Raw genomic sequence first — 111832 nt, 5'->3', positions numbered from 1 at the left:
GAGGTGGGTGACGTCCCGGTCCCCGATGCGGATGGCGCCCTCGTTGACGTCCTCCAGCCCCGCGAGCATCCGCAGTGAGGTGGACTTGCCGCATCCGGAGGGGCCGACGAGGACGAGGAACTCGCCGTCCTCGATGGTGATGTCGAGCTTGTCGACCGCGGGCTTGTCGGAACCCGGGTAGATCCGGGTCGCCTGGTCGTAGGTGACCGTTGCCATGGTGTGTCCCTTCACCGGCAGGAACGTGCCGGACGATCCGAGTAAAGGAGTGGACGGCCCACCGCCGCGGGCCCCACCACGCGAAGTGGTGTAGTCCACAGCGACGAACCGGTCGAGACGCTACCGGCGCGGGGGGCGGGTGTCAGTAGGTGCGAGGTCACGAAATGCGGGGTGGGGTGGGGAGGTGCGGGGTGCGGCGAGGGGCCGCGGGGGCGGTCGTGGGGCCGCGGTAGGACCGATGAGCGAATAGGGCGACCGGCATCGGGCACGCCTGGGTACACTTCTTCCGGTACGCCTCCTTAGCTCAGCTGGTCAGAGCACCGCTCTTGTAAAGCGAAGGTCGTCGGTTCGAATCCGACAGGGGGCTCTGCGCTTTGAGCAGGGAAGAAGCCCTGGGCCGGTGGTGGCCTGGGGCTTCTGGTGTTTGTGGCTGATGTCGGTGCGGGGGCGGCCTTGTGGTGATGGGCCTGTCGCTTCGGGTAGCGGTTCGGGTGGCTGATCGTTTTCTGTCGGGTGTGGTGAGCCGCATGTGTGCGACGCCGCGCTGTGTGGCGGGAGGGACGGGGAGTGGTCGCCGGAGGGGTGGGGTGGTGGATGGTCGTCGTCGTGCGGATGGGGTGAACACGTCGGTGAAACGGGGGAGTTGGGCGTCGGGGTGTCCCAAGGGGGAGGGGGGTGCGCTTAGGGGGCTGCTTGTGGGGGCGGGGCCCGGAAGTGCTCGGTGATTTGTGGGGGCGGTGAGGGGTGGTGCGGCGTAGATTCGCGGCATGGTGACTTCGATGGCGCGGGATGTGTACCAGCGGCGGATGGCGCGGGCGGGGCAGGCCGCGGCGGAGGCCGGGTTGGCCGGGGTGATCGTCACGCCGGGGCCGGATCTGGTGTGGCTGTGCGGGTACCGGCCCACGGCCGTGACCGAGCGGCTGACGGCGCTGGTCATCGAGCCGGGGCGGCGCGGGCGGCTGCTGGTGCCCCTGCTGGAGCGGCCGGACGCGGAGCGTGCCGAGGGGGCCGGGGCGCTGGACGCGGTGGGGTGGGCCGACGGGGCGGATCCCTGTGCCGAGTTGGGCAAGTGGTTGGCGCCGCAGGGGCGTTACGGGGTGTCGGACGGGATGTGGGCGCTGCATCTGCTGGGGTTGCAGCGGTCGGCGCCGGGGGGCGGTTACGCGGCGCTGACGGAGGCGCTGCCGATGCTGCGGGCCGTCAAGGACGCGTACGAGGTGGAGCGGCTGGCGGCGGCGGGGGCGGCCGCGGACGCGACGTACCAGGACATCCTGGGGGTGCCCTTCGCCGGGCGGCGGGAGGTCGACGTGGCGGCCGATCTGGCGCGGCTGCTGACCGAGCACGGGCACAGCCAGGTGGACTTCACGGTCGTCGGGTCCGGGCCCAACGGGGCCAATCCGCACCATGAGGCGGGGGAGCGGGTCATCCAGGACGGCGACATGGTGGTGCTGGACTTCGGCGGGCTGAAGGACGGGTACGGGTCGGACACCTCGCGGACCGTGCACGTCGGGCAGCCGAGCGCCGAGGCGCGGGCGGTGCACGAGATCGTGCGGGAGGCCCAGCAGGCGGCGTTCGAGGCGGTGCGGCCCGGTGTCGCGTGCCAGGAGATCGACCGGGTGGCGCGGCGGGTGATCGAGGCCGCGGGGTACGGCGAGTACTTCATCCACCGGACCGGGCACGGTATCGGGGTCACCACGCATGAGCCGCCGTACATGGTGGAGGGCGAGCAGCTGCCGTTGGTGCCGGGGATGTGCTTCTCGATCGAGCCGGGGATCTATCTGCCGGGGCGGTTCGGGGTGCGGATCGAGGACATCGTGGTCTGCACGGAGACCGGGGGGCGGCGGTTGAACGTGACCGCGCGGGAGTTGGCGGTGGTGGGGTAGCGGGCGGGGACGTCCGGGAGCGGGGCCGAGGGGGCTTCCTGCGGAGGCGTGGCGCTCAACGGGAGTGGTCCGGGCGGCCGTTGGCCGTGGGGCGGCGGAGGCCGGTGCTCAGGGCGAGGGAGACGGCTTCCAGGGCGTTGGTGAAGGACACCTCGCCCAGGGCGCCGGGGGCTGCGACCTGGTCGCCGGCCAGGTAGACGCCGTCGCCGCGGTCGATGGCCGGACGGTCGCGCCAGGAGGTCCCGGGGAGGTCCACCGCGCCCGTACGGCCGGTGGCCACGGAGGTGCGGCGCCAGGTGGTGCGGTCGCGCCAGTGGGGGAAGTCGGCGTCCAGGAGGCGTGCGGCGCGGGTCTCGTCCGGGGCGATACCGAGCTGCCCCTGGAGGAGCTGTTCGCCGTGCGGGGCGAGGCCCGGGGCCTGGCAGGTGAACCGCTCGATCCAGCCGGAGAAGTCGAGCCCGGAGAGGGCGAACGGGTCGCCGCCGCGGGGGGCGGAGGCCGTTTTCGCAGGTCGGCGGGGATTGTCAGTGGGGTGGTCCAGCATGGGGTGTGGGCGTGGAGCCGGCCGCGCGGTGCGGGGCCGGGTGCGGTCCGCGGTAAAGGCAGAGGCAAGGATGGCGACGGCCGGGGTCGGGCCCGGCGACGGATGGAGGCGGTGAGCGCATGGCGGGGCGCGGCGGGGAGACGGTGCGGGCGGTGCGGCGGCCGGAGGTGCGGTTGCCGGAGCTGCGGGCGTACGACGGCGGGGCGTGGGAGACCGAAGGGGACTACGACGGGCTGGAGTTCACCGATGTGGACTGCGCGGGGCAGTCGGCGCGGGGCGCCCGGTTCATGGACTGCGCGCTGCGGCGGTGCGCGTGGGACGAGACGGTGCTGAGCCGGGCGCGGATCCTCGACAGCGTGCTGAGCGGGGTCCGCGGCGTCGGCACGGATCTGTCGCAGGCGACGCTGCGCGATGTGGAGGTGGTGGACGCCCGGCTCGGTGGGACGCAGCTGCACGGGGCGGTGCTGGAGCGGGTGGTGGTGCGCGGCGGGAAGATCGACTTCGCCAATCTGCGCCGGGCCCGGCTGCGGGACGTCGCCTTCGAGGGGTGCGTGCTGGTCGAGGCGGACTTCGGGGGCGCGGAGCTGGAGCGGGTGTCATTCGACGACTGCACCCTGGCGCGGGTGGACTTCTCCGGGACGCGACTGCGGGACGTCGATCTGCGCCGGGCGGCAGGGCTGGACATCGCGCGGGGGATCGACTGCCTGGGCGGCGCGGTGATCAGTACGGCCCAACTGATGGACCTGGCACCGGCGTTCGCGGCCCAGGTCGGCGTACGGGTGGAGTGAGGAGGCGGGGGGTCAGATGCGGGGGAAGCGGGCCTGGAGCGTCCAGAGGACGGGGTTGTCGGCGAGGCCGTCGTGCATATCGGTGAGGTCGGCGATCAGGTCGTGCAGGAAGTCGCGGGCCTCGCGGCGCAGCGCCCCGTGGTTGAAGGTGAGGGGGGCCTCCTCGACCGGCATCCAGTCGGCGGTGACGTCGACCCAGCCGAAGCGCCGCTCGAAGAGTATCCGGTCGGTGGACTCGGTGAAGTCCAGCTCGGCGTGGATCGGGCGGGCGGAGCGGCTGCCGCGGGGGTCGGTGTCGAGCCGCTCGACGATGTCGCACAGCGCCCAGGCGAAGTCGAGCACCGGCACCCATCCCCAGGCGGTGGACACCTCGCGGTCGGTCTCGGTGTCCGCGAGATAGACGTCGCCGCAAAAGAGGTCGTGGCGCAGGGCGTGCGCGTCCGCGGTCCGGTAGTCGGTCTGCGGGGGGTCCGGGAAGCGCCGGGAGAGGGAGTAGCCGAGGTCGATCACCTCTCGATGGTGTCACGGCCTCCGTCGCGTGGGGGTGGGGAGGGGCTGAGGGGGAGAGGGGGCGGCCTGGGGGTGAGGGTCTGGAGCCGTGCCGGGCGGTGGTGCAGGGAGAGACGGGGGCAGGGGGCAGAGAGGGCGGCCAGGGGCGGGCGTTCGGACCCGTGCCGGGCGGTGGTGTGGTGGGCGAGCGGAGTGGGCGGGGCGCGTGGGCCGGGCGGGGCGGGTGCGGCCGGCGGGCGGCGGGCGTTGGAGACGTCGGTCCGGCGCGCCACCGCCGTGCCCCGCCGTCGCGGCGTGCGCCGGGTCCCGCGACCCTCCCCGCCGCTCCTCCCCACCACCCGTCCCCGCGGCCCTACGGCAGGGTGAGGATGCGCGGTCCCTCGTCCGTGACCGCCACGGTGTGTTCGAAGTGGGCCGCGCGGCTGCCGTCGAGGGTGCGCAGGGTCCAGCCGTCCGGCGCCGTGGTGTAGCCGTTGCCGCCGCCGGCCAGGAACATTGGCTCGATGGCGATGACCAGGCCGTGCCGGAGCACGAAACCGCGGCCCGGCCGGCCGTCGTTGGGGACCGCCGGGTCCTCGTGCATCGCCCGGCCGATGCCGTGGCCGCCGAAGTCCTCGGGGATGCCGTAGCCGGCCGCGCGGCCGACGCTGCCGATGGCGTGCGAGACGTCGCCGATCCGGGCGCCGACCACGGCCGCCGCGATGCCGGCCGCCAGGGCCCGTTGGGTGGTCTCCATGAGCCGGCGGTCCTCGGGGCGCTCCGTGCCGACGGCGAAGCTGGTCGCCGCGTCGCCGGCCCAGCCGTCCACGACCGCGCCGCAGTCGAGGCTCACCAGATCGCCGTCGCGCAGCCGGTAGTCGTTCGGGACACCGTGCACGATCGCGTCGTTGACGGACGCGCAGATCACCGCGGGGAACGGGGTGGGCGCGAAAGAGGGGCGGTAGCCGAGGAACGGCGAGGTGGCGCCGGCGTCGCGGAGCACCGCGCGGGCCACCTCGTCCAGTTCGGTCAGGCGCGTCCCCGGGGCGGCCGCGGCGCTGGCCGCGGCCAGCGCGTCCGCGACCACCCGGCCGGCCACCCGCATCGCCTCCAGTGACGTGTCGGTCTTGATCTCCACCATCGGTCGGTCTCTCCTTGTCTGTTCCTCATCCGTCGCCCGGGCGCGCTGCGGTGTCCGGCGCGCGGCCGCTGGGCGGTCACCGGCGGCACGACCCGGCCCATGGCCTCGTGCGCGCCGGTATTTATTTACCGGTATTTGTTTACCGGTATTAGTATCACGAGCATGGTGCGGACTCCACTGACCCCTTGGGAACGCGAGCGCGGAGAGCGGCTGGGCGCGCTGCTGCGCGCGGCACGCGGCGAGCGGAGCATGGTCGAGATCGCCGCGGCGGCCGGGCTGTCCGCGGAGACGCTGCGGAAGATCGAGACCGGCCGGGCGCCGACGCCGGCGTTCTTCACGGTCGCCGCGCTCGCCGGGACGCTCGGGCTGTCGCTGGACGAGGTGGCCGTGCTGGCCGTGCCGCCTGAGGAGGCGCCCGGCACCGCTGCGTCCGGTTCCGCTGCGTCCGGTTCCGCCGGGGCGGGCCGCGCGGCGGCCTAGCGCGAAGGCGCAACGGGGCGAGCGGCGCGACGGCGCGGCGCATCGGAGCGGCGCATCGGCGCGGCGACGTGGCGCATCGGAAGAGCGCGGCGACGTGGTGCGGTGGTGCTGGATGCGGTGCTGCTGGACGTCGCGCCGTGGCGCGGCGGGGTGGCGCAACGGCCGAGGGCCGGCCCCCCGTTGGGAGCCGGCCCTCGATGCCGGAGGCGTCCGGCCGCGCGCTCGGGCGGCGTCGGACGTCCTCGGATGCCGTCAGACGCTGACGCCGAAGTCCTGTGCGATGCCGCGCAGGCCGGAGGCGTAACCCTGGCCCACCGCACGGAACTTCCACTCCGCGCCGTTGCGGTACAGCTCGCCGAAGACCATGGCGGTCTCGGTGGCGGCGTCCTCGCTCAGGTCGTAGCGGGCGATCTCGGCGCCGCCGGCCTGGTTGATGATGCGGATGAAGGCGTTCCGCACCTGGCCGAAGTTCTGGCCGCGGTTCTCGGCGTCGTAGATGGAGACCGGGAAGACGATCTTGTCGATCTCGGCCGGCAGCGCGGCGAGGTTGACGTTGATCGACTCGTCGTCGCCCTCGCCCTGGCCGGTGGTGTTGTCGCCGGTGTGGACGATGGACTGGTCCGGCGTCGACTTGTTGTTGAAGAAGATGAAGTGCTGGTCGGAGTGGACCTTGCCGGTCGTGTTGACCGCGATGGCGCTGGCGTCGAGGTCGAAGTCGGTGCCCGTGGTCGTGCGGACGTCCCAGCCGAGGCCGACCGTGACGGCGGACAGGCCCGGCGCCTCCTTGGTGAGCGAGACGTTGCCGCCCTTGGACAGGCTTACAGCCATGGGAAGTCCCTTTCCTGGTGGCGTCACGCCGACCTGGTGTCGGTGGAGCCGCTGAGGTGAGTGGTGTCGGTGATGCACGGCGGACGCGCCCGGGAGCGGAGCCGCCGTCACCCACCTCAACGCCCCGGAGGCGCGGGGAGGTTCCAGGAGTCTTTACGTTCTTTGCCTAATCCTGATGCCTGTCCGGATCCGGGTCCTGGCGCCTGTCCTGATCCGGGTCCTGAGGTGGGTCCGGATCCCGGCGCTCGCCGGCCACTCGGCTGCCGGCTCCTCCGATATCGGCCCCCGCCCGCCCGCCGGCCTGCCGCCCCGCCGCCCCGCCTGTCGGCTCCACCCCGGCCCCCGCCGCCGTCGGGAAACCGAGGTGACGGGCGGCCGTGGGCGCGGGATCATGGGTGGCATGTCCGGGCCCCATGTCATCCGCGGTTCGGTCGTCCTCCCGGAGGCCGAGCTGGTCTGGCGGTTCTCGCGCTCCTCCGGCCCGGGCGGCCAGCACGTCAACACCAGCGACAGCCAGGTCGAGTTGCGCTTCGACCTGGCGCAGACGAAGGCGCTGCCCCCGGTGTGGCAGGAGCGCGCCCTGGAGCGGCTGGCCGCCCGGCTGGTCGACGGGGTGCTGACGGTGCGCGCCTCCGAGCACCGCTCCCAGTGGCGCAACCGCGAGGCCGCGGCGGTACGGCTCGCCGCACTGCTCGCCGAGGCCACCGCGCCGCCGCCCAAGCCGCGCCGCAAGACCCGCATTCCGCGGGGCATCAACGAGCGGCGGCTGCGCGAGAAGAAGCAGCGCGGCGAGACCAAGCGCGGCCGCTCCGGCCGCGATTGGGGCTGAGCCGGCCACCTGCCCGCGTCGGACCGACGGCCGGGCACGGGAGCGACGACTCAACGGCCGGAGTCGGTCCCCGCTCGTCCCAACTGCCGGACCACGGCGCGCAGTCGGCCCCCGTTCACCTCACCCGGCGGGCCCGGGCGCGCGGCCGGTTCCCGTTCACCCCAACTGCCGGTACTTCCCGCGGAAGTACGTCAGCGGGCCGTCGTCCGCGTCGGACGTGGCCGACGCCAGCACACGGCCGATGACGAGGGTGTGGTCCCCGGCCACCACACGCTGCTCGGTCCGGCACTCCAGCATCGCCAGTGCGCCCCCGATGAGCGGTGCGCCGGAGGCTTCGCCCCGTTCGGACGGAATATCTTGGAAGAGCAGTCGGTCGCTGATGCGGCCCTTCATCGCGAAACGTGACGCTACGTGCCGTTGGTGACTCGACAGCACCGAAACCGCCCACAGCGGCTGCTGCGCCAACAGGTCGTCCATCCGCGAGTCGTTGCGAACGCTCACCATCACCAGCGGCGGATCGAGGGACACCGAGAGGAACGCCGTGGCGGTCATGCCCACGTCCTCACCGCGCGGTCCGGCCTCCGGGTCGTGGGCGGTGATCAGCACCACGCCGGCGGCGAGGCGGGACAGGGCGGCACGGAACTCGTCGTCACTCACCCCCACAGCATGCGGGATCGGCCCGTCGCCCGGCGCGGAGGCGAGGGCGACGGTGGGCGCGGCGGCCGGATCGGCGGCCGGGGCGGCGGCAGGAGTCTTCGTGAACACGCCATGAACGCTAACGCCGTCCGGCGCCGGCGCGCATCGGGCCCCGGGACCACCCGCGTCCTAGGTCTCGCGGCGGAGGCGGCGGCCGCCAGAGGTGTCGCCGAAGTGTCCCTGCGATGGCTGGAATTTGCGTTCAGGAAGTTTTTGGAACGTGTCCGGACGGTGTTCGCGCGCCGGGTCGGGGTACTGGTCGGCGATGCGTAACGACCCATAACTGATTGTGACTTGAGTCACATGAGGCCCTAATTGTTGACCCTGTGTACCGGGTGAACAGCTCACTGTGATTCAGTGAGCGTGGAATCGGACGACGAAGAAACCCGGTGGAGTTGCTGTCGAGGTCTCAGGGAGAGCGAGCGATGGAGACCGAGTCGGAGCCCTATGTCCGTCTTGCGACCCTGCGGCAGCTGCACCAAGTGGTCGCCGAGCTGAACACCGCACGCAGCCTCGCGGAGACCTTGCAGACCGTCGCCGACGGGGCGACCGTCGGGCTCGGCTACGAGCTCGCCGCGGTCAACCTCGTACGGCAGGACGGCGACCTCGTGGTCGCCGCGGTGGCCGGCAGCGCGGGCGCGGAGGCGCTGATGGCCGGGCGGGTGGGCTCGCGCGCCTCCTGGGAGCGCCGGCTGGCCATGGGGGAGCGCTGGGGCGAGCTGTGCTTCATCCCGTCCACCGAGGGCTGGGTGCTGGATGACGACGACGTGCCGCAGTGGCACACCCCCGGGCCCTCACCGCGCTTCCCCGACGAGTGGCACCCGATGGACCGCCTCTTCGCGCCCATGTACACCGCCGCCGGCGGCAAGGGCGAACTGCTCGGAGTGATCTCCGTGGACCGGCCGCGCAACGGCCGGCGCCCCGGCGCCTGGGGCCAGGAGGCGCTCCAGATGTACGCGTTCCAGTCCGCCATCGCGATCAGCAACGCCCGGCTGCGGGCCAACATGCAGCGCGCGTTGGTCCGCCTGGAGCGCGAGCAGCAGGCGCTGCGGGCCAGCGAGGAGAGCTTCCGGCAGGCGTTCGAGTACGCGCCGAGCGGGATGGCCGTCGCCGAGATGGGCGGCGACCAGCGCGGCCGGCTGCTGCGCACCAACGACGCGCTGTGCCGGCTGCTGGGCCGCCCGGCCTCCGCGATGCGCCGCCTGTCCTTCTCCGACATCTGCCACCCCGACGACATCGGCACGCTGCTGCGCACCTCGGCGGAGGGCGGCCGGGCCGAACTGCGGCTGCAACGCCGGGACAACAGCTATGTGTGGGTCTCGCTGCGCAACTCGGTGGTCGCCGACACCGCCGACGGCCCCCGTTTCCTCCTCACCCACGTCGAGGACATCGAGGAGCGCAAACGGCACGAGCTCCAGCTCGCGCACCGGGCCAGCCACGACTCGCTGACCGGCCTGCCCAACAGCGCCGAGCTGCGGGCCCGGCTCTCGGCCCGGCTGTGCGCCCACCCGCCGAGCGCGCTCGCCGACGCCTACGCCTCCTCGGGCGCGGGCGGCGATCCGCGGTCCCTGCTGGGGTTCGCCGGGGAGGGCGAGCCGTTCGACGGCCTCGACGGCTTCCACGGCGAGGCGCCCCGGCCGGCGCCGCGCGGTGCGCTCCCCTTCGACCACCACGTCCATCTCTCCGCCCCCGCCGACGGCGCCGAGGACGACGGCGCCAAGGGGCTCGCGGTGCTCTTCTGCGACCTGGACGGCTTCAAGTCGATCAACGACCGCTTCGGGCACAACACCGGCGACGCGGTGCTGATCGAGGTCGCCCGCCGGCTGACCAGCGGCGTCCGGGACGGCGACACCGTCGCCCGGCTCGGCGGCGACGAGTTCGTGGTGCTCGCCGACGGGCTGGGCACGGCCGACGCCCAGGACCTCGCGGTCCGGCTGCGGAACGCGATCATCCCGCCGATCCGGGTCGAGGGCCGCGCCGTCCGGGTCGGCGCCAGCTTCGGCATCGGCTGGGCCAGCTGCGGGATGACCGCCGAGGAGGTGCTGGAGTCGGCCGACCAGCGGATGTACGTGGAGAAGCGGCGCTCCAAGGGCAACCGGCGGGCGGCGAACTGAAGCGGCGGGGGCGCCGGGCCCCGAGCTCCTGCCGCGCATCTCACATCCCCGGCATCCTGCCTGGGCACCGCCCGTTCACCGATCCGTAGCGATCTTGTGAACGAACGGGACCGGCGTGCCCCGGCCCGGACCGGGTAGGCTGCGCCGATGCGGCGCGACGGCCCCGGGTGGTCCGGAAGGGCAGGGCGCGCGCAGGGCCCGCGAACGCCTACGGACGCGCACAGGCGCGCAGAGACCGCTTGGGAGTGACACGGAATGACGGCCGGCAACAACGGCGCGGACACGCCGGAGAACGACGACCCCTTCGCCCACCTGTACCGCTCGGAGGGCGGCGAGGGCGGCGCGGGGTCGGGCGCCGGCGCCGCGCGGCAGCCAGGCGTTCCGCGGACCTCCTACAACCAGGTGCGCACGGTCGGCCAGCGGCAGTACGGCAACCAGCAGGGCCCGCAGGCGTACGGCCGGCAGAACGCGCACTACGCCGCCCCCGAGACGCTGCCCGGCGGCGGCGACCGCCCCCGCCAGGCCCCCGCCCCGGAGCCGCGGAAGGGCCGCAACGGCCTGCTGATCGGCGCGGTCGCGGTGGTCGCGGTGGTCTGCATAGGCATCGGCGCGGCCATGCTGACCAACAACACCAACAACACCTCGGACAACGCGGGCGACAAGCCGGGCCCCACGGCGGCCGACACGGTCCGGCCCAGCGAGAAGCCCTCCCAGGACAAGCCCACTCCGGGCAAGCTCCCCAAGGACGACGCGGGCGCGCTCCGCCTCGACGGCGGCGCCGTCACCGCCAAGGACATCCCCGGCGCCCGCACCGCCAGCGGCTCGTACGTCACCAGCCTGAACAAGCCCGGTGCGTCGGCGACATGGACCCTCGATGTGGAAGCCGCCGGCCAGTACAAGTTCTGGGTCGGCTACGGCGTACCGGGCAAGGACGCCAACCTCACGCTCAACGTGAACGGCCAGGCGCTGACCCGGCCGATAAGCCTGAGCAACTTCGCCCACGCCCCCGAGGGCGCCTGGGACAAGGGCTGGACCAAGTCCTGGTCGTACGTCCAGCTCAACAAGGGCACCAACACCCTCAAGCTGTCCTGTGAGAACGGCAACCAGTGCGACGTCAACCTGGACCAGGTCTGGCTCGCCCGGCCCTGACGCCGGGCCCAGACGCGCAGGCCCCCGGCGGGCGCCGCGGGGCCGCTCAGGCCGCCGCCGGGCGGTCCGTGACCACCACCCGGGGCAGCAGATCCTCGTAGGTCGCAGCGTCGAACTCGCCCGCGGCGGTGGCCCGTACGGTCGCGGCGGAGAGTGCCACCGCGCGGCTCAGCCGGTCCGGCCAGGGCAGCTCCTCGACCAGTCCGGAGAGCAGGCCGGCCACCGCGGAGTCGCCGGCTCCGGTCGGGTTCCCGGCGAAGCGGTGGGGTGGGGCGGCCTGCCAGGCGCCGTCGGCGGTCACCGCGAGCATCCCGTCCGGGCCGAGCGAGGCGGCGACCGCATGGGCGCCGCGGCGGCGGGCGTCGCGGGCGGCGCGCAGCGGTTCGGTGCTGCCGGTGAGGGCTGCCAGTTCGTCGGCGTTGGGCTTGGCGAGGTCGGGGCGGGCGGCCAGGCCGCGGCGCAGCGGTTCGCCGCTGGTGTCCAGCAGGACGGGGACGCCGACGGTGCGGGCGGCGCGGGTGAGCCGGGCGTAGACGTCCACCGGGACGCCGGGCGGCAGGCTGCCGCAGAGCGCCACCGCCTGTGCCCCGCCCAGGAGTTCGCGGTAGGTGGCGAGGAAGGCCTCCCATTCGGCGGGGGAGACCGTCGGGCCCGGCTCGTTGAGCTGGGTGGTGTCACCGGTGCTGCCGTCCACGACGGCGACGGTGCGGCGGGTGGCGCCGCCGACCGGGATCAGCGCGTCGGTGACGAGGGGTTCCTGGGCGAGCAGGGTGCGCAGCGCCTCGCCGGTGCCGCCGCCCGCGAAGCCGGTGGCGACCGTGCGGTGGCCGAGCGCGGCCAGTACCCGGGCGACGTTGAGGCCCTTGCCGCCGGGGCGTTCGGTGACCTCGGTGACGCGGTGGGTGCTGTGCGGGCGGAGCCGGGGGACGCGGTAGGTGATGTCCAGGGCGGCGTTCAGCGTGACCGTGAGGATCATGGTCTCCCCTCCGGGAGGAGGCCGGCCGGACGGCCGTGGGTGAGGGCACCGCGTTCCGCGGTGGCATACGGACAAGTGCGCGAGCGATCATGCCATCGCGAACGGTCGTTGGCCCAGACCCGGATCGGCCACCCCGGGCCCGGCCGCCGGTCGTGGCGGCCGGACCCGGGGTCGGTCGAGGTGGTCAGACGCCCGGCGGGCGGACCACCCAGGAGCCCTGCCGCAGCACGCCCACCACGTCGTACGCGGCGTCCAGCACCACCAGGTCGGCGTCCTTGCCGGCCACCAGGGAACCGGTGCGGCCGTCGATGCCCAGCAGGCGCGCGGGGTTCGCGCAGAGCGCCTGGACGGCCTGGCCGACGGTGAGGCCGTCGACGGTCAGGGCCCGCTTGAAGGCCCGGTCCAGGGTGAGCGTGGAGCCCGCGATGGAGCCGGCGGTGGGGCCCTGGCTGATCCGGGCGACGCCGTCCTCGACCTCGACCGGCATCGGGCCGAGGTAGTACGTCCCGTCGTTCATCCCGGCCGCGCCCATCGCGTCGGTGATGAAGGCGACCCGGTCGGCGCCGGCGTCGCGGAACGCCATCTGGAGGACGGCGGGGTGCAGATGGGTGCCGTCGTTGATCAGCTCGACGGTGATCCGCTCGTCCTCCAGCAGCGCGGCGACCGGGCCGGGCGCGCGGTGGCCGAGCGCGGGCATCGCGTTGAAGAGGTGGGTGGCGACGGTGGCGCCGGCGTCGATGGCCCGGCGGGTGGCGTCGTAGGAGGAGTCGGTGTGGCCGATGGCGGCGATCACGCCGGCGTCGGCGAGCAGCCGCACCGAGTCCAGGCCGCCCGCGAGTTCGGGGGCGACGGTCATCATCACCGCGGTGCCGCGGGCGGCGTCGAGCAGCCGGCGCACCGCGGCGGGGTCCGGGTCGCGCAGCAGCTCGGGCTGGTGGGCGCCGCAGCGGTGCGGGGAGATGAACGGGCCCTCGAAGTGGATGCCCGTCAGGTCGCCCTGCTGCACCAACTCGGCCAGGACCGCGGCCTGTCGGGCGAGGTCGGCCAGGTCGCCGGTGACGGTGGAGGCCGCCATCGACGTGGTGCCGTGCCGGCGGTGGGTGTCGATGACCGTCAGGCATTCCTTGGGGTCGGCGGAGGAGAAGGAGCCGCCGCCCCCGCCGTGCACGTGCATGTCGACGAAGCCCGGGACGACGAGGTGCCCCGTCAGGTCGACGACGGTGACCGGGACGTCCCGGTCGTCCCCCTCCGGCGCGGTGTCCGGAGGCAGGCCGAGGTCGTCGCCCCGGCTGTGGACCGCGGTGATCCGGGTGCCCTCGATGGTGATCCGGCCGTCGTCGGTGACGCCGGAGGGCCGGGCGATCCGGGCGCCGGCCAGGACCGTGCGCCCGGTCTCCGAGGGCCGTCCCGCGGACTGTTGCTGTGCCATCAGGCGGTTACCTCCGTTGCGAGAAGATCCCAGGCGAGGAGTCCTGCGCCCAGGCAGCCGGCGGCGTCCCCGAGGGCCGCCGGCACGATCGAGGGGAGGTGCTGGAAGGTGACGCGCGCGCGGACCGCCTCCCGCAGCGGTGCGAACAGCGTCTGGCCGGCCTCCGCGAGCCCGCCGCCGATGATGATCGTCTGCGGGTCGAGCAGGGTGAGCGCGGTGGTCAGGCCGTCGGCGAGCGCGTCGACGGCGCCCTGCCAGACCTCCTGGGCGCGGGCGTCGCCGGACGCCACGGCCTTGGCGCAGTCGGCGGCGCCGGCTTGCGGGTCGCCGCAGGCCGCCGCCCAGTCGCGGCCCACCGCGGCGGCCGAGGCCATCGTCTCCAGGCAGCCGCGCTGTCCGCAGCTGCACGGGTGCCCGCCGGGCCGGACCACGATGTGGCCGATCTCGCCGGCGCTCCCGTGGGCGCCGGCCTCGATGCGGCCGCCGTTCCCGATGGCGCCGGCGATCCCGGTGCCCAGGGGGACGAAGAGGAAGCGGTCGGTGTCCCGGCCGGCGCCGATCCGGCCCTCGGCCAGTCCGCCGGTGCGGACGTCGTGGCCGAGCGCGACCGGCAGCCCGCCGAGCCGCTCGGAGAGCAGGGCCCGCAGCGGGAGGTCGCGCCAGCCGAGGTTGGCGGAGTAGGCGGCGGTGCCGGTGGCCTCGTCGACGATGCCGGGGACCGCGACACCGGCGGCCAGCGCGGTGCTGCCGAACCGCTCCCGGCCGGCGTCGCGCAGGTCGGCGGCGAAGCCGAGGATCGTCTCGACGACCGCCTCGGGGCCGCGCTCGCGCCTGGTGGGGCGCCGCGCCTCGTACAGGAGGGTGTCGTCCGCCCCGGCGAGGGCGGCCTTCATTCCGGTGCCGCCCACATCAAGGGCGATGACGTGTTTCACGGGGGACAGTGTCGCGCGACCTGCCAATAAAGGTCTAGTCCACTCACCGTGCTGATCGCCACGTCGCGGGCGCCGGCCGCCCGCCGCGGCCCGGACGCGCGGGCGGTGGCGGACGCGCGGGCGGCGTTCCGGGACGCCTACCGCAGGCCCCGGTCCGCGCGAGGGGCGGGCCGCCAGGCGAAGCCGAGAGGGGGTGGTGTAGACCTTGTGGGGGGACAGTGGAGAGACTTGCTGTTCCGCGCCGGTCGAGGGCGATCCCCTACGACGGCGGAGGGAAGACCCGCAAGCGCGGAATCACAGGACCAAAGGGGCGGTAACAGCGGTGCGACGGCGGTACGTGAGCCTGGCGGCGGGACTTGCCGCAGCCATGACACTGACTCTCACCGGCTGCGGCAGCAGTTCGGAGGGCAGCGGCGTGACCCTCACGCTCGTCGCGGCGGACTACGGCGACAACAAGGCCAACAGTTCCGAGCACTACTGGGACGCCCTCGTCCGCGCCTTCGAGAAGCGGAACCCCGGCATCAAGGTCGAGGTGAAGGTCTACAACTGGACCCAGGTCGACAAGAAGGTCGAGGAACTCGTCCACGCCGGCAAGGCCCCCGACATGGCGCAGATCGGCGCGTACGCCGACTACGCCGCCAGCGGCAAGCTCTACAGCGCCGACGAACTGCTCTCGATACCGGTCCAGGCCGACTTCACGCCCTCGCTCGCGCAGGCCGGCGAATACCAGCGGGTCCAGTACGGTATGCCCTTCGGGGCCAGCACCCGGCGCCTGTTCTACAACAAGAAGCTGTTCGCCGCGGCCGGTATCACCACCCCGCCGCAGACCTGGGCCGACATCGTCAGCGACGCCACGGCGCTCAAGGCGAAGGGCGTCAAGACGCCCTTCGCGCTGCCGTTCGGCCCCGAGGAGACCCAGGCCGAGACGCTCCAGTGGATGCTCGCCGGCGGCGGCGACTACACCGACAACATCGGCAAGTACAGCATCAGTTCGCCCGAGAACGTCAAGACCTTCGAGTGGCTCCAGAAGGAACTCGTCGGCAAGGGCCTGACCGGCGCCGACCCCGCCAAGGTCAACCGCGAGGACGCCTTCGCCGGCTTCGCCGACGGCGACGTCGGCATGCTCAACGGCCACCCCACCCTCATGAAGCAGGCCGAGGCCAAGGGCGTCGACTACGGCACCGTCGAACTCCCCGGCCCCTACGGCCGGGCCAAGGCCACCATGGGCGTGGCCGACTGGATGATGGCGTTCAAGCAGAACGGCCACCGCAGCCAGGTCGGCACGTTCTTGAACTTCGTCTACAGCGAGCAGAACGTCCTGAAGTTCTCCACGGACTACAACCTGCTGCCGGTCACCACCTCCGCCTCCCACGCGATGCTCGCCGACGACCGGTTCAGCAAGCTGCACGGCTTCCTCAACCAGCTGCCCAACGCGCACTTCTACCCGTCCGACAAGACGTCCTGGCCGCTGGTCTCCAAGACCATCAAGGCCCGGATGGGCATCGCGGTCGGCCCGCGGGGCAACCCCTCCGCGGTTCTCACCGACATCGAGAACACCGCGGACACGGCGGACAACAGCGGGGAGTAGCGGCGAGGCGGCGCGGGGGCGCGGCCGCGCACGGGCCGGTGGGAGCCACCGGGCCCTGTTCAGCTGCGGCGCCGGTGGGCTTATCGTGGGAGCGGGACGACGGAGGGCGGAGTGGGATGAGGGACGGCACCGACCAGCGCATCGCCCGCGGGCTCTCCGCCCGCGACGAGGCGGTGCTCGCCGTCGAGCGCCGTTCATGGACCGGCCCCGGCGCCAAGGAACGCGCCATCCGCGAACAGCTCGGCATCTCCCCGACCCGCTACTACCAGCTCCTCAACGCGCTGCTCGACGACCCCCGCGCACTGGAGCACGACCCGGTGACCGTCAACCGGCTGCGCCGCGTACGGGACGCGCGCCGGGCACGGCGCTGAGCCGGTCCGCCCCCACCGCCCCCGGACGACGGCGCTGTGCGCCGACTCCCCTCCCGATGCGCCCGTACACCCGGCGTGCGCCCGCATCCCGCCGGTAGGGTCGGGCCATGGGCACCCCGAACGCCGCACCACACTCCGAACCGGCGCCGGACCCCACCCCGGCGCCGCCCACCGTCCCGATTCCGGACACCGCAGCCGGCCGCGAGGGCCTCACCGCCCTGCTGGCCCACCCCGAACGTGCCGTCGTCGCCCTCGACTTCGACGGCACGCTCGCCGACATCGTCCCCGACCCGGCCAAGGCCCGCGCCCACCCCGGCGCCCCCCAGGCCCTCGCCCGGCTCGCCCCGCACCTGCGCGCGGTCGCGGTGATCACCGGCCGCCCGGCCGCGGTCGCGGTCCGCCTCGGCGGCTTCGACGGGCTGCCGGGCCTGACCCACCTCGCCGTCCTCGGCCACTACGGCGCCGAGCGCTGGGACGCCGCCACCGGCGCCCTGCACGCGCCCGCCCCGCACCCGGGCATCGCCGCCATACAGGCCGAACTCCCCGGCGTACTGGACCGCTCCGGTGTCTGGCACGGCACCTGGGTCGAGACCGCCATCGAGCGCAAGGGCGGCCGGGCCATCGCCGTGCACACCCGCCGCGCGGCCGATCCGCAGCGCGCCTTCGAGCAGCTGCGGCAACCGCTCACCGAACTCGCCGAACGGCACGGCCTGATCGTCGAACCGGGCCGGCTGGTGCTGGAGCTGCGCCCGCCCGGTATGGACAAGGGCGTCGCGCTCGCCGAGTGGGTCGAGGAGACCGGGGCCGCCGCCGTGCTCTACGCCGGCGACGACCTCGGCGACCTGGCCGCCTTCGGCGCCGTCGAGAAGCTCCGTTCCGACGGGACGGGCGGCGTCCTGGTGTGCAGCGGCAGCAGCGAGGTCACCGAACTCGCCGACCGCGCCGACCTGGTCGTCGACGGCCCGAAGGGCGTGGTGGCGCTGCTCAACGCCCTCGCCGACCGCATCGAGAACTCCCCGGAGCCGCCGGACCGCCCCACGGGGACGGCCGCGACGGAAGGGCCGGAAGGACCGGAAGGGCAGGAAGGACCGGAAGGGCCGGAAGGGTAGGGGGAGCCGGTGCCGGCGGCCCCCGGAGGCCCGTCCGCCCCTCATCCGTCAGAAGCGCCCTAGTCCTCCTTGAGGCCCAGGGAGGACAGCGCCGTCGTCCAGTCGTGCGTGATGGCCTGCTGCGCCTTGGCCAGATCGGTCCTGCCGGAGCAGATGGCGGCCTTGAGCCTGTTCTCCACGCCGTCCTTGGGGTTGTTGGGCCCGGCGCCCGGCTTGTGGCCCGGGGACGGCGGCTCGACCCAGAGGTTGCGCGGGTCGTTGGGGTCGCCGCCCAGCTGGAGGCTGATGAGGTGGTCGTACTCGGCGTCGTGCAGCGGACCGGTGTAGCCGTACGCCTTGGCGTTGGCGGTCTTCTCCCGGTTGGTGATGCTCACCGGCGGCCGGATGTCCTTGGTGTAGCCGCTCCGGCAGATCGTGGTCTTCAGCGTCTGCGGGGTGACCTTGGGGTTGGTCGCCCCGGGCGTGCACTTCGGGTCGGGCAGCGGCTGCTTGTCGGCGGTGTAGCGGACGTGGCAGGTGCCGGGGCCGGGCTGCTGCTGCACCGTGTACGCGGACTGCGGCCCGGGGCCGACGGCTATCGCCCCGGACGGCGCGGACGCGGCGGTGGACGCCGGCCCGGACGCCGATCCGCCGCCCTTGGGGTCGGCACCGTTCTTCGCGGACGAACACCCGGCGACCGTGGTCGCGAGGACGGCGACGGCCGCAACTGCGGCCCACCGGGCGGAAGATGACCGTGTGCTGATTGCCATGGAAGAGGACTACCCCGCGCCGGCCCGCCGCAGCCGCGCAGCAGACGCGCGCGGGAGCACCCGCGGGGCGGACGCCGCCTGGCCCTAGCGCTCCCCCCGGAACCGCGCGCCGACCTCGCCCTGATCGGTCTCCCACCACGGGCGGGTCGTCTCCGGCTGCGGAGCCGCCGCTCCGGGGGCCGCCGCTCCGGGGGCCGCCGCCGCGGCCGCCGGCACCGGTGCGGACACCGCCAGGTCCCGGTCCAACCGGGCGTCCAGCGCCGCCGTCTTGCGCCGCTCGTCGCGGACCCACTCCGCGAACACCGCGATCAGGAACGGCAGTCCGACCAACTCGGCGAGGGTCAGCATCAGCCCGCCGCCGATCATCTGGTCCTGCTGGGGGCTGGGGTCCCACGGCTGGTGCCGGGAGGCGTACCAGCCGCCCGCGATCAGCGTCCCGCTGGTCATCACCACGATCCCGGGCACCGCGTCCACCAGCCCGTCCAGCAGCACCAGCAGCGCCCGCACCGGATGGCTGCACCACGACGGCAGCAGCTCCTCCCGGGTGAGCATCGGCAGCACGAAGAGGCTGCCGACCACCAGCAGTTGGAGATACATCAGCTCGTGCAGCGGACCGTGCCGCAGCGCCGTCGGGAAGTACGGGGTGAAGTAGATGGCCAGCTCCGAGGAGAGCACCAGCACCGTACTGACCAGGGGGAACGTCAGGAAGCGGACGAGCCGGCCGGAGACCGCCGCGCGCAGCCGGCGGGTGCTCGGGTGCTCCTGCGGCAGCGCCCGGAGCGCCAGCGACAGCGGGTCGCCCAGCGCCAGCCCCAGCGGCGCGATCAGGTCCAGCACGATGTTCTGCACCGCCGCCGGCCAGAACAGCTCATGGTCGTAGACCGCCAGCCCCGACATGGTCGCCACCGCGATCGCGCCCAGCCCCAGCCCGGCGAACGCCACCACCCGGGCCACCGGCCAGCGCTCCCCGCGCCGGGCCAGCCGCACCACGCCCCCGGCGTACAGACCGCCCAGGAGGAGGATCAGGACCAGCGCGTACGGATCGAGCTGCCAGGTGCCGATCAGCCGGCCGACGGTCAGCTCCGGCAGACCGGCCGCGGCCGTGTGCACGGCCGTACCCGTGGTCGCGGCCGCCGCAAGAGGGGAAACTGTCACGGCCCACCACGCTAGACCCTGTCCGCGCGCTCCCGGCGGCCGGGCGGCGCCCCGCACGCACTCCCGCGCACCGCGCGACGGCCCCGGTACGTTCCGTACCGGGGCGGCCGGTCACTCGCCCAGCGCCCGCAGCTGCTCCAGGAACCACTGCGCGGGCGGCAGCGCGGTCGCCGCCGCGGCCAGCCGGGCGCAGCGCGCGGCCCGCTCCGGCGCCGGCATCGTCAGCGCCTCGTGCAGCGCCTCGGCGGTCTGCGCCACGTCGTACGGATTGACCGTGAGCGCGTCCTCGCCCAGTTCCTCCCAGGCGCCGGCCTCCCGGGAGAGGACCAGGGCGCACCCGGCGTCGGAGACCACCGGCACCTCCTTCGCGACCAGGTTCATCCCGTCCCGGATCGGGTTGACCAGGGCCACGTCCGCCAGCCGGTAGGCCGCCAGCGACCGCGCGAAGTCGTCCCGCACGTGCAGCACGACCGGCTGCCAGGTGGCCGTCCCGTATTCCGCGTTGATCTCCTCGGCGAGCGCGCCGACCTGTGCGGTGTACTCGCGGTAGACGGCCAGGTCCTGCCGCGAGGGGTAGGCGAACGCGAGGTGCACCACCCGCTCCCGCCACTCCGGCCGGTCCGCCAGCAGCCGCCGGAAGGCCAGCAGTCCGCGCACGATGTTCTTGGACAGCTCCGTCCGGTCCACCCGGACGATCGTCTTCCGGTCGGCTCCGCCGATCTGCTCGCGCAGCGCCGCCATCCGCTCCTCGACGTCCGGCCGCCGCGACCGCTCCCGCAGGAACTCCGCGTCGGCGCCGAGCCCGTGGACCCCGATCCGGGTCCGGTGCGCCTTCCCCTCCGGCGGCATCGCGACCACGCTCGGCGTCTCGTGCCGCGGCCAGTGCACGGTGCAGTCCGGTCCCAGCGCCCGCTCGCAGCAGGCGGCGAACGCCCGCGCCCACCGCTCGGTCAGGAAGTTGGCGCGGTCGGCGCCGAGGATGCCGAGCACCACCTGCCGCTGGATGTCGTCGGGCAGCATCGCGAAGTACTCCGGCGGCGCCCACGGGGTGTGCGAGAAGTGCGCGATCCGGACGTCCGGCCGCACCGCGCGCAGCATCCCCGGCACCAGCGTCAGGTGGTAGTCCTGCACCAGCACCGCGGCCCCGGGGCCCGCACAGTCCGCGAGCGCGCCGGCGAACGCCGCGTTGTACGCCTCGTACGCCGCCCACTGGCCGCGGAAGTCCGCGTCGAACGCCGGCTCCAGCGGCGTCTGGTACAGCATGTGGTGGACGAACCACAGCACGGAGTTGGCGACGCCGTTGTAGGCCGCGGCGTGCACCTCCGCCGGGATGTCCAGCATCCGGACGTGCTGTCCACCGGTGTCCGCGGTGTCCAGCAGCCCGCCGGTCCGCCGCACCGCCTCGCGGTCCCCGTCGCCCAGCGCCGCGCACACCCACACCGCGTCGGCCCGGCGCCCCTCATCGAGGTGCTCGCCGCCGCGCGGTGGCTGCCCGATCGCCGAGAGCCCCGAGACAAGCCCCCCGCCGCCCCGCTTGGCGGTCAGCGCACCGTCCTCTCCCAGGGTGTACGAGACGGGCCCGCGGTTGGACGCGACGAGAACCTCGGCACCTTGCTGGACCGCACTGCGCTCGGAGACCATGTCGCGACATTAACCCGCCGGGGATCCGCGCAAACGTACGGAACATCCCTCAGGCCGCCCGCCGTTCCGCGTATTCGGGTATTCCGGCCATCGGCGGCCGCTCCTCGGTGTCCACCGGGGTCGTCCGCGGTACGAAGCCGTCCTCGCCGCGCTCGAACTGGGTGAGCCGGGGACGGACCAAGTGGCCGCGGGCCAGCCGGAGTTGGGCGGTGCGGTAGATGGCGGCGGCCATCCGGCCGAGCGCCTGGCCGCCCTGGTGGCGGTGCTTGCGCACGCCCACGTCCACCTGGGCCAGCGCGTCCAGCCCGACGGTGTGCAGGGCGTCCACCAGCAGCCCCAGCTCCACCCCGTAGCCCACCGGGAACGGCAGCCGCTCCAGCAGCGAGCGCCGCGCCGCGTACTCCCCGCCCAGCGGCTGCACGAACCCGGCCAGCTGCGGCCAGTGGAGGTTGAGCAGCGGCCGGGCGACCAGCTCGGTCACCCGCCCGCCCTGGCCGGCCGCGGACCGCCCCGCCGCGGTCTCCAGCGGCCGGTCGTACATCGCCTTGACGAACTGGACCTCCGGGTCGGTCAGCAGCGGCCCGACGATCCCCGAGACGAAGCCGGCGGAGAACTCCCGCAGATCGGCGTCGACGAAGCAGACGATGTCGCCGCTGGTCACCAGCAGCGAACGCCAGAGCACCTCGCCCTTGCCGGGCAGCGCCGGGATCCGGGGCAGCACGCTGTCCCGGTGCACGACCCGGGCGCCGGCCGCGGCGGCGACCTCGGAGGTGCGGTCGGTGGAGCCCGAGTCCAGCACCACCAGCTCGTCGACCAGCGGCACCTCCCCGGTCATCAGCTCGGCGCGGATCGCGGCGACGATGGCGCCGACCGTCGCCTCCTCGTCGAGCGCGGGCAGCACCACGCTGACCGTCTGGCCGCTCTGGCGTTTGGCCTCCACCAGCCGCTCCAGCGGGCGGTCCGCGGCGGACCAGGAGCGGCGGGCCAGCCAGCGCTCCACTTCTTCCAGCACGTCTACAACTCTCCTTGGTGGGCCCCGGGCCGGGGTCCGTTCGTGTGATCCATCTCGCGGACCGGACGACTATCTCAACGGACAGTGCCTTCCGTTACAGTCTTGAACAACGCGGAGGCCCGTCGCATGTCGGGGTCGCCGCGCGACAAACGCCTGGGCTCGTCCCAGTGCCATACCGCTCATCCAGAGGGGCAGAGGGATACGGCCCGTTGAAGCCCCGGCAACCCTCCAGTCGGTCTCCGCCGCACGAGCACAGTGCGTGCGCGAGGCTCCCGGCTAGGGAAGGTGCCAAATCCGTCTCACGGCGAGATGCGTCGTGAGGAAGATGAGGAGAAAGGGCCTCGCCTCCCATGGCTGTGCAAGCAACGGAACCCACCGCTGTCGCTCTCGGACCCGCCGTCGCACTCTCCTGCCGCGAATGCGGGCAGCGCTTCCCGCTCGGCCCGATCTTCGCGTGCCAGGAGTGTTTCGGACCGCTCGAAGTGGCCTACGACCTGCCGACCGGTGACCCCGAGGACCTGAAGAAGCGGATCGAGGCCGGTCCCCCCAACATCTGGCGCTATGCGCCGCTGCTGCCCGTCCCCGCCGACGTGGCCGACAAGCCCAACCTCAACCCCGGACTCACCAAGCTCGTCAAGGCCGACCGGCTCGCCGCCGAGCTGGGCGTCACCGGCGGCCTGTACGTCAAGGACGACTCCGGCAACCCCACCCACTCCTTCAAGGACCGGGTCGTCGCGATCGCCGTCGAGGCCGCCCGCGCCTTCGGCTTCACCACCCTCTCCTGCTCCTCGACCGGCAACCTCGCCGGCGCGGTCGGCGCCGCGGCGCGCCGCGCGGGCCTGAAGTCCTGCGTCTTCATCCCGCACGACCTGGAGCCCGGCAAGGTCGTGATGGCCGCGGTCTACGGCGGCGACCTGGTCGCCATCGAGGGCAACTACGACGACGTCAACCGCTTCTGCTCCGAGCTCATCGGCGACCCGCTGGGCGAGGGCTGGGGCTTCGTCAACGTCAACCTCCGCCCCTACTACGGCGAGGGCTCCAAGACGCTGGCGTACGAGATCTGCGAGCAGTTGGGCTGGCGGCTGCCGGACCAGCTGGTCATCCCGATCGCCTCCGGCTCCCAGCTCACCAAGATCGACAAGGGGCTGAAGGAGCTGATCGCCCTCGGTCTGGTCGAGGACCGGCCGTACCGGATCTTCGGCGCCCAGGCCGAGGGCTGCTCGCCGGTCTCCGCGGCCTTCAAGGCCGGGCACGATGTCGTCAAACCGCAGAAGCCGCAGACCATCGCCAAGTCGCTGGCGATCGGCAACCCGGCCGACGGCCCGTATGTGCTCGACATCGCGCGGCGCACCGGCGGCGCGGTCGAGGACGTCACCGATCCGCAGATCGTGGACGCCATCAAGCTGCTGGCCCGTACGGAGGGCATCTTCGCGGAGACCGCGGGCGGGGTGACCGTCGGCGTGACCAGGAAGCTGATCGAGAACGGCGTCCTGGACCCGTCGTTGACCACGGTGGTGCTGAACACCGGCGACGGCCTGAAGACCCTCGACGCCGTCGCCTCCGGGCCCACCGCCACCATCCGGCCGGACCTGGACGCGTTCCGCGCGTCCGGCCTGGCGGGTTGAGCCGGTCCCTGCCCCTGCCGACCCCCATCCCCGTAGCCCCTGGAGGCAGCAACATGAGCGTCACGGTCCGCATCCCCACCATCCTGCGCACGTACACCGGCGGCAAGGCCGAGGTCCCGGCCGAGGGCACGAACCTCTCCGAGGTGATCGCCGACCTGGAGAGGAACCACCAGGGCATCGCCGCCCGGGTGCTCGACGACGCCGGCAAGCTCCGCCGCTTCGTCAACGTCTACGTCAACGACGACGACGTCCGCTTCGAGCAGGGCCTGGAGACCCCGACGCCTTCGGGTGCGGGCGTCTCGATCATCCCGGCGGTGGCCGGAGGCTGCTGAATGCGCGCCCGCCCGGTGTGGAGTGCGCGGATCGAATTTGCGCCAACTCTGCCGGGGTGGTGACCGGAAATTGCCCCGCCCGTATGAAACGGACGGGGCAATTCCGTGTTGTGAAAGGCGATACCATTGGGGTGATCCCCCTCCGTTTATCTCTGCGTACATGCCGAACGCATATGAGAGCGGGGCGACTTGTGCGCAAGTTGTGTGCGCGGTTTGCCGTTTGTGTGGCTTATTCCCGGCCCGACTTGCCCTGGAATAACGGCATTTGAGCGTATGCGGCCGTTTCTTCGCCGCCAGAATTCTCGTCCGATTGACCTGTTGCGCTGGGCATCGGTCCAGATACATTCAGCGGCGGTCGACGCGTTCCGGCGCACACCCCGCGGACCATTTCCGGGGGGTGAGGTCTGACCCGGGTCCGCGGAGTGCGGTCCTGCGCAAGGGCCAGTAATAGGGGAGTTAGGCATGGCTCAGGGCACCGTCAAGTGGTTCAACGCGGAGAAGGGGTACGGCTTCATCGCGGTCGACGGTGGTGCGGATGTTTTCGTCCACTACAGCGCGATCCAGATGGACGGGTACCGCACCCTGGAGGAGGGTCAGCGGGTCGAGTTCGAGATCTCGCAGGGCCAGAAGGGGCCACAGGCGGACATGGTCCGGGTCACCGCCTGAGGCGGCGGCCGACTGCATCGTTGGAAGAAGGCCCGCATCCCCAGTACGGGGTTGCGGGCCTTCTGCTGTTCCCAGGCCCCTCCGGTGGACCTCCGTTCGCCCGCGCCCGCGCGAAAGTGCCGAGGTGCGGGGTGGTGCGGGTTCCCGCAGGTGCCGGGCCTGCGTCGCGTGCGCGCCCCGCGCGTCCACGCGCGTCCACGCGCGGGCGCGTGCGAGGAGAGGTGACGGTCCCGCCCGTCAGGCGCTTGCACTCGGTGGGTGCGAGTGCTAATCATTGCGTTAGCACTCTCCCCGTGAGAGTGCTGAATGGACCGGGTCGGTGAGGCCCGCATGCCAGGTGGGGCAAGGAACCACCGGGCAGGCAGGCCGTCCGTCGCGGGCGCCAGCGCGGTCCGAGTTTTCCAGCCCCAGTCCGGAGGGACCACTTCACATGGCCAAGATCATCGCGTTCGACGAGGAGGCGCGGCGCGGCCTTGAGCGCGGTATGAACCAGCTCGCCGACGCCGTCAAGGTCACCCTCGGCCCCAAGGGCCGCAACGTCGTCCTTGAGAAGAAGTGGGGCGCCCCCACGATCACCAACGATGGTGTGTCCATCGCCAAGGAGATCGAGCTGGAGGACCCGTACGAGAAGATCGGCGCCGAGCTGGTCAAGGAGGTCGCGAAGAAGACGGACGACGTCGCCGGTGACGGCACGACGACCGCGACCGTCCTGGCCCAGGCGCTGGTCCGCGAGGGGCTGCGCAACGTCGCCGCCGGCGCCAACCCGATGGCCCTCAAGCGCGGCATCGAGAAGGCCGTCGAGGCCGTCTCCGGTGCGCTGCTGGACCAGGCCAAGGAGATCGAGACCAAGGAGCAGATCGCCTCCACCGCGTCCATCTCCGCCGCCGACCCGCAGATCGGCGAGCTGATCGCCGAGGCCATGGACAAGGTCGGCAAGGAAGGCGTCATCACCGTCGAGGAGTCCCAGACCTTCGGTCTGGAGCTGGAGCTCACCGAGGGTATGCGCTTCGACAAGGGCTACATCTCGGCGTACTTCGCGACCGACATGGAGCGCATGGAGGCGGCGCTCGAGGACCCGTACATCCTCATCGTCAACTCCAAGATCGGCAACGTGAAGGACCTGCTGCCTCTCCTGGAGAAGGTCATGCAGTCCGGCAAGCCGCTGCTGATCATCGCCGAGGACGTCGAGGGCGAGGCCCTGTCGACCCTGGTCGTCAACAAGATCCGCGGCACCTTCAAGTCCGTCGCGGTCAAGGCCCCCGGCTTCGGTGACCGCCGCAAGGCCATGCTCGGCGACATCGCCATCCTCACCGGTGGCACCGTCATCTCCGAGGAGGTCGGCCTCAAGCTGGAGAACGCCGGTCTCGACCTGCTCGGCCGCGCCCGCAAGGTCGTCATCACCAAGGACGAGACCACCATCGTCGACGGTGCCGGCGACAGCGAGCAGGTCCAGGGCCGGGTCAACCAGATCCGCGCCGAGATCGAGAACAGCGACTCGGACTACGACCGCGAGAAGCTCCAGGAGCGCCTCGCGAAGCTGGCCGGCGGCGTGGCCGTCATCAAGGCCGGTGCCGCGACCGAGGTCGAGCTCAAGGAGCGCAAGCACCGCATCGAGGACGCCGTTCGCAACGCGAAGGCGGCCGTCGAGGAGGGCATCGTCGCCGGTGGTGGCGTGGCCCTGCTGCAGGCTTCCTCGGTCTTCGAGAAGCTGGAGCTGGACGGCGACGAGGCCACCGGTGCCGCCGCCGTGAAGCTGGCCCTGGAGGCCCCGCTCAAGCAGATCTCCGTGAACGCCGGCCTCGAGGGTGGCGTCATCGTGGAGAAGGTGCGCAACCTGACCCCCGGTCACGGTCTGAACGCCGCGTCCGGCGAGTACGTCGACATGATCGCCGAGGGCATCATCGACCCGGCCAAGGTCACGCGCTCCGCGCTGCAGAACGCCGCCTCCATCGCGGCGCTGTTCCTCACCACCGAGGCCGTCATCGCCGACAAGCCGGAGAAGGCCGCCGCGGCCGCTCCGGGCGGCATGCCGGGCGGTGACATGGACTTCTGATCGACCTCTGGTTGATCGAGTTCTGTTCCGTTCGCCGGGGCGGCACCCCTCTCACAGGGGGTGCCGCCCCGGCGGCGTTTTTCCTGCCCCCGGGGTGGCGACGGCGGAGCAGGGGAGAGGCGCGACGGGAGCGCACGGAAGGGCACGGCGGCGAGGGCCGGGCCATGCGATCAGGGCATGGGCATCAGGGGACGGGTTCGGCCTGACGGGTGGCGGCTCGGCGTGCCTCCGACCGGCGCGCCAACGGAGCGGGCCCCACCGGGGAGACCCTTCGCACTGGGCCCTGTCCGATGGGGCTGCGCGGGCCCGCACAGGTCCCATCGGACAGGCCCCAGGCCCCCGCCCCCACCCGGAACAGGACCCGCCCGTGCCGAACGTCCCGAACCCCACACGGACCGGTGCCCGCACCGTCTACGAGCCCGTGGTCGCGCCCACCACCCGCTACGCCGGCCGGGAGGCCGCCGCGGCCGGCCTCTTCGGTGCCGCCGCCCTGCTCTACAACTGGTGGCTGCTGGAGTTCGCGCTCCCCACCGGCCTCGATCCCCGGCACTCCTACGTCAGCGAGCTCTACGCCGCCGACCAGCCGTTCCGCGTCCTCTTCAGCGGTCTGGAGAGCGGCTGCGCCCTCCTGGTCATCACCGGCGCCCTGCTCGCCCGCAGTACGCCCATGGGCCACGGCCGTTGGGCCCGCGCGGGTTGGCTCTCGTTGGCCGGCCTCGGCCTCTCCTCACTGGCCGACGTCCTCCTCCCCATGGCCTGCGCCCCCTCGGTGGAGTCCGGCTGCGAGGCCGTCCACCCCTGGCACACCGCCACCAGTGCCTTCGCCCACTTCTTCCTCTTCGCCTCGATGGCGTCCCTGAGCCGCGCCGCCGTCGTCCAGCGCCCGCCGATGCCGCTGGTCCGCCGCTGGGGGCCGCGCGTCCTGGCCATGGCGATGCCCGCCGCGATCCTCACCGTCGGCCCGCTCGTCGGCCACCCCGGCTGGCACGGTGTCCCGCAGCGTGCCCATCTGGTGCTGGTGGGCGTGTGGTACGCCCTGCTGGCCACGGAGTTGGGGCGCTCGGCGCGCAGGCGGCGACGCTGGGCGGGCCGCTGGGACGGTCGTTGGATGCGGTACGTGGACGGGCTCGGGCGCGTATGGCGGAGCGCACCCGTTGGACGCGGGAACGGATCTGGTGGGGAAGGGGCCGGCCCTGGGGGAGCGGGCCCGGAGGCGTCCGGTCGGGAGGGGACTGCCTGAGCGTGGCGGGCAGGGGGTGGGCTGGTCGGGGTGAGGTGCGGCGGAGTTGTGGATTCCGGCTCGTTGCCGCCGGCTTGCCGCGGCTGGCTCTGGCTCTGGCTTCCGACTTTCGGCTTCCGGTTCTCTGTTTGGGGCCTTTGCTTCCTGCCTCCTGCTTTCGGCGTTCTGCTTTCTGGTCTTGGTTGTCGGTGCTCAGTCCCCGGAGGGGGATGTGGAGGTGGCCACCCGGAGGCCTTGCGTGCCGTGGGTGGTCTGGATGTCCGGATCTGACGTGTGGAGGGCAGTGTGGGGCGTGGCGTCGGTGGCTCGGGTCGTATGCGGCTCGCCGGCGGGCGAGTTGAGGTTTGTGCGCTGCTGTGCGCTGAGGCCGAAGAGGTAGGTGGCGACGAAGCCGACGGCGTAGCCGATGAGGAGGCCGAGGGCGTAGACGGTGAGCGTGGTGGTGAGTGAGTGGTTGCCCTTGACCAGGGGGAAGAGGGCCCAGCCGGAGGGGCCGATGGCGGTGGTGCCGACGGCGTCGCCGAGTTGGTTGAAGAGGCCGATGAAGCCGCCGCCGAAGGCACCGCCGAGGCAGGCGGTGACGAAGGGGCGGCCGAGGGGGAGCGAGACGCCGTAGATCAGGGGCTCGCCGACGCCGAGCAGGCCGGCGGGGAGGGCGGAGCGGATCGTCGTACGGAGTGAGTGGTTGCGGCGGAGGCGGACGTAGAGGGCGAGGGCGGCGCCCACCTGGCCGGCGCCGGCCATGGCGAGGATCGGGAGGAGGGTGGTGTAGCCCTGCTGCTGGATCAGGGTGGTGTGGATGGGGATGAGGGCTTGGTGGAGGCCCAGCATCACCAGGGGGAGGAAGAGGCCGCCGAGGAGGAAGCCGGCGATGGCGCCGCCGTGGGTGAGCAGCCAGCCGGCGGCGGTGCCGATGGCGGTGGAGACCTCACCGGCGGCCCACATCAGGCCGAAGACGGTGACCAGTCCGGTGAGGAGGACGGTGAGGGTGGGGGTGAGGAGGACGTCCAGGGCTTCGGGGACGCGTCTGCGGAGCTGCTTCTCCAGCTGGGCGGCGAGGAGGGCGGCGGCCAGGGCGCCGAGGACGCCGCCCTGGCCGGGGGCGAGTTGCCGGCCGAACGCGGTGACGTGGGCGATGCCCGGGAAGACGGTGACCGCGGCGACCGCGCCGCCCAGGACGGGGGTGCCGCCGAACTCCTTCGCGGTGTTGTGGCCGACGAAGACCGCGATCAGGGACATGAAGCCGGAGGCGAGGGCGGTCAGGGCCGGGACCAGGGCGGGCAGCCAACCGGCGTTGGTGAGCAGGCCGTTGAGGCCGGCGATGATGCCGCAGCCGATGAGGGCGGGGATCAGCGGCACGAAGATGTCGGCGATGCGGCGGAGGAACAGCTTTACGGGGGTGGCGTTGCGAGACTTCTGGCGGGCTTTGAGGGCGGCGCCTTGGGCGGCCAGGTCGGCGGCGGTGGTGGAGGAGGAGGCAGCGGGGGCGACGGTGGTCGGGGCTTCGGTCGGGGTGCGGGGGTACTCGTCGGCTGATGATGGGGTGGGGGTGACCGTGAGTGTGGGGGCTTCGGTGATGAGGCGTTCGAACTCGGGGGTGACGCGGGCGACCGTGCCGGGGCCGAGCACGATCTGGTAGGTGTCGTCCTCCACGACGCCGAGGACGGCGGGGAGCGCCTTGAGGGCGTCGTCCTGGACCAGGGAGCGGTCCTTGATGCCCAGGCGGAGGCGGGTCATGCAGTGGGCGACGGAGATGACGTTGTCGGCGCCGCCGACGAGGGGGAGGAGCGCGGCGGCGGTGGCGCGGTGCTTGTCTTCGCTCATGGGCGGTGCCTTGCTGTGCGGTCAATGGGGCCAGGTGGGGTGGGGGACGGCGGACGGGGCGGGGTGAGGCGAGGGTCAGGTGCTGTGGTGGGTGGGGTCGGGGGCGGACTGGAGGGCGGTGCGGAGGTGGCCCTTGGAAGCGTTGAGGAGGCGGGCCGCCTCGTGGCCGTCGACACCGCCGAGCAGGACGAGGATGGCGTTCTTCACCTCGCCGTCGGTCTCGGTGAGGGCGGCCTCGATCTCCAGGTCGGAGGCGCCGGTGGCGAGCGCGACGATGCGGCGTGAGCGGGCCCGCAGCTTGTCGTTGGAGGCGCGGACGTCGACCATCAGGTTCCCGAAGGTCTTGCCCAGACGGATCATGGTGATCGTCGAGATCATGTTGAGGACGAGCTTCTGGGCGGTGCCCGCCTTGAGGCGGGTGGAGCCGGTGATCAGCTCGGGGCCGACGACGATCTCGATGCCGTGCTCGGCGGCCGCGGCGAGGGCGGAATCGGCGTTGCAGGACAGGCCGATGGTCAGGGCGCCGATGGTCCGGGCGTGCTCGACGGCGCCGATGGCGTAGGGGGTGCGGCCGGAGGCGGAGATGCCGACGACGACGTCGCGGTCGGCGACGGCGAGCGCGGTCAGATCGGCGGCGGCCAGCTCCTTGCTGTCCTCGGCGCCTTCGACGGCGGTGACCATCGCGGACGGGCCGCCCGCGATCAGGCCGAGGACTTCGGACGGGTCGGTGTTGAAGGTGGGCGGGCATTCGCTGGCGTCCAGGACGCCGAGGCGGCCGGCCGTGCCGGCGCCGGCGTAGATCAGGCGGCCGCCGCGGGCCATGCGGGCGGCGGTGGCGTCGATGGCGGCGGCGATCTCGGGGAGGCGTGCGGCGACGGCGGCGGGGACGGTGGCGTCCTCGTCGTTCATCAGGCGGGCGATGTCGAGGGTCGGGCGGCGGTCGATGTCGGCGAGGTCGGGGCGGAACGCCTCGGTGGTGAGGGACTCCAGCTGGGTGCGCAGGGCTGCGTAGTGGGGATCGGTCGGCGGCATACGGGCGGGGCTCCTTGGGGTGGTGGGCGCGGAGGGGTCAGGGATGGGGGTGGTGGCGGTGGGCGAGGGCTTCGTAGGAGGCGGAGAGGGCGGGGGCGGCCGTTTCGTAGGTGCGCTGGGCGACGCCTATGAAGAGGCAGTCCACGACGAGGAGTTGACTGGTGCGGGAGGACATGGCCGCGGGGCGCAGCTCGCTCTCGCGGGCCGTGGACGTGGTCAGGACGTGGTCGGCGTAGGCGGCGATCTCGCCGTCGGGGCGGCCGGTGATGGCGATCGTCGTCGCGCCGTGGTCGAAGGCGACCCGCAGCGGCTCTATGACGTCCGTCGTGCGGCCGGAGTGGGTGATCGCGATGGCCACGTCGCGGGCGCGCATCTGCACGGCGTTGGTCACGGCGAGGTGCGGGTCGGAGTGGGCGTGCGCGATCAGGCCGATGCGCAGCAGCTTTTGGACCAGGTCCTGCGCGACGAGGTTGGAGGCGCCTATTCCGTAGACGTCGATCCGGCGCGCGGCGGCGAGGGCGGCGACGGATGCCTCCAACTGGGTGACGTCCAGTGCGGCGGCGGTGTCGGCGAGGCACTGCTGCTCTTCCTGGGCGAGCTTGGTGACGACGTCGACCAGGGAGTCGTCGACCGCTATGTCGGCCGTCACGGCGGGTGCGCTGCCGGTCGCCTGCTGCGCGGCGAGGGCGGCGAGGGCGAGGCGCAGATCGCGGTAGCCCGGATAGCCGAGGAGGCGGGAGGTGCGCACGACGGTGGCTTCGCTGGTGCCGGTGCGCTCGGCGAGGCCCGTGACGGTGAGGGCGGCGCAGCCGGCCGGATCGCCGGCGACCGTCTCGGCCACCCGCTGCATGGAGCGGGTCATCGTCGGTGCGAGCGTGCGGACCTTGGAGGCCAGCGCCGCGGGGGCGGGCGGAGCCGGCGGGGGCGGGGGCGAGGTCGGTCTGCTGCTCCTGAAAGTTTCCTTCATCGCGCTCGTCATGGCTGAAAGCTATTTTCAGCGCCGCGGCGCGTCAACACCCTCCGTGAAGCCTGTGGATAGACCGCGGACGGCGTCGGCCGCCGGCCTGTGGATAACTTCGGCTGTGCGGCGGCTCGGGCGAGAATGAGGTCATGGAGCTGGAACAGGCATTGCACGCCGCGCGAGCGCTGGTGCTCGCCGACCTGATGGCCGACGACGTCGCGGACGCCGAGATCGTCTCGCTCGTCGAGGACGCGGTCACGCACCGCCGATGGTGGGTGGAGCAGTGGCCTGAAGGTGCCTCGTTCGTCGCGGGACTCATAGCGCAGGACGTACAGGACGCCCTGCTGGAGCGGTACGGACGGTGGCCGCTGTGTCCGGTGTGCACGGACGCCGGTGATCCACACGCGCTGGATGTGGAGCCGGAGTTGGGCCCGGACCCGCACTGGGTGTGTCCGAAGACGGCGGTGGCCGTCGCCCCGGTCGGGCGGCTGCGGGCGCCGGCGGAGGGCTGAGGTGGCGATCTATATCGACCCGCCCATCTGGCCTGGGCACGGTCGTATGTGGTCGCACCTGGTCAGTGACCGGTCGTTCGACGAACTGCACCGCTTCGCGGCCGCGATGGGCGTGCCGCGGCGGGCCTTCGAGCGCGATCACTACGACCTGCCGGCCGAGCGGTATGACGATGCCGTGCGGGCGGGGGCGGTGGAGGTCGGTTCCAAGGAGCTGGTCCGCCGGCTCACGGAAGCGGGGCTGCGGCGCCCGAAGCACCGTGATCGCCGGGGAGCCGTGTGAAGCGGCGCTCGGGCGCATGGTGACGGGTGGCGGCCGACGCGGGTGAGGCGGGAGCCGAAGAAAGAGCCGGTCCGGCCGCTGCATGCGGCGGCCGGACCGGCGAGGCGGCGGGGGCGTCAGCGGGTTTCCGTGGCGTCGACGGTGGTGGAGGTGGGGGAGGGGGCCTCGCTGCCGGTGGGGGAGGGGGCCCTACGGGGCGACGTGGCGGCCCTCCCCGGCGTCACACCGCCCCCACCCGACACCGCCACAACGCGCGACCGCCCCGTAGCGCGGTGCATCCGGTAGGCGAGTGCGGTGGTGAGGACGGCGACGGCGGCGAGGGCCGCGCCGGTCCAGGCGACGGACGGGTAGCCCCAGCCGGCGCTGATCGTCACGCCGCCCAGCCAGGGGCCGAGGGTGTTGCCGATGTTGAAGGCGGCGGTGGTGGTGGCGCCGGCGAGGGTCGGGGCCGCGTTCGCCACGTTGAACATCCGGGCGTTGAGGGCCGGGGCCGTGGTGAAGGCCGTGACGCCGAGCATGAGGGAGAGGGCCACGGCGGCGATCGGGCTGTGGGCGGTCAGCGCCAGGACGGTGAGGACGACGGTGGAGGCCGCGATGCCGCCGAAGAGCGTGCCGAAGAGGTGGGCGTCGGCGATCCGGCCGCCGATGAACGTACCGATCAGCGCGCCGACGCCGAACAGCACCAGCACCCCCGGCACCCAGCTCTCGGCCAGGCCCGCGGTGTCGGTCAGGAGCGGGGAGAGGTACGAGAAGAGGGCGAAGACCGCGGCGCCGTTCATGGCGGTGGCGATCAGCGCCAGCCAGACCTGCTTGTCCTTGTAGATGGTCAGCTCGCGGCGGAGCTGCGGGCGGTCCTCGCCGGTGGGCACCTCCGTCCGCGGCACGAGGGCGACGACGCCGACGAGGCCGATCGCGGTGAGCACCGCCACCGCCCAGAAGGCCGAGCGCCAGCCGGCGTGCTGGCCCAGCAGGGCGCCGGCCGGTACGCCGGCGATGTTGGCGATGCTCAGGCCGCCGACCATGACGGCCATGGCGCGGGCCCGGGCGTTGACCGGGACGAGCGAGACGGCCACGGCCGCGCCCACCGCCCAGAAACCGGCGCAGGCCAGCGCGCTCACCACCCGGGACACGAAGAGCACGGAGTAGGAGGGCGACAGGGCGCCGGCGACCTGGCCGAGGCCGAAGAGGGCGAGCAGGGATATCAGGGTGGTGCGGCGGGGCAGGCGGAGCGTGGCCGCGGCCAGTACGGGGGCGCCGACCACCATCCCGATGGCGAACGCGGAGACCAGCAGTCCGGCCTGCGGGATGGAGACCCGCAGATCGCGGGCGAGCGGCTGGAGGATGCCCGAAAGCATGAACTCGCTGGTGCCCAGGGCGAATACGGACAGGCCAAGGACGTAGACGGCGATGGGGAGGCGGGCGCGGGGACCGGGGGCGGATGGTGCTGGCATGACAGGTACCAACCGGCCGGGCGGGTGTGGGCATTCCCGGTTGCGGGGTGTCGTCCGCCACCCGCAGAGCGCCCGCCGGTCGGCCACGGACCGCTCGCCCGCCGGCCACGGGGCGTGTGCCCGCCCCGGTCAGGCGCTGCCGTCCGCCCCGGTCAGTCGCTCTCGCCGGTGCGGTGGTCGCTGCCGCTCTCCAGGAGGGCGAGCTCGGTCGACAGGTTGTGCCGGGCCGGCCCCTCCCAGTGGTCGTGCGCCCATGGGGTCCGGAACAGGCGGGGCAGCGCGAGGAGTTGGCGCAGGACGGCGGCGCGGCCGGCCCGGAAGTCCGGGTCGGGGACGAAGGCGTACTCGGCGCGGACGGCGGCGGCGTAGGCGGCGTAGGCGTCGGGGGAGCCGGCCAGTACGGCCAGGTCGGCGTCGCACAGGACGGCGCCGTCGCGGTCGTCGGGCGCCGGGGCGTGGGTGACGGTGAGGCGGACGAGGCGGGCGACCTCGGCCGTACGGGGCGCGGCGATGCCCAGTTCGGGGAGGGCGCGCTCGGCGAGGGCGGCGCTGCGCTCCTCGTTCTCGGAGCGGTCGGGCCGGTAGACGGCGTCGTGGAACCAGGCCGCCAGCTGGACGGTGGGCAGGTCCTCGGCGTACGCGGCGAGTTCGTCGATCCGGTCGAGGACGGCGATGAGGTGGTCGGTGGTGTGGTAGCGGCGCTGCGGTTCGGCCCAGCGGCGGAGGAGGTTGTCCGCGTACGGGGTGGGGTCGGGGCCCTCCTGGGCGCCGCGGGCCTGGGCCACGGTGGCCGCCCAGCGGGCGGCCAGGGCGTGGTGGGGGTCGGTCATGGGCGTCATTGTGCCGGTCAGGAGCCGGGCTCGTCGCGGCAGGAATGGAGGTCGATCAGGTCCACATTGGGTTTGTAGTGGGAAATCCAGTCGGGGTCGGCCGAGGGAATCGAGTCGAGCGACTGCTTGAAGTCCTGTTCCCAGTCGCTGGATTCCACGTATTCGCGCAGTGCGTCGCGGAGTTTGTAGCAGTCGTCGCGATGGCCTTTCGCCATGGCGATTCCGTAGCGGTTGGGCGGGCCGATGGTGAGGTTCGGGACGACCTTCAAATCCTTGTACTTCTGGGTGAATCCGTAGAGGATCATCAGGTCGGTGGAGACCGCGGCGGCGTGTCCCGTACGCAGGTCCTCGATGCAGCTGGAGGCGTCGGAGGCGTCGTAGGGGAAGCTGCCGGTGTATTTCTTGAGGGTGTCGGTGGAGGTCGTTCCGGTCCAGGCGCAGACGCGTTTGTGATGGAGGTCCGAGAGGTTTCGGATGCCGCGCTCGTCCTTGAGGACCATGAATCCCTGAGGGGTGGAGGCGTAGGGGCCGACGAAGTCGAGGTCCTCCATGCGCTTGGGGGTGATGGAGAAGGTCGCGACGACCAGGTCCTTCTTCTTGTTGTGGAGGACGGTGCTGCGCAGTTCGGAGGGGACTTCGCCGAAATCCGGTTCCACCTTGAGTTTCTTGAGCACGTGGTTGGCGACCGCGACGTCGAATCCGATGGGCTGGTAGTGCTCGATGGCGCTGGTGCCGGGCTGGTCGTTCTTTATTCCCACATCGACTTTTCCGGACTGGAAAAGGGACTCCGCTGAGGAGCCGCAGGCGGAGGCGGTCGCCGCGAGGCCGACGAGGAGCAGCAAGGGCGCCAGCGTGCTACGGCGCATCGTCATGGGATCCCCGTTTCTCCGCGCGAGGCACGGACGTGTGCGGTGGGGTCACTTGTCGTAGAGGGCGGCGTGGGTGGTGCGGATGTCCAGCCGGCAGCCGGGGGCGGTGGTGAGCTCGACGCTGACCCGCGCGGTGCGGACCTGTGCGCCCAGGGGGAACTCGGCGGTGCCGCCGTGGCGGACGGTGGCCGGTCGGGTCATGTCGCCGGAGGGGAGCAGTGTGAGCTCGGCCGAGGAATCCGGGCGGCAGGTGGGGCCGTTGCGGTCGTGGTCGTCGATGGCCAGGGTGAGGCGCAGGGTGTTGCGGGACTCCTTGGGGGCGTCGATGTCCAGGGTGAGGGTGTAGCGGGCGCCGTTGGTCAGGGAGCGCTGTGCCAGCGGTGCGACCTTGCCCGTGACGTCGATCTCGCCGTGGGTGGCGACGCTCCGGAAGGCCAGCCAGCCGCCGACGGTGGCCAGGACGGAGACGAGGGAGAGTGCGGCCACGATCCGGGCGTCGCGCGGGCGTTGGACGAGGACGCGGGCGGCGGCGGTGGCGAGCGCGAGGGCTGTCAGGATGCCCCACAGGACGTACTGGGCGGCCGGGCCGTCCGGCCAGGCGGTGCCGGCGAGGATCAGGCCGGCGCAGGCCAGGATCAGGGGCAGCCAGCGGGCGCTGGGGTGTTGCATGGCCCAGCGGACGATGACGTTGCGGATGGAGCCGGCGGCGATGGAGTAGTCGCCCTGGGCGGTGGTGGTGTTCTGGGTGTCTCCCGGGCCCGGGCGGTGCGGGCGCCGGGGGCTCATGCATCGCCCCGGGGCTGGGGGGCGCCTCCCATGGTGATGGTGCCGTGGATCTCGCTGGCGACGATGGAGCCCTGGCCGGTGGCGGTGTTGTGGTGGACGACCCGCGGGCCGGTGGTTCCGGCGAGCTGCGCGACGTGGTGGCGGAATCCTTCGGCGTCGTGCTCGGGGGAGTTCAGCCAGGCGGTCAGGGCGGCGGCGAGCAGCCGGCGGTCGTTGTCGTCGAGGGTGGCCAGCAGGCGGTCGAGGGCGTCGGCGCGGTCGGTGTCGAGGAGGGGCTGTGCGGTGTCGTCGCCGGGAGCGGTGTCGCGGCGGTGCAGCAGGCGGCGGAAGAAGCCCTCGCCGGCGGTCACGGTGCGTTTGGCGATCTCGTCCTGGGCGGCGGTGAGGACGGAGGTGCCCAGGCTGTTGGCCGCTAGTACGAGATATGGAGCTATTTCGGCAGATACGGTGGCAAGGTCGGACATTCAGTTTCTCCGTCCTCGGGTTGCGGGCAGGCGGCGGATGGCTGCAACGCCCTTACAGGAAAGGCGTGTTACCCATGTGAAGGCTGATTCACACTCGCTTTATTGGGTGGTTTCGGGAGGGTGGGAGACGAGGAGGGCGGGTGGATTTCGGCCGCGTCGCGAGGCGGGTGGCGGTGCGGCGGTCAGCGAGCGCTTAGTCTGGGTATTGGACTAGACCTGTTGTGGGGTGAGGGGCGGGAGCGGTGGGCCGCGGGACGTGCGTGCGGCGTCGCTCCGGCCGCCCGCCCCGCGCGCTCTTGCCACGTCGCTCGTCATCGGAAGGTTGGGTCGTATGAATCAGCGCGCGCTCCTGGAGGTGATCGCCCTCGGCCCCGAGGACGCGGTCGCCGCGCAGGCCGGCGGTGCCGACCGCCTGGAACTGGTCGCGGACATGGCGGCGGACGGACTGACGCCGTCGCGCACCACGTTCGCCGCGATCCGCGCGGCCGTCGACATTCCGCTACGGGTGATGCTGCGCGCCGCCGACGGCTTCGCGGCGGGCGACGTGGACGCGCTGTGCGCGCAGGCGGCGGCGCTGCGGGCGGAGGGGGCGCAGGAGTTCGTCCTGGGGTTCCTGACGCCGGGCGGGCGGGCGGACCTCGCCGCGGTGCGGGCGCTGGCCGAGGCGGTCGACGGGTGCCGGTGGACGTTCCACCGGGCCGTGGACCGGGCCGCCGACCGCGACGCGCTCCGCAGAGACCTGGCGGGTCTCACGGGGCCGGCCGGGCTCGACACGTATCTGACCGCGGGCGCCGCGGAGGGCGTCGCCGCGGGGCTGGCGACGCTGGTCGCCGAGCAGGCGCGCACCGCGGCGGACGAGCCCGGGTACGCGCCGCGGATCCTGGTCGGCGGCGGGCTCCGGCTGGAGCACCTGCCGGAACTGCGGGCGGCCGGGCTCGACGCCTTCCACATCGGGGGCGCCGCCCGCCCCGGCGGCTGGAGCGCCCCGGTGGACGCCGCGGCCGTACGGGAGTGGCGGGCGGCCCTGGACGCCCCGGTGGTCTCGCCGGTCTGAGACGGGGTGTACGGGGCGGCGCCTCCGGGGCGCCCGCCCTCGCTTCCCGTAGGGGGCGGGTGCGGGCCGGCCGCCCAAGGGGCCGGCCGGCCGGCCGGGGCCTCGCCGACTGCCAGGCGCGGACTGCCAGTTGGCCCGGCCCACCCGGCCCACCCGGCCCACCCGGCCCGGCCCGCCCGGCCTGCCCCGCCCGGTCGCCTCAGTCGTTCCCGAGGTGCTCCGGCAGGTCCGTCGCGTGGACGATCGTCAGGCCGGAGACCGGGCGGGTCAGGCACACATAGAGGCGGCGCAGGCCGGTCCGCTCGTCCGGTTCGCCGTCCACGATGGCGGCCGGCTCGTCCACCACCACGTAGTCGTACTCCAGACCCTTGGCCAACGTGGCGGGCACCAGCGTCAGCCGGGCCTCGGCCGAGGTCTCCGCGCCCGGGGCCAGGCAGGTGATCCCGGCCTCCTCAAGTGCCGTGCGCAGCACCGGAATTCGCGCGTCCGCGGCGATCAGGCCGATCGAGCCCTCCTTGGCCAGCGCGTCGCGGCAGGCCGTCAGGACCGTCTGGTCCAGGTCCGCCGGCCGCACCGTGCGGATCGCGAAGTCGCCCGCGGACTCGCGGATGGAGGTGGCCTCCTTCAGGTCGGGGGCGATCGCGGGCAGCAACCGGGACGCGTAGGCGATGACCTCGCGCGGCACGCGGAAGCCCTGGGTCAGCTCCTCGACGGTGGAACCGGGCTTGCCCAGATGGGTCAGCGCCTGCTCCCAGGTGTCGGTCGCCCACGGGGTGGTGCCCTGGGCGATGTCGCCCAGGATCGTCGCCGAACCCGTGGTGCAGCGGCGGCCCACCGCGCGGTACTGCATGGGGGACAGGTCCTGCGCCTCGTCCAGCACCACATGGCCCAGCGAGTGCGTCCGGCTGACCAGGTCCATCGTCTCGTCGATCAACACCGCGTCCGCGGACGACCACTTGGCGCTCTTCGCGCTGCGGGCCGGCTTCGTCCACAGGATCGTCTTCTGCTCCTCCGGGGTGAGGAGCCCCTCGGCGTGCTCGGCGAGGAAGTCGGCGTCGCCCAGCAGCCGCAGCACCAGCTTCGCCGGGTCGACCGGCGGCCAGATCGCCTTGACCGCAGCCTTCACCGCGGCGTTACGGGCCACCGCGTCCTGCACCCGGTCGTCGGGTGCCTCGCCCGCCTGCTCCATCCGCACCAGGACGGCGTGCGCGATCCGCTGCGGCAGCGCCTCGCGGGCCGCGCCGTAACGGATGTCGCGGTCCCGCAACTCCTGCACGATCTCTTCGAGTTCATACGCCGGAATACGCCAGCGGCGGGAGCCGCGGACCACCACGCAGGGCTCCTGCGGCGGCGTGATGTGCGAGTGGACCGCCCGGCGCAGCACCGCGGCCATCCGCGCGTCGCCCTTGACGGTGGCCGCGGCCGCGTCGTCCGTGCCGCGCACCTCCACATGGCCGACCAGGTCGTCGATCGTGGCCTGCTTGACCTCCAACTCGCCCAGGGCGGGCAGCACTTGCTCGATGTACTGGAGGAACGAGCGGTTCGGGCCGATCACCAGGGTGCCGGAGCGGGCCAGCCGCTCCCGGTGGGCGTAGAGCAGATACGCGACCCGGTGCAGGCCCACCGCGGTCTTGCCGGTACCGGGCGCCCCCTGGACGCAGACCGTGCCGCCGATGCCGGCCCGGACGATCTCGTCCTGCTCGGGCTGGATGGTGGCGACGATGTCGCGCATCGGGCCGACGCGCGGACGCTCGATCTCGGCCTGGAGGAGGGCGCTGGTGGTCTCGGCCTCGGCCGGGTCGGTGAGGTGCTCGTCCTCGTAGGCGGTCAGCTCGCCACCGGTGTAGCCGAAGCGGCGGCGCAGCTTGAGGTCCATCGGGTCCTTCTTGGAGGCCCGGTAGAACGGCTGGGAGACCGGGGCGCGCCAGTCGATGACCATGGGGTCGCCGTCGGTGTCGTGCACGTGGCGGCGCCCGACGTAGAAGTTCTCCCCGATGGCGCCTTCGGCGAGGTCGAGGCCGGGGGCGTGGAGGTAGTCGAGCCGGCCGAAGAAGAGCGGGGTGCCGGAGAGGTCGGCGAGGGCCTTGATGCGGGCGTCGATCTCGCCCTGGAGGACCTCGGCGTTGACCCAGTTCGCGGTGACGTTCGTGATGTCGAGGGCCTGGGCGTCCTCCCGCATGGCGCGCAGGGCGGCGCGGGAGGCGGTGAGGTGCGCACGCTCCCGCTGGAGCGGGTCGGCGGCCGCGGCCTCCTGAGCGGGCGACGGGTCCAGGCTTTCGGTGCGTGGCGCCGGCGTTGAGGGGTGGTGGTCGGGCGACGGGTCCAGGCTTTCGGTGCGTGGCGCCGGCGTTGAGGGGTGGTGGTCGGGCGACGGGTCCAGGCTTTCGGTGCGTAGCGCCGGCGTTGAGGGGTGGTGGTCGGGCGACGGGTGGGCGTGCGAGGGCACGGGCTTGCCTCCGGTAGCGGGTCATTCCTGGTATGCGGCGCCGGTGCGACGGCGGGCGTCGGCATGATGCGAGGGCCGCCCGGTTTCCGACCGGACGGCGGCACTCCCCTGACGGGAGGCAGGCAGGCGCGCGATTTTAGTCAGCGGCCGTCTGGGGCGCCAATGGATTTTCCGGTGGGCGGGCGGGGGAGGGGGAGAACCCTCACGTCCCGTAGGTCTCCCGTAGGGGATGGAGTGGGCCCAGAGGTTGATGCCGGGACGCGGAGAGATCGCACCGTGGGGCGATGTGCGCCACTCACGTGAAAACGATGATGGAGACATGAGCAGCGCAACGATTTCCTCAGCCTCCGTCCACGCCGTCCCGCTCCGTTCGGCCAAGGGTGCCGCGGCCCTCGGCGCCGATCGCACCGCCGGCTCGGCGGACGCCCACGAGCACCGCCGCCCGCTGGGCAACGCCCTGCGCGCGGTCAAGGTCTTCACCGCCGCCGCCTTCAGCGTGGTGGTGATGGGGGAGTACACCGAGGGCTGATCCGCCACCACGCACGGCTTCACTGCACCGCGGCTTTCACTTCACCGCACCGCATGCACTTCACCGCACCGCATGCGCCGCACCGCACCGCATGCGCCGCACGGTCAGACAGGCGGCATCACGCCCCATTCGTGCGTGTGATGCCTGATTCCGCATGGACATCCGTTTGACCGGAAAGCGTTACAGACGGTCGGTCTCGATCCACTAGCGTCGCCGCAGCCAGCGCGCGCTCAGGGCGACGAGGAGGGGTCAAGGATTGTCTGCCGCCGACGGGACGGGGACGTGGACATGGAGACGCACCTGGGCGCAGAGCTTGGCGAGCCCCGGCCGGCTGGGGACAGGCGCGGCGCTGCTGGCGCTGTCCTGCGCCGGGCTGTTCGCGCTCTCACTGGCCGTGCAGCTCCCGATGTCCGACATAGAGGTCTACCGCGCCGAGGGGCAGGCCGCCGCGACCGGCGGTGATCTCTACGGCTTCACGGTCACCAAGTGGGCGCTGCCGGCGACGTATCCGCCGTTCGCCGCCCTGCTGTTCATCCCGACCACCTGGATCTCGCTCACCACCCTCAAGATCACCTGCGTGATGGTCAACGCGGCCCTGCTGGCGTTGTTGATCCATCTCTCCTGCAAGGCCGCCGGCCTGCGCCGGGCCGCGTACTCCGCGCCGCTGGTCCTCGCCACCACCGCGCTTGGCATCTGGCTCGAACCGGTCTTCCAGACCCTGGTCTTCGGGCAGATCAACCTCGTCCTGACCTGTCTGGTCCTGTGGGATCTCTCCCGTCCGGACGGGGCCCGCTTCAAGGGCTTCGCCACGGGGCTCGCCGCGGGCGTCAAGCTCACCCCTGCGATCTTCGCGGTCTATCTGCTGATCACGGGTCGGGTGAGGGCGGCGTGCACCGTCCTGGCCGGGTTCGTGGTGTCGGTGCTGCTGGGGGCGCTGGTACTGCCCGGGGCGAGCGTGGAGTTCTGGACGCGGCGGATGTTCGAGACGCAGCGCGTGGGCAAGGTGTGGATCGTCGACAACCAGTCGCTCCAGGGGCTGGTCGCACGGCTTGCGCGCACCACCACACCGGGCGTCTGGTGGCTGGCGGCGGCCGTGGTCACCGGGGTGGCCGGGCTCTGGATCGCCCGCCGTCTGTACGCCCGCCGCGGCGGGGACCTCTGGGGTGTGCTGGCCGTGGCCGTCACGGCGCTGCTGGTCTCGCCGATCAGCTGGTCGCACCACTGGGTCTGGTGCGTGCCGCTGCTGGCCGCGCTGAGCGCGCGCGCCCGGCGCGACCCCTGGCGCTGGGCGCTGGTGGGCGCCGTCGCGGTCGCCTTCAGCGCCCGCTCGATGTGGGTCCTCCACCACGGTGGCCTGCGGGCGCTGCACTTCGCCTGGTGGCAGCAGCCGCTCGCCGCCCCCTATCCGCTGCTCGGCCTCGCGCTGCTGGCCGCGCTGGCCTGGTGGACGGTCCGGACGCCGCCGCGCACCGGCGCCCCCGGAGGGGAGCCGGCCGCCCGGGGCGTCCCCAAGCCGCGCAGCGGCGATCGGCCGGCCGCGGCGACGCACCCCTGAGGGTCACGCCGGAGTCGGGTCGTCCTCTCCGGCGGTGAGGCCGTCCCCGCCCATGAGGTCGTCGTCGATGAGGTCGTCCCCACCCGTGAGGTCGGTCCGGCCCGCGGTCAGCAGCTCATGGGCGTCCATGATCCGGTAGGCGTAGCCCTGTTCGGCGAGGAAGCGCTGGCGGTGGGCGGCGAAGTCCTGGTCGATGGTGTCCCGGGCGACGACCGAGTAGAAGCGGGCCTCGTGGCCGTCCGCCTTGGGGCGCAGGACCCGGCCCAGCCGCTGGGCCTCCTCCTGGCGGGAGCCGAAGGTGCCGGACACCTGGATCGCGACGGTGGCCTCCGGCAGGTCGATGGAGAAGTTGGCGACCTTGGACACCACCAGCACCGAGAGCTCGCCCTCGCGGAAGGCGTCGAAGAGCTTCTCGCGCTGGGCGTTGCTCGTCTCGCCCTTGATCACCGGGGCGTCGAGGTGCTCGCCCAGTTCGTCGAGCTGGTCGATGTACTGCCCGATGACCAGCGTCTGCTCGCCCGCGTGCCGCCGGACCAGCGCCTCGGTCACCCGCTGCTTGCTGTCCGTGGTGGCACAGAAGCGGTACTTCTCCTCCGATTCGGCCGTGGCGTACGCCAGCCGCTCCGCGTCGGTCAGGTCCACCCGCACCTCGACGCAGTCCGCCGGTGCGATGTACCCCTGGGCCTCGATCTCCTTCCAGGGGGCGTCGAACCGCTTGGGTCCGATCAGGGAGAAGACGTCCGACTCCCGGCCGTCCTCCCGCACCAGGGTCGCGGTCAGCCCGAGCCGCCGCCGGGCCTGGAGATCGGCGGTGAACTTGAAGACCGGCGCGGGCAGCAGGTGCACCTCGTCGTAGACGATCAGGCCCCAGTCCCGGGAGTCGAACAGCTCCAGGTGCGGGTAGACGCCCTTCCGCTTGGTCGTCAGCACCTGGTACGTGGCGATGGTGACCGGCCGGATCTCCTTCCTCGTCCCGCTGTACTCGCCGACCTCGTCCTCGGTCAGGGACGTCCGCTTCACCAGCTCGTGCTTCCACTGCCGGGCCGAGACGGTGTTGGTGACCAGGATCAGCGTGGTCGCCTTGGCCCGTGCCATCGCCCCCGCGCCCACCAGCGTCTTGCCGGCGCCGCAGGGCAGCACCACGACGCCGGAGCCGCCGTGCCAGAAGCCCTCCACGGCCTGCGCCTGGTACGGGCGCAGCGCCCAGCCGTCCTCCGCCAGCTCGATCGGGTGCGCCTCGCCGTCCACGTAACCGGCCAGGTCCTCGGCCGGCCAGCCCAGCTTCAGCAGCGTCTGCTTGATCTGCCCGCGCTCCGAGGGGTGCACCACGACCGTGTCCGGGTCGATCCGCGCGCCGACCAGCGGCTGCACCTTCTTGGAGCGGAGGATCTCCTCCAGTACGGGGCGGTCGGTGGTGGAGAGCACCAGGCCGTGCGCGGGGTGCTTGGTGAGTGTCAGCCGCCCGTACCGCGACATCGTCTCGGCGATGTCGACGAGCAGCGCATGCGGCACCGGGTACCGCGAGAACTGCACCAGCGCGTCCACGACCTGCTCGGCGTCATGGCCGGCGGCCCGCGCGTTCCACAGGCCGAGCGGGGTCACCCGGTAGGTGTGGATGTGCTCGGGCGCCCGCTCCAGTTCGGCGAAGGGCGCGATGGCCCGCCGGCAGGCGTCCGCCTGCTCGTGGTCCACCTCCAGCAGCAGCGTCTTGTCGCTCTGGACGATCAAGCAGGACACACATACCTCCGTTGATGGGATCGCGCAGGTGACAGACACCGTTCCAGCTCAGGTGCGGGCCAGCCCCGTGCCCGACGCCGCGAGGGCGCCTCGGCCGGCGCGCCCGGAATGCGCGCCGCTCTCTATGGTCGCCCATCGCGCGAAACAGGGGGACCACTTCCCCGCAGCGGCCGCGCGGGGCCCGCGAGGAGCGGGGCGCGGCGCGCGGTGCCGGACGGCTGATCGGCGACCGGGGGATGCGCCGGTCAGACGGCGTCGTCGGCCAGTTCCGCGACGCCGGTGATCCGGTGGAGGGGGTAGGTGCGGATCTCGTCGGAGGTGTGGTCGTAGGCCGTGACGTAGCCGCCCTCGACGCGGACGGGGGCGATCACCCGCTGGCTGGCCGCGCCGTCGGCGTTGACATAGCCGATCCAGACGGGGGAGCCGGTGAGGACCGCGGCCTGCATGGTGGCCAGGGTCTCGGCGGAGGTGGTGCGGGGCAGGGCGCCCGGGGTCCGGGGCGGGCCGTCGTCGCCGGCCGCCGGTGTGGTGGGGTGCGGGCCGGCCTCCGGGGCCGGCTTGCGCGCGGCGGTGGCGGCGAGGTCGCCGGCGCGGATGGCGCGGACCGCGGCCGTGAGGAGGGTGGGGTCGGGCGGCGGCGGACCGTCGGGGGCCGGGGCCGGGGCCGTACGGGGCGGGGTGCGGTAGGTGTCGGCGCGGACGAGAAGGACGTCGCCGGCGGCGGACTCCGCGGCCGGGGCGTAGCCCATCGCCCGCAGCCCGTCGAGGAGTTGGTCCGGGGCGGACTGGGCCGCGAGCACGGTCGGGGCCAGCCGGCGCAGGCGCAGGGCGGCGGCGCGGCGGTCGGCGAGGATCTCCGAGAGCAGCGCGTCGTCGTCGCAGCGGACGTAGGCGGTGGCCGCGCCGACCCGCAACTGGCCGTGTCTGCGGGCCACATCGTCGATGAGGTACGCGAGCGGCTGGGGGACCGGGGTGCGCGAGTGGGTGGTCAGGAACTCCTGGAGCTCGGCGGCGGACCGGCCGCTGTCCAGGGCGCGGCGCACCGAGGCCGGGGTGAAGCGGTAGACCGTGGCGCCGCCCTTGGACTCGATGTCGGCGAGCATGCCGAGCGCCTCGGCGAGCGGACGGCGCAGCGGGCCGGGGGCGACGGCGGTCAGGTCGGCCTGGAGCAGGACGTGGTCGAGCGGCTCGGGGAGCAGCGGGGCGAGCAGGGCCGCGGCGCGGCCGGCGGCAAGGGTCGCCTCGGCGGGGGTGAGCGGGAGGAACGGGGCGGCTTCCGCGGGCGGCTCCGCGCGCAGGGCCCCGTCCGCGCCGAGGAGGGCGCGGCCGTGGGCGGCGAGCGCGCCGCGGCCGGTCACGCCCAGCAACTCGGCCTCGGTGAGCGTCCATTGGGCGAGCCGGGAGCGCAGGTCCTCGGCGGGGGCGGGGCCGGCTGGGGCGTCCGCGGGCGCGGCCGCCGACGCCGGGGCGGCCGGTGCGGCGGCCCGCAGGGGGCGTTCCCAGCGCAGCCGGGACAGCAGCGCCGGCTCCGGGACGGAGGTGCCGGGCGGGAGGGTGGCCAGCAACGTCAGCGCGCGGTGGCGGACTTCGGGGGCCGGGGAGCGGTCGAGGTGCGCGCCGAGGGCGGCCAGCGCCCGGCCCTTGGCGTCGGCGGAGCCGACCAGGCCGGGGGTGCGGGTGGCGGGCAGCCAGGCGGCGACCAGGGTCGCCCAGCGCTCGTGGTCGGGCAGGTGGAGCCAGTCCTCGGCGGCCGGGGTGGTGGCGTAGCGCTCGTCGGCCTCGCCGTCGGAGGCGATCAGCCCGGCCGCGTAGGCGAGTTCGAGCCAGAAGGCGGCGAGCTGCTCGGTGGTGTCCAGGGCGGTCGCGGTCCGTCTGAGGTCGCGGATGCTCAGGCCGCCGGCGCGCAGGACGGGCGGGCCGCCGAGGTCCCACTCCTTGAGCAGCTCCTCGACGGTGGCCAGCGCGGTGAACGCCTGGCTCGCGGCGGCGTTGTCCACAAGCTGTGGATCGCGGGCGGTGACCGGGTCGAGGGCGGGCGGCTGCGGCTCGGGGACGCGGTGCGCGCGCCCGGCGCGCAGGTGCAGCGCGGCTTCCCTGGGCAGGACGACGTTGCGGGCGCCGACCGGGAGCAGCAGACCGCGGTCGAGCAGCCACGTCAGAGGGGCGGCCGGCCGGTCGGTGACCGCCCCGTAGGGCGGGCCCCACACCAGCTTGTCCAGGACGGCGACGGCCTCGGCGGGCGCGGCGTCCAGCAGCGCGGCCATCCGGGCGCGGTCGCAGAAGAGGTCGGTGAGGGCGGCGACCGCGGACACCGGGTCGTGGGTGGCGGGCAGGCCGGCCGCGACCAGCAGTTCCTGGAGCCGGCCGGGCGACATCCCGGCGGTGGCCTCGGCGACGGTCGGGCCCAGACCGGTCGGCGAGGGGCGGGTGGGACTCGGGGCGAGCAGTTCCCGGGCGGTGCGCACCGGCCGCAGCCGGTCGTCCGGGCCCCACACCAGCGCCTGGGCGCGCAGCGCCGCCACCGCCCGGGGCAGCGCGGCGGCGACCGCCTCGTCGCCGGCGTCCCCGGCCATCAGCGCCGCCAGCGTCGCGTACGGGCACGGGTCCGGTGCGACCGCCAGCGCCTCGGCGGTCTGCAGGGCGAAGGTGTCCAGCCGCTCCACCGCCCGGACCACCGACGCCCGGGTGCCGGCCCGGGTGGCCAGCTGCGTCAGATCGCCCGGCACCGGGTTGAGCAGGTCGGGCCGGGCCCGCAGCAGCTCCGTGAGCCCGTCGTCGGAACGGGTCCTGAGCTCCTCGGCGAGGGTGCGGGGGGTAGCGGTGGTCATTCGTCCTACGTTAGCCGGGCGGGGGTGGCGGCGGGAGCAGGCCAGGGGAGCGGATCGGGGTGCGACGGCGGCGGGGACCGGTGGCGGTGCCGGGCCACGCGGTACCGTCGGGGCAGCAACCAGCGCACGCCGCAGGGGATTTCGTGGGGATCGAGAGCGAGCAGCTCGTCTTTGACTATCTGAGCCGGGTGGGCGACCTGGCCCAGCAGCGGGGGCTGCCGTCCGGCGCCCGGATGCGGCTGGTGGCCTCGCTGCGGGCCCGGATCGACGCGCAGAAGGCCGACCAGAAGGCCGATTCGGTGCCCGGTGTGAAACGGATGCTGGCCCGGCTGGGGACGCCGGAGGCGGTGGTGCAGGCCGCGGCCGACGAGGCGGGTGCGGCCGGCGCGGAGGGCGGCGGCGCGCCCGCGCCCCGGCCGGCCCCGCCGGTCGCCGCCCCCGTGGAGCCGGACCGCCCCGCGCAGTGGACCGCCCGCGAGAAGCTCGGCGGGCTGCTCGGCAAGGTGCCGGCGCCGCGCGACGGGGACGCGGCGGAGCCGGGCGGCCGCCGGCCGGTGTTCCTCAAGAAGCGCGCCGACCCGCCGGCCGACCCGCCCCCGCCGGCCGCCGCGCCGCCCCATCTGGCCACCGCCGACGAACTGGGGGACGCCGAGGACCCGCCCGACTGGTGGCGGGTGGAGGCCGCGCCCTACGGGGCGGAGTCCCTGCCCTTCGCGGCGGAGGACGCGGTGCCCGGATTCGTCGGCGGCATCGAGATCCCGGAGGTCTGGGAGCGGCCGGAGGACGACGACAAGGACGCGGACGGCAAGGGCGCGAAGGGCACGAAGGGCGCGGGCAAGGACGCGGCGTCGCCGGGGAAGGACGGCGGCAAGGACGGCGGGCGGCTCCTGCCGGCCCTGGTGCGGCGGACGCTGGGGGTGCGGCGGCCGCCGGCCCCGGCCGAGCCCGAGGCCGGCGCGGAGCCCGCGGCGGACGCGGCGCAGAAGCCGGCGCCGGTGCCGCTGCGGGCGTGGCTCAGCCCGGTGCTGACGCTGGCGGTGCTGCTGCTGGTGGCCGGTGCGGTGCTGGGCTCCTGGCTGGCGCTGATCGGCGGCTGGGGGCTGGCCTACGTCTCGCACCGGCTCAGCCGCAAGGAGGCCAAGTTCGCGGCGCTGGGCGTGCCCGGTCTCGTCGTCGGCAGCCTGGTCGTCTGGTTCTGGGGCCGCTACGACGGGCGTTGGGGCGACCGGATCGCCCCGGGGCACCTGGGGCCGGAGCTCCTCGCCGGCCTCCCGGTCGCGGCGCGGGTGGCGGCGGTCGCCTCGGCGCTGTTCCTGCTGTGGCGGATGCGGCGGTCGCCGGCGGAGTGAGGCGGGCCGGGCGCGCCGGCGCCTGACGTCCCGGCACGGTGCGGGCGGAGGGCATCGGCCACCGCCCGCGTCGCCTCACTTCTTGGCCAGGCGCTGCTGGATCTCGTCGAGGACCTTGTCGGCGGCGGTGTAGCCGATGCCCTGGATCCAGAGCTGGTCGTCGACGCGCAGCGACCTGCCGTCCCTGACGGCCCGGAGGTTCTTCCAGAGGGGGCCGGTGGTGATCTGGGCCTCCTTGGACTTCTCGGGGCTGCCGTAGGTGGCGTAGAAGACGATGTTGGCGTCGGCCTTGGTGATCTGCTCGGGGCTGACCTCGACCATCAGGCCGTCCCGGGCGTCGTCGACGACGGAGGTGGGGCCGGTGCCGATGTCGTCGAGGACGGTGCCGATATAGCTCTGGCAGCCGTAGACGCGGGTGTCGGCGCCCTCGACGAAGCGGACGACGTTGGTGCGCAGGGCGCGGACCGTGGCGGGGCCGCCGAGGGACCTGGTGACCCGCTCGGCGTGCGCGGCGTACGCGGCGACGGTGCGCTGGGCCTCGGGGATCTTGTTCAGCGCGGCGGCGTGGACGGCGAAGTTCTGCTTCCACGGATAGCCGGTGGACTCGGTCATGACGGTCGGCGCGATCTTGCTGAGTTCGGCGTAGCGCTGACCGTCGCGGACCTTGTTGGTGAGGATCAGGTCCGGCTTGAGGGCGGCCACCGCCTCCAGGTTGGGGGCGCCGATCCTGCCGACGTCCTTGACGCCGGCGAGCGTGTCCTGGGGCAGGTAGTCCAGGAAGCCGGAGGCGACGTCGGAGCGGGTGGCGCCGACGGGGGTGACGCCCAGGGTGAGCGCGGAGTCCAGCTCGGCGGTGTCCAGGACGACGACGCGCTTGGGGGCGTCGGGGACCCGCACCTCGCCCATGGCGGTGCGGACCGGGTGGCTGCCGTCGCCCTTGGGGGCCGGCGCGGGCCAGCTGGTGGTGGGCTGCGCCGGGCAGTCGGCGGCCTTGAAGGTGCCGTCGGGGCCGGCGGCGGAGGCGCCGGAGTCGTCCTTCTCGCAGGCGGTGAGCAGCAGCGCGCCGGCGGCGACGGCGGCCGCGGCGGCCGTTGCGGTGGTGCGGCGGGACCGGCTGGCGGCTGCGGTGGAGCGGGACATGGCCTGTCCTTTCGGCTCGACGGCGGGGCGGTCGGCGGGGTGGGTGCCCCGGGGAGCGGTCGTCACCGCCGGGGGTTCCCTTCCCAGGGACGGCCCGGAACCACCAGGGGCGAGCCGGTCACCGGGTCCGGGACGACCACCGAGGCGAGGCCGAAGACCTCGTCGACGAGGTCGGCGGTGACGATCTCCGCGGGGCGGCCCTGGGCGACGACCCGGCCGGCCTTCATGGCCACCAGGTGATCGGCGTAGCGGGCGGCCTGGTTGAGGTCGTGCAGGACGGCGACGACGGTGCGGCCGCGCTCGTCGTTGAGCTGGCGCACCAGGTCCAGCACCTCCACCTGGTGGGCGATGTCCAGGTAGGTGGTCGGCTCGTCCAGCAGGAGCAGCTCGGTCTCCTGGGCCAGCGCCATGGCGATCCAGACCCGCTGGCGCTGGCCGCCGGACAGTTCGTCGACCGGACGGTCGGCCAGGGCCGCCACGCCGGTCCGCGCCATCGCCTCGGTGACCGCCCGTTCGTCCTGCGGGGACCACTGCTGCCACCAGCGCTGGTGCGGCTGGCGGCCGCGGGCCACCAGGTCGGCGACGGTGATCGCCTCCGGTGCGACCGGGGTCTGCGGGAGCAGGCCGAGCGACTGGGCGATCTTCCGGGTGGGGATGCGGGCCAGGTCCGTGCCGTCCAGGAGGACCGCGCCGCGGCGCGGCCGCAGCAGCCGCCCCAGGGCGCGCAACAGGGTCGACTTCCCACAGGCGTTGGGGCCGACGACGACGGTGACCGCGCCGTCCGGCACGTCCAGGTCCAGGCCCTCGACGACGGTGCGTTCCTCGTAGGAGAGGGTGAGGCCACGGGCCGTCAGACGGGCCGCGGCGGGCTCCTCCTGGGTGGGGGCGCCCGCCGGGGGCGCGGGCCGCGGGGTACCGGTCACGCTTGTCCTCCTGTGGCCCGGCCACGGGCCCGATGGCCCCTGACGATCAGCCAGATCAGATACGGGGCGCCGACCGCGGCGGTCAGCACGCCCACCGGCAGCTCGGTCGGCGCGAGCAGCTTGCGGGCGAGCAGGTCGCCGAGGACGACGACGACGGCGCCCAGCAGCGCCGAGCAGAACAACGGGATCTGCGCGGTCCGGGTCAGCCGGCGGGCGATCTGCGGGGCGAGCAGCGCCACGAAGTCCACCGGCCCGGCCGCCCCCGTCGCCATCGACGCCAGCGCCACCCCGACTGCCACCAACCCCAGGCGGGTGCGGCCCAGGTGGACGCCGAGCGCGGTCGCGGTGTCGTCGTCCAGGGAGACGGTCCGCTGGGCGCGCGCCGCCCACAGCACGGCCGGCAGCAGCACCAGCAGCGCCCCTCCCAGGGGCGCCGCCTCCGCCCAGCCGCGCCCGTTGAGCGAACCGGTCATCCACACCTGGGCCTGCTGGGCCACCAGGTAGTCGCCCTTGGTGAGGAACAGCTGGGTCACCGAGCGCAGCGCCACCGCGAAGCCGATGCCGATCAGCACGAAGCGGGTGGCGTGCAGCCCGCCGCGCCAGGCGAAGACGTAGACCAGGGCCGCCGCCAGCACCCCGCCGGCCACCGAGACGTACGGCAGCACCGCGGACGAGGTCACGCCGAAGGTCATCGCCCCGACCGTCACCGCCCCGGCCCCCTGGGTGACGCCGATGATGTCGGGGCTGGCGAGCGGATTGCGGGCCACCGTCTGGATCAGCCCGCCGGCCACCCCGAAGGCCGCGCCGACCAGCAGCCCGACCGCCATCCGCGGCAACCGCAGCGTGCCGACGACCAGTTGCTGTGCGGACGGCTCGCCCACCAGCACCTTGACGACCTCGGAGGGCGCCACCCAGCTCTCGCCGGCGCACAGGTACGCCACGCACACCGCGGCCAGCGCGGCGGTCAGCGCGGCGGCGACGACGGTGGCGCGGCGGTGCAGCAGGAGGGAGCCGCGGCCGGCCCGGACCAGCGCGTACCCGGCGGGGCGGACCGCCGCCGGGCGGGCGGCGCCGGCGACGGTCTCCGTACGGGCCGTCATGCCGCCACCGTCCGCCGCCGGACCAGGGTGACCAGGAACGGCACGCCGATCAGCGCGGTCATCACGCCGGCCGGGACCTCCGACGGCGGGAAGAGCACCCGACCGACGGTGTCCGCGACCAGGACGACGACCGGGCCGAGCAGCGCGGCCATCGGCAGCGCCCAGCGGTGCTCGGCGCCCACCAGCGCCCGGGCCAGATGCGGGACGGCCAGGCCGACGAAGGCGATCGGGCCGGCCGCCGCCACGCCCGCGCCGGTCAGCACCGTCGCGCCCAGCCCGCCCACGATCCGGACCGCGGCGACCTTCTGACCCAGCCCCCGGGCGACGTCCTCGCCGAGCGCCAGGGCGTCCAGACCGCGTGCCACCGACACCACCAGCACCGCGCCGACCAGCAGGAACGGCCAGATCTGGGCGGCCACCGCGGCGTCCCGGCCGGTCAGCGAACCGACCTGCCAGAACCGGAACTCGTCCAGCGCGGCGGCCTTGGTGGTCAGGATCGCCATCGAGACCGACACCAGCAGCGCGTTGATCGCGGCGCCGGAGAGCGCCAGCTTCACGGGGGTGGCGCCGCCCCGGCCGCGGGTGGCGATGCCGTAGACGACGACGGCGGCGACCCCGGCGCCGGCGAACGCGAACCAGACGTAGCCGGTCAGGGTGTGCACGCCGGCGAAGGCGATGGCGGCCACCACGGCGGCCGCGGCGCCCTGGCTGATGCCGAGGATGCCGGGGTCGGCGATCGGATTGCGGGTCAGGCCCTGCATGACGGTGCCGGCCATCGCCAGCGCGGCGCCGACCATCAGGCCGATCAGCGTGCGCGGCAGCCGCAGGTACCGCACGACCTGTGCGGCGTCGCCGCTGCCGCCGTGCACGAGGGCGTCGAACACCGCGGACGGCGCGAACGCGCGGCTGCCGACGGCGAGCGAGAAGACCACCGCGAGCAGCAGCGCCAGCACCGCCGCCACGGTCAGGCCGAGCCGCCGGCTCCGCTTCCGGTGCGTCACGGGCATGGCATCACGGCCGTCGGGTCCAATCGCGCGGAGTGCAGCTGTCGGTCTTACCCGCGGTCACCGACGGCCGCGGGTTAGGTAAGGCTAACGGTACGTTCCGGTCGTCGGGACGCGCAGGCACAATGGCAGGCATGGCTGCGCACCCCCTGACCGTCGGCTTCGACCTCGACATGACGTTGATCGACTCCCGCCCCGGAATCAAGGCCGCCTACGAGGCGCTCGCCGCCCGCACCGGCACCTACATCGACGCCGACGCCGCGGTGACCCGGCTCGGACCGCCGCTGGAGCTGGAGGTCCGCCGGTGGTTCCCCGAGGAGCGGGTGGCGGAGATCAGCGACCTGTACCGGGAGCTGTATCCGACGCACGCGGTCACGGGCACGCTCGCCATGCCCGGCGCCCGGGAGGCGATCGAGGCGGTGCACGCGGCCGGTGGCCGGGCCGTCGTCGTCACCGCCAAGTTCGAGCCCAACGCCAAGCTGCACCTGACCCACCTCGGCATCGCCGCGGACGCGGTCGTCGGCTCGCTGTGGGCGGAGGCCAAGGCCGAGGCGCTGCGCGCGCACGGCGCCCGGATCTACGTCGGCGACCACACCGGCGACGTGCGCGGCGCCCGGGCCGCCGGCGCGCTGTCCGTCGCGGTCGCCACCGGCCCGTGCGACGCCGCCGAACTGCGCGCGGCCGGCGCCCAGGTGCTGCTCGACGATCTGACGGATTTCCCGTCGTGGCTGGATCGTTACGTGGCCGATCCCGCTCGCTACCCCGCGGGCGGCGCCGACGGGGACGGGGCGGCGGCCGCCTCCGCCTGACGGCGCTGGGCGCCCACGGAGCGCACCACTCCGGCGCCCGCGATCAGGAAACCGGCGCCCATCAGCATGGACATCCAGTAGAACTCCCACGGCAGCGTCGGCGTACCGAGGAACAGCGGGAGCATCGTGGCGAGAGTGGCGAGCGCGCCAACAAGGAACACGATCGCGCCGATTCGGACCAGCAGATCCCCGGCGTGGGGCGTTTCATCAGACACCTGACCAGGGTAAGTCGGGGCCAGAGGCACTGGGATCCACCCGGCGACGTCTTGTCACCGGGCCCTGGACCATTAGCCTTGGGGTCGGCGGGCTCAGCGGCCCGCTGCACTGCTATCCAGACCCATTTTTCCTGCCCCGTCGCGGCGTCCCGCAGCGCCGGTGGCGGACCAGCCCACCATTTCCCGACGAGTACGAGGACGAGGACAGACGTGCCTACCGGCAAGGTCAAGTGGTTCAACAGCGAGAAGGGCTTCGGCTTTCTCTCCCGCGACGACGGCGGTGACGTCTTCGTACATTCGTCGGTGCTGCCTGACGGGGTCGATGCGCTCAAGCCGGGCCAGCGCGTCGAGTTCGGCGTCGTCGCAGGCCAGCGCGGTGACCAGGCACTGAGCGTCACCCTCCTCGACCCGACCCCCTCGGTCGCCGCGGCCCAGCGCCGCAAGCCCGACGAGCTCGCCTCGATCGTCCAGGACCTCACCACGCTGCTGGAGAACGTCACCCAGCAGCTGGAGCGCGGGCGCTACCCCGACAAGGCGCACGGCGGCAAGATCGCCGGCATGCTGCGGGCGGTCGCCGACCAGCTCGACGTCTGAGCCGGACCGCCCGCGCCCGGCGGGGCGGCGGGCGGCAGCGGCGGACCTCAGACGAACGTCAGCGCATCGCGGCCGAGGGGCGGTACGAGCCCCTCGGCCGCGGCGCGTGTGAGCAGCCCGCGCACCGCGGCGTAGCCGTCCTCGCCGAGGTCGGCGGTGAACTCGTTGACGTACAGCCCGATGTGCTGGTCGGTCACCTTCGGGTCCATCTCCTGGGCGTGCTCCAGGACGTAGGGACGGGAGGCCTCCGGGTCGTCCCAGGCCATCCGGACCGAGGTGCGGATCGCCTCCGCCAGCTCGCGCAGCACCGGCTCGCCCAGCGACCGCTTGGCGATGATCGCCCCCAGCGGGATCGGCAGCCCGGTGGTCCGCTCCCAGTGCTCGCCCATGTCCGCCAGGCAGTGCAGCCCGTAGTCCTGGTACGTGAAGCGGGCCTCGTGGATGACCAGGCCGGCGTCGACCTTGCCGTCCCGTACGGCCGGCATGATCTCGTGGAACGGCAGCACCACGATCTCGCCGATGCCGCCCGGCACCTCGGCCGCCAGCCACAGCCGGAACAGCAGGTAGGCGGTGGACCGCTCGCTGGGCACCGCGACCGTCTTCCCCGCCAGGTCCGCCGCCCCGCCCGGCTGACGGGTCAGCACCAGCGGGCCGCAGCCGCGTCCCAGCGCCCCGCCGCACGGCAGCAGCGCGTACTCCTCCAGCACCCACGGCAGCACCGCGTACGACACCTTCAGCACGTCCAGTTCGCCGCGCTCGGCCAGGCCGTTGGTGATGTCGATGTCGGCGAAGGTGACCGCCAGTTCGGGGGCGTCCGGGACCCGGCCGTGCGCCAGGGCGTCGAAGACGAAGGTGTCGTTCGGGCACGGCGAGTAGGCGATGGACAGCGGCCGGGTCATGGGGTCCTCCGGGGGGTGGGGGGCGGCGGCGCCGGAGCGGCCGGGGGCGTCGCCGTCGCACGGGCGCCCGTCACGGCTCCGGGGAACGTGCGGAAGGCGCCGGTCAGTGCGGCCAGGGCGGGGCCGATGCGCCAGGCGGCGCGGTCCCGGGGGCCGACCGCGTTGGAGATCGTGCGGATCTCCAGCACTGGCAGGCCGTGCGCGGCGGCCGCCTCGGCGACCCCGAAGCCCTCCATCGCCTCGGCCAGCACGCCGGGGTGACGCGCCGCCAGTTCGGCGGCGCGGGCGGCGCTGCCGGTGACCGTGGAGACGGTGACGACCGGTCCGGTCGCCCCGCCGGTCGCCGCGGCGACGGCCGCGACCAGTGCCGGGTCGGGCCGGTGCGCCACCGTCCCGAAGCCGAGCTCGGTGACCGGCACGAAGCCGTCGGGGGTCTCGGCCCCCAGGTCGGCGGCGATCAGTGCGTCCGCGACGACCACCGAACCCAGGGGTGCGGAGGGCGGGGGTCCCCCCGGCCGAGCAGAGTCGGGAGCGGGGGCGAAGCCGCCGCCGATTCCGGCCGACACCACCAGCTCGTACGGGGCGCCGGCCAGGGCGGCGGCGGTCAGCGCGGTGGCGGTGCCGGCGGCCGCGGCGGCCGGGCCGACGCCGGCGGCCAGCACGTCCGGAGCCGGCGACCCGGCGGGCGCGCGGTGCAGCGCGTAACCGCCGGGCAGCGCCGCGGGCCGGTAGCCGTCCGCGGCGGCGCACACCGCGTCGCGCTCCGCGGCCACCGCGGTGACGACCAGCGTCCGCATCAGACGCTCCGCACCGTGTGCCGGGCCCCGGCTCCCGCGCTCAGTGCGCTCAGTCCTTCTGCTTCAGGTTGACGTGCCACATGGCCACCGGGCCCTCGCCCGCGTTCTTGCCGGCCTGGGCGACCAGCAGGGTGACCTCGTCCAGGGAGCCGGTCTGGCCGGTCGCCGGGTTGGTCTGCTTGAAGAGGTCGTCCGCGTCGAAGGTGCGGTACGTCTCGGTGCTGGGGGCGCGCATCAGCGGCTGTGCGCCGATGACGAACCAGCCGGCCTTGGCCACCTCCGGGTCGACGCCCACCCGGACCTTCTCACCCGGGCGCACCGTGAGGGTGTCGCCGCCCTTCTTGGAGATGCACTCCTTGAGGGTCTTCTGGTCGAGGGACTTGCCGTCGCCGTCACAGCCGGGCGTCACCTCCGCCGTGACCGTCGTCGTGCCGACGGTCACGGTCGCCAGCGCGGTCGGCTGCTGGCAGGCGGACAGGGTGAGCAGGCCCAGGGTCACGGCACCGAGGGCGGCGGCGCGGCGGCCCTTGCCCCGGGAGATCAACGCAGCGGTCATACGGGCAGGCTATCGGGCGCCCCGCCGCGTGCCACGCGCGGGTGCGGCGCGCCGCTACCGGGCCCGCCGCACGCGCGCCCCACCAGGGCCTGTCGTCACCTCACCCGCGGCGCCGGCCGGCCGCCCCGCCGGCCCGCGTCGAGCAGCCCCCGCCCGGCCCCGGCCGCACCCGCCGCCACCAGGGCCGCGGCCACCGCCATCCCCAGCACCCCCACCAGCGGCAGCACGATCCCGAGTGCGCCGCCGACCACCCACGACAGCTGGAGCACCGTCTCGGACCGGGCGAACGCCGAGGTCCGCACCGCCTCCGGCACATCGCGCTGGATCATCGCGTCCAGCGACAGCTTCGCCAGCGCCTGGCACAGCCCGGCGACGGCCGCCGCCGCGGGCACCACCACGACCGCCAGCGCCTCGTAGCCCAGCGCCGCCAGCACCAGCGCGCCCAGGGCCAGCCCCAGCACCGCCGCGACGATCAGCTCCGGGGCGCGCGCCTTCAGCCCGGCGCCCACCGCCGTGCCCAGCGCGTTCCCGGCGCCGGCCGCCACCGCCACCAGCCCCAGGGACACCGCCGCACCCAGCCCGCCCAACGGGTGTTCGCGCAGCAGGAACGCCAGGAAGAAGGTGAGGAAGCCGGAGAGCGCGCGCAGCGAGGCGTTCGCCCGGAGGCCGTGCAGCACGGACGGGCCGACCGTCCGCAGCCCCGGCCGGGACCGCCGTCCGCCGCGGCCCGCGCCGCCCCGGGACGCCAGCTCGGCCCGGGCCTCGCCCCTTCCCGAATCGACCTTCGGCGGCAGCGAGAACGCCAGGAACCCCCCGGCCGTGAACACCGCGCACGCCCCGTACAGCGGCCAGGACGGCCCGATCAGATGCAGTCCGGCGCCCAGCGGCGCCGCCACCGCGGTCGCCAGCAGCCCCGCCAGCGTCACCCGGGAGTTCGCCCGCACCAGCGAGACCCGCGGGGGCAGCAGCCGCGGCACCACCGCGCTGCGCACCACCCCGTACGCCTTGGAGGCCACCAGCACCCCCAGCGCCTCCGGATACAGCTCCAGCCCGCCGCCGGCCACCGCCCTCGACAGCAGCAGCGCCAGCACCGCACGGGCCAGCATCGAGCCGGCCACCGCCGCCCGGCGGCCGTGCGGCACCCGGTCCAGCAGCGGTCCCACCACCGGCGCCAGCAGCGCGAACGGCGCCATGGTGACCAGCAGGTACAGCGCCACCCGCCCCCGCGCCTCGTGCGCGGGCACCGAGAAGAACACCGTCGAGGCCAGCGCGATCGTGATCATCATGTCGCCCGCGGCGTTCACCGCGTGCAACTCGATCAGCTGCGCCAGTCCCGATTCCCCCGCGCCCTGCGCATGGGTGGCCCGCCGCAGCCCCCGGCCCGCGCCGGTCAGCGACCGGTGCACCGCGCGCCCGGCCGCCCGGCCCGCCCGGCGGGCCCTGGACCCCCTCGACGACCTGACGGCAGCCACTCGGCCATAGTGCCCCAACTCGCCCCGGACGAGGTGATTTCTCCCCCCTGCGGGGCGGGGCCCACCCGGTTCCCGGGGTGCGCGCCCCGGCACGCCCCAGGTCACCCCCGGAGGAGATTTGCTCCTCCCGCCGAGGGGTCGTGCAGCGTTGAAGGGGTAGCGTGTTCCAAAGCGCCACCGGCGGTCCGTTCCGGCCGCGTACCTCATTTCCCTGTGATCCCGCAGAATAGGGCGTAAGAGGTGCGCTCGACCGAACGATCCAGCTGGGCGCGGACGTCGACGCGGTCCCCAGGTCCGCTCCGCCCGCCCCGGTTCCCGCCGGTCGTCCGGACAGGACCAGGACAGCTCCGGCTGGCGCGCTCGTGAGACGGCGTGGAAGAGAGAATCGATTCTTGTGAGTGCTGCGATGCGAAGCCGTACCCCTGACCGCCTGTGCGCCGAGGCGATCGACCTCGCCCGCGCCGCGGCCGAAGAGGTCGGGGCGCCCGGCATGGTCGGCGACCACATCACCGCCGTCGCCGAGGGGGACCGCGTCGTCACCCACCTCTTCGACTGCCGGGAGCCCGGATACCGCGGCTGGCGCTTCGCCGTCACCGTCGCCCGCGCCTCCCGCGCCAAGGTCGTGACCCTGGACGAGTCGGTCCTGCTGCCCGGCCCCGACGCCCTGCTGGCCCCCGAATGGGTCCCCTGGAGCGAGCGGCTGCGCCCCGGCGACATGGGCCCCGGCGACCTGCTGCCCACCGAGGCCGACGACCTCCGCCTGGAGCCCGGCTACAGCGGCGAGGACACCCCGCCGCCGAACTCCCCGGTCGCCGAGGGCATGGCCGCCGACGTCGCCGACACCGAGGACGCGGACGTCGTCCCCGGCTCGCCCGCGCTCCAGCCGGCGGCGGCCCGCGGCAGCATCTCCGCGGTCGCCGAGGAGCTGGGCATGGCCCGCGCCCGGGTGCTGTCCCGCTACGGCCTGCACGCCGCAGCAGACCGCTGGGAGGAGTCCTTCGGCCCCAAGACCCCGATGGCCCAGGCGGCCCCCGCCACCTGCGTGAGCTGCGCTTTCCTCACGCCGATGGCCGGCTCCCTGCGGCAGGCGTTCGGTGTCTGCGCCAACGAGTTCTCGCCGGCGGACGGCCGCGTCGTCTCGCTGTCGTACGGGTGCGGGGCGCACTCGGAGGCCGCCGTCATGCCGAAGCCGCCGAAGCCGGCGTTGCCGGTTCTCGACGAGACGGTCGTCGAACCCGTCGCCATCCGTCCGGCCGCGGACGGGGGGTCCGTCGAGGATGGCGGGCCGGCCGAGGAGCTCGGTCACAGCTAGTCGCTTGCCGCTGGGCTGGCCTCCCACGTTGTCGGCTTTCCCGCCGTGGGGGTTCGCACCTTTCCGCCTTCGGCGGGGTGGTTTGTTGGGCGGGGTGTCTTCTCGCGCTCTGCTCGTGGTGGTGCCGGGGGCCTGCGGGGCGGGCCTCCGGTGCCTGTGTCGTGGACTGCTGCGCTTTACGTCCACGACACAGGCACCTCCGGCCCGCCCCGCAGGCCCCCTCCCGTAGCGGTCCCGGCTCCCGCCCGGTGGGGGTGAGGACTTCCGGGCCGTCGTGGTGCCCCTGTAGCCAGAAGCGCGGGTCGAGCGTGCGTACCCAGGGCCCAGGTCTTTTCTTCCCCCAAGGGGCGGGGCCGGGCGACGGCGGGAGAGTGTGGGGTGTTCGGGGTGGGTGTGCGGACGTAAAGCGCAGCAGTCCGCACACCCACCCCGAAGGCCCCACGCCCGTCACCCCACCCACCAGCGGCCCCACCCCGCAAACCCCCTGCCCCGGCAGCAACCCACACGGCGGGAAAGCCGACAACGTGGGGGTACCGTCGGGACAGAACCGCTCTGACGAGGGAGACGAGAAACGTGGCAGGTATGCCGTGGGTGCGGGGCGCGGACGACGGCGCCGACCCGTTCGGTACGGCCCGGTTGCGGCGCGGTGTGCTGGATTCCTGGGCGGCCTCGCCGGCCCGGTTCCGGGAGGACGCCAACGCCGAGGAGGACCTCGCGCTCGGCGGCTACCGCGACCGGCTCGCCGTGGAACTGGCGCAGAACGCGGCGGACGCGGCGGCCCGGGCGGGTGTCCGCGGCCGGCTGCGGCTGACCCTGCACGCCGCTGACGGCGGTGCGCCGGCGGTGCTCGTCGCCTCCAACACCGGTGCCCCGCTGGACGCCACCGGCGTCGAGTCGCTCTCCACGCTGCGCGCCTCCGCGAAGCGGGAGAGCAGCGCGGCGGCCGGTGCGGTCGGCCGGTTCGGCGTCGGGTTCGCCGCGGTGCTGGCGGTCAGCGACGAACCGGCGCTGGTGGGCCGCACCGGCGGCGTCCGCTGGTCGCTCGCCGAGGCCCGGGAGCTGGCCGAGGCGGTGGCCGCGCACAGCCCCGGGCTGGGCGGTGAACTCCGCCGCCGGGAGGGCCACGTACCGCTGCTGCGGCTGCCGTTGCCCGCGGAGGGCACCGCGCCGGAGGGGTACGACACCGCGGTGGTGCTGCCGCTGCGCGACGGTGCCGCGCAGGACCTCGCCGAGCGGCTGCTGGCCGGGATCGACGCGGCGCTGCTGCTGACCCTGCCGGGGCTGGCCGAGGTGGTGGTGGAGACGCCGGAGGGGGCCGCCCGGACGCTCACGCGGCGTCAGGACGGTGCGTACGTCCTGATCGAGGACAGTGAGCGGGGCGCCACGCGGTGGCGGGTGGCGACCGGCGGCGGCCCGCTGGATCCGGCGCTGCTGGCGGACCGTCCGGTGGAGGAGAGGCTGCGGCCGTCCTGGTCGGTGACCTGGGCGGTGCCGGTGGACGGGGCGGGGGCGCCGGCGTTGCCGGGCACCGCGCCGGTGCTGCACGCGCCGACCCCGACCGACGAGCCCCTGGGGCTTCCTGCGCTGCTCATCGCCTCGTTCCCGTTGGAGCCGACCCGGCGGCACGTCGCCCCGGGGCCGCTCGCGGACTTCCTGGTGGAGCGGGCGGCGGCCGCGTACGCGGGGCTGATCGGCGACTGGCAGCCGGTGTCGGTGGGCACCCTGGACCTCGTCCCGGGGCCGTTGGGCAAGGGCTGGCTGGACGGTGAACTGCGGCGGCAGGTGCTGGAGTTGCTGCCGCGGGTGCGGTTCCTGCCGAGCGCGGCGGCCGGCGGCGCGGCCGCCCGGGCCGCCGAGTGGGACGAGGGCGAGGACGGCGAGCGGTACGTCCTGCGGCCGGTGGACGCGGAGTTGGCGGAGGGCGCGGGCGCGGCGACCGTCGCGGTGCTCTCCGAGCTGTTCCCCAGTCTGCTGCCGGCCGGGCTCGAACGGCGTTCGGAGCTGCGGGCGTTGGGCGTGGGCCGGGTGCCGCTGACCGAGGTGATCGACCGGCTGGCGGGTGTGGAGCGGTCGCCGGAGTGGTGGTGGCGGCTCTACGACGCGCTGGCCGGCACCGACCCGGACCGGCTCAGCGGCCTCCCGGTGCCGCTGGCGGGCACCGGGCGGACCGTCGTCGGGCCGCGCCAGGTGCTGCTGCCGCTGCCCGACGGCCCGGAGGGGGCCGGCGGCGAGGCCGCGGACCGGCACCGCATGCTGACCCGGCTCGGCCTCAAGATCGCCCACCCGGACGCCGTGCACCCGCTCCTGGAGAAGCTGGGCGCCACCCAGGCCTCCCCGCGCGCCGTGCTGACGACCCCTCAGGTGCGGGCCGCGGTCGCGGGCTCGCTGGACGCCGACGAGGACGCCTACGACGTCTTCGAGGACGAGCTGGCGCCGGGCGCCGGTGTGCCGCTGGGCGCCGAGGAGCTGGCGGAGACGGTCCTCGGGCTGGTCCGGGACGCCGATCTGGCGCCCGGCGACGAGCCCTGGCTGGCCGCGCTGGCGCTGCCCGACGAGGACGGCGAGCTGGCGCCGGCCGGCGAACTGGTGCTGCCCGGCAGCGACTTCGAGCAGGTCATCAGGGAGGACGAACTCGCCACCTGCGAGGCGGAGCTGGCGCAGCGGTGGGGGGAGCAGCCGCTCACCGCGGTGGGCGTGCTGGCCACCTTCGCGCTGGTGCGGGCCACCGACGTGGTGCTCGACCCGGACGAACTGGAGCCGCGCGAGGGCGACTTCCCCGAACCGGACGACGCCGGTCTGCTGGACGCCGTCGACGTGTGGTGCGAGGACATCCTCGACATGCTGCAGTCGGTGCAGCGGCCGCGAAGCGGTCTCGACGAGGGGTGGCGGTCGGGCGACGGGTGGGGGCCGGTGCCGCCGGTCGTCACCGAACTGGTCGCGGTCCGCGACCTCGACCTGGTCGCCGACGACGCCTGGCCGCAGGTCCTGGCGATGCTCTCCCAGCCGCCGCTGCGGGACGCGCTGACCGCGCCGGTGCGGGTGCTGCTGCCGGACGGGACCACGGAGTCGGTGCGTCCGTACACCGCGTGGTGGCTGCGCGGCCATCCGGTGCTGGACGGGCGGCGTCCCGCCGGGCTGCGCGCGGCGGGCGGCGACCCGTTGCTGGCCGGCCTGTACGAGGCGGCGGACGCGGGGCAGGTCGACGCCCAGGTGCTGCGCGCCCTCGGCGTGCGGACGTCGGTCGGCGCGCTGCTCGACGAGCCCGGCGGCGCGGCCGAGTTGCTGTCCCGCCTCGCCGACCCGGACCACCGGGTGGGGATCGGGCAACTCCATGCCCTCTACGGCCTGTTGGCCGACCTCGACCCGGACCAGGTGACGCTCCCCGACGAGCTGCGGGCCGTCGTCGACGGCGAGGCTCGGGTGGTGGACGCGGCGGACGCGCTGGTCGCCGACGCCCCGGACCTGATGCCGCTGGCGGGCGGCCGTGCGCTGCTGCCGGTGCGGCCGGCCCGGGCCGCGGAGCTGGCCGAGCTGTTCCAGGTGCGGCGGCTGAGCGAGGCGGTCGCGGCGGAGGTCCGTTCCGAGGGTGTGCCGCACGACGTCCCCGAGGAGGTGCGGGCGCTGCTCGGCCCGGCCGCCCCCGCGTCGTACGTCGAACACGAGGAACTGCTGGTCGACGGGCCCGACGGCGGCGCCGAGCTGGACTGGCGGTGGGCCCCGGACGGCACCCTGCACGCCGCGACGCTGGAGGGCGTGGCGGCCGGGCTGGCCTGGGCGGCCGGGCAGTGGCCCCGCCGTTTCGAGGTCGCGGCGCTGCTGGAGGACCCGGAGCGGGGCGACGAACTGGCCCGGGCGCGCTGGTTCGACTGAGGTCGGTGCCCCGCGGGGCGCAGGCCGGCCGAGCGGTTCCGGTGGAGGCGGTCGTCGGGCACGTGGTGCCCGGGGGCCGCCTTCGTCGCGTCCGGGGCCCTGGTGCCTCGTTTCGAATGGCGGGACGGGTCTGGCATACGGCCCGTCAATAACGGAGTCTGCTACGGAAGTTGCCGGATCGCGGCGACAGGCTAGAGTGCCTGGACGATCTTCGATCATCCGCTCGTCATCCCCCGAGACCCGTCGTGGACGGAGCCCGCCGTGGATCGGCATGCCGATGCCCGGGCCCCGGCCCTGCCGCCCGCCCGTACCGCCTGCCGCCGCTCACGAGGACCTGTTTGATGCCAGCACGGATACCCTCCCGCCCCGGGGCGGCGACCACGCCCCTGGAGGCCGCACTGCGGATGCTCGCCGCCGCCCTGGTGGTGACGGCGGGGCTGGGCGTCGGGGCCGTGCTGCTGGCGCCCCGGTCCGCGCGGACGCCGGTCGCCTGGAGCGTCGGTGTCGCCGCGGTGCTGCTCAGCGCCGCGCTGGCCGCCGCGGTGCACCAGCAGCGGCAGGCCCGGCACTACCGGGCGCGGATCGGGGAGATCGAGGCCGAGGCCGAGCGGCTGACCGACGTCACGTTGCCGGCGCTGGTCGGGCAGTTGCGGGACGGCGCTTCGGTGGAGACCGCGCTCGGCCGTGTCGAGCTGCCGCGGACCCGGGCGCACCAGCGGATCCTGCGGACGCTGGCCGAGGAGGTCGGGCGCGGGGAGCGGATGCGGGCCGCGGCGATGTCCGCGTGCGCCAACGCCGCCGGCCGGGTGCAGGCGCTCGCCACCGGAATGCTCGCCGACCTGCGGGAGATGGAGCACCGGCACGGCGAGGAGGTGCTGGGCGATCTCCTGAAGCTCGATCACATGACGGCGCAGGCAGGGCGGTTGGCGGACAGCATCGCCGTGCTGACCGGTGCCCGCTCCGGCCGCCGGTGGAACAAGCCGATCGCCATGGAGAGCATCCTGCGCGGTGCGATGGGCCGGATCAGCGCCTACCGCCGGATCCGGCTGCACAGCAGCAGCGAGGTCGCGATCGCCGGGCACGCCGCCGAGGGCATCATGCACGCGCTGGCCGAACTCATGGACAACGCGGCCTCGTTCTCCCCGCCGTCCTCGCCCGTCCATGTGTACGTGGAGGAGGCGCAGGCCGGTGTGGTGGTGAGCGTCGAGGACAGCGGGCTGGTGATGGGCGAGGCCGCGTTGCAGCGCGCTCAGGAGACGGTGTCCGCGGACACCCTGGACCTGATGTCGCTGTCGGGCACCCGGCTGGGGCTCGCGGTGGTGGGCTGCCTGGCGCGCAAGCACGGGCTGAACGTGTCCTTCCGGCCGTCGGCGCGCGGCGGCACCGGTGTGGTGATCCTGATCCCGCAGCAGCTGGTGACCGAGGGCCGGCCGCCGGCCCGGCAGGCGGAGCAGCCGCCGGCCGCGGCCCCCGCCGCGGCGCAGCGGCCCGTGGTCCCGGCGCCCCGGCGCACCCCCGAGGACGAGCCCGGACCGCTCCGCGCGGCCCCGGAGCGGTCTCGCGAGCCCGGCCCGGCGCCCCTGCCGCGGCGCACCTCCCGGACCGGTGCGGCCGCCCCGGACGCCGCACCCGCCCCGGACGCCGCACCCGCCCCGGACGCCGCACCCGCCCCCGAGTTCGGCGAGAGCGGGCTGCCCAAGCGCCGTCGCGGCCGGACCCTGGCCGCCGCCTCCTCGGGCGCCGACCAGGAGCGCCCGGACGCAGCGCGCCGCCCGCGCTCCCGCGAGGAGACCGCCGCCCGGTTCCGCGCCTTCCGCCAGGCAGTCCAGGGCAAGGCCCCCCGGGACGACGCCGACCTCCCCCGTACCGGCGGCACGCCCGCGTCACCGCCACCCCCCTCGCCAGCACGCCCGGAGGATGACACCCGATGAACACCACTGACCGCAGCCTGGACTGGATGCTTCAGAACCTGCTCCAGAAGACCCCCGGGGCCCGGCACGCGCTGGTCCTGTCCCGGGACGGGCTCAAGCTCTGCCACTCCAAGGACCTGACCGTCGACCAGGCCGACCAACTGGCCGCGATCGCCTCGGGCATCCAGAGCCTCTCGCACGGCGCGTCCGTGGAGTTCGGGAACGGCACCGGCGGTGTCCGCCAGGCGATGACCGAGTTCCACGGCGGGGTGCTGTTCATCGTCGAGGCGGGGAACGGCGCCCATCTGGCCCTGATCGCGGTCGAGGACGCCGACGTCGGCCTGATCGGCTTCAACATGAACGAACTGGTCGAGCAGATCGGCGAGTACCTCCGGGCCGCGCCGCGCGGTGAGGACGGGCCGGCGGCATGAAACGGCTCGGTCCGCACGACGCTCCGGACCGGCTCTACACCGTCACCGGCGGCCGCAGTCGGCCCGCCGACGACCGGACCCTCGACCTGGTCACGCTGATCGTCAGCGAAGGCGATCCGACGCCGGGCATGCAGTCCGAGCACGCCCGGATCCTCACCATGTGCCGTCGCCCGACGGCCCTGGTGGAGATCTCGGCGGAGCTGCGGATGCCGGTCAGCGTGGTCCGGATCCTGCTGTCCGACCTGCTGGACCGCGGCCAGGTCACCGCCCGCCATCCGCGGGTCACCGCGGCCGCCCAACTCCCCGACGCCGACCTGTTGAAGGAGGTGCTCGATGCACTCCACCGCCTCTGAGCCCGCGCATGTGGACCGTGCGGCCGGCACCGACACCGACCGCGTTCCGCTGCGCGCCACCGCCGACAACGGCCTGAAGATCGTCATCGTCGGTGGCTTCGGCGTCGGCAAGACCACCATGGTCCGCTCGGTGAGCGAGATCCGGCCGCTGAGCACGGAAGAGACCATGACCCGGGCCGGGGTCGGCGTCGACGACCCCAGCGGGGTCGAGGGCAAGACGACCACCACCGTCGCCTTCGACTTCGGCCGGATCACCGTCAACGACAGTGCGGTGCTCTACCTCTTCGGCGCGCCCGGCCAGGAGCGCTTCTGGTTCCTGTGGGACCGGCTGTTCTCCGGCACGCTGGGCGCGGTGGTGCTCGTCGACACCCGCCGGCTGGACGATTCCTGGTACGCCATCGACCGGCTGGAGGCGCACGGTATGCCGTTCATCGTCGCGCACAACGACTTCGGCGGGGAGCGGCACACCCGCGCGCAGATCCGCGAGGCGCTCGACCTCTCCCCGGACGTGCCGCTGGTCACCTGCGACGCCCGCGACCGGGCGTCCAGCAAGGCCGTGCTGATCGCGCTGGTCGACCACCTCTACGCCCTGTCCACCCAGGGCGCCGTACCCGCTCAGGAGACCGCGGAGAGCGCACCGTGACCGACCAGCAGCACCCCCCGACCGGCGGCTGCCCCCTGCGGGCCGGGAGCGCCGGCACCGAGGCCGTACCGTTCTACGGCGCCGGGCTCAGCGACGACCCGGCCCGGCTTTACCACACGATGCGCGCCCAGTACGGGGCGGTCGCGCCGATCCTGCTCGACGGCGACATCCCCGGCTGGTTCGTCCTCGGCTACCGCGAACTGCACCAAGTCGCCGGCAATCCCGAGCTGTTCGCCCGCGACTCCCGCCGCTGGCACGCCTGGGAGCGCATCCCCGAGGACTGGCCGCTGATGCCGTTCGTCGGCTACCAGCCGTCGGTGATGTTCGCCGAGGGGCCCGAACACCGCCGCCGCGCCGGGGCGATCAGCGACGCGCTCACCGCGATCGACCAGTTCGAGCTGCGGCTCATCTGCGAGCGGCTGGCCGACGGGCTGATCGACGACTTCGCCGGGTCCGGCGAGGCGGACCTGATGACCCGCTACGCCGCCCGGCTGCCGCTGCTGGTCATCGCCGAACTGTTCGGCTTCCCGCACAGCGAGGTACCCGCGCTGGCCGCCGACATCGTCGCCTCGCTCAACGCCGACGACGGGGCGATCGCGGCGCACCAGCGGGTCGTTGCGCGGATGCGGCGGCTGGTGGCGGCCAAGCGGGAGCGGCCCGGCCCCGATGTGCCGTCCCGGCTGCTGGCCCACCCGGCCGGGCTGGCCGAGGAGGAGGTGGTCATCGACCTGCTGGTGGTGATGGCCGCCGCCCAGCAGCCGACCGCCAACTGGATCGGCAACACCCTGCGGTTGATGCTGACCGACGACCGGTTCGCGCTCAGCCTCACCGGCGGCCGCCGCAGCGTGGGCCAGGCGCTCAACGAGGTGCTCTGGCACGACACCCCGACGCAGAACTTCATCGGCCGCTGGGCGGTGCGCGACACCCAGCTCGGCGGGCGCCGGATCCGCACCGGGGACCTGGTGATCCTGGGACTGGCCGCCGCCAACTCCGACCCCCTGGTGCGGCCGGACTTCAGCGAGGCGGGGTCGGACGGCAACCAGGCCCATATGTCCTTCAGCCACGGCGAACACTCCTGCCCCTACCCGGCCCCGGAGATCGCCGAGGTGATCGCCAAGGCGGCGGTGGAGGTGCTGCTGGACCGGCTGCCGGACGTGATGCTGGCGGTGCCGGCCGAGGAGCTGGTGTGGCATCCGTCGGTGTGGATGCGCGGACTGGTGGCCCTGCCGGTCGAGTTCACGCCCGCGTACTCGCCGATCCCCGCGATGGGGACCCGGCCGGGGGATGGGGCTGAGTCCTCACCGCCCTTCGTCCGTAAGGCAGTTCTGCTGTCAAGACGTCAACACCCTTGCTTCGGGCGGTGTTTCACGTGAAACACCGCCCGGGGCCGCTTCTCGCCGGCCTCAGCCGGTCGGGGTGAAGCGCACCGGCAGCGTGTCCAGTCCGCGGGTGAACACCCCCTCCTCCCGCGGCTGGGGCCCCGGTGCCGGCGCCAGGTCCGGCAGCGCCTCCAGCAGACGGGCCACGCCCACCTCGACCTCGGCCCTGGCCAGCAGCGCGCCGACGCAGAAGTGCCGGCCGAGGGCGAACGCGAGGTGGTCGGCGGCCGCCGAGAACGCGGTGGTGGCGGAGAGGTCGGCGCGGTGGATGTCGAAGGTGTCCGGGTCGGCGTAGCGCCGTTCGTCGCGATGGGCCGCGCCGATCAGGCAGGTGACGGTGGCGCCCTTGGGCACCTCGCCGCCGCCGAGGGCGACGTCCTGGGCGGTCTGCCGCATGATCATGTGCACCGGCGGGGTGTAGCGCAGCGTCTCCGCGAACGCCGGCGCGATCAGGGAGTGGTCCGCGCGCACCGCCGCCAACTGCTCGGGATGGCGCAGCAGGTTGTGCACCAGACTCGATATCGCCTTGTCGCTGGTCTCCCCGCCCGCGGTCAGCAGCAGACTGCAGAACGCCTTGATGTCCTCGTCGCTCATCCGCGTGCCGTCGACCTCCGCGGCGCAGAGCGCGGAGAGCAGGTCGTCGCCCGGGGCGGCGCGGCGCTCGCGGATGATCGGCAGCAGATAGGCGGCGAACTCGTCGCGGGTGCGCAGTCCGGCCGCGGCGACCTCCGGGTCCTGGGAGAGGTTGCCGAGGAAGCCGATGATCGCGGTGTACCAGCGGTGGAAGCGGTCGTGGTCGGCCCGGTCCAGGCCCAGCATGTCCGCGATGACGTTGACCGGGAAGCGGGTGGCGAAGTCCGCCACCAGATCCGCGGTGCCCGCGCCGCGGAACGCGTCGATCAACTCGGCGGCGTTGCGCTCGATCACGGGGAGGAAGGACTCCTCCAGGGCGTTGCCGCGGAAGGCCGGGGCGACCAGGGCCCGGCGCACCGCGTGCTCCCGGCCGCTCATCTGGAGGATGGTCCGGCCGTGCACCGGCTCCAGCTGCCAGTCGTAGTTGTCGGTGGTGAACACCGGCTCCTTGAAGGCCCGTTGGACGTCCTCGTACCGCGAGACGACGTAGCTCCGGGTGGCTTCGTGGTACAGCAGCGGGAAGTCGTCGCGCAGTACGCGGTAGGCGGCGTAGGGGTCAGCGGCGAATTCCGGCGACAGGATGTCCGGCGCTTCTCGGCTCACGGGCACGACTCTCCTCGATCGGGGTACGGGACGTGGACCGCGGCATCGCGAACCGTCCGCATGCCCAAGATCGTTGGAAGGGCGTGCCGTTATCAAGAGGGCGGGAGCACCTGATCGGGCTCCGGGCCGCCACGGCGGGCGGGTGCGGCACCGCCGCCGGCCGCCGCCAGGGCCGGTGGGGCTCTCCGCCCCGGGCGGAGAGGCCCGCCGGTCCGGCGGGTCGGCCCTACGCCGGGAACCGCCGCCCGACCCACCGCCAGGTCACTTCCAGCAGGACCGCCGCCACCGCCGCGACGGCCACCGCCGTCCACGGCATCGTCGTCCCCACCAGCCGCAGATCGAAGAACTTCTGAAGCCACGGCGTCACCAGCACGATCAAGAACCCCAGCCCCATCAGCAGCACCAGCCCGATCCGCCACCACGTGTAGGGGCGGGCGATGATCGCCAGGACGTACAGGGCGGTGAGGAAGAGGGTCAGGGTGGCGGCGCTGGTCTGCGCGCTGAGGGCGTCCGGACCGGAGTAGTGGACGCGGGCCAGGAGGTAGGTGGTGAAGGCGGCGAGGCCGGTGATCAGGCCGGAGGGGATCGCGTAGCGCATCACCCGGCGGACGAAGTGCGGGCGGGCGCGCTCCTTGTTGGGCGCCAGGGCGAGGAAGAACGCGGGGACGCCGATGGTCAGCGTCGACAGCAGCGTCAGGTGCCGGGGCAGGTACGGGTAGGGGATCTGGCAGCAGGCGACCAGGATGGCCAGCAGCACCGAGTAGACGGTCTTGGTGAGGAAGAGGGTGGCGACCCGGGTGATGTTGCCGATCACCCGGCGGCCCTCGGCGACCACCGACGGCAGCGTCGCGAAGCTGTTGTTCAGCAGCACGATCTGGGCGACCGCCCGGGTCGCCTCGGAACCGGAGCCCATCGCGACGCCGATGTCGGCGTCCTTGAGGGCCAGTACGTCGTTGACGCCGTCGCCGGTCATCGCCACATGGTGGCCGCGGGCCTGGAGGACGCCGACCATGTCCCGCTTCTGCTGGGGCGTGACCCGGCCGAAGACGGAGCCCTCCTCGACGGCCCGGGCCAGCGCGGCCGGGTCGTCCTGCGGCAGGTGCCGGGCGTCCACGGGGGAGTCGGCGCCGGGCAGCCCCAGCTTGCCGGCGACCGCCCCGACCGCCACCGCGTTGTCGCCGGAGATCACCTTGGCCTGGACGCCCTGGTCCGCGAAGTAGCGCAGGGTCTCGGGGGCGTCCGGGCGCAGCCGCTGCTCCAGGACGACCAGGGCGACGGGCCGCATCTCGTGCGCGATGTCGGGGTGGTCCAACTGCCGGGTGGCGCGGGCCAGCAGCAGCACCCGCAGGCCCTGGGCGTTGAGCCGGTCGATCTCGGGCAGCAGCCCGTCGTCGGCCGGGAGCAGCACGTCCGGCGCGCCCAGCAGCCAGTCGGAGCGCTCCCCGCCGGGCTCCACGAAGGCCGCGCCGCTGTACTTGCGGGCCGAGGAGAACGGCAGCGTCCCGGTGCACTCCCAGGAGTCGGGGGCCGGGCAGGCGTCGGCGACGGCCTGGAGGGAGGCGTTGGGGCGCGGATCGGAGGCGCCGAAGGCGCCGAGCACCCGCCGGACGCGGTCCGGGTCCTGCCCGCCCAGCGGCCGCACCTCGCTCAGGTCCATACCGCCCTCGGTGAGGGTGCCGGTCTTGTCCAGGCACACCACGTCCACCCGCGCCAGGCCCTCGATGGCCGGCAACTCCTGCACCAGGCACTGCCGGCGGCCCAGCCGGACCACACCGATCGCGAAGGCGACCGAGGTCAGCAGCACCAGCCCCTCGGGGATCATCGGCACGATGCCGGCGACCATCCGGCGGACCGCGGCGTCGACCGGCAGCCCCAGGGTGAGCAGATGGCTGAGGATCAGGCCCAGCGCCGTCGGCACCATCATCCACGTCACGTACTTCAGGATCCGGCTGATGCCGGTGCGCAGTTCGGAGTGGACCAGGGTGAACCGGCTGGCCTCCTCGGCGAGCTGCGCCGCGTACGCCGCCCGGCCCACCTTGGTCGCGGTGAACGCGCCGCTGCCCGCGACGACGAAGCTGCCGGACAGCACCGGGTCGCCGGGCTTCTTCAGCACCGGGTCCGCCTCGCCGGTCAGCAGCGACTCGTCGATCTCCAGACCGTCGGCCTCCAGCGCCTCGCCGTCGACGATGACCTTGTCGCCGGGGCCGAGTTCGAGGACGTCGCCGAGGACCACCTCCGAGGTGGGGAGCGCGGCGGCCACCCCGTCGCGCCGGACGATCGGCCGGACCTCGCCGATCAGCGCCAGGCTGTCCAGGGTCTGCTTGGCACGCAGCTCCTGGAGGATGCCGATGCCGGTGTTGGCGATGATGACGAAGCCGAACAGGCCGTCCTGGATCGGCCCGACGATCAGGATGATCACGAACAGCACGCCGATGATGGCGTTGAAGCGGGTGAAGACGTTGCCGCGGATGATGTCCGCGGTCGAGCGGGAGGACCGCGCCGGGACGTCGTTGACCTCGCCCCTGGCCACCCGCTCGGCGACCTCGGCGGTGGTCAGTCCGCGGTGCGCCGGCTGCCGGTCGCGCCCGCCGGCGGGCCGGCCGCCGGGCTCCGGTTCCTCGACTTCGGTCTTCGCCGGATCCGTCATGGACTAGACGTTACGGGCGGATTGCCCGCTTCACCCGCCGGCGGTCGACAGAGGTGATGTGGGCTTTCTGTCCGGTGACGTGGCAACCCTGGGGGGTGCGGACGGCGTCCGGCCGCGGGCGCAGGGGGCGGATTTGCGTCAGGCGGGGTCGGCTGCGGCGTCCGTGGTGGCGGCCGCGGCGGCCGCCCGCTTGATCGCGGCGTCGCGCTTGCGGACGTACCAGATCCCCAGCAGGCCGAGCCCGCCGCCGGCCAGGCAGGTCCACACGAACCAGGTGTGGCCGTGGTCGGCGTACCAGCCGTAGAAGGGCAGTTGGGCGAGGAAGAGCACGAACCAGATGACGGTGCCGCCGGTGATCGTGCCGACGACGGGACCTTCGAGCGGGGGCGGGGCCGCGCGCAGTTCGGACTTCTTCCACATGGGGGTCAGCTTACGGGGCCGGGTGCGGCGCCGGCTCGGGCCTGTCCGGCGGGCGCCCGCCGGGGCTCCCACCAGGCCACAGAAGGGTCTACGCGCGGAGATAGCGATCAACGAATTGTTTATTCATACTGAACCTTTCTGGAACTGACTGGTTCGGATCGTTGATTCCTCCAATCTGATCCCTCCATGCTGGTCCAGTTCACTGGTTGCTGTTCCGCCGCCCCGTGCGTGTCCCGGCCCTTGGGCCCTCGCGCCCGCTCCGGCCCGTACGTACGACTGAGGTCCCGCATGTCGCCCTCGACCCCAACGCCGGTCGACACCCTGAAGAGTCCTGGCCCGCAGCCGCCGAAGAACGGCCTCGACCGCTTCTTCAAGATCTCCGAGCGGGGGTCGACGGTCGGCCGCGAACTGCGCGGCGGACTGGCCACGTTCTTCGCCATGGCGTACATCGTCGTGCTGAACCCGATCATCCTCGGGGCCGGCGTCGACAAATACGGCCATCACCTCGACAACGGCCAGCTGGTCACCGCCACCGCCCTGATGGCCGGTCTGGGCACGATCCTGATGGGTCTGATGGGCAACGTCCCGATCGCCATCGCGGCCGGCCTGGGCATCAACGCGGTGGTCTCGCTCCAGCTCGCGCCCAAGATGAGCTGGCCGGACGCGATGGGCATGGTGGTGCTCGCCGGTCTGGTGCTGATGATCCTGGTCGCCTCCGGGCTGCGGCAGCGGGTGATGGACGCCATCCCCAACGGGCTGCGGCGGGCCATCGCGATCGGCATCGGCCTGTTCATCTCGCTGGTCGGCCTGGTCGACGCGGGCTTCGTCAGCCGCAACCCGGACGCCGCGCACACCACCGTCCCGCTGAGCCTGGGCCAGGGCGGTCAGCTCAAGGGCTGGCCGGTGCTGGTGTTCGTGCTCGGCCTGGTGCTGATGTTCGTGCTGACGGTCCGCAAGACCCGGGGCGCGATCCTGATCGGCATGGTCACCATGGCCGTCGTCGCGGTCATCATCAACGCGGTGGTCAGCATTCCGGACGCGGCCTGGGGGCTCGCCGTCCCGAACCTCCCGGACCGGATCGTCGGGGCGCCCGACTTCGGACTGATCGGGAAGATCAGCCTCTTCGGCGGCTTCAAGGAAGTCGGCGTGCTGACCGGCTGCCTGTTCGTCTTCACCGTCCTGCTGTCCGGCTTCTTCGACGCGATGGGCACCATCATCGGCGTCGGCGAGGAGGCCGGGCTGCTGGACAACGAGACCGGCAACCTGCCGAACATGGGCCGCATCCTGATGGTGGACGGCATCGCGGTCGCCGGCGGCGGCTTCGGCTCGGCCTCGGCCAACACCTGCTTCGTGGAGTCCACGGCCGGCGTCGGCGAGGGCGCCCGCACCGGTCTGGCGAACATGGTCACCGGTGGGCTGTTCCTGCTCGCGCTGATCTTCACGCCGCTGGCCACCGTCGTCCCCTCGCAGGCGGCCACGCCCGCGCTGCTGGTCGTCGGCTTCCTGATCATGGCCTCCAACGTCCGGGACATCGACTGGAGCGACTTCACCGTCGCCATCCCGGCGTTCCTGACCGTCGTATCGATGCCGTTCACCTACAGCATCACCAACGGCATCGGCATCGGCGTGCTCGCCTTCATCCTGCTGCGGTCCGCGACCGGCCGCTTCAAGGAGATCCCGTGGCTGCTGAACGCGGTCGGGGTGTGCTTCCTCGTCTACTTCCTGCTCGACCCGATCGAGCAGGCGCTCGGGGTCAAGTGACCGACGGCCCGGCGCCCCGTCACGAGGGACGGGGCGCCGGGCCCCAACCGCGCAGTCGCTCGGTCTCGTCGACCGAGGACGACAGCCGCTCGTCGAAGTCCTCGCGGATGAGCGTCCGGACCACATAGTCCTGGACGCTCATTCCGCGTTTTGCGGCATGCTGCCGAAGGCGCTCCAGCAGCTCCCCTTCCACACGCAGGCTGAGCACACTCGATCCCATATGGACACGGTCCCTGCACGGTGTGGTCAGGTGCGTCGCTTTCCGCGACGTCCTCACTCATGTGGGTGATCCCGGATGCTCCGTGGGGCCGGGGGCCGCGCTTTCCTTAGAAAGGCTAATGAGCTATGCTAAAGACTATGCCGGAACTGTCCAACGGCGCCGACGCTGACGCCGTGAATATCCTGCGGGGCGCCGTGATGCGCCTGTCGCGCCGCCTGAAGCACCAGCGGGTCGACGAGTCGCTGAGCCCCACCGAGATGTCGGTGCTCGGGACCCTCGCCCGGTGCGGTCGGGCCACCCCCGGCGAGCTGGCCCGCAAGGAGCATGTGCAGCCGCCGTCGATGACCCGCATCGTGGCAATGCTGGAGGCCAAGGGCCTCGTCCGGCTTGAGGCGCACCCCGACGACCGCCGCCAGAAGGTGGTCACCCAGACCGAACAGGCCGAGACGATGCTCGAGGAGAGCCGCAACCGGCGCAACGCCTGGCTCGCCGAGCTGGCCTCCGGACTGGACGAGGACGAGTGGGCCAAGCTGCGGGCCGCCGCGCCCGTGCTGGAGAAACTCGCAGAGCTGTAGAACCCCAGGCCCAAGGAGGCGAACCCACTTTGAGTACGGGACCCGGAGCACACTCCGCCCCCGCACCGAACCCCCCCGACGCATCTGGTCACGACGCCGGCCCCGCCGCGCGCCGCACGGGCATGTTCAGTTCCCTCCGCGTCCGCAACTACCGACTTTTCGCCACCGGCCAGGTGGTGTCCAACACCGGCACCTGGATGCAGCGCATCGCCCAGGACTGGCTGGTGCTCAGCCTCACCGGCTCCTCCGGCGCGGTCGGCATCACCACCGCGCTCCAGTTCCTGCCGATGCTGCTCTTCGGCCTCTACGGCGGCGTCCTCGCCGACCGCTTCGGCAAGCGCGGGCTGCTGCTGTGCACCCAGGCGTCGATGGGGCTGATCGGCCTGGCGCTGGCCGGGCTCACCCTCAGCGGCCAGGTCCAGGTCTGGCACGTCTACGCCGGCGCCTTCCTCCTCGGCCTGGTGACCGTCGTCGACAACCCGGCCCGGCAGGCGTTCGTCTCCGAGATGGTCGGCCAGCGCGACCTGCGCAACGCGGTCAGTCTGAACTCCGCCAACTTCCAGTCCGCCCGGCTGATCGGCCCGGCCGTCGCCGGTGTCCTGATCACCGCGCTCGGCAGCGGCTGGGCGTTCCTCTTCAACGGCCTGTCGTTCCTCGCCCCGATCACCGGTCTGCTGATGATGCGGACCGCCGAACTCCACAAGGTGGACCGCGTCCCGCGCAGCAAGGGGCAGCTGCGGGAGGGCCTGGCCTACGTCCGCCGGCATCCCGAGCTGATCTGGCCCATCGTCCTGGTCGGCTTCATCGGGACCTTCGGCTTCAACTTCCCGATCTGGCTGACCGCCTTCACCTACAAGGTCTTCCATGCCGGCGCCGGCACCTATGCGCTGTTCAACGGCCTGATGGCGGCCGGTTCGCTGATCGGCGCGCTGCTCGCGGCCCGCCGGGCCGGCTCCCGGCTGCGGATGCTGGTCGGGGCGGCGCTGGTCTTCGGCCTGCTGGAGTGCGTCGCGGCGCTGGCCCCCGGTTTCTGGGTCTTCGCGGCGCTGCTCGCCCCCATCGGCATGGTCGGCCTGACGATCAACGTCACCGCCAACTCCAGCGTCCAGATGGCCACCGACCCGGCGATGCGGGGCCGGGTGATGAGCCTGTTCATGATGGTCTTCATGGGCGGCACACCGCTCGGCGCGCCGCTGCTCGGCTGGGTCACCGACACCTACGGTCCGCGGATCGGGTTCCTCGCCGGCGGGGTGGTCTCCGCGGCGGCCGCGGCCCTGGTCGGCCTGGCCCTGGCGCGGGTCGGCGGGCTCCGGCTCAAGATCGACCTGCGGCGCGGGCACCAGCACCTCGCCTTCGTCCCGCGGGCCGGTGCCGACCGGGCAGTGGAGGAGAAGCTGCCGGCCGCCGCCTGACCGGCTGCCGGGCACGGCGGCGAGGACGGGGCAAGACTGGCCCCATGAGACTCTTCGCCGCCGTGCTGCCCCCCGACCACGCCCTCGGTCAACTGGCCGGGGAAGTGGGCCGGTTGAAGAAGCTGCCGGACGCCGACCGGCTGCGCTGGACCGGCCGCGACGGCTGGCACTTCACCCTCGCCTTCTACGGCGAGGTGCCCGATGCGGCCCTGCCCGAGCTGCACGAGCGGCTGTCCCGCGCCGCCCACCGGCACGCCCCCTATGAACTGCGGATCGCCGGCGGCGGCCGGTTCGGGGACCGGGTGGTGTGGGCCGGGGCGGACGGCGACCGGCCCACCATGCGCCACCTCGCGGACGCCGCCGAGGCGGCCGGCCGCCGGGCGGGCCTGCGGATGGGCGAGCACCGCCCGTACACCCCGCATCTGACCCTCGCCCGGAACCGCACCGGCCGTCTCGACCTCGTCCCGTACGCCGAGGCGCTCGCCGACTTCGGGAGCAGCCCCTGGACGGTCGAGGAGGTCGCCCTGATCCGCAGCCATCCGCCGGCGCCCGGTGTCCCGGGCGCCCAGCCGCACTACGAACCGGTCGCGCGGTGGCCGCTGGGCGGCTGACCGCCCCGCCGGGACCGGGTCGGTGAAGCGCCCGTGCCCGCCCCGGTTACGCTCAAAGGGTGGATCCCAAGACCCGTAACCGGATCATGTCCGGTCTGCTCGCCGTGCTGCTGATCGTCGTCGTCGTGGCGGCGGCGCTGCACTGACCCGCGCCCGCCCGCGCCGCGGCTCACCAGGCGAACGCCTCCGGCGACGGCCCCGGCCCCGGGAAGACCTCGTCCAGGGCGGACAGCAGCTCCTCATCAAGCTCCAGCTCCACCGCGCGCAGTGCGGAGGCGAGCTGGTCGGCGGTGCGCGGGCCCACGATCGGGCCGGTCACCCCGGGCCTGGTCAGCAGCCATGCCAGGGCCACCTCGCCGGGCGCCAGGCCGTGCGTCTCGACCAGGTCCTCGTAGGACTGGATGCGGGCCCGGACCGCCGGGTCGGCCAGTGCGTCCGCGGCCCGGCCGGAGGTCGACCGGGACCCGCCGCCCTCCCGCTCCTTGCGCAGCACCCCGCCCAGCAGCCCGCCGTGCAGCGGCGACCAGGGGATCACGCCCAGTCCGTAGCCCTGCGCGGCCGGGATGACCTCCATCTCGGCCCGCCGCTCGGCGAGGTTGTACAGGCACTGCTCGCTGACCAGGCCGTAGGAACCGCGGCGCGCGGCCGTCTCGTTGGCGCGGGCCAGATGCCAGCCGGCGTGGTTGGAGGAACCGGCGTAGAGGATCTTCCCCTGCTGGACGAGGACGTCGACGGCCTGCCAGATCTCGTCCCAGGGCGTGTCCCGGTCGACGTGGTGGAACTGGTACAGGTCGATGTGGTCGGTGCCCAGGCGCGTCAGGCTGGCGTCCACGGCCCGGCGGATGTTGAGCGCGGAGAGCCTGTCGTGGTTGGGCCAGGCCGGCTGCCCGTCCGGGGCCATGTTCCCGTACACCTTGGTGGCCAGCACGGTCTTGTCCCGCCGTCCGCCGCCCTTGGCGAACCACGAGCCGATGATCTCCTCGGTGCGGCCCTTGTTCTCGCCCCAGCCGTAGACGTTGGCGGTGTCGAGGACGTTGACGCCGGCGTCCAGCGCGGCGTCCATGATGTGGTGGCTGTCGGCCTCGTCGGTCTGCGGTCCGAAGTTCATCGTCCCGAGGACGAGGCGGCTGACCTTGAGCCCGGTGCGTCCCAGCTGCGTGTACTTCATGGTCGTCCAGCCAAGCCGTTGGAGTCCGCTCGAAGCAAGCACCTGTGGACAACGTGCCTCAGGGGGCGTAGGGACCGCCGAGCTCCCACGCCTGGTGCATCGCGTCGGCGAACGCGCCGGCCAGTAGGTGCTCGCCCAGCTCCGAGGGGTGGGTGCCGTCGTAGGTGGCCCGGTCCAGGTGCCAGCCCTCCGGCTCGGAGGCCAGCAGCAGCGGCGAGGCGGGCGTGGAGAGGTCGGCCACCGCCTTGGCCAGCAGTTCGTTGAAGCGTGCGCACTGCTCGCCGAAGGCCGGGTCCGCCGCCGCCCGCACATTGGGGATCACCGGCAGCAGCACCGCCCGGACGTGCGGCCGGGCGGCCCGCGCACCGGCCACGAAGCGCCGCACGTTCTCGGCGGTCTGCTCCGGGTCGGTGTAGAAGCCGAGGTCGATCAGGCCCAGGGAGACCAGCAGGGTGTCGGCCCGGTGCTCGCGCACCGCGTCCTCGATCAGCGGCGCCATGTGCAGCCAGCCCTCGCCCCAGCCGGCGAGGTGGCACCGGGCCTTCTCGGGGAAGGCGGGATCGCCGTACGCGAAGGAGTCCGGTTCGCCGGTGGCCGGGTCGTGGAGGGTGCGGCGCGGTCCGACGAGGCGGTAGGGGCCGGGGTACGTCGCGTTGAGGTGCTGCCACATCCGGTAGCGCCACGTGAAGTCGCCGGAGCTGCCGATGGTCATCGAGTCCCCGACGCACATGATCCTCATCAGGCCATGATGGCCGAGAACGCTACCGCCGGGTACGTGACGCTGACCACGCCGTTTCCGGCGGTGGCGCACCGTGGCAGGCTGTGCCCCATGAGTGCCGCCGTGCGTCGTCCCAGGTTCCCGCGCCGTCCGCTGCCGTACGCCGCGGGGGCGGTCGCGGCGCTCGCCCTGCTGGCCGCGGCGGGCGGGCCGGCCGCCGCCGCGGAGCCCGCCGGCTTCACCCTCACCGACCCCCGGATCACCGAGTCCAGCGGCCTGGCCGCCAGCCACGCCCACCCCGGCGTCTACTGGACCCACAACGACAGCGACGACGGCCCCTACGTCTACGCCGTCGACGCCGCCACCGGCCGCACGCTCGCCACCGTCACCCTGCGCGGCATCGGGGCGCCCCGCGACGTCGAGGCGATCTCGGTCGGCCCGGACGGCCGGGTCTACGTCGGCGACATCGGCGACAACCTCGGCGGCACCTGGGACCACGTCTGGATCTACCGCTTCCCCGAGCCGCGGACGCTGCGCGATGTCACCGTCACCGCCGAGCAGTTCACCGTCCGGTACGCCGACGGGCCGCGGGACGCCGAGGCGTTGATGGTGCATCCCAAGACCGGCCGGGTCTACCTCGCCAGCAAGAAGCGGGACGGCGGGGCCGCGCTCTACGAGGGCCCGGCCCAGCTGTCCACCACCGGGAGCAACACCTTCCGCAAGGTCGCCCCCGTCGACCTGTGGGTGACCGACGGCGCGTTCTCCCCGGACGGCACCCGGCTGGCGCTGCGCGGCTACTTCACGGCGCGGATGTACCGCTGGCAGGGCGGCCGCCCCGAGGACCTCGGCACGGTGCCGGTACCGCTCCAGCGCCAGGGCGAGTCGGTCAGCTTCACCCCCGACGGCCGGACGCTGATGTACGGGTCGGAGGGGCGCGGCAGCCAGGTCGAGCCGGTGGCGCTCGACGGGGAGCAACTCCCGCAGTCGGCGCGGCGGGACGCCGGCGGCGGCGCCTCCCCGGATGAGGCGGGCCAGGGGAAGGGGGCCGGCGGCACGGCGCCCAGTTACGGCAAGGGCGCGCTGGTGCTGGCCGGGGCCACGGTGCTGGTGCTGGCGGTCCGCGGCCTGCTGCGCCGCCGCCGGTAGGGCGCCTCCCGCCCGCCGCGGGCTACGCCGGCGGCGCCCCGTCCTCGGCCACCCGCAGCTCGTAGTGGAGCGTCCGCTCCCGCCGCAGCCGGTGGGCGAGCGGCACCAACAGCCCCTGGATCAGCGGGTACTTGCGGGTCAACGACCGCTCGGCGCGCCGGTATTCGCGGGTGGCCGGGTCGAGCAGCCGGGCCCGCGCCCGCACCGCCGGCCCGATGGGCTTCCCGCGCCAGGTGGACGCGCAGAACACCACGTCGGGGAAGTTCCGCATCCGCTTGGCCTTCCAGGCGCTGCCGAAGGTGCGGATGTAGGCGTGGTCGCCGTCCACCGCGATGTTGACCGGGGTGCCGACACCGGTGCCGTCCCGCTTGTACGTGGTCAGCAGGATCGTCGCCTGCCGTTCGAAGGGGGCGAGGCCGGGGCTGGGAGGGATCCTCATACCTCCATGGAGGCACATCCTGACCGTTTCGTCATGTCCCGGCATGATGCGTCCCGGTACGGGGCCGGGTCCGACACCGCGGACGGAAGGGCCCCGGCGGGGCGCTGTGTCGCTCTGCGCGCGCCCTGCCGGGGCCCTTCGGGTACGAGTGCGGTGCCCGCTACAGCTGGCCGACCACGTAGTCGATGCAGGCGGTCAGCGCCTGGACGTCCGCCGGGTCGATCGCCGGGAACATCGCGATCCGCAGCTGGTTGCGGCCGAGCTTGCGGTACGGCTCGGTGTCGACGATGCCGTTGGCGCGCAGCGCCTTGGCGACGGCCGCCGCGTCCACCTCGTCGCTGAAGTCGATCGTGCCGATGACCTGCGAGCGCTTGGCCGGGTCGGTGACGAACGGGGTGGCGTACGGGGACTTCTCGGCCCAGCCGTAGAGCGCGCCCGAGGAGGCGGCGGTGCGGCCGACGGCCCAGTCCAGACCGCCCTGGCCGTTGATCCACTCCAGTTGCTCGTTGAGCAGGAAGAGGGTGGCGAGGGACGGGGTGTTGTACGTCTGGTTCTTCAGGGAGTTGTCGATCGCGGTGGGCAGCGAGAAGAACTCCGGGACGTGCCGACCGGAGGCGTGGATCGCGCGGGCGCGCTCCAGGGCGGCCGGGGAGAAGACGCCGAGCCACAGGCCGCCGTCGGAGGCGAAGGACTTCTGCGGCGCGAAGTAGTAGACGTCGGTCTGGGCGATGTCCACCGGGAGGCCGCCGGCGCCGGAGGTGGCGTCGACCAGGACCAGCGCGCCCTCGTCGGCGCCGGCCACCCGCCGGATCGGGGCCGCGACACCGGTCGAGGTCTCGTTGTGGGTGAAGGCGTAGACGTCCACGCCCGCCTCGGCGACCGGCTCCGGGTGGGTGCCCGGGTCGGCGGCGATGACGGTGGGCTCGGCCAGCCACGGCGCCAGCTTGGCGGCCTTGGCGAACTTCGAGGAGAACTCGCCGAACGAGAGGTGCTGCGACTTGTTCTCGATCAGGCCGTGCGTCGCGATGTCCCAGAACGCGGTGGAACCGCCGTTGCCGAGGACGACCTCATAGCCCTCGGGGAGCTGGAAGAGGTCGCGCACGCCCTGCCGCACCGAGCCGACCAGGTTCTTGACCGGGGCCTGGCGGTGGGAGGTGCCGAGCAGTGAGGTACCGGTGGCGGCCAGCGCATCGAGCGCCTCCGTACGCACCTTGGAGGGGCCCGCGCCGAAGCGTCCGTCGGCGGGCTTGATGTCAGCGGGAATCTGGATATCAGCCACGAGGGCATGCTAAAGGGTCACGCCGTGGCCCGACAGGGCGTCCACCCGGTGAGATGACAAGGGGTCGGAGTGTGGACACGCGGTGTCACGGGCGTCCGGCCGGCCCGCCCTGCCCGACGGCCCTCACCCGCGACGGCCGCTACCGGCGGTCCGCCGCGTAGAGGTCCGTGAGCGCCGCCGCGGCGCCGGCCAGCACCCGGCGGGCCTCCGGCGGCTCCAGCACCTCCAACGCGTCGCCGAACTGGAGGAGTTGACGGACGGCGGAGAGCACCGGGTAGCCGAGCTCCAGCACCGCCCAGCCGTCCCCCGCGCCGTCGGCGCCCGACGCGCCCTCGTCCGTCCGCGGGGGCGCGGTCAGGGCCCCGCCCAGGATGCGCACCGCCAGATCCAGCCGCTCCCGGCGGATCCGGGCGGTCACCCGCACCGGCGCCGGCCGGTCCTCCACCTGCTGCCGCAACTGCGCCCAGACCTGCGCCAACTCCACGCCCGGGCGCCGCCGCACCGGCGCGTCCAGGCGGGCCGTCGACGCCACCCGGTCGGCCCGGAACAGCTGCGGCCGGCCCCGCCGGTCGGCGACCAGGTACCAGGTGCCGGCCTTGGCGACCAGCCCGTAGGGATCGACGGTGTAGGTGCGCAGGCGGGTCTCGCCGCTGTGCCGGTACCGGATGCGCAGCCGGCGGTCCGCGAAGACGGCGGTCTGCAACGCGTCCAGGTCCACCGCCGCGCGCGGCGGGCCGAGCCAGCGGTCGGGGTCCACCAGGATGCGGCGGCCGGCCAGTTCGGCGGCCGGGCGGTGCGGGGCCGGCAGCGCCGCCATCACCTTGCGCAGCGCCGAACCCAGCGCGTCGTCCAGGCCGAGCGCCTGGTGCGCGCCCTGCGTGGCCAGGATGAACAGCGCCCGCGCCTCGTCGGTGGTCAGCCCCGTCACGTCCGTGCGGAAGCCGGGCAGCAGCGCGATCCCGCCGTGCCGCCCGCGCTCGGCGTAGACCGGCACCCCGGCCGACGACAGCGACTCGACGTCCCGGTAGACGGTGCGGGTGGAGACCTCCAGGCGCGCGGCCAGTTCGCTCGCCGGGACCCGGCCACGGGTCTGGAGGAGCAGCAGGATCGAGAGCAGACGGTCGGCCTTCACCTGAAGTCTCCGAGGGTGTACCGGCGTTCGGGCAGGGGTGGCCGTCGTCCTGCGCCCACCGGGGATTACGGACAGCCCTCAGCTGAAGGCGAACGCCAGGACGATCAGCACCGCGAGGATGGCGAAGGTCTCCCATCGGGCCGCGCGGCGCAGCGTGTCCAGCGACGGCAGGCCGCCGGACGACCGGTGCGGCCGCCCGCAGGAGGCTTCGTTGGTGTCGTACGAGGTGTCACCGGATGTGTCATCACTCATGCACTCCATGCTAGGGCTGCTTCTGGCGGGATTCCCCGGCGTCCACAGGTTCCCGTCGGTCGGGCGCGGGGCGCGACACCCTTTGTCCACAGGTCTTGATCCGCCCCCGCCCTTCGTGGGCACTCTGGTGGCATGGCTGATGGCACGGAGACGGACAAGCGGGACGGCGGCGGACCGGGCGCGGGCGGGCGGGCGACCGAGCGGGCGGCCGCCGCCCGGCGGGAGCTGGCGCGCGAACTGGCCGCGGCGGTACGGGGCGAGGTCTCGGCCGCCGCGGGAGACCGGGCGCTGATGACGATGGACGCGTCCAACTACCGGCGGGTCCCGGACGCGGTGGTCGCGCCCCGGGACGCCGAGGACGTCGCCGCGGCCCTGCGGGTCTGCCGCGAATGGGGCGTCCCGGTGGTGCCGCGCGGCGGCGGCACCAGCATCGCGGGACAGGCCACCGGCACCGGCGTCGTCCTGGACTTCACCCGCCATATGCGCCGGATCACCGCCCTGGACCCCGCGGCCCGCACCGCCGTCGTCCAGCCCGGCGTCATCCTCGACGACCTCCGGGCCGCGGCCGCCCCGCACGGCCTGACCTTCGGCCCCGACCCCTCCACCCACAGCCGCTGCACCCTCGGCGGCATGATCGGCAACAACTCCTGCGGCTCCCACTCGGTGGCCTGGGGCACCACCGCCGACAACGTCCACACCCTGGACCTGCTCACCTACCAGGGCGAGCGGGTGCGGGCCGGCCGCGGCACCGACGCCGAAGGCCGCCCCACCGGCCTCCCGCCGCGGCTGCGCGACGGCGTCAAGGCCCTGGTGGACGGCGAGTTGGCGCTGCTGCGCACCGGCTACCCCACCGGCCTCCCGCGCCGCATCTCCGGCTACGCCCTGGACGCCCTGCTCCCCGAGGCCGGCACCGACCTGGCCCGCGCCCTCACCGGCAGTGAGGGCACCCTCGGCGTCCTCACCGAGGCCACCGTCCGGCTCGTCGAGGCCCCCGCCGCCCGCGCGCTGGCCGTCCTGGCCTACCCCGACGAGAGCGCCGCCGCCGAGGCCGCCCACACCCTGCTGCCGCACTCCCCGCTGACCGTCGAGGGCATGGCCGCCGACCTCGTCGGCAAGGGCACCACCGGGCTGCCCGACGGCGGCGCCTGGCTGTTCGTCGAGATGGGCGGGGCCGACGGGGCCGAGGCCGCCGCCCGGGCCGAGGCGCTGTGCCGCGCGGCGCGGGCGGACGGCGCCACCGGCCACGCCCTCGTCACCGACCCGGCCGGCCAACGCACCCTGTGGCGCATCCGCGAGGACGCCTCCGGCACGGCGACCCGTATGCCGGACGGCAGCGAGGCGTGGCCCGGCTGGGAGGACTGCGCCGTCCCACCGGCTCAACTGGGGCCGTATCTAAGGGACTTCCGTGGCCTGCTCTCCCAGCACGGGCTGCGCGGCACCCCCTACGGCCACTTCGGCGACGGCTGCATCCACGTCCGGATCGATTTCGACCTGCTCACCCCGCCCGGCATCCGCCGCTTCCGGGAGTTCTCCGCCGACCTCGCCGACCTGGTGGTGGCGCACGGCGGCTCGCTCTCCGGTGAACACGGCGACGGCCAGGCCCGCGCCGAACTCCTCCCCAAGATGTACGGCGACGAACTGGTCGGCCTCTTCGGGCGGTTCAAGGACCTGTGGGACCCGGCCGCCGGCCTCAACCCCGACATCCTGGTCCGCCCCGCCCGCCTCGACGACAACCTCCGCTTCGCCCCGCTGCCGCGCCGTCCGGTCCCCGTGGAGTTCGGCTATCCGCACGACGGCGGCGACTTCTCCGCCGCGGTACGCAGATGCGTCGGCGTCGCCAAGTGCCGTACAGAGGTGTTGGGTTCGGGCTCGTCGGACGTGATGTGCCCGTCGTACCGCGCCACCGGCGAGGAGCGGCACTCCACCCGCGGGCGCGCCCGGTTGCTGCACGAGATGCTGGCCGGCGAGGTGGTCACCGACGGCTGGCGCTCCCCGGAGGTGCGCGACGCCCTCGACCTCTGCCTCTCCTGCAAGGGCTGCCGCAGCGACTGCCCCGTGGGCGTCGACATGGCCACCTACAAGGCGGAGTTCCTGCACCACCACTACGAGGGCCGGATCCGCCCCGCCGCCCACTACGCGATGGGCCGCCTGCCCCAGTGGCTGCGCGCCGCCGCCCCCGCGGCACCGCTCCTCAACGCCCTGGCCCGCACCCCGCTGGCCGCGGTCGCCAAGCGGCTCGGCGGGATCGCGCCGGAGCGGGAGATCCCGGCGCTGGCGGGGGAGACGTTCCGGCGGTGGTGGTGGCGCCGGCGCGCCGCCGCGGGCGCCACCACCGGCGGCCGGACCGTCGTCCTGTGGCCCGACACCTTCACCGACCACCTCTCCCCGGAGGTGGGCCGGGCCGCCGTCCGCGTCCTGGAGGCCGCCGGGCTGCGGCCGCTGCTCCCGCCCACCGTGCCCCTGGAGACCAGCCCGGCGCTCCGGCTGGCCCGCCGCGTCTCCCGCCCCGGCCTCTGCTGCGGCCTGACCTACGTCTCCACCGGCCAACTCACCCAGGCCCGGGCCGTGATGCGCCGGACGGTGGAGGCGCTGAGCCCGCTGGTGGGCCCCGGCCGCCCCCTGGTCGTCCTCGAACCGAGCTGCGCCGCGGCGCTCCGCAGCGACCTGCCGGAACTGCTCGCCGACGACCCGCGAGCGGCCCGGCTCGCCGCCTCCGTCCGCACCTTCGCCGAGGTGCTGGAGGAGCTGGCCCCCGACTGGACCCCGCCTCGCCTGGACCGTCCCGTCGCCGGTCAGACCCACTGCCACCAGCACGCGGTCCTCGGCGACGCCGCCGACCGCCGGCTGCGTGAACGGGCCGGGCTGGCCGGCCAGTTGAGCGGCGGCTGCTGCGGCCTGGCCGGCAACTTCGGCTTCGAACGCGGCCATTACGACGTCTCCGTCGCCTGCGCCGAGGATCAACTCCTGCCCGCCGTACGGGCCGCGGCACCGGACGCCGAGATCCTCGCGGACGGCTTCTCCTGCCGCACCCAGCTCGCCCAGCTCGGGGAGCGCCGGGGGCGGCATCTGGCGGAGGTGCTGGCGGAGGCGCTGGAGGCGGGGGAGGTGAGACGGGCGGACCGGATCTAGCCCATCACCTCGCGGGCCAGGGTCACCAGGTCCCGGATGCGGGGGTGCCCCGGGCCGTCGCGCCAGGCGAGGACGACCGGGACGGGTGGGGCGTCGGTCAGGGGGACGTACGCCATCGCCGGGTGGGGGTGCATACCGGCGGTGGCGGAGGTGGTGACGCCGACCGCGCGGCCGCCGGTGATGGCGGCGATCCAGTCGTCGGTGTTGCCGATGGTAATCGTGGACGAGGGGCGGGCGTCGGCGGGCCAGAGGTCGAGGGTGGTGGTGCCGGAGACGGTGTTGAGGGCGATGGTGCGGTGAGTGAGGGCGGTGAGGGAGAGCGTGGGGCAGGCGGCCAGGGGGTCGTCGGCGGGGAGGCCGGCCACCCGGGGCTCGGTCGTCAACTGCTCGGTGACCAGGCCGGGGGCGTGCACCTCGCCCCGGAGGAGGGCCGCGTCGACGTCGCCGCGGGCGAGGCCGGCCGTGCGGTCGTCGATGCGGAGGAGTTCGAGCGGGGTGTCCGGGTGCTCCTCGTGCCAGCGGCGCAGGAGGGTGGTGGTGCCCGTGCCGGCAGCGGACCAGGCGTGGCCCAGGCGGAGCGGCCAGCCGGTGCGGCTGCCGTGGGCCAGGGCGCGGTCGAAGGCGGTGACCGCGAGGGACGCCTGATCGCGGAAGGCGAGGCCGTCCGGGGTGAGGGCGAGGTGGTGGGTGGTGCGCTCGACGAGCCGGGTGCCCAGGGCCTCCTCCAGCTGGCGGAGGGTGCGGGAGACGGCGGGCTGGGTGAGGTGGAGGCGTTCGGCGGCGCGGGTCACGCTGAGGGTGTCGGCGATGGCCAGGAAGCAGCGGAAATGGCGCAGCTCGATGCTCATGCGTGCGGAGCATAACAACGGGAGAAACGGCATTTCAGGTGCGGGAAGGCGGGTCGTAGCGTGGGGGTGTGAATGCTTCTTCGTCCGCGCCGTTCGGCTCGTCGTCCGCCGGGTCTGCCGGGTCTGCCGGGTCTGCCGGGTCTGCTGGTTCTCCTGCGTCTGCCGGTTCTGCCGGGTCTTCTTCTGATGTGTCGGGTGCGTCGGGTGGTGAGGCTGAGATACCTCAGCCCGTGCCGCCGTCGCCCGAGGTGTTGTCGGCGGAGGCTCAGGCCGTGGCCCATGGGGTGGGGCCGGGGACCACGGGTGCGGCGCGGGCGCGGGGGCGGCTGGTGTCGGTGGCGTTGGTCATCGGCGGGGTCGTCTCGCTCCAGTTCGGGTCGTCGGTGGCGGTGCTGCTGTTTCCGCGGGCCGGTGCGCTGGGGGTCGTGACGCTGCGGCTGGTCGTGGCGTCGTTGGTGTTGCTGGTTGCCTGCCGGCCGAAGGTGCGGGGCTACGGGCGGGGGGACTGGGCGACGGTCGTCGCCTTCGGTGTCGCGCTGGTCGGGATGAACTCGCTCTTCTACCAGGCGATCGATCGGATTCCGTTGGGGGCCGCGGTCACGCTGGAGTTCCTCGGGCCGTTGATCCTGTCGGTGGCGACGTCGCGGCGGTTGCTGAGTGTGGTGTGGGCGGCGCTGGCGCTGGGGGGGGGTGGGACTGCTGGGGCGTGCGGGGTTCGACGGGCTGAATCTGGTCGGGGCCGGGTGCGCGCTTGCCGCGGGTGGGTTGTGGGCCGCGTACATCCTGTTGTCGGCGCGGACGGGGCAGCGGTTCCCGCAGGCGGACGGGTTGGCGTTGGCGATGACGGTGGCGGCGGTGTTGAGCCTGCCGCTGGGGGTGTTCAGCGCGGGGGCTGCGCTGTTGAATCCGATGACGCTGGGGCTGGGGGCGGCGGTGGCGCTGATGTCGTCGGTGATGCCGTACACGCTGGAGTTGCTGGCGTTGCGGAAGCTGCCGGCGTCGGGGTTCGCGGTGATGATGAGCCTGGAGCCGGCCGCGGCGGCCACGGCCGGGTTTTTGGTGTTGGGGCAGGCGTTGGGGTGGGTGGAGTTGGCGGCGATCGGGCTGGTGGTGGTTGCCAGTGCGGGGGCTGTGCTGAGCGGTTCGCGCCGCTGAGCGGTTCCCGGCGCTGGGTGGTTCCCGGCGCTGAGCGGGTCGCGGCGCTGGGCGGTTGGGTCTGCCTTGCGCGTTGTTGGCTTCCCCGGCGTGGGGGCGGGCGTGGCCTCGGTTTCCCGCAGTGGGTGGGGCCGGAGGGGCTGCCCCGGGATACTCCCCCAGCCTTCGGCCGGGAGGTGCCCCCACGGTGCGGGCGCATCTGGTCAGTCAGTTGAGGAATGCCCCGGCGTTCGCTCCAGATCCTGCGGGCGCACCCCGGGACATCCCCTCCGGCCTACGCCGTTGCCGACTTTCCGCCGGTGGGCCGCCTGCACCTGGGGCACTCGCAGGGTGGGAAGCGCCCGGCCATGTCGTCCACGAGCTGCATCGGATCGTCGGCCCGGACGGCGACCGTGCGTAGCGGCGTACGCGCCCCGTCCGGCGAAACCCGGTACACGAAGAGCGACATGTGCCGCGGGTTGATCTTCAACGGGCCCGCCCCCGCTGCATTTCCGCACGCTCACGAATCCAGGCCGCCAACCGGAACACCTCGGAAGCGGAAATTCCGCCCAACTCGACCCGCCCCCGCTCCATGACCGGATATCCGCCCTGGAGGGAGGGGAATACGAACCCGGCGGTGGCGAGAGCGGCCGCCAACTCCTTTGCTGCCTGGCTACCTTGGGCCAAAGCACTGTCCCCGGATGAGGGTTCTTTCTGATTCATGCCCCCCATGGTCGGGAGACCGACTTAGCCTGCGAAGTAGTGACTCGCGTACGGAGAGTATCCGTAGCTGTGCGTAAGGGAGGCGTCATGCATGCAGGTGGCAGTGCGGAGCGGGTGTCGACGGCATTGCGGGTGTTCGGGGGGCAGCTGAAGCTCTTCCGTGAACTGGCCTCGCTGAGTCGTGAGGAGTTGGGGCGACAGCTCGGCTACGCGTCCCACACGATCAAGTCGTACGAGCTCGCTCAGCGCATCCCGGAGCCGGAGACGGTGGAGCGCGCGGACGACCTGTTGGGGGCGAAGGGGGTGCTGCGGGTGGCGATTCCGCTGCTGGAGGAGGTGCAGTACCCGCCGTTCTTCCGCGACTTGGCGAAGTTGGAGCGGAAGTGTCTGGGGCGATGCTCGTACGAGGCGCTGGTTGTTCCGGGGCTGTTGCAGACGGAGGACTACGCACGCGCGGTGATCGAATCGCGTATCCCCGTCTTCACCGACGACGAGGTCGAACGCCTCGTGTCGGGCAGGCTGGATCGGCAGAGTTTGCTCACCCGCGAGGACCGGCCGCCGGTGCATTTCGTCGTCGAGCAGGCGGCGTTGGAGCGTCCGATCGGTGGCCGGAAAGTCCACCAGGAGCAGATGGCAAGGGTCTTGGAGCGGCTACGGCTGCGCAACGTATCTCTTCAGGTCATGCCGACAGATATCGAGGAACACCCCTCTCTTGATGGGGCGCTGGTCTTGCTCGATATGCCGGACCCGCGCACGCTGGGCTACGTCGAGGGCCATGCCAGGAGCCAACTCGTATCCGACCGGAAGAAGGTCGCCGAACTTGTGGATCGCTATGCCATGATCCGTACGCAGGCCCTCTCTACCAGGGAATCCATCCAATTCATCGAGAAGTTGGCGGGGTAGGAATGAACAGCGAACTGTCGTGGCGCAAGTCGAGTTACAGCGGCTCCGAGGGCGGCGAATGCATCGAGATCGCCACCGGCCCGGCCGCCACCCACATCCATATACGTGACTCCAAGGACAAGGTGGGCCCCCACCTCACCCTCACCCCCACCACCTGGACCACCTTCCTCCGCTACGCGGCCGCCGCGACGCCCAACTGAGCCGCCCCACGCCCGTAGCGACCTCGCAACCGCAGGGTCGCTGCGGCATGGCAAAAAACCATGCAGGCGTGCTTGATTGTTTCTGGTCGCGCTGTCACGCTCGGTTCTCGCATCACCGCAACATCTGTCAACTGGCCCTCCCCGCAAGGGATATGGGCGTCCGGTGTGGATGAGGAGAGCGAGCGATGGCCGATCCGCGGGAGGTTCGGGAGGTCCTGGCGGACCTTCGGGCCGAGGGTGAAGAGCTGGACGGGCTGGTGGCCGGGCTGCCGGAGGCGGAGTGGGGGCGGGCGACGCCGGCCGCCGGGTGGACCCTCGCGCATCAGATCGCGCACCTGCTGTGGACGGATGAGCGGGCCGTGCAGTCCGCGGTGGATCCCGAGGGGTTCGGGCGGGAGGTCGAGGCGGCGTTGGCGTCGCCCGAGACGTTCGTGGACGAGGCGGCCGAGCGCGGGGCGCGGCTGGCGCCCGTCGAGCTGCTGGAGCGGTGGCGGGCGAGTCGGGCGGAGCTGCTGGAGGTGCTGGCGGCGCAGCCAGCGGGCGGCAAACTGCCCTGGTACGGGCCGCCGATGAGCGTGGCGTCGATGGCCACCGGACGGTTGATGGAGACCTGGGCGCACGGGCAGGACGTGGCGGATGCGCTGGGGGTGCGGCGGGTGCCGACGGCCCGGTTGCGGCATGTGGTGCGGATCGGGGTGCGGGCCAGGGACTATGCGTATGCGGTGCGGGGGCTGACGCCACCGGGGGAGGAGTTCCGGGTCGAGTTGGTCGGGCCCGGGGGCGAGGAGTGGGCGTTCGGGCCGGCGGGGGCCGCGCAGCGGGTGAGCGGGGCCGCGCTGGACTTCTGTCTGCTGGTGACGCAGCGGGTACATCGGGATGATGTCTCCCTGGTGGCGGTGGGGGCGGACGCGGAGCGGTGGTTGGGCATCGCGCAGTCCTTCGCGGGGCCGGCGGGGGCCGGGCGGGCGCCGGGGGAGACGCGGCGGTGACGGGCGCCGGGGAGCCGCTGCGGATCGGGAACGCGTCGGGGTTCTACGGGGACCGGTTCGACGCCGTGCGGGAGATGCTGACCGGTGGGCCGCTGGACGTGCTGACCGGCGACTATCTGGCCGAGTTGACCATGCTGATCCTCGGGCGGGACCGGCTGAAGGACCCGCGGCTGGGGTACGCCAAGACCTTTCTGCGGCAGCTGGAGGAGGGGCTGGGGCTCGCCGTCGAGCGGGGCGTGAAGATCGTCGCCAATGCGGGCGGGCTGCATCCGGCCGGACTTGCCGAGGCCGTACGGGAGTTGGGTGCGCGGGTCGGGGTCCCGGTGCGGGTGGCGCATGTCGAGGGCGATGACCTGGTGGGGCGGGGGTGGGGCGAGGGCGTGCTCACCGCCAACGCGTATCTGGGCGGTGCGGGGATCGCGGAGTGCCTGCGGGCCGGCGCGGATGTCGTGGTCACCGGGCGGGTGACGGACGCGGCCCTGGTCAGCGGGCCGGCCGCGGCGCACTTCGGGTGGGCGGCGGACGATCACGACCGGCTGGCGGGTGCGGTGGTCGCGGGACATGTGCTGGAGTGCGGGACGCAGGCGACGGGTGGGAACTACGCGTTCTTCGAGGAGTTGGGGGACCTGCGGCGGCCCGGATTCCCGGTCGCCGAGGTGTACGGGGACGGCAGCGCCGTGATCACCAAGCATCCGGGGACGGGGGGTGCGGTCACGGTGGGTACGGTCACCGCCCAGCTGCTGTACGAGACCGGGGGCGCGCGCTATCCGGGGCCGGAGGTGACGGCCCGGCTGGACAGCGTGCGGCTGACGGCGGACGGGCCGGACCGGGTACGGATCGACGGGGTATGCGGGGAGGCGCCGCCGGCGACGCTGAAGGTCGGGCTGACCCGGATGGGCGGCTGGCGCAACGAGGTGGTGTTCGTCCTCACCGGGCTCGACATCGAGGCCAAGGCGGCGCTGGTGCGGGGGCAGATGGAGGACGCCTTGGCGCGGGCCACGCGCCGGCCCGGTGACGTGAGTTGGTCGCTGGCGCGGACCGATCACGCGGACGCGGGGGTGCAGGAGGAGGCGAGTGCGCTGCTGCGGCTGGTGGTGCGGGATCCGGACCCCGAGGCCGTGGGGCGGGCGGTGAGCGGGGCGGCGATCGAGCTGGCGTTGGCCAGTTATCCCGGTTTCCATGTGACGGCGCCGCCGGGGAAGGGCGCCCCGTACGGGGTGTTCGAGGCGGCGTATGTGGCGGCGGAGGACGTGCGTCAGGTGGCGGTGTTGCCGGGCGGGGAGCGGGTGGAGATCGCGCATGTGCCCGCGCCTGTAGGGGAGTTGGCCGCCGTGGAGGCGGAGCTTCCGGTGCCGTTGGCAGCGGGGCCGACCCGGTCGGCTCCCTTGGGGCGCGTCGTCGGGGCCCGTAGTGGCGACAAGGGCGGGTCGGCGAACGTCGGGGTGTGGGCCCGGACGGACGAGGCGTGGCGGTGGCTGGCGCATGAGCTGACCGTGACGGTTTTCCGGCAACTCCTCCCGGAAGTCGCTCAGTTGGAGGTCCGGCGTGCCGTCCTCCCCAACCTGCGGGCGCTGAACTTCACCGTCGAGGGGCTGCTGGGGGCGGGCGTCGCCTCCCAGGCCCGGTTCGATCCGCAGGCCAAGGCGCTGGGGGAGTGGCTGCGCTCCCGTTACGTGGAGATACCGGAGGTGCTGTTGTGACGGTGTTGAGGAGCGCGCTGGACACCGCGGACGCCGAGTACGCCGAGCGGCGGGCGGTCATGCTCGGGAAGGTGGGGGAGGTGGCGGGCGAGCACGCCAAGGCGCTGGCGGGGGGCGGGGAGAAGTACGTCGACCGGCACCGCAAGCGCGGCAAGCTGCTGGCCCGGGAGCGGATCGAGCTGCTGCTGGATCCGGACACGCCGTTCCTGGAGCTGTCGCCGCTCGCCGGGTGGGGCAGCGACTACGCGGTGGGTGCGTCGCTGGTCACCGGGATCGGGGTGATCGAGGGCGTGGAGTGCCTGATCACCGCCAACGATCCGACGGTGCGCGGCGGGGCGAGCAATCCGTGGACGCTCAAGAAGGCGCTGCGGGCCCATGAGGTCGCGTTCGCCAACCGGTTGCCGGTGGTCAGCCTGGTGGAGTCGGGCGGGGCGGACCTGCCGAGCCAGAAGGAGATCTTCATCCCGGGCGGGGCGCTCTTCAAGGATCTGACGAGGCTGTCCGCCGCGGGGATTCCGACGGTGGCGGTGGTCTTCGGGAACTCGACGGCCGGGGGTGCGTATGTGCCCGGGATGTCGGACCACGTGATCATGGTGAAGGAGCGGGCCAAGGTCTTCCTCGGCGGGCCGCCGCTGGTGAAGATGGCGACCGGCGAGGAGAGCGACGACGAGTCGCTGGGCGGGGCCGAGATGCACGCCCGGACGTCGGGGCTCGCGGACTACTTCGCGCTCGACGAGCCGGATGCGCTGCGGCAGGCGCGGCGGGTGGTGGCGCGGCTCAACTGGCGCAAGGCGCACGGCGATCCGGGTCCGGCCGAGCCGCCGGCGTACGACGAGGAGGAGCTGCTGGGGATCGTTCCCGGTGACCTCAAGGTGCCGTTCGATCCGCGTGAGGTGATCGCGCGGATCGTGGACGGGTCGGACTTCGACGAGTTCAAGCCGCTGTACGGGGCGAGCCTGGTGACCGGGTGGGCCCGGCTGCACGGCTATCCGGTGGGGATTCTGGCCAATGCGCAGGGGGTCCTCTTCAGTGCGGAGTCCCAGAAGGCGGCGCAGTTCATCCAGTTGGCCAACCAGCGGGACATCCCGTTGCTCTTCCTGCACAACACCACCGGCTACATGGTCGGCAAGGAGTACGAGCAGGGCGGCATCATCAAACACGGCTCGATGATGATCAACGCGGTGTCGAACTCGACGGTGCCGCATCTGTCCGTCCTGATGGGCGCCTCGTACGGGGCCGGGCACTACGGGATGTGCGGGCGGGCCTATGACCCGCGGTTCCTGTTCGCCTGGCCGAGCGCCAAGTCCGCGGTGATGGGGCCGCAGCAGCTCGCCGGGGTGCTCTCCCTCGTGGCGCGCGCCTCCGCGGCCGCGAAGGGGCAGCCCTACGACGAGGAGGGGGACGCGGCGCTGCGCGCCATGGTGGAGCAGCAGATCGAGTCCGAATCGCTGCCGATGTTCCTGTCCGGGCGGCTGTACGACGACGGCGTCATCGACCCGCGCGACACCCGCACCGTTCTCGGCCTGTGCCTGTCCGCCGTCCACACCGCGCCGGTCGAGGGCGCGCGGGGCGGCTTCGGCGTCTTCCGGATGTGAGGTTCCCGTGACAACGACTGATTCCGGTGAGATCCGTTCGGTGCTCGTCGCCAACCGCGGGGAGATCGCCCGCCGGGTCTTCCGCACCTGCCGTGAGCTGGGCATCGCCACCGTCGCGGTGTACTCCGACGCGGACGCCGGGGCCGCGCACGTCCGGGAGGCGGACGCCGCGGTCCGGCTGCCGGGCGAGGCGGCCGGGGAGACCTATCTGCGCGGCGAGTCGATCGTCGCGGCGGCGCTGGCGGCCGGGGCGGACGCGGTCCACCCGGGGTACGGGTTCCTCTCCGAGAGCGCGGAGTTCGCGGGCGCGGTGGGGGAGGCGGGGCTGGTGTGGGTCGGGCCGCCGCCGGCCGCGATCGCGGCGATGGCCTCCAAGACGCGGGCCAAGGAGCTGATGGCGGCGGCCGGGGTGCCGCTGCTGGCGCCGGTCGAGCCGGCCGCGGCCGCCGCCGGGGACCTGCCGCTGCTGGTGAAGGCGGCGGCCGGCGGCGGGGGTCGGGGCATGCGGATCGTCCGCGAACTGGACGCGCTGGAAGAGGAGTTGGCGTCGGCGCGGGCGGAGGCGGCGGCCGCTTTCGGGGACGGGGAGGTCTTCGTCGAGCCCTATGTGGAGGGCGGGCGGCACGTCGAGGTGCAGGTGCTCGCGGACGCCCACGGCACGGTCTGGACGCTCGGCACCCGGGACTGCTCGCTCCAGCGGCGCCACCAGAAGGTCATCGAGGAGGCCCCCGCCCCCGGGCTGTCCGACGCGCTGCGGGACACCCTGCACCGGGCCGCCGTCCAGGCCGCGCGGGCCATCGGCTACCGGGGCGCGGGCACCGTCGAGTTCCTGGTGTCGGCCGACGGCCGGGCGTACTTCCTGGAGATGAACACCCGGCTCCAGGTGGAGCACCCGGTGACCGAGGAGATCTACCGGCTCGACCTGGTGGCCCTCCAACTGGCCGTCGCCGAGGGGCGCCCGCTGCCCGCCGAGCCGCCCGCGCCGCACGGCCACGCCGTCGAGGCCCGGCTCTACGCGGAGGACCCGGCCGCCGGCTGGCAGCCGCAGACCGGCACCGTGCACCGGCTCGACGTACCGGCCGGCGTCCGGCTGGACTCCGGCGTGACCGACGGCGATGCCGTCACCGTCCACTACGACCCGATGCTGGCCAAGGTCATCGCCTGGGCGCCGACCCGCGCCGAGGCCGTGCGCAAACTGGCCGGCGCCCTGGAGCGGGCCCGCCTCCACGGCCCGGCCACCAACCGGGACCTGCTGGTCCGCTCGCTGCGGCACCCGGAGTTCGCGGGCGCCGATGGTCTGGACACCGGCTTCTACGACCGCCATCTGTCGGCCCTGACCGCGCCGGAGTCCGCCGGCGACGCGCTGTGCGCGCTGGCCGCCGCGCTCGCCGACGCGCACGGCCGCTCGCGTTTCGGGGGCTTCCGCAACGTCCCCTCCGGCCCCCAGGTCAAGCGCTACGCCCGCGCGGACACCGTCCACGAGGTGCGCTACCGGCTCGGGCGCGACGGGCTGACCGCCGAGGGCCACCCCGGCGTCCGGCTGCTCGGCCTGGCCGCGGAGGCGGTGGTGCTGGAGGTCGACGGGCTGCGGCGGCCGTTCGCGGTCGCCCGCTACGGGGACCAGGTGTACGTCGACTCGGCGTTGGGGGCCCGCGCGTTCACCGCGCTGCCCCGGTTCCCCGACCCCGCGGCCCGTACGGAACCCGGTTCGCTGCTGGCCCCGATGCCCGGCACGGTCGTCCGGATCGCGGACGGGCTGGCCGAGGGCGACCGGGTGGCGGCCGGCCAGCCGCTGCTGTGGCTGGAGGCCATGAAGATGGAGCACAGGATCAGCGCACCGGCGGCCGGCACCCTGACCGCCCTCCCCGCCCGCACGGGCCAGCAGGTCGAGGTGGGCACGCTGCTCGCCGTCGTCACCGCGTAGGGCCCGCCACAGGCACTCACTCACTCACCGCCCCAGGAGCCGTCATGAGCAACGCCCTGAGCAACCCCGTGATCGAGTCCGAGGAACACCGCGCCCTGCGCGCCGCCGTCGCCGCGCTCGGCAGGCGCTACGGCCGGGAGTACTTCACCGCCGTCGTCGCCGAGGGCCGGCACACCGACGAGCTGTGGCAGGAGGCCGCCAAGGCCGGCTACCTCGGCGTCAATCTCCCCGAGGAGTACGGGGGCGGCGGCGCCGGCATCACCGAACTCGCCCTCGTACTGGAGGAGTTGGGCGCGGCCGGCTGCCCGCTGCTGATGCTGGTGGTCTCGCCGGCCATCTGCGGTACGGTCATCGCCCGCTTCGGCACCGAGGAGCAGAAGCGCGGCTGGCTGCCGGGGCTGGCGGACGGCAGCCGCAAGATGGCCTTCGGCATCACCGAACCGGACGCCGGGTCCAACTCGCACCGGATCACCACCACCGCCCGTAAGGACGGCGGGGACTGGGTGCTCAACGGGCGGAAGATCTTCGTCTCGGGCGTCGACATCGCCGAGGCGACCCTGATCGTCGGCCGCACCGAGGACGCCCGCACCGGGAAGCTCAAGCCCTGCCTGTTCATCGTCCCGCGCGAGACGCCCGGCTTTGGACGGAGTCCGGTCCGGATGGAACTGGCCGCCCCGGAGAAGCAGTTCGAGCTGACCCTGGACGAGGTGCGGCTGCCCGCCGAGGCCCTGGTGGGCGGGGGCCCCTCCCACGCCTTCGGCAGTGGGGGAGAGGACGCCGGGCTGCTGCAACTCTTCGCCGGCCTCAACCCCGAGCGCATCATGACCGCCGCCTTCGCCCTCGGCATGGGCCGCTACGCGCTGGGCCGGGCCGTCGACTACGCCCGCACCCGCCAGGTCTGGAAGGAGCCGATAGGTGCCCACCAGGCGCTCGCCCACCCGCTCGCCCAGTGCCATATCGAACTCGAACTGGCCGGGCTGATGATGCGGAAGGCCGCGCTGCTCTACGACGCCGGCGACGACCTGGCCGCCGGGGAGGCCGCCAACATGGCCAAGTACGCCGCGGCCGAGGCCGCCGTGCACACCGTCGACCAGGCCGTGCACACCCTGGGCGGCAACGGCCTCACCCAGGAATACGGGCTGGCGTCCCTGATCACGGCCGCCCGGGTGGCGCGGATCGCGCCGGTCAGCCGGGAGATGATCCTCAACTACGTCTCGCACCAGTCCCTGGGACTGCCCAAGTCGTACTGAGCACAAGGGTGGCCAGGCGCCGGTCCGTTCCCACCAGGACCGGCGCATCACCGCTCGGGCATACGGGAAGGAAGGCCCCCTGCGGTTCACCGCCGCACCCACCGCCGCTCCAGGAAGAGGACCTCTATGGCGTCCACGACGTCCCGCCCCTCTCATCCCTCCCATCCCTCCCACGTCTTCCGCAGCGCCTATCCCGACGTCGCCCCCGTGGAACTGCCCATCCACGAGGCCGTCCTGGGGCACGCGGCCGCCCACGGCACCCGGCCCGCCCTGATCGACGCCCTCACCGGCGCCACCCTCGACTACGCCCGGCTCGACCACCACAGCCGCCGGCTGGCCGCCGCGCTCGCCGCCGCCGGGCTCCGCAAGGGCGAGGTGCTGGCCCTGCACAGCCCCAACTCGGTGCTCTTCCCCGTGGTGTTCTACGCCGCCAGCCGCTGCGGCGCGGCCGTCACCACCGTCCACCCGCTCGCCACCGAGGCCGAGTGCGCCCGCCAGCTCAAGGACGCGGGGGTGTCCCGGATCGTCACCGTCGCGGCGCTGCTGGACACCGCCCGCGGCGCCGCCCGACAGGCCGGCGGCATCGCCGAGATCCTCGTCTGCGACCGCGCCGAGGGCCACCGCTCCGTCCTCGACCTGCTCGACGGCGACGACCCGGAGCCGGCCCCGGACATCGCCCCGGCCACCGACCTGGCCGCGCTCCCGTACTCCTCGGGCACCACCGGCACCCCCAAGGGCGTGATGCTCACCCACCGCAACATCGCCACCAACCTCGCCCAACTGGCCCCGCTGACGACCACCGGCCCAGGGGACCGCGTCCTGGCCGTCCTCCCCTTCTTCCACATCTACGGGCTCACCGCCCTGATGAACGCCCCCCTGCGCAACGGCGCGACCGTCGTCGTGCTGCCCCGCTTCGACCTGCGCCAGTTCCTCACCGCCATCCAGGAACACCGGATCACCGACGTCTACGCCGCGCCCCCGATCGTCCTGGCGCTCGCCAAGCACCCGATGGTCGAGGAGTTCGACCTCTCCTCCCTGAGGCATCTGCTCTGCGCCGCCGCCCCGTTGGACGCCGACCTCGCCGCCGCCTGCGCCCGCCGCTTGGGCCTGCCCACCGTCCTCCAGGCGTACGGCATGACCGAACTCTCCCCGGGCACCCACGTCGTCCCGCCCGGGGCGTCGCCCGCGCCCCCGGGCTCGGTCGGCACCCTGCTCCCCAGTACGGAACTGCGGATCGTCTCCCTGGAGACCGGGCGGGACCTCGGACCGGGGGAGACCGGCGAGATCGTCCTCCGCGGACCGCAGGTGATGAAGGGCTACCTGGGCCGCCCCGCCGAAACCGACGCGATGATCGACGCCGACGGCTGGCTGCACACCGGCGACGTCGGGCGGAGCGACGCGGACGGCTGGCTCCATGTCGTCGACCGGGTCAAGGAGTTGATCAAATACAAGGGCTATCAAGTCGCCCCCGCCGACCTGGAGGCGCTGCTGCTCGCCCATGAGGCCGTCGCGGACGCCGCCGTCATCGGGGTCACCGACGAGGACGGCAACGAGGTGCCCAAGGCGTTCGTCGTGCGCCGGCAGGGGGCCGCCCTCACCGCCGACGAGGTCATCGCCTACGTTGCAGGCCGAGTCGCCCCCTACAAGAAGGTGCGCCGCGTGGAGTTCCTGGACAGCGTGCCGCGCGCCACCACCGGAAAGATCCTCCGGCGCGAACTGCGCGCCAGGGAAAGGAGCTCTGCGACCCCATGACGTTCGTGGAGCGCGCCCATGAGCGCGGCATCACCACCCTCACCCTCAACTCCCCCCACAACCGCAACGCTCTCTCCACCCGCCTGGTCGCCGAACTGCACCAGGCCCTCGCGGACGCGGCCGCCGACGCCACCGTCCGGGCCGTGGTGCTCACCCACACCGGCACCACCTTCTGCGCCGGCGCGGACCTCTCCGAGGCCGCCTCGGGCACCGCCAAGGACGGCCCCCTGGCCCTCGCCCGCCTGCTGCGCGCCCTGGTGGAGCTGCCCAAACCGGTCGTCGCCCGCGTCACCGGCCACGCCCGCGCCGGCGGCCTCGGCCTCCTCGGCGCCTGCGACCTCTCCGTCGCCGGCCTTGGGACCACCTTCGCCTTCACCGAGGCGCGGCTGGGCCTGGCACCCGCGGTGATCTCCATACCGCTGCTGCCCCGTATGGACGCCCGGGCCGCCGCCCGCTACTACCTCACCGGCGAGAAGTTCGGCGCCACCGAGGCGGCCCGGATCGGCCTGGTCACCCTCGCCGCCGAGGACGTCGACGCCGAACTGGCGCCGCTCCTGGACGCGTTGCGCAAGGGCTCCCCCCAGGGCCTGGCCGCGTCCAAGAAGCTGGTCACGGCCCCCGTCCTGGCCGCCTTCGACCGGGACACCGACGCGCTCGCCGAACAGTCGGCCCGGCTCTTCGGCTCCGCCGAGGCCCGCGAGGGCATGACCGCCTTCCTGGAGCGGCGGGACCCGTCATGGGCGCGCTGACCCCCGCCCGCGGCGCCAAGGAGCCCCAGCAGGAACGCAGCCGCGCCACCCGGCTCGGACTGCTGGAGGCCGCCGTCTCCTGCCTCGCCGAACGCGGCTGGAGCGGCAGCACGGTCGCGGTCGTCGCCGAACGGGCCGGCGTCTCCCGCGGCGCCGCCCAGCACCACTTCCGCACCCGCGAGGACCTGTTCACCGCGGCCGTCGAGCACGTCGCGGAGAAGCGGCAGGCCGCGCTGACGGCACTGTCCCAGGACCTGCCGCCGGCCGGCTCCCTCGCCCGCACCCGGCGCATCGTCGAGGAACTGGTCGGCCTCTACACCGGCCCCCTCTTCCGTGCCGCCCTCCACCTGTGGGTCGCCGCCTCCGACGAGCCCCAACTCCGTTCTCGCGTCACCGCGTTGGAGGCTCGCGTGGGCCGCGAGGCGCACCGGACGGCGGTGTCCCTCCTGGGCGCCGACGAGTCCGTCCCCGGCGTCCGGGAGACCGTCCAGGGCCTCCTCGACATGGCCCGCGGCCTGGGCCTGGCGAATCTCCTGACGGACGACTCGGCGCGGCGGGAACGGGTGGTCGTCGAGTGGGCGCGGATCGTCGCCAACGCGATGTCTCGCTGAGCGGCTTCCCACGTTGTCGGCTCCCCCGCCGCGGGGGTGCTGTTCTTCGCGCCTGCGGCGCGTTGGCTTTGTTCGCTGCGGTGCCGCTGCGCGGGGCTTGTCGGGTGCGGTGCCTGTCCGCTGCGCGGGGCTTGTCGGGTGCGGTGCCTGTCCGCTGCGCGGGGCGTTGTCGGGTGCGGTGCCTATCCGCTGCGCGGGGCTGTTGGGTGCGGTGCCGGGTCTGTGGGGCGGTAGGGGTGTGCCGGACTGCTTCGCTTTACGTCCGGCACACCCCTACCGCCCCACAGACCCGTCCCCTCCCGTGTGTGGTGGGGAATTCAGGTGAGTGGGGGCAACTCCCGGTGGGCTGCTGCGGGTTGTGTGTTTCGTGGTGGCCGTTGGTGGCCCACTCGGCTTGGCCGGTGACTCGGGGGTTTCCACCCCACAACGGGAGGGGGCGGGCCTTCGGGGCAGGGGGTGTCCGGACGTAAAGCGCAGCAGTCCGGACACCCCCTGCCCCGAAGGCCCGTCACCGCACCCGAAAGCCCCGCGCAGCGGACCAAGGCAATGCACCGCAGGTGCACAAGACAGCAACCCCTACGACGGCGAGGCCAACAACGCGAGAGCCAAACGTCACGCGATGTCGGCGTACCCCGCGATCGACTGCGGGCTCCGTGCCGCGGGGCCCACGTAGTGGGCGGAGGGGCGGACGAGGCGACCGGTCCGCTTCTGTTCCAGGATGTGGGCGCTCCAACCCGCCGTGCGGGCGCAGGTGAACATCGAGGTGAACATGTGCGCCGGGACCTCCGCGAAGTCCAGCACGATCGCCGCCCAGAACTCCACGTTGGTGGCCAGGACCCGGTCGGGGCGGCGGTTGTGGAGTTCCTCCAGGGCGGCCTTCTCCAGGGCCTCGGCGACCTCGAAGCGCGGGGCGGCCAGTTCCTCGGCGGTGCGTCGCAGGACCCGCGCCCGCGGGTCCTCGGCGCGGTAGACGCGGTGGCCGAAGCCCATCAGCCGCTCGCCGTTGTCCAGCGCCTGCCGGACGTAGGCGGCCGCGTCCCCGGTCCGCTCGATCTCCTCGATCATGCCGAGGACGCGGGAGGGCGCGCCGCCGTGGAGCGGGCCGGACATGGCGCCGACCGCGCCGGACAGCGCGGCCGCGACGTCCGCGCCGGTCGAGGCGATGACCCGGGCGGTGAACGTGGAGGCGTTCATGCCGTGTTCGGCGGCCGAGGTCCAGTAGGCGTCGACGGCCTTGACGTGCTGGGGGTCGGGCTCGCCGCGCCAGCGCTTCATGAAGCGCTCGACGACCGTCTCGGCCTTGTCGATCTCCCGCTGCGGGACCATCGGCAGGCCCTGGCCGCGCGCCGACTGGGCGACGTAGGAGAGCGCCATCACGGCGGCCCGGGCGAGGTTGTCGCGGGCGGTCCGCTCGTCGATGTCGAGCAGCGGTTTCAGGCCCCATACGGGCGCCAGCATGGCGAGCGCGGACTGCACGTCGACCCGGATGTCACCCGAGTGCACCGGGATCGGGAAGGGCTCGGCGGGCGGCAGCCCCGGCGTGAACGCGCCGTCGACCAGCAGTCCCCAGACGTTCTCGAAGGACACGTGCCCGACGAGGTCCTCGATGTCCACCCCGCGGTAGCGGAGCGCGCCCCCTTCCTTATCGGGTTCGGCGATCTCCGTCTCGAACGCGACGACTCCCTCAAGCCCGGGAACGAAGTCGGACATCAGGCGGCTCCTCCAGATGGGCACGGCAGTCGGCCCGCGACCGGCTGCCGTGCGGTCGGGTCGGTTGGTGCGCCGATGCGGTTACGCGGCTGCGTCGGGCAACTCGCGGTCCGTACCGGTCACCTCGGTGATGCCCCGCCGGGGCAGGGGCCACGCGACGGTTTCCGTCCGCGGGCGGGCGGTCCGCGGACGAGGTCGCCGCCACGGTGCGCCGCGGCGGCCTGAAGACGGACACGATAGCTTCCGGTGCCCGGGGGCCACAGTGGGCCGGGCCATGATTGTCGCGGGTTCACCGGCAGCGGGGAAGCGTGACGTCCGGCACACTGGTCGATTGGCCGACGGGAGGGTTACGGCCCGGCGACGAGGGGCAAACTTCCGGCCCACCGGGCTGCCCGGCGTGGCGTCGATGCTGCAAGATGAGGCCGTGCATCCCGCCGACATGCCCTCCGCCGACACCCCCGATCCCTCCTCCATGCGCGCGCACTACCGCGCCGAGGGAATCGTCGAGTCCGATCTTGCCGCGAGCCCCTTCGACCAGTTCGCGCGCTGGTTCAAGGACGCGGCCGCAGCCGGTCTGCACGAGCCCAACGCGATGGTCGTCTCGACGGCGGACGCCGCCGGCCGGCCCAGCTCAAGGACCGTGCTGCTGAAGGCATTCGACGAGCGCGGCTTCGTCTTCTTCACCAACTACGGCAGCCGCAAGGGCCGCGATCTGGCCGAGAACCCGCATCTGTCGCTGCTGTTCCCGTGGCATCCGCTCGCCCGCCAGGTCATCGTGATCGGCACCGCCGAGCGCATCGGCCGGGACGAGACCGCCGCCTACTTCCGTACCCGCCCGCACGGCTCCCAGCTGGGCGCCTGGGCCAGCGACCAGTCCACGCCGATCGCCTCCCGGGACGAACTGGAGCGCTCCTACGAGGAGTTGGCGACCCGGTACCCGGAGGGCGAGCAGGTGCCGGCGCCCCCGCACTGGGGCGGCTACCGCGTCACCCCGGAGACGATCGAGTTCTGGCAGGGCCGGCTCAACCGCCTGCACGACCGGCTGCGGTACGTCCGCCAGGGCGCGCCGGGGGCCGGCGGGTGGCGGGTGGAGCGCCTGGCTCCGTGACGGGTCGGGCACCCGTCGGACCGGCGGGTGCCGCGGCCGTGGCGGCCGCATACGCAGACGACCCGCGGGCTGCCTCCTTCGCGCTCGGTGGCGCGAAGGGCCGGTCGGACGAACCGGCAGCCCGCGGGTCGGGTGACTGCTTGGGATTGGGCCGGCTGCGCATCTGCAGTATGCGCGGATCCGGCGCTGCACTTCGGTGAAGCGACGGGCTGCTAGCCCGCAGCCACCTCACGCGTCCGGTACGAAATCATCTGCCGAACCACCTCCCTTCTCGTGTACCTCACACGTTAGGAACCCGCCGGCTCCCGCACAACAGGTTTTTTCGGGGCCGGTTCTTTGCGGGGTCCGGATCCGGTGGGCGGCGATTTCCCGGAATCGGATGTGTTCCACGTCACGTTCCAGTTGAATGTCCCCACGTGCAGCACGTGCGGCCGCGTTCGTAAGGGGTGCCAGTGACTGCCTCGTCGGCTTCTTCTGCCTCATCGGCCTCGTCGCCACACCAGCCTGCCTCCGCCGGCCCGCCGGGCCCCCGTGGGTCCGGCCGGTCCTGCGCCGGGCCACCGGGCGCCGACGCCGAGCGACCACCGGACGCCGACGACTCCGGGCTGCTCGCCGCCCTCCTGGACGGTATGGACGCCGCCCTGATGGCCTTCGCCGCCGACGGGACGGTCACGCACTGGAACCACGAGGCCGAGCGCATCCTGGGCTGGACCACCGAGGAGGCGGTCGGCCGCAGCGGCCTGACGGGCTGGGCGGTGCGCGCGGAGGACGCCGAGGGCGTGCGGTCCGCGCTGGCCGCCGTGATGCGCGCCCCGGGCCGCCAGGTGCACGACTTCGCGCTGCTCACCAAGGACGGCCACCGGGTCCTGGTCCGCACCCAGTCCTCGGCGGTGCACGCCCCCGACGGCCGGGTCGCCGGGGCCTACTGCGCCTTCAACGAGTCGCACACCCAGCTCGACCTGGAACGGGCGGTGGCGCTCAGCGAGGCGCTGTTCGACGACGCCACCTGGGGCGTGGTGCTGGTCGACGCCGATCTGCGCCCGGCGGTCGTCAACGCCCACGCCGCCCGCACCTTCGGCATGGGCCGTGGCGCGCTGCTGGGCCGTCCGCTGGGCGATGTCCTGGCCCAGGGCGTCGAGGAGTTGGAGAGCGCCCTGACGCACGTCCTGGCCGAGGGACCGCCGCCGGCCGTCGCCGAGCTGTGGGTGACGCTGCGGGACGGGGAGGGCGAACTGCCGCGCCGGTGCTGGCGCAGCGGCTTCGTCCGGCTGTCCTCACCGCTGGCGGAGGAGCCTGTTCCGCTCGGCGTCGCCTGGCTCTTCCAGGACATCACCGACGCCAAACGGGCCGAACAGGACGCCTCCCTGCTGCGTTTCCGGTCCCACCAGCTGCACCGCGCGGGCCGGGCCGCCGCCGAGTGCCCGGACCCGGCCGAGGCGGCGGCGGTGCATCTGGACTTCGCCCTGGCGGGCTTCGCCGACCACGCCCTGGTCGATCTCGTCCGCACCCCGTCCCCGGCGCCCTACGGGGCGGTGGACGCGGACACCGCATGGGACGCGGAGGCGGCGCCCACCGGGGGCGGCCCCGGCGTCCCGGAGGGCGGCGAGACCGGGGCGCCGCGGCTGGTGCGGGCGCTGGCCTCCCCGGCGGGCGAGCCGGGGCCCTCGGAGGCCGTCCCGGCGAGCGGTCTCCCGGTGGCGTACGCGCCGAACCACCCGGCGCTCCAGGCGTACGCGCGGCGCGGCTCCGTACGGGCCAGCGCCGGCCTGGCCCCCACCGGAGGCTGGGCGGCCGCCCGCAACTGGCCGGACGGCGCGGTGCACGGGCTGTGCGTGGTGCTCCGCAGCCGGGGCCGCACCCTGGGGGTCGCCACCTTCCTGCGGACCCCCGCGCGCCGCCCGTTCGACCGCGCGGACGCAGACTACGCCGAGGAGGTCGCCGCCCGGATCGCCGCCGCGCTGGACCTGGCGGGGGCGGCGGGGGCATGACGCGCCGCCCGGGGCCGAGCGGCGGCGCCGCCCGCCCTTCAGTGCCGGTAGAAGATCCGGTCCGCGTACTCCCGCATCACCCGGCCGTTCCACTCGTGCCCGCCGTCCACGTTCCCCGAGCGCAGCAGCGGCGGCTGCGCGCCCCGCTCGGCCAGTACACCGGCCGCCGTCGCCACCACGGCCTGCATGATCGCGCTGGTGACGACCGTGGAGGCGGGGGCGAACGGCGCGTCGATGCCGGGCAGCGTCAGCTCCGCGTCGCCGACCGGGATGCGGCTGTCCAGGACTATGTCGCAGTGGTCCTTGAGGAAGGTCCCCGAGGAGTGCCGGGAGGTGGTGGCGCCGGCGTAGGCCACCGACGTCACGCCGATGACCTTGATGCCCAGGGCCCGCGCGGTGAGGGCCATCTCCACCGGCAGGGCGTTCCGCCCGGAGAGCGAGATGATCACCAGCGCGTCGCCGCGCTCCAGCGGGCTGGTGTCCAGCACCGCCGCGGCCAGCCCGTCGACCTGCTCCAGCGCGCTGCCCAGCGTCGCCGGCCGGACGTCCACCCCGACGACCCCGGGGACGGTCAGCAGGTTCATGACCGCCAGTCCGCCGGCGCGGTAGACGGTGTCCTGGGCCGGCAGCGAGGAGTGCCCCGCCCCGAAGGAGAAGACCCGGCCGCCGGCGGCCACGGTGTCCGCGATCAGCCGCCCGGCCGCGGTGATCCGGTCCCCCTCCGCGTCCCGGACCTGCCGCAGCAGGTCGATCGCGGCATCGAAGTACCGCCCCGCCAGCCCCTCGCTCCGGTCACTCTCAGCCATTGCCGCGGTCCCCTTTTGTCGCGTCTGGATGGGATCCCCGGACGGGCTCCGTGGCGGGACGGCACCGGCTCGCCGCCGTCGCGCCGCCGCCTCGTGGATCAGTGGTCCGGATCACGTTGCGGTCTGGACCTGTGCGCTGTCAATACGCCGGGCAATGCACCGGTTCCACCGGCCGGGAAGCGTCCGCTGAGCGGACGAGGAGGCACCGTTGTCAGTGGGATGCGTCAGAATTGAGTCCAGGGCCACCGCACGACATATCGAGGGGCACGCATGTCCGGACTGATCGACACCACGGAGATGTATCTCCGCACCATCCTCGAACTGGAAGAGGAGGGTGTGGTCCCCATGCGCGCCCGCATCGCGGAGCGGCTGGAGCAGAGCGGCCCGACGGTCAGCCAGACCGTGGCCCGCATGGAGCGAGACGGTCTGCTGACGGTCGCGGGCGACCGCCACCTGGAGCTGACGGAGGAGGGCCGCCGACTGGCGACGCGGGTGATGCGCAAGCACCGCCTCGCCGAGTGCCTGCTCGTCGACGTCATCGGGCTGGAGTGGGAGCAGGTGCACGCCGAGGCGTGCCGCTGGGAGCACGTGATGAGCGAGGCGGTCGAGCGCCGCGTCGTGGAGCTGCTCCGCCACCCCACCGAGTCCCCGTACGGCAACCCGATCCCGGGCCTGGAGGAGCTCGGCGAGAAGGCCGAGGCCGACCCGTTCCTGGACACCGGCATGGTCAGCCTGATCGACCTGGACGCCGGCGCCGACGGCAAGACCGCCGTGGTGCGCCGCATCGGCGAGCCCATCCAGGCCGATGCCCAGCTGATGTACACGCTGCGGCGCGCCGGGGTGCAGCCGGGCGCGGTGGTCAGCGTGACGGAGTCGCCGGCCGGTGTGCTGGTCGGCAGCAGCGGCGAGGCCGCCGAGCTGGACGCCGAGATCGCCAACCACGTCTTCGTCGCCAAGCGCTGAGCCCTCCGCCCGCGTCCGCTTGAGCGGCCCACGGCGGGCGGCCGCGCCCGGCGCCGCCCGCCGGCACTCCTCGCCCCCGCCGTCGACCTCTTCCACGAGCCCGCCTCCTCCACGAGCCCGCCGAGCTGCGCCGATGCGCATGCCCGCGGGCTCGTCAACTCCGTTGGCAGTGAACGGTCTTGTGCGAATCGGTGCGGATCGGCCGGTCTCGTGTCACCCTGGCGCTGATGCATGGTCATGCATCGGCGCCAGGGGTGATGCGGTGACGGCCGAGGGGGGATCGGATGCGTTCCACTGAGACCGGTCGGGGACGGTCAGGGCCCCGGCGCTGCGAGCTGCCGGGGCCCTGCCTCCCCATGTCCCCCCACGGCGACCCGGAGCCCCGAGCTCCCAGGGTCGTCCCCCACGGGCCCCCTTCCCGGTAGGGCCCGCCTCCCGGCAGATGTCTCCCCGTGGTGGCCGTGGTCAATCCCGCAGCAAGGTCACTCAAAAGTGGGGAGTTGGGCGCGGTGGCGATCCATTCGAATACCGGTTCGATAGTGTGAGGCGTGCGGGGCTGGCCACGGGACGAGTGGGGGTGCCAGGGCACATGGTGCGGCGTATCGATGTGACGGGGGCCGGCGGTGTACGGCTCGCGGCCTGGGAGTTCACCGACCCGCCCAAGAGCGGCGGCGAGCTGGAGGACGGCGGAGGGCGGCCCGGCGCGCTGCTGCTCCACGGCCTGATGGGCCGCGCCTCGCACTGGGCGGACACCGCCCGCCGGCTGAGCGCGACGCACCGCGCGGTCGCCCTCGACCAGCGCGGCCACGGCCGCAGCGAGAAGCCCGCCGAGGGGCCGCTGGACCGCACCGCCTACGTCGACGACACCATCGCCGCCATCGAGCAGCTCAGGCTGGCCCCGGCCGTGCTGGTGGGCCACGCCATGGGCGCCTTGACGGCCTGGCAGGTGGCGGCCCGGCGCCCGGATCTGGTCGCCGCGCTGGTCATCTGCGATATGCGGGCCTCGGCGCTCGGCGCGGCGTCGCAGCGGGAGTGGGCGGAGTGGTTCCGCTCCTGGCCGGTGCCGTTCGCCACCCTCGCCGACGTCCGCAGGTGGTTCGGGGAGGACGACCCGACGCTGGAGCGCCCCCGGCCGGTGCGCGGGGAGTTCTTCGCCGAGGTGATGGCCGAGCGCGCGGACGGCTGGCGCCCGGTCTTCTCCCGTCGGCAGATGCTCGGCGCCCGCGAGACCTGGGTGCGTGACGCGCACTGGGAGGAGCTGGCCCAGGTCCGCTGCCCCGCCCTCGTCATCCGCGGCCTCGACGCCGAACTGGGCCGCGCCGAGGCCCAGGAGATGGTCCGGGTGCTGCCGCGCGGCGAGTACGCCGAGATACCGGACGCCGGCCATCTGCTGCCCTGGGAGCAGCCCGACGCCTGGCACCGCGCCATCGAGCCGTTCCTCCGCTCGGTGGTGGCCCACCCCTGACGCAGGCGGCCCGAGCGGCCGGCGCGGCCGGTGCGGCCGGTGCGGCCGGTGCTGCCAGGGAGGCCGCACGGCACGGGCCGGGTCCGCGCCCGCCGTGCGTCAGGGGCGCGGCGTCGGCGCCGTCGCCCGCTCCGCTGCTGCGTGCCTCGCCGCCGCCCGCTCCGCTGCTGCGCGCCTCGCCGTCGCCCGCTCCGCCGCCGCGCGCCCCGCCGCTCCGCCGTCAGCCGGCGTCGTCGAACTTCCAGACCAGCGGATCGGCGGCGCTCTCGTCGCCCCAGTGGACCTCCAGGGCCCTGGAGCCCTTGGGGATCATGTAGGTCTGGCAGATGACGTGGCTCTCGTCGACCTTCCAGTCGTCGATGTCGATCGGGTCCTCGCAGCCCGGGAGGTCCAACGGGGTGCCGAGGAGCAGCCCACCGCGCCGGCCGTCCGCGTAGATCTCGGCGCCGTTGTCGACCCTCGCCAGACCCTTGACGACACCGGGACCCTTGTTCGTGTACTTCACGTAGGCGGTGGCGGCGACCAGACCCCGGGCGTCCCTCGGGTCCTGCACCATCTCCTTCGCCTCGTCCTCGGTCCCGACGTGCACCTTCTGCGCGGCGACCTCGTACGTGGTCTTCCCGGTTTCCTCCCTGTACGGTCCGGTGCCGCTCTGACCGGGTTTCAGCACACCGTCACCGGCCACCTCGGCCGGCCTTCCGCCGGTCGCCACCGCGGCGTTCGCGGAGCTCTTCCCGCCGTCGGGGCCGGAACCGGCGGCCGGCCCCGCCGCGTCCCTCCCGTCGCAGGCGGTCAGCGCCAGCGCCAGTACGGCGACCGGCGCGGCAGCGCGCCACCATGCGGTCCTTGTGTGCAGCACAACGTTCTCCCAGTTCATGCTCTCCCCCGACGCACGGCACCGTTGCCCGTGCTCGCGAACGGCCGTGAAAACGGAGCATAGGAGCGCGCTTTCACCGTGTCGAAACGCGGAAGCCGCAGGTCAGCCGCTTTCTGCTGGTCCGTCGCCGGAGCGTCCCGGCCCATTCATCGCAATCCCTGCAAAACGACTTCGGGATTCCGTCGTCAATCGCCGGCAAGGGCTGCGAACCGCGGTCCATTGCGGGTGAATTCACCGGCAATGCGGTCCGATGAACCGCCGGATGGTAATCCCCGGATAAAAAATTCCGCCGGAGCGGCGACACGTCCGGGGCCGGGCGGTCGATGCCCACGCCGCCACGCCGCCACGGCGGTTGGGCGGCCGGGCGGGCCGCGGCGGCGGGGAGGCCGGCCGGTTTCGCGTTGGCTCCGGGGCGGCTCCGTGGTGGGGCCGAGGCGGTCCTGGGTCAGTTCACCGTGCGGGTGAAGTCGCCGCGTCGGACGCGGGTGGTGAGGGAGTCGCCGGCCAGGAGGGAGCCGTAGCCCGTGGCGGCCCAGAGGCTCTGCTCCGCGGGCACTTCGAAGTACGGGACCGGATGGCCGTCCAGACGGTCCGTGAGGACCTCGGGGGCGCGGCGGGCGCGCACCGCGCGGAGACAGGTGTCGCAGGCGGCGACCCGGAGTTGTTCCCGGCGGCCCAGCGGCCGCCAGGGTATGCGGCGTGCGGCGGGGCCGTGCAGCGGGTGGAAGAAGCACAGCGGGAGGGCCGCGGGGGCGGGGGAGAGCGCGGCCCGGCCCTCGGCGACCAGCGCGAACACGCCCGCCAGATCCGGGATTCCGCGTGCCCGGTCCAGCACCGTCCCGGCCGCGGCATAGGCGTCCAGGGCGCGCTCGACGGCCTCCGGTGCGCCCGTGGCGGCGCGGGCCTCCTCGCCGAGCCGCACCACCTCCTCGCCGGCGCGCTCGCGCAGCCCGTCCTCGTCGGCCTGGTGGGCGGCGGCGAAGACGGACCGGGGCATCGCGAACGGCGTCCCGAAGTCACGCAGCCGCGCACGGCGCCGCAGCAGCAGCCAGGCCGCGGCGAGCACCAGCAGCGGCCCGGCGACCAGTGCCACGCTCCGGGCGGCCGACGACGAGCCCGCCGCCGGCTTCTTCGGTACGCCGCCGTCCGACGCGCCGCCGCCCGGTGTGCCGAGGTGGCTGGTGAGCCGCTCGTAGACCTGGTCGCCGTCACCGGCCTTGATGATCTCGATCGCCCGAGAGATGCGCTTGGTCAGCCCGGCGCCCTTCAGGGAGTCGTCGAAGTACACCGAGGCGGCGGCGCGTTCCGCCTGGTGGGCGTGGGCGGGCCACTCGCGGGCGTCGATGTCGTCGGGGAAGTTCCCGGGGGTGATGAGGATGGCCGGGCCGCCGCCCATCCGGTCGTGCACCACCTCGGTCAGTTGCTCCGGCTTGCCGCCCCAGTCGTCCCCCTCGACCAACGGGACCAGCACCACACGGATCGGCAGACGGCTCTGCTGGATCTGCCGCACCAGCGCTCGCTGATCGCCTGAATCGACCGCCGAGGACAGGGACGGATCGACGTACACCGGCGAGCTGCGCAGCGCGTCGGCGATCTTCTGTCCGGGGCTCTCGGACACCGCGACATACAGCCCCTTGCGCCCGAGGCGGTCGTGGATCGCGGCGAGCAGACCGGAGTCCATACCGCCGGAGGAGAGGGACGGCAGCACGACGACATACGTCGGAACCCCCAACCGCCCGGCCTCCGCGGCGAACTCGGGCGCCGTCGAGCGGGGGACCGCCCGCGGCAGCTGGTCGCTGACGTAGACCGGGCTGTGCCGGAGCTGTTCGGCGAGGTAGGTGGCCTGGCTCGGGGTGTCCGTGCCTGCGGCTTGCGCCGGGCTCGCGGCGAAGAACACGGTGGCCGCGGCGAACAGTGCCGCCAACCACCCGCTGACCAGCACTCTTCCGGTGCGTCGCACGGCCCCCACCCCCCTCGTTCGAATCTTGTCCAGACGCTACCGCTCCTGCGCATCGGCGAGGGGGCCCTGTGGATAACGTCCCGGCAACGTCGGTGAGCTGGGGTGTTGGGGTTGTTGGTGTGGGGCGGGGGTGGCCGTGCGTTCTGTTTGTGGTGGGTGCCGGGGGGCTGCGGGGCGGGCCTCCGGTGCCTGTGTTGTGGACTGCTGCGCTTTACGTCCACAACACAGGCACCTCCGGCCCGCCCCGCAGCCCCCCTCCCGTAACAGTCACGACTCCCGCCCGATGGGGGCTGAGCAATTCCGGGCCGTCGTGTTCACCCTCCAAGCCAGAAGCGCGGGTTGAGCGTGCGCACCCGGGACCCAGGTCATTTCTTCCCCCCAGAGGTGGGGCCGGGCGACGGCGGGAGGGTGTGGGGTGTTGGGGGGGGGGGGGGGGGGGGGTATGGGGGGCGCGGCCGGACCCCCCCCCCCCCGCCCCCCCCA

96 protein-coding genes, 1 tRNA gene, 2 pseudogenes and 1 riboswitch (1 of these 100 running past the window's edge) are annotated in these 111832 nt (G+C 73.6%); of the genes and pseudogenes, 51 read left to right on the top strand and 48 right to left on the bottom strand.

Annotated elements, in window-relative coordinates; all coding sequences use genetic code 11:
• On the bottom strand, nt 1-216 hold the 5' portion of the coding sequence (locus ACIQE0_RS04975; protein ID WP_402329128.1) for an ABC transporter ATP-binding protein. The gene continues 915 nt to the left of window position 1, outside the view; only the first 216 of its 1131 coding nucleotides appear in the window; the start codon lies at nt 214-216; the stop codon falls past the left edge of the window.
• A 293-nt stretch (nt 217-509) separates the two neighbouring features.
• On the opposite strand from ACIQE0_RS04975, the gene ACIQE0_RS04970 reads away from it, so the two are divergent.
• Together ACIQE0_RS04970 and ACIQE0_RS04965 are read left to right on the top strand one after the other, a co-directional pair.
• Nucleotides 510-583: transfer RNA gene (locus tag ACIQE0_RS04970), tRNA-Thr, on the top strand.
• A gap of 400 nt (nt 584-983) precedes the next feature.
• Nucleotides 984-2099: a M24 family metallopeptidase gene (locus ACIQE0_RS04965; RefSeq protein ID WP_402329126.1), complete on the top strand. Its 1116-nt coding sequence runs from the start codon at nt 984-986 to the stop codon at nt 2097-2099.
• Nucleotides 2100-2154: 55 nt separating this feature from the next.
• Here the strand turns inward: ACIQE0_RS04965 and ACIQE0_RS04960 are convergent.
• A pseudogene (locus ACIQE0_RS04960) lies at nt 2155-2586 on the bottom strand (FAD-dependent oxidoreductase); the annotation flags it as partial.
• 176 nt (nt 2587-2762) lie between these two features.
• Between ACIQE0_RS04960 and ACIQE0_RS04955 the strand changes: the two are divergent.
• Nucleotides 2763-3431: a pentapeptide repeat-containing protein gene (locus ACIQE0_RS04955; RefSeq protein WP_402329124.1), complete on the top strand. Its 669-nt coding sequence runs from the start codon at nt 2763-2765 to the stop codon at nt 3429-3431.
• A gap of 12 nt (nt 3432-3443) precedes the next feature.
• Here the strand turns inward: ACIQE0_RS04955 and ACIQE0_RS04950 are convergent, their stop codons facing one another.
• Nucleotides 3444-3941, bottom strand: coding sequence for a hypothetical protein (locus ACIQE0_RS04950; RefSeq protein WP_402329123.1), 498 nt, complete (start codon nt 3939-3941; stop codon nt 3444-3446).
• 352 nt (nt 3942-4293) lie between these two features.
• Nucleotides 4294-5061, bottom strand: a complete 768-nt coding sequence (gene map / locus ACIQE0_RS04945; protein ID WP_402329121.1) for a type I methionyl aminopeptidase — start codon at nt 5059-5061, stop codon at nt 4294-4296.
• Between the two features lie 162 nt (nt 5062-5223).
• On the opposite strand from map, the gene ACIQE0_RS04940 reads away from it, so the two are divergent.
• Nucleotides 5224-5541: a helix-turn-helix domain-containing protein gene (locus ACIQE0_RS04940; RefSeq protein ID WP_402329119.1), complete on the top strand. Its 318-nt coding sequence runs from the start codon at nt 5224-5226 to the stop codon at nt 5539-5541.
• A gap of 252 nt (nt 5542-5793) precedes the next feature.
• Here ACIQE0_RS04940 and ACIQE0_RS04935 read toward each other — a convergent pair whose 3' ends face one another.
• A complete protein-coding gene (locus tag ACIQE0_RS04935) occupies nt 5794-6369 on the bottom strand; it encodes a TerD family protein (protein ID WP_366332327.1) in 576 nt (191 codons plus the stop codon).
• A 400-nt stretch (nt 6370-6769) separates the two neighbouring features.
• Here ACIQE0_RS04935 and arfB point away from each other — a divergent pair, with 400 nt between their 5' ends.
• Nucleotides 6770-7198, top strand: coding sequence for an alternative ribosome rescue aminoacyl-tRNA hydrolase ArfB (gene arfB, locus ACIQE0_RS04930; protein ID WP_384100339.1), 429 nt, complete (start codon nt 6770-6772; stop codon nt 7196-7198).
• A gap of 156 nt (nt 7199-7354) precedes the next feature.
• Here arfB and ACIQE0_RS04925 read toward each other — a convergent pair whose 3' ends face one another.
• Nucleotides 7355-7963 (bottom strand): flavin reductase family protein, encoded by a 609-nt coding sequence (locus ACIQE0_RS04925; RefSeq protein WP_366332329.1) that lies wholly within the window; start codon nt 7961-7963, stop codon nt 7355-7357.
• 356 nt (nt 7964-8319) lie between these two features.
• On the opposite strand from ACIQE0_RS04925, the gene cdgB reads away from it, so the two are divergent.
• Both cdgB and ACIQE0_RS04915 read left to right on the top strand, forming a co-directional pair.
• The gene (gene cdgB / locus ACIQE0_RS04920; RefSeq protein WP_402329116.1) at nt 8320-10008 is read left to right on the top strand and encodes a diguanylate cyclase CdgB; all 1689 of its coding nucleotides are present in this window, start codon (nt 8320-8322) and stop codon (nt 10006-10008) included.
• A gap of 255 nt (nt 10009-10263) precedes the next feature.
• On the top strand, nt 10264-11157 hold the full coding sequence (locus tag ACIQE0_RS04915; protein ID WP_402329114.1) for a carbohydrate-binding protein: 894 nt from the start codon (nt 10264-10266) through the stop codon (nt 11155-11157).
• 46 nt (nt 11158-11203) lie between these two features.
• Here the strand turns inward: ACIQE0_RS04915 and ACIQE0_RS04910 are convergent, their stop codons facing one another.
• The 3 genes from ACIQE0_RS04910 to ACIQE0_RS04900 all read right to left on the bottom strand — a co-directional run bounded on the left by ACIQE0_RS04910 (nt 11204) and on the right by ACIQE0_RS04900 (nt 14494).
• The gene (locus ACIQE0_RS04910; protein ID WP_402329112.1) at nt 11204-12133 is read right to left on the bottom strand and encodes a 1-phosphofructokinase family hexose kinase; all 930 of its coding nucleotides are present in this window, start codon (nt 12131-12133) and stop codon (nt 11204-11206) included.
• A 184-nt stretch (nt 12134-12317) separates the two neighbouring features.
• Nucleotides 12318-13562 (bottom strand): N-acetylglucosamine-6-phosphate deacetylase, encoded by a 1245-nt coding sequence (gene nagA / locus ACIQE0_RS04905; RefSeq protein ID WP_402329110.1) that lies wholly within the window; start codon nt 13560-13562, stop codon nt 12318-12320.
• Nucleotides 13562-14494, bottom strand: a complete 933-nt coding sequence (locus ACIQE0_RS04900) for an ROK family protein (RefSeq protein WP_402329108.1) — start codon at nt 14492-14494, stop codon at nt 13562-13564. The genes nagA and ACIQE0_RS04900 overlap by 1 nt, the downstream gene beginning before the upstream one ends.
• Nucleotides 14495-14861: 367 nt before the next feature.
• On the opposite strand from ACIQE0_RS04900, the gene ACIQE0_RS04895 reads away from it, so the two are divergent.
• From ACIQE0_RS04895 to otsB, 3 genes are all read left to right on the top strand, one after another.
• On the top strand, nt 14862-16082 hold the full coding sequence (locus tag ACIQE0_RS04895) for an extracellular solute-binding protein (protein ID WP_402329106.1): 1221 nt from the start codon (nt 14862-14864) through the stop codon (nt 16080-16082).
• A 116-nt stretch (nt 16083-16198) separates the two neighbouring features.
• Complete coding sequence (locus tag ACIQE0_RS04890) at nt 16199-16453, top strand: DUF3263 domain-containing protein (protein WP_384100355.1); 255 nt, start codon at nt 16199-16201, stop codon at nt 16451-16453.
• A 107-nt stretch (nt 16454-16560) separates the two neighbouring features.
• Nucleotides 16561-17562, top strand: coding sequence for a trehalose-phosphatase (gene otsB, locus ACIQE0_RS04885; RefSeq protein ID WP_402329104.1), 1002 nt, complete (start codon nt 16561-16563; stop codon nt 17560-17562).
• A gap of 59 nt (nt 17563-17621) precedes the next feature.
• Here the strand turns inward: otsB and ACIQE0_RS04880 are convergent, their stop codons facing one another.
• The 4 genes from ACIQE0_RS04880 to ACIQE0_RS04865 form a co-directional block, all read right to left on the bottom strand.
• Nucleotides 17622-18311 (bottom strand): hypothetical protein, encoded by a 690-nt coding sequence (locus ACIQE0_RS04880; RefSeq protein ID WP_402329102.1) that lies wholly within the window; start codon nt 18309-18311, stop codon nt 17622-17624.
• Between the two features lie 84 nt (nt 18312-18395).
• Complete coding sequence (locus ACIQE0_RS04875; protein ID WP_402329260.1) at nt 18396-19421, bottom strand: cytochrome c oxidase assembly protein; 1026 nt, start codon at nt 19419-19421, stop codon at nt 18396-18398.
• Between the two features lie 156 nt (nt 19422-19577).
• Nucleotides 19578-21107, bottom strand: a complete 1530-nt coding sequence (locus ACIQE0_RS04870; RefSeq protein ID WP_366332340.1) for a trehalose-6-phosphate synthase — start codon at nt 21105-21107, stop codon at nt 19578-19580.
• A gap of 49 nt (nt 21108-21156) precedes the next feature.
• Entirely contained in the window at nt 21157-22119 is a 963-nt protein-coding gene (locus ACIQE0_RS04865; protein ID WP_366332341.1) for a glucosyl-3-phosphoglycerate synthase, read from the bottom strand.
• Nucleotides 22120-22295: 176 nt separating this feature from the next.
• A riboswitch (SAM riboswitch) is annotated at nt 22296-22451 on the top strand.
• 18 nt (nt 22452-22469) lie between these two features.
• Here ACIQE0_RS04865 and thrC point away from each other — a divergent pair.
• The 5 genes from thrC to ACIQE0_RS04840 all read left to right on the top strand — a co-directional run bounded on the left by thrC (nt 22470) and on the right by ACIQE0_RS04840 (nt 28035).
• The gene (thrC, locus tag ACIQE0_RS04860) at nt 22470-23744 is read left to right on the top strand and encodes a threonine synthase (RefSeq protein ID WP_366332342.1); all 1275 of its coding nucleotides are present in this window, start codon (nt 22470-22472) and stop codon (nt 23742-23744) included.
• A 53-nt stretch (nt 23745-23797) separates the two neighbouring features.
• Nucleotides 23798-24076 (top strand): MoaD/ThiS family protein, encoded by a 279-nt coding sequence (locus ACIQE0_RS04855; RefSeq protein WP_402329100.1) that lies wholly within the window; start codon nt 23798-23800, stop codon nt 24074-24076.
• Nucleotides 24077-24538: 462 nt separating this feature from the next.
• Nucleotides 24539-24742: a cold-shock protein gene (locus ACIQE0_RS04850; protein ID WP_004986573.1), complete on the top strand. Its 204-nt coding sequence runs from the start codon at nt 24539-24541 to the stop codon at nt 24740-24742.
• Nucleotides 24743-25172: 430 nt separating this feature from the next.
• A complete protein-coding gene (groL, locus tag ACIQE0_RS04845) occupies nt 25173-26795 on the top strand; it encodes a chaperonin GroEL (protein ID WP_366332344.1) in 1623 nt (540 codons plus the stop codon).
• A gap of 367 nt (nt 26796-27162) precedes the next feature.
• Nucleotides 27163-28035: a DUF998 domain-containing protein gene (locus ACIQE0_RS04840; protein WP_402329097.1), complete on the top strand. Its 873-nt coding sequence runs from the start codon at nt 27163-27165 to the stop codon at nt 28033-28035.
• Between the two features lie 192 nt (nt 28036-28227).
• On the opposite strand, the gene ACIQE0_RS04835 is transcribed toward ACIQE0_RS04840, so the two are convergent.
• The 3 genes from ACIQE0_RS04835 to ACIQE0_RS04825 all read right to left on the bottom strand — a co-directional run bounded on the left by ACIQE0_RS04835 (nt 28228) and on the right by ACIQE0_RS04825 (nt 31870).
• Nucleotides 28228-29859 (bottom strand): PTS transporter subunit EIIC, encoded by a 1632-nt coding sequence (locus ACIQE0_RS04835; RefSeq protein WP_402329095.1) that lies wholly within the window; start codon nt 29857-29859, stop codon nt 28228-28230.
• Nucleotides 29860-29934: 75 nt separating this feature from the next.
• A complete protein-coding gene (murQ, locus tag ACIQE0_RS04830) occupies nt 29935-30891 on the bottom strand; it encodes an N-acetylmuramic acid 6-phosphate etherase (protein WP_402329093.1) in 957 nt (318 codons plus the stop codon).
• A 37-nt stretch (nt 30892-30928) separates the two neighbouring features.
• Nucleotides 30929-31870: a MurR/RpiR family transcriptional regulator gene (locus ACIQE0_RS04825; protein WP_402329091.1), complete on the bottom strand. Its 942-nt coding sequence runs from the start codon at nt 31868-31870 to the stop codon at nt 30929-30931.
• A 131-nt stretch (nt 31871-32001) separates the two neighbouring features.
• On the opposite strand from ACIQE0_RS04825, the gene ACIQE0_RS04820 reads away from it, so the two are divergent.
• Both ACIQE0_RS04820 and ACIQE0_RS04815 read left to right on the top strand, forming a co-directional pair.
• Complete coding sequence (locus tag ACIQE0_RS04820; RefSeq protein WP_366332349.1) at nt 32002-32364, top strand: hypothetical protein; 363 nt, start codon at nt 32002-32004, stop codon at nt 32362-32364.
• A 1-nt stretch (nt 32365) separates the two neighbouring features.
• Complete coding sequence (locus tag ACIQE0_RS04815; RefSeq protein WP_366332350.1) at nt 32366-32644, top strand: DUF4031 domain-containing protein; 279 nt, start codon at nt 32366-32368, stop codon at nt 32642-32644.
• Nucleotides 32645-32760: 116 nt separating this feature from the next.
• Here ACIQE0_RS04815 and ACIQE0_RS04810 read toward each other — a convergent pair whose 3' ends face one another.
• The 5 genes from ACIQE0_RS04810 to ACIQE0_RS04790 form a co-directional block, all read right to left on the bottom strand.
• Nucleotides 32761-34095: a Cmx/CmrA family chloramphenicol efflux MFS transporter gene (locus ACIQE0_RS04810; RefSeq protein WP_402329089.1), complete on the bottom strand. Its 1335-nt coding sequence runs from the start codon at nt 34093-34095 to the stop codon at nt 32761-32763.
• Between the two features lie 152 nt (nt 34096-34247).
• Nucleotides 34248-34925: a hypothetical protein gene (locus tag ACIQE0_RS04805; protein WP_402329087.1), complete on the bottom strand. Its 678-nt coding sequence runs from the start codon at nt 34923-34925 to the stop codon at nt 34248-34250.
• Nucleotides 34926-34942: 17 nt separating this feature from the next.
• Nucleotides 34943-35797, bottom strand: coding sequence for a transporter substrate-binding domain-containing protein (locus ACIQE0_RS04800; protein WP_402329085.1), 855 nt, complete (start codon nt 35795-35797; stop codon nt 34943-34945).
• 45 nt (nt 35798-35842) lie between these two features.
• Nucleotides 35843-36580: a hypothetical protein gene (locus ACIQE0_RS04795; RefSeq protein WP_402329083.1), complete on the bottom strand. Its 738-nt coding sequence runs from the start codon at nt 36578-36580 to the stop codon at nt 35843-35845.
• Nucleotides 36577-37044 carry a hypothetical protein gene (locus ACIQE0_RS04790; RefSeq protein ID WP_366332355.1) on the bottom strand — a complete coding sequence of 156 codons (468 nt, stop codon included), beginning with the start codon at nt 37042-37044 and terminating at the stop codon, nt 36577-36579. Before ACIQE0_RS04790 ends, ACIQE0_RS04795 begins: the two co-directional genes overlap by 4 nt.
• Before the next feature lie 331 nt (nt 37045-37375).
• Here ACIQE0_RS04790 and ACIQE0_RS04785 point away from each other — a divergent pair, with 331 nt between their 5' ends.
• A complete protein-coding gene (locus tag ACIQE0_RS04785; protein ID WP_402329081.1) occupies nt 37376-38098 on the top strand; it encodes a copper homeostasis protein CutC in 723 nt (240 codons plus the stop codon).
• A gap of 199 nt (nt 38099-38297) precedes the next feature.
• Here ACIQE0_RS04785 and ACIQE0_RS04780 read toward each other — a convergent pair whose 3' ends face one another.
• Entirely contained in the window at nt 38298-40370 is a 2073-nt protein-coding gene (locus tag ACIQE0_RS04780) for a HelD family protein (protein ID WP_402329258.1), read from the bottom strand.
• Nucleotides 40371-40863: 493 nt separating this feature from the next.
• On the opposite strand from ACIQE0_RS04780, the gene ACIQE0_RS04775 reads away from it, so the two are divergent.
• Nucleotides 40864-41073: a hypothetical protein gene (locus ACIQE0_RS04775; RefSeq protein WP_402329079.1), complete on the top strand. Its 210-nt coding sequence runs from the start codon at nt 40864-40866 to the stop codon at nt 41071-41073.
• Between the two features lie 256 nt (nt 41074-41329).
• Nucleotides 41330-42628, top strand: a complete 1299-nt coding sequence (locus ACIQE0_RS04770) for a glycosyltransferase 87 family protein (protein ID WP_402329077.1) — start codon at nt 41330-41332, stop codon at nt 42626-42628.
• A gap of 3 nt (nt 42629-42631) precedes the next feature.
• Here ACIQE0_RS04770 and ACIQE0_RS04765 read toward each other — a convergent pair whose 3' ends face one another.
• Entirely contained in the window at nt 42632-44365 is a 1734-nt protein-coding gene (locus tag ACIQE0_RS04765; RefSeq protein WP_402329075.1) for a DNA repair helicase XPB, read from the bottom strand.
• Nucleotides 44366-44610: 245 nt separating this feature from the next.
• On the bottom strand, nt 44611-47193 hold the full coding sequence (locus ACIQE0_RS04760) for a helicase-associated domain-containing protein (RefSeq protein WP_402329073.1): 2583 nt from the start codon (nt 47191-47193) through the stop codon (nt 44611-44613).
• 143 nt (nt 47194-47336) lie between these two features.
• On the opposite strand from ACIQE0_RS04760, the gene ACIQE0_RS04755 reads away from it, so the two are divergent.
• Nucleotides 47337-48542 carry a hypothetical protein gene (locus ACIQE0_RS04755; RefSeq protein ID WP_402329071.1) on the top strand — a complete coding sequence of 402 codons (1206 nt, stop codon included), beginning with the start codon at nt 47337-47339 and terminating at the stop codon, nt 48540-48542.
• A gap of 75 nt (nt 48543-48617) precedes the next feature.
• Here ACIQE0_RS04755 and ACIQE0_RS04750 read toward each other — a convergent pair whose 3' ends face one another.
• From ACIQE0_RS04750 to ACIQE0_RS04735, 4 genes are all read right to left on the bottom strand, one after another.
• On the bottom strand, nt 48618-49682 hold the full coding sequence (locus ACIQE0_RS04750; RefSeq protein WP_402329256.1) for an ABC transporter substrate-binding protein: 1065 nt from the start codon (nt 49680-49682) through the stop codon (nt 48618-48620).
• Nucleotides 49683-49744: 62 nt separating this feature from the next.
• A complete protein-coding gene (locus tag ACIQE0_RS04745) occupies nt 49745-50605 on the bottom strand; it encodes an ABC transporter ATP-binding protein (RefSeq protein ID WP_366332363.1) in 861 nt (286 codons plus the stop codon).
• Entirely contained in the window at nt 50602-51705 is a 1104-nt protein-coding gene (locus ACIQE0_RS04740) for a FecCD family ABC transporter permease (RefSeq protein ID WP_402329069.1), read from the bottom strand. The genes ACIQE0_RS04745 and ACIQE0_RS04740 overlap by 4 nt, the downstream gene beginning before the upstream one ends.
• On the bottom strand, nt 51702-52712 hold the full coding sequence (locus ACIQE0_RS04735; protein ID WP_384100406.1) for a FecCD family ABC transporter permease: 1011 nt from the start codon (nt 52710-52712) through the stop codon (nt 51702-51704). Before ACIQE0_RS04735 ends, ACIQE0_RS04740 begins: the two co-directional genes overlap by 4 nt.
• Nucleotides 52713-52843: 131 nt before the next feature.
• Here ACIQE0_RS04735 and ACIQE0_RS04730 point away from each other — a divergent pair, with 131 nt between their 5' ends.
• Nucleotides 52844-53518 (top strand): HAD family hydrolase, encoded by a 675-nt coding sequence (locus tag ACIQE0_RS04730; RefSeq protein ID WP_402329067.1) that lies wholly within the window; start codon nt 52844-52846, stop codon nt 53516-53518.
• Here the strand turns inward: ACIQE0_RS04730 and ACIQE0_RS04725 are convergent.
• Nucleotides 53467-53733, bottom strand: coding sequence for a hypothetical protein (locus ACIQE0_RS04725; RefSeq protein ID WP_366332367.1), 267 nt, complete (start codon nt 53731-53733; stop codon nt 53467-53469). The two genes, ACIQE0_RS04730 and ACIQE0_RS04725, sit on opposite strands and share 52 nt — an antisense overlap.
• Before the next feature lie 210 nt (nt 53734-53943).
• Here ACIQE0_RS04725 and ACIQE0_RS04720 point away from each other — a divergent pair, with 210 nt between their 5' ends.
• Nucleotides 53944-54327, top strand: coding sequence for a cold-shock protein (locus ACIQE0_RS04720; RefSeq protein WP_366332368.1), 384 nt, complete (start codon nt 53944-53946; stop codon nt 54325-54327).
• Between the two features lie 47 nt (nt 54328-54374).
• On the opposite strand, the gene ACIQE0_RS04715 is transcribed toward ACIQE0_RS04720, so the two are convergent.
• The 4 genes from ACIQE0_RS04715 to ACIQE0_RS04700 form a co-directional block, all read right to left on the bottom strand.
• The gene (locus ACIQE0_RS04715; RefSeq protein WP_366332369.1) at nt 54375-55226 is read right to left on the bottom strand and encodes a 1,4-dihydroxy-6-naphthoate synthase; all 852 of its coding nucleotides are present in this window, start codon (nt 55224-55226) and stop codon (nt 54375-54377) included.
• Nucleotides 55223-56023 carry a futalosine hydrolase gene (locus ACIQE0_RS04710; protein ID WP_402329064.1) on the bottom strand — a complete coding sequence of 267 codons (801 nt, stop codon included), beginning with the start codon at nt 56021-56023 and terminating at the stop codon, nt 55223-55225. The genes ACIQE0_RS04715 and ACIQE0_RS04710 overlap by 4 nt, the downstream gene beginning before the upstream one ends.
• 49 nt (nt 56024-56072) lie before the next feature.
• Nucleotides 56073-56579 (bottom strand): hypothetical protein, encoded by a 507-nt coding sequence (locus tag ACIQE0_RS04705; protein WP_366332371.1) that lies wholly within the window; start codon nt 56577-56579, stop codon nt 56073-56075.
• Nucleotides 56580-56674: 95 nt separating this feature from the next.
• The gene (locus tag ACIQE0_RS04700; RefSeq protein WP_402329062.1) at nt 56675-58051 is read right to left on the bottom strand and encodes an MFS transporter; all 1377 of its coding nucleotides are present in this window, start codon (nt 58049-58051) and stop codon (nt 56675-56677) included.
• A gap of 406 nt (nt 58052-58457) precedes the next feature.
• Between ACIQE0_RS04700 and ACIQE0_RS04695 the strand changes: the two genes are divergently transcribed.
• From ACIQE0_RS04695 to ACIQE0_RS04665, 7 genes are all read left to right on the top strand, one after another.
• On the top strand, nt 58458-59363 hold the full coding sequence (locus ACIQE0_RS04695; protein ID WP_366332373.1) for a DUF3027 domain-containing protein: 906 nt from the start codon (nt 58458-58460) through the stop codon (nt 59361-59363).
• A 582-nt stretch (nt 59364-59945) separates the two neighbouring features.
• A complete protein-coding gene (locus ACIQE0_RS04690; protein WP_402329254.1) occupies nt 59946-63233 on the top strand; it encodes a sacsin N-terminal ATP-binding-like domain-containing protein in 3288 nt (1095 codons plus the stop codon).
• Nucleotides 63234-63574: 341 nt separating this feature from the next.
• On the top strand, nt 63575-65164 hold the full coding sequence (locus ACIQE0_RS04685) for a sensor histidine kinase (protein WP_402329060.1): 1590 nt from the start codon (nt 63575-63577) through the stop codon (nt 65162-65164).
• The gene (locus ACIQE0_RS04680; protein ID WP_366338759.1) at nt 65161-65574 is read left to right on the top strand and encodes a roadblock/LC7 domain-containing protein; all 414 of its coding nucleotides are present in this window, start codon (nt 65161-65163) and stop codon (nt 65572-65574) included. Before ACIQE0_RS04685 ends, ACIQE0_RS04680 begins: the two co-directional genes overlap by 4 nt.
• On the top strand, nt 65571-65927 hold the full coding sequence (locus ACIQE0_RS04675; protein ID WP_402329058.1) for a DUF742 domain-containing protein: 357 nt from the start codon (nt 65571-65573) through the stop codon (nt 65925-65927). The genes ACIQE0_RS04680 and ACIQE0_RS04675 overlap by 4 nt, the downstream gene beginning before the upstream one ends.
• Nucleotides 65908-66570, top strand: coding sequence for an ATP/GTP-binding protein (locus ACIQE0_RS04670; RefSeq protein ID WP_384100730.1), 663 nt, complete (start codon nt 65908-65910; stop codon nt 66568-66570). Before ACIQE0_RS04675 ends, ACIQE0_RS04670 begins: the two co-directional genes overlap by 20 nt.
• On the top strand, nt 66567-67943 hold the full coding sequence (locus ACIQE0_RS04665; protein ID WP_402329056.1) for a cytochrome P450: 1377 nt from the start codon (nt 66567-66569) through the stop codon (nt 67941-67943). Before ACIQE0_RS04670 ends, ACIQE0_RS04665 begins: the two co-directional genes overlap by 4 nt.
• Nucleotides 67944-67973: 30 nt before the next feature.
• Here ACIQE0_RS04665 and ACIQE0_RS04660 read toward each other — a convergent pair whose 3' ends face one another.
• The 3 genes from ACIQE0_RS04660 to ACIQE0_RS04650 form a co-directional block, all read right to left on the bottom strand.
• Entirely contained in the window at nt 67974-69185 is a 1212-nt protein-coding gene (locus ACIQE0_RS04660) for a cytochrome P450 (protein ID WP_402329054.1), read from the bottom strand.
• A 226-nt stretch (nt 69186-69411) separates the two neighbouring features.
• Nucleotides 69412-71832: an HAD-IC family P-type ATPase gene (locus ACIQE0_RS04655; protein WP_402329052.1), complete on the bottom strand. Its 2421-nt coding sequence runs from the start codon at nt 71830-71832 to the stop codon at nt 69412-69414.
• Nucleotides 71833-71970: 138 nt separating this feature from the next.
• Nucleotides 71971-72252, bottom strand: a complete 282-nt coding sequence (locus ACIQE0_RS04650; protein ID WP_366338749.1) for a DUF2530 domain-containing protein — start codon at nt 72250-72252, stop codon at nt 71971-71973.
• A 288-nt stretch (nt 72253-72540) separates the two neighbouring features.
• Between ACIQE0_RS04650 and ACIQE0_RS04645 the strand changes: the two genes are divergently transcribed.
• Nucleotides 72541-74013, top strand: a complete 1473-nt coding sequence (locus ACIQE0_RS04645; protein ID WP_366338747.1) for an NCS2 family permease — start codon at nt 72541-72543, stop codon at nt 74011-74013.
• 19 nt (nt 74014-74032) lie between these two features.
• Here ACIQE0_RS04645 and ACIQE0_RS04640 read toward each other — a convergent pair whose 3' ends face one another.
• A complete protein-coding gene (locus ACIQE0_RS04640; RefSeq protein ID WP_366338745.1) occupies nt 74033-74233 on the bottom strand; it encodes a hypothetical protein in 201 nt (66 codons plus the stop codon).
• 137 nt (nt 74234-74370) lie between these two features.
• On the opposite strand from ACIQE0_RS04640, the gene ACIQE0_RS04635 reads away from it, so the two are divergent.
• Genes ACIQE0_RS04635 through thpR form a run of 3 tightly spaced genes read left to right on the top strand, consistent with a single transcriptional unit; the run spans nt 74371 to nt 76831 of the window.
• On the top strand, nt 74371-74808 hold the full coding sequence (locus tag ACIQE0_RS04635) for a MarR family transcriptional regulator (protein ID WP_366338743.1): 438 nt from the start codon (nt 74371-74373) through the stop codon (nt 74806-74808).
• A 29-nt stretch (nt 74809-74837) separates the two neighbouring features.
• Nucleotides 74838-76220 (top strand): MFS transporter, encoded by a 1383-nt coding sequence (locus ACIQE0_RS04630; RefSeq protein ID WP_402329050.1) that lies wholly within the window; start codon nt 74838-74840, stop codon nt 76218-76220.
• 44 nt (nt 76221-76264) lie between these two features.
• A complete protein-coding gene (gene thpR, locus ACIQE0_RS04625; protein WP_402329048.1) occupies nt 76265-76831 on the top strand; it encodes an RNA 2',3'-cyclic phosphodiesterase in 567 nt (188 codons plus the stop codon).
• 169 nt (nt 76832-77000) lie between these two features.
• On the opposite strand, the gene ACIQE0_RS04620 is transcribed toward thpR, so the two are convergent.
• Nucleotides 77001-77999: an aldo/keto reductase gene (locus ACIQE0_RS04620; RefSeq protein WP_366338737.1), complete on the bottom strand. Its 999-nt coding sequence runs from the start codon at nt 77997-77999 to the stop codon at nt 77001-77003.
• Nucleotides 78000-78057: 58 nt separating this feature from the next.
• Complete coding sequence (locus ACIQE0_RS04615) at nt 78058-78729, bottom strand: GDSL-type esterase/lipase family protein (RefSeq protein ID WP_366338765.1); 672 nt, start codon at nt 78727-78729, stop codon at nt 78058-78060.
• Between the two features lie 99 nt (nt 78730-78828).
• Between ACIQE0_RS04615 and ACIQE0_RS04610 the strand changes: the two genes are divergently transcribed.
• Entirely contained in the window at nt 78829-79863 is a 1035-nt protein-coding gene (locus ACIQE0_RS04610; protein ID WP_402329046.1) for a hypothetical protein, read from the top strand.
• A 22-nt stretch (nt 79864-79885) separates the two neighbouring features.
• Here ACIQE0_RS04610 and ACIQE0_RS04605 read toward each other — a convergent pair whose 3' ends face one another.
• From ACIQE0_RS04605 to ACIQE0_RS04590, 4 genes are all read right to left on the bottom strand, one after another.
• On the bottom strand, nt 79886-80302 hold the full coding sequence (locus tag ACIQE0_RS04605; RefSeq protein ID WP_366338733.1) for a PPOX class F420-dependent oxidoreductase: 417 nt from the start codon (nt 80300-80302) through the stop codon (nt 79886-79888).
• 160 nt (nt 80303-80462) lie between these two features.
• Entirely contained in the window at nt 80463-81581 is a 1119-nt protein-coding gene (serC, locus tag ACIQE0_RS04600; RefSeq protein ID WP_366338731.1) for a phosphoserine transaminase, read from the bottom strand.
• Between the two features lie 139 nt (nt 81582-81720).
• A complete protein-coding gene (locus tag ACIQE0_RS04595; RefSeq protein ID WP_402329043.1) occupies nt 81721-82713 on the bottom strand; it encodes a helix-turn-helix transcriptional regulator in 993 nt (330 codons plus the stop codon).
• Between the two features lie 78 nt (nt 82714-82791).
• Complete coding sequence (locus ACIQE0_RS04590; protein ID WP_366338727.1) at nt 82792-82965, bottom strand: hypothetical protein; 174 nt, start codon at nt 82963-82965, stop codon at nt 82792-82794.
• 132 nt (nt 82966-83097) lie between these two features.
• On the opposite strand from ACIQE0_RS04590, the gene ACIQE0_RS04585 reads away from it, so the two are divergent.
• Complete coding sequence (locus ACIQE0_RS04585) at nt 83098-86094, top strand: FAD-binding and (Fe-S)-binding domain-containing protein (protein ID WP_402329041.1); 2997 nt, start codon at nt 83098-83100, stop codon at nt 86092-86094.
• Here the strand turns inward: ACIQE0_RS04585 and ACIQE0_RS04580 are convergent.
• Complete coding sequence (locus ACIQE0_RS04580) at nt 86091-86942, bottom strand: LysR family transcriptional regulator (RefSeq protein WP_402329039.1); 852 nt, start codon at nt 86940-86942, stop codon at nt 86091-86093. The genes ACIQE0_RS04585 and ACIQE0_RS04580 overlap by 4 nt on opposite strands.
• Before the next feature lie 272 nt (nt 86943-87214).
• Between ACIQE0_RS04580 and ACIQE0_RS04575 the strand changes: the two are divergent.
• The 11 genes and pseudogenes from ACIQE0_RS04575 to ACIQE0_RS04525 all read left to right on the top strand — a co-directional run bounded on the left by ACIQE0_RS04575 (nt 87215) and on the right by ACIQE0_RS04525 (nt 100472).
• Nucleotides 87215-88097, top strand: a pseudogene (locus ACIQE0_RS04575) (EamA family transporter).
• 789 nt (nt 88098-88886) lie between these two features.
• Nucleotides 88887-89702 carry a helix-turn-helix domain-containing protein gene (locus ACIQE0_RS04570; RefSeq protein ID WP_402329037.1) on the top strand — a complete coding sequence of 272 codons (816 nt, stop codon included), beginning with the start codon at nt 88887-88889 and terminating at the stop codon, nt 89700-89702.
• A 2-nt stretch (nt 89703-89704) separates the two neighbouring features.
• Nucleotides 89705-89902: a DUF397 domain-containing protein gene (locus ACIQE0_RS04565; protein ID WP_366338719.1), complete on the top strand. Its 198-nt coding sequence runs from the start codon at nt 89705-89707 to the stop codon at nt 89900-89902.
• Between the two features lie 185 nt (nt 89903-90087).
• Nucleotides 90088-90891, top strand: coding sequence for a TIGR03084 family metal-binding protein (locus ACIQE0_RS04560; RefSeq protein ID WP_402329035.1), 804 nt, complete (start codon nt 90088-90090; stop codon nt 90889-90891).
• Entirely contained in the window at nt 90888-92591 is a 1704-nt protein-coding gene (locus ACIQE0_RS04555; RefSeq protein WP_402329033.1) for an acyclic terpene utilization AtuA family protein, read from the top strand. Before ACIQE0_RS04560 ends, ACIQE0_RS04555 begins: the two co-directional genes overlap by 4 nt.
• The gene (locus ACIQE0_RS04550; protein ID WP_402329031.1) at nt 92588-94186 is read left to right on the top strand and encodes an acyl-CoA carboxylase subunit beta; all 1599 of its coding nucleotides are present in this window, start codon (nt 92588-92590) and stop codon (nt 94184-94186) included. Before ACIQE0_RS04555 ends, ACIQE0_RS04550 begins: the two co-directional genes overlap by 4 nt.
• A 7-nt stretch (nt 94187-94193) precedes the next feature.
• On the top strand, nt 94194-96110 hold the full coding sequence (locus ACIQE0_RS04545; protein WP_402329029.1) for an acetyl/propionyl/methylcrotonyl-CoA carboxylase subunit alpha: 1917 nt from the start codon (nt 94194-94196) through the stop codon (nt 96108-96110).
• A gap of 44 nt (nt 96111-96154) precedes the next feature.
• Nucleotides 96155-97360, top strand: a complete 1206-nt coding sequence (locus ACIQE0_RS04540; RefSeq protein WP_366338709.1) for an acyl-CoA dehydrogenase family protein — start codon at nt 96155-96157, stop codon at nt 97358-97360.
• Nucleotides 97361-97486: 126 nt separating this feature from the next.
• On the top strand, nt 97487-99112 hold the full coding sequence (locus tag ACIQE0_RS04535; RefSeq protein WP_402329027.1) for an AMP-binding protein: 1626 nt from the start codon (nt 97487-97489) through the stop codon (nt 99110-99112).
• A complete protein-coding gene (locus ACIQE0_RS04530) occupies nt 99109-99861 on the top strand; it encodes an enoyl-CoA hydratase family protein (protein WP_402329026.1) in 753 nt (250 codons plus the stop codon). The genes ACIQE0_RS04535 and ACIQE0_RS04530 overlap by 4 nt, the downstream gene beginning before the upstream one ends.
• Nucleotides 99849-100472, top strand: coding sequence for a TetR/AcrR family transcriptional regulator (locus tag ACIQE0_RS04525; RefSeq protein ID WP_402329024.1), 624 nt, complete (start codon nt 99849-99851; stop codon nt 100470-100472). The genes ACIQE0_RS04530 and ACIQE0_RS04525 overlap by 13 nt, the downstream gene beginning before the upstream one ends.
• A 612-nt stretch (nt 100473-101084) precedes the next feature.
• Here the strand turns inward: ACIQE0_RS04525 and ACIQE0_RS04520 are convergent.
• Nucleotides 101085-102182, bottom strand: a complete 1098-nt coding sequence (locus ACIQE0_RS04520) for a citrate synthase 2 (RefSeq protein ID WP_366340244.1) — start codon at nt 102180-102182, stop codon at nt 101085-101087.
• 472 nt (nt 102183-102654) lie between these two features.
• Here ACIQE0_RS04520 and pdxH point away from each other — a divergent pair, with 472 nt between their 5' ends.
• Together pdxH and ACIQE0_RS04510 are read left to right on the top strand one after the other, a co-directional pair.
• Entirely contained in the window at nt 102655-103290 is a 636-nt protein-coding gene (pdxH, locus tag ACIQE0_RS04515; protein ID WP_402329252.1) for a pyridoxamine 5'-phosphate oxidase, read from the top strand.
• Between the two features lie 629 nt (nt 103291-103919).
• Nucleotides 103920-105278, top strand: coding sequence for a PAS domain-containing protein (locus ACIQE0_RS04510; RefSeq protein ID WP_402329022.1), 1359 nt, complete (start codon nt 103920-103922; stop codon nt 105276-105278).
• 38 nt (nt 105279-105316) lie between these two features.
• On the opposite strand, the gene ACIQE0_RS04505 is transcribed toward ACIQE0_RS04510, so the two are convergent.
• Nucleotides 105317-106084, bottom strand: coding sequence for an SIS domain-containing protein (locus ACIQE0_RS04505; protein ID WP_366340240.1), 768 nt, complete (start codon nt 106082-106084; stop codon nt 105317-105319).
• A gap of 270 nt (nt 106085-106354) precedes the next feature.
• Here ACIQE0_RS04505 and ACIQE0_RS04500 point away from each other — a divergent pair, with 270 nt between their 5' ends.
• Nucleotides 106355-107047, top strand: coding sequence for a metal-dependent transcriptional regulator (locus ACIQE0_RS04500; RefSeq protein WP_366340238.1), 693 nt, complete (start codon nt 106355-106357; stop codon nt 107045-107047).
• A gap of 589 nt (nt 107048-107636) precedes the next feature.
• Entirely contained in the window at nt 107637-108512 is an 876-nt protein-coding gene (locus tag ACIQE0_RS04495; protein ID WP_402329019.1) for an alpha/beta fold hydrolase, read from the top strand.
• Between the two features lie 220 nt (nt 108513-108732).
• Here the strand turns inward: ACIQE0_RS04495 and ACIQE0_RS04490 are convergent, their stop codons facing one another.
• Both ACIQE0_RS04490 and ACIQE0_RS04485 read right to left on the bottom strand, forming a co-directional pair.
• Nucleotides 108733-109389 carry a hypothetical protein gene (locus ACIQE0_RS04490; protein ID WP_402329017.1) on the bottom strand — a complete coding sequence of 219 codons (657 nt, stop codon included), beginning with the start codon at nt 109387-109389 and terminating at the stop codon, nt 108733-108735.
• 445 nt (nt 109390-109834) lie between these two features.
• A complete protein-coding gene (locus tag ACIQE0_RS04485; protein WP_402329015.1) occupies nt 109835-111349 on the bottom strand; it encodes a hypothetical protein in 1515 nt (504 codons plus the stop codon).
• Between the last annotated feature and the right edge of the window lie 483 nt (nt 111350-111832).

This window comes from Streptomyces sp. NPDC093097, assembly GCF_044754325.1.
Classification (GTDB): Bacteria; Actinomycetota; Actinomycetes; order Streptomycetales; family Streptomycetaceae; genus Streptomyces.
This window is presented reverse-complemented; position numbering and strand designations above follow the sequence as displayed.

What these genes read in the sequence shown, in the direction of transcription:
- ACIQE0_RS04965 (WP_402329126.1), top strand. Translation starts at nt 984, where the DNA reads ATGGTGACTTCGATGGCGCGGGATGTGTACCAGCGGCGGATGGCGCGG.
- ACIQE0_RS04955 (WP_402329124.1), top strand. Translation starts at nt 2,763, where the DNA reads ATGGCGGGGCGCGGCGGGGAGACGGTGCGGGCGGTGCGGCGGCCGGAG.
- map (WP_402329121.1), bottom strand. Translation starts at nt 5,061, where the DNA reads ATGGTGGAGATCAAGACCGACACGTCACTGGAGGCGATGCGGGTGGCC.
- ACIQE0_RS04940 (WP_402329119.1), top strand. Translation starts at nt 5,224, where the DNA reads ATGGTGCGGACTCCACTGACCCCTTGGGAACGCGAGCGCGGAGAGCGG.
- ACIQE0_RS04935 (WP_366332327.1), bottom strand. Translation starts at nt 6,369, where the DNA reads ATGGCTGTAAGCCTGTCCAAGGGCGGCAACGTCTCGCTCACCAAGGAG.
- arfB (WP_384100339.1), top strand. Translation starts at nt 6,770, where the DNA reads ATGTCCGGGCCCCATGTCATCCGCGGTTCGGTCGTCCTCCCGGAGGCC.
- cdgB (WP_402329116.1), top strand. Translation starts at nt 8,320, where the DNA reads ATGGAGACCGAGTCGGAGCCCTATGTCCGTCTTGCGACCCTGCGGCAG.
- ACIQE0_RS04915 (WP_402329114.1), top strand. Translation starts at nt 10,264, where the DNA reads ATGACGGCCGGCAACAACGGCGCGGACACGCCGGAGAACGACGACCCC.
- ACIQE0_RS04910 (WP_402329112.1), bottom strand. Translation starts at nt 12,133, where the DNA reads ATGATCCTCACGGTCACGCTGAACGCCGCCCTGGACATCACCTACCGC.
- nagA (WP_402329110.1), bottom strand. Translation starts at nt 13,562, where the DNA reads ATGGCACAGCAACAGTCCGCGGGACGGCCCTCGGAGACCGGGCGCACG.
- ACIQE0_RS04895 (WP_402329106.1), top strand. Translation starts at nt 14,862, where the DNA reads ATGACACTGACTCTCACCGGCTGCGGCAGCAGTTCGGAGGGCAGCGGC.
- ACIQE0_RS04890 (WP_384100355.1), top strand. Translation starts at nt 16,199, where the DNA reads ATGAGGGACGGCACCGACCAGCGCATCGCCCGCGGGCTCTCCGCCCGC.
- otsB (WP_402329104.1), top strand. Translation starts at nt 16,561, where the DNA reads ATGGGCACCCCGAACGCCGCACCACACTCCGAACCGGCGCCGGACCCC.
- ACIQE0_RS04880 (WP_402329102.1), bottom strand. Translation starts at nt 18,311, where the DNA reads ATGGCAATCAGCACACGGTCATCTTCCGCCCGGTGGGCCGCAGTTGCG.
- ACIQE0_RS04870 (WP_366332340.1), bottom strand. Translation starts at nt 21,107, where the DNA reads ATGGTCTCCGAGCGCAGTGCGGTCCAGCAAGGTGCCGAGGTTCTCGTC.
- thrC (WP_366332342.1), top strand. Translation starts at nt 22,470, where the DNA reads ATGGCTGTGCAAGCAACGGAACCCACCGCTGTCGCTCTCGGACCCGCC.
- ACIQE0_RS04855 (WP_402329100.1), top strand. Translation starts at nt 23,798, where the DNA reads ATGAGCGTCACGGTCCGCATCCCCACCATCCTGCGCACGTACACCGGC.
- ACIQE0_RS04850 (WP_004986573.1), top strand. Translation starts at nt 24,539, where the DNA reads ATGGCTCAGGGCACCGTCAAGTGGTTCAACGCGGAGAAGGGGTACGGC.
- groL (WP_366332344.1), top strand. Translation starts at nt 25,173, where the DNA reads ATGGCCAAGATCATCGCGTTCGACGAGGAGGCGCGGCGCGGCCTTGAG.
- ACIQE0_RS04835 (WP_402329095.1), bottom strand. Translation starts at nt 29,859, where the DNA reads ATGAGCGAAGACAAGCACCGCGCCACCGCCGCCGCGCTCCTCCCCCTC.
- murQ (WP_402329093.1), bottom strand. Translation starts at nt 30,891, where the DNA reads ATGCCGCCGACCGATCCCCACTACGCAGCCCTGCGCACCCAGCTGGAG.
- ACIQE0_RS04825 (WP_402329091.1), bottom strand. Translation starts at nt 31,870, where the DNA reads ATGACGAGCGCGATGAAGGAAACTTTCAGGAGCAGCAGACCGACCTCG.
- ACIQE0_RS04820 (WP_366332349.1), top strand. Translation starts at nt 32,002, where the DNA reads ATGGAGCTGGAACAGGCATTGCACGCCGCGCGAGCGCTGGTGCTCGCC.
- ACIQE0_RS04810 (WP_402329089.1), bottom strand. Translation starts at nt 34,095, where the DNA reads ATGCCAGCACCATCCGCCCCCGGTCCCCGCGCCCGCCTCCCCATCGCC.
- ACIQE0_RS04805 (WP_402329087.1), bottom strand. Translation starts at nt 34,925, where the DNA reads ATGACCGACCCCCACCACGCCCTGGCCGCCCGCTGGGCGGCCACCGTG.
- ACIQE0_RS04800 (WP_402329085.1), bottom strand. Translation starts at nt 35,797, where the DNA reads ATGACGATGCGCCGTAGCACGCTGGCGCCCTTGCTGCTCCTCGTCGGC.
- ACIQE0_RS04795 (WP_402329083.1), bottom strand. Translation starts at nt 36,580, where the DNA reads ATGAGCCCCCGGCGCCCGCACCGCCCGGGCCCGGGAGACACCCAGAAC.
- ACIQE0_RS04790 (WP_366332355.1), bottom strand. Translation starts at nt 37,044, where the DNA reads ATGTCCGACCTTGCCACCGTATCTGCCGAAATAGCTCCATATCTCGTA.
- ACIQE0_RS04785 (WP_402329081.1), top strand. Translation starts at nt 37,376, where the DNA reads ATGAATCAGCGCGCGCTCCTGGAGGTGATCGCCCTCGGCCCCGAGGAC.
- ACIQE0_RS04775 (WP_402329079.1), top strand. Translation starts at nt 40,864, where the DNA reads ATGAGCAGCGCAACGATTTCCTCAGCCTCCGTCCACGCCGTCCCGCTC.
- ACIQE0_RS04760 (WP_402329073.1), bottom strand. Translation starts at nt 47,193, where the DNA reads ATGACCACCGCTACCCCCCGCACCCTCGCCGAGGAGCTCAGGACCCGT.
- ACIQE0_RS04750 (WP_402329256.1), bottom strand. Translation starts at nt 49,682, where the DNA reads ATGTCCCGCTCCACCGCAGCCGCCAGCCGGTCCCGCCGCACCACCGCA.
- ACIQE0_RS04740 (WP_402329069.1), bottom strand. Translation starts at nt 51,705, where the DNA reads ATGACGGCCCGTACGGAGACCGTCGCCGGCGCCGCCCGCCCGGCGGCG.
- ACIQE0_RS04735 (WP_384100406.1), bottom strand. Translation starts at nt 52,712, where the DNA reads ATGCCCGTGACGCACCGGAAGCGGAGCCGGCGGCTCGGCCTGACCGTG.
- ACIQE0_RS04730 (WP_402329067.1), top strand. Translation starts at nt 52,844, where the DNA reads ATGGCTGCGCACCCCCTGACCGTCGGCTTCGACCTCGACATGACGTTG.
- ACIQE0_RS04715 (WP_366332369.1), bottom strand. Translation starts at nt 55,226, where the DNA reads ATGACCCGGCCGCTGTCCATCGCCTACTCGCCGTGCCCGAACGACACC.
- ACIQE0_RS04710 (WP_402329064.1), bottom strand. Translation starts at nt 56,023, where the DNA reads ATGCGGACGCTGGTCGTCACCGCGGTGGCCGCGGAGCGCGACGCGGTG.
- ACIQE0_RS04705 (WP_366332371.1), bottom strand. Translation starts at nt 56,579, where the DNA reads ATGACCGCTGCGTTGATCTCCCGGGGCAAGGGCCGCCGCGCCGCCGCC.
- ACIQE0_RS04695 (WP_366332373.1), top strand. Translation starts at nt 58,458, where the DNA reads ATGCGAAGCCGTACCCCTGACCGCCTGTGCGCCGAGGCGATCGACCTC.
- ACIQE0_RS04690 (WP_402329254.1), top strand. Translation starts at nt 59,946, where the DNA reads ATGCCGTGGGTGCGGGGCGCGGACGACGGCGCCGACCCGTTCGGTACG.
- ACIQE0_RS04685 (WP_402329060.1), top strand. Translation starts at nt 63,575, where the DNA reads ATGCCAGCACGGATACCCTCCCGCCCCGGGGCGGCGACCACGCCCCTG.
- ACIQE0_RS04680 (WP_366338759.1), top strand. Translation starts at nt 65,161, where the DNA reads ATGAACACCACTGACCGCAGCCTGGACTGGATGCTTCAGAACCTGCTC.
- ACIQE0_RS04675 (WP_402329058.1), top strand. Translation starts at nt 65,571, where the DNA reads ATGAAACGGCTCGGTCCGCACGACGCTCCGGACCGGCTCTACACCGTC.
- ACIQE0_RS04670 (WP_384100730.1), top strand. Translation starts at nt 65,908, where the DNA reads ATGCACTCCACCGCCTCTGAGCCCGCGCATGTGGACCGTGCGGCCGGC.
- ACIQE0_RS04655 (WP_402329052.1), bottom strand. Translation starts at nt 71,832, where the DNA reads ATGACGGATCCGGCGAAGACCGAAGTCGAGGAACCGGAGCCCGGCGGC.
- ACIQE0_RS04650 (WP_366338749.1), bottom strand. Translation starts at nt 72,252, where the DNA reads ATGTGGAAGAAGTCCGAACTGCGCGCGGCCCCGCCCCCGCTCGAAGGT.
- ACIQE0_RS04645 (WP_366338747.1), top strand. Translation starts at nt 72,541, where the DNA reads ATGTCGCCCTCGACCCCAACGCCGGTCGACACCCTGAAGAGTCCTGGC.
- ACIQE0_RS04640 (WP_366338745.1), bottom strand. Translation starts at nt 74,233, where the DNA reads ATGGGATCGAGTGTGCTCAGCCTGCGTGTGGAAGGGGAGCTGCTGGAG.
- ACIQE0_RS04635 (WP_366338743.1), top strand. Translation starts at nt 74,371, where the DNA reads ATGCCGGAACTGTCCAACGGCGCCGACGCTGACGCCGTGAATATCCTG.
- thpR (WP_402329048.1), top strand. Translation starts at nt 76,265, where the DNA reads ATGAGACTCTTCGCCGCCGTGCTGCCCCCCGACCACGCCCTCGGTCAA.
- ACIQE0_RS04620 (WP_366338737.1), bottom strand. Translation starts at nt 77,999, where the DNA reads ATGAAGTACACGCAGCTGGGACGCACCGGGCTCAAGGTCAGCCGCCTC.
- ACIQE0_RS04615 (WP_366338765.1), bottom strand. Translation starts at nt 78,729, where the DNA reads ATGTGCGTCGGGGACTCGATGACCATCGGCAGCTCCGGCGACTTCACG.
- ACIQE0_RS04610 (WP_402329046.1), top strand. Translation starts at nt 78,829, where the DNA reads ATGAGTGCCGCCGTGCGTCGTCCCAGGTTCCCGCGCCGTCCGCTGCCG.
- ACIQE0_RS04605 (WP_366338733.1), bottom strand. Translation starts at nt 80,302, where the DNA reads ATGAGGATCCCTCCCAGCCCCGGCCTCGCCCCCTTCGAACGGCAGGCG.
- ACIQE0_RS04590 (WP_366338727.1), bottom strand. Translation starts at nt 82,965, where the DNA reads ATGAGTGATGACACATCCGGTGACACCTCGTACGACACCAACGAAGCC.
- ACIQE0_RS04585 (WP_402329041.1), top strand. Translation starts at nt 83,098, where the DNA reads ATGGCTGATGGCACGGAGACGGACAAGCGGGACGGCGGCGGACCGGGC.
- ACIQE0_RS04580 (WP_402329039.1), bottom strand. Translation starts at nt 86,942, where the DNA reads ATGAGCATCGAGCTGCGCCATTTCCGCTGCTTCCTGGCCATCGCCGAC.
- ACIQE0_RS04570 (WP_402329037.1), top strand. Translation starts at nt 88,887, where the DNA reads ATGCATGCAGGTGGCAGTGCGGAGCGGGTGTCGACGGCATTGCGGGTG.
- ACIQE0_RS04565 (WP_366338719.1), top strand. Translation starts at nt 89,705, where the DNA reads ATGAACAGCGAACTGTCGTGGCGCAAGTCGAGTTACAGCGGCTCCGAG.
- ACIQE0_RS04560 (WP_402329035.1), top strand. Translation starts at nt 90,088, where the DNA reads ATGGCCGATCCGCGGGAGGTTCGGGAGGTCCTGGCGGACCTTCGGGCC.
- ACIQE0_RS04540 (WP_366338709.1), top strand. Translation starts at nt 96,155, where the DNA reads ATGAGCAACGCCCTGAGCAACCCCGTGATCGAGTCCGAGGAACACCGC.
- ACIQE0_RS04535 (WP_402329027.1), top strand. Translation starts at nt 97,487, where the DNA reads ATGGCGTCCACGACGTCCCGCCCCTCTCATCCCTCCCATCCCTCCCAC.
- ACIQE0_RS04530 (WP_402329026.1), top strand. Translation starts at nt 99,109, where the DNA reads ATGACGTTCGTGGAGCGCGCCCATGAGCGCGGCATCACCACCCTCACC.
- ACIQE0_RS04525 (WP_402329024.1), top strand. Translation starts at nt 99,849, where the DNA reads ATGGGCGCGCTGACCCCCGCCCGCGGCGCCAAGGAGCCCCAGCAGGAA.
- ACIQE0_RS04520 (WP_366340244.1), bottom strand. Translation starts at nt 102,182, where the DNA reads ATGTCCGACTTCGTTCCCGGGCTTGAGGGAGTCGTCGCGTTCGAGACG.
- pdxH (WP_402329252.1), top strand. Translation starts at nt 102,655, where the DNA reads ATGCGCGCGCACTACCGCGCCGAGGGAATCGTCGAGTCCGATCTTGCC.
- ACIQE0_RS04510 (WP_402329022.1), top strand. Translation starts at nt 103,920, where the DNA reads ATGGACGCCGCCCTGATGGCCTTCGCCGCCGACGGGACGGTCACGCAC.
- ACIQE0_RS04505 (WP_366340240.1), bottom strand. Translation starts at nt 106,084, where the DNA reads ATGGCTGAGAGTGACCGGAGCGAGGGGCTGGCGGGGCGGTACTTCGAT.
- ACIQE0_RS04500 (WP_366340238.1), top strand. Translation starts at nt 106,355, where the DNA reads ATGTCCGGACTGATCGACACCACGGAGATGTATCTCCGCACCATCCTC.
- ACIQE0_RS04495 (WP_402329019.1), top strand. Translation starts at nt 107,637, where the DNA reads ATGGTGCGGCGTATCGATGTGACGGGGGCCGGCGGTGTACGGCTCGCG.
- ACIQE0_RS04490 (WP_402329017.1), bottom strand. Translation starts at nt 109,389, where the DNA reads ATGAACTGGGAGAACGTTGTGCTGCACACAAGGACCGCATGGTGGCGC.